Origin of the sequence: Stenotrophomonas sp. G106K1, from assembly GCF_037969685.1 — a bacterium.
Lineage (GTDB): Bacteria > Pseudomonadota > Gammaproteobacteria > Xanthomonadales > Xanthomonadaceae > Stenotrophomonas > Stenotrophomonas lactitubi.
The window spans coordinates 1-113,540 of sequence record NZ_JBBPFR010000009.1 but is presented as its reverse complement, the minus strand read 5'-3'; the positions used below and the strand labels follow the sequence as shown (position 1 = coordinate 113,540).

Below are 113,540 nucleotides of genomic sequence, written 5' to 3'. Positions count from 1 at the left end.
CTTCGGCGGCCAGCTGGTCGCGGATGGCGTCGGAACGGGCGAAGTCGCGCGCCTGCTTGGCCGCCGCGCGTTCGTCGATCAAGCCCTGGATGCGCGCGTCGTCGTCGCTGTCGCCAGCGGCGTTGCCGAACCATTGCGCCGGATCGGCCTGCAGCAGGCCGAGAGCGAGGCCGGCACCGAGCAGTTCGCTCTTCAGGCGTGCGCGTTCGCCGGGATCGGTGGCGCGGCGCGCTTCGCCGGCGATACGGGCCACTTCGGCCAGTGCCTGCGGCGTATTGAGATCATCATCCAATGCCGCTTCGATGTCTGCCGGGATCGCTGCCGTGGCGGCCACATCGGCCAGCTCGCGCAGGGTGCCGTACAGGCGGTCGAGGGTGCGGCCGGACTGTTCGATCAGCGCGTCGGACCAGTCCAGCGGCTGCCGGTAGTGGGCCGACAGCAATGCCAGGCGCAGGGCCTCGGGGGCGTGTTTACGCACCAGGTCGTGGACGCGCTCGATGTTGCCGATCGACTTGCTCATCTTGGCGCCGCCGAAGTTGAGCATGCCGTTGTGCAGCCAGAAGCGTGCGAACACCTTGCCGCCGTGCGCGCACTCGCTCTGCGCGATCTCGTTTTCGTGGTGCGGGAACTGCAGGTCGACGCCACCGGCATGGATGTCGATGGTCTCGCCCAGGTGTGCGGCGGCCATCGCCGAGCATTCGATATGCCAGCCCGGACGGCCGCGGCCCCACGGCGATTCCCAGCCGGGCAGGTCGTCGCCGGACGGCTTCCACAGTACGAAGTCGCCGGGCGCGCGCTTGTAGGGAGCAACCTCGACACGGGCGCCGGCCAGCATTTCGTCCGGATCGCGGCGCGACAGCTTGCCGTAGCCCTCGAAACTGCCGACGGCGAACAGCACATGGCCCTCGGCGGCGTAGGCATGCCCGCTGCTGACCAGCTGCTCGATCATGGTGATGATCTGCGCCATGTGCGCGGTCACTTCCGGTTCGATGTCCGGCGGCACCACGCCCAGCGCGGCCATGTCTTCACGGTAGGCCGCGGCGAAACGGTCGGTGATGGTGCTGATCGGCACCCCCTGCTCGCGCGCGGCGGTGTTGATCTTGTCGTCCACGTCGGTGATGTTGCGGGCGTAGCGCAGGGCACCGAAGCGCCGCCGCAGCAGGTCGGCCAGCACCCCGAACACCACCGGCCCACGGGCGTTGCCGATGTGCACGTAGTTGTAGACCGTCGGGCCGCACACATACAGGGTCGGACAGGCCGGGTCGAGCGGGGTGAACGGTTCGAGCTGGCGAGTCAGGTTGTTGTGCAGGCGCAGGGTCATGGGTCTGTGACTGGGGGACAAGCCTGTGATTTTAGAACGTGTCGAGGCCCTTTGGGGGGACCATTGCCACCGGTGGACGTCACCGGCGGCCGGGGTGGGGTGGGCAGGAACGACGCGGACGGGTAATGTTCAGCCCCTTGCGGTCACCACTGCCTACACTATTGCCGTGTCCCTGCTCCCATCGCCAATGAAAACCACCGCGTTGCTGACCCTGGCCTGCCTGTCGGCGCTGCCCGCCGTGGTCCTGGCCCAGGAGGCCGAGCCCCGCAACCGGGTGGTGATCGTGGAGAACGTGAAGTTCGACTACGCCCAGGTGCTCAACGTGGAGCCGGTGTTCCAGACTCTGCGGGCGACCCGTACCGAGGAGCACTGCGAGCCGGTCTCGACCCGCACCCTGGCCCCGGTCAACGTCACCGGCGAGGAGCCGGTCGAGGACAAGGGCCGCATCGGCCGCCTGTGGGATTCGGTTCGCTCGATGTTCAAGCGCAGCGACGAGGAGGGGCTGGAAGAGCTTCCGGCGGAAGCCCCCGCCCCGGCGCCGGCCAATACCGGTCCGATGCTGACCCGGGATTGTCGTATCGTGCCTGTCGGGCGTGAGTTCCGCCGCCCCATCGCCTACGACGTGGACTATGTCTACAAGGGCACCAAGTACCGTTCACGGCTGCCGGAAGACCCGGGCAACCGGCTGAAGATCCGGGTTTCGATCACCCCGTGGGTAGGCCCCGAGCAGGCTGCTGCTGGCACCCCCTGATTCTGCGACGGCGGCCTCTTGCGCCGGCCCCGGCCGCATGTAAAGATTGCCGACCAATGAAGCTCACCGACTTCCAGCACGACAGCAGCGCCGCCCGCCAGGCCACTGGCATGACGTCGCGTGCCCGTCGACCGGAACCCCACATTCTCGCTGGGTAATCCGGAGCTTTCTGCTGTTCGTCCGAAAAAAACCCAGCCCGCCGGCTGGGTTTTTTCGTTTCCGCGTTCTGAAAGCTTCATCTGCAACCTTTTCGTATCACCTTGGTTCCCGGTTTTCCCTTCCACCTTCCACCGCGTCGGCCACCGGCGCCGCTCATGCAAGGAATGATGATGTCCCCCAAGCACTTCCTGAACACCCAGGACTGGAGCCGCAGCGAACTTGACGCGCTGCTGACCCAGGCTGCGCTGTTCAAGCGCAACAAGCTCGGCGACCAGCTCAAGGGCAAGTCGATCGCGCTGGTGTTCTTCAACCCCTCCATGCGCACCCGCACCAGTTTCGAGCTGGGCGCGTTCCAGCTCGGTGCCCACGCAGTGGTGCTGCAGCCGGGCAAGGATGCATGGCCGATCGAGTTCAACCTCGGCACGGTAATGGACGGCGATACCGAAGAGCACATCGCTGAAGTGGCCAAGGTACTCGGCCGTTACTGCGACATCATCGCCGTGCGGGCGTTCCCGAAGTTCGTCGACTGGGCCTACGACCGCCAGGACGTCGTGCTCGAGAGTTTCGCCAGGTACTCGCCGGTGCCGGTGATCAACATGGAGACCATCACCCATCCGTGCCAGGAACTGGCGCACGTGATGGCGCTGCAGGAACATTTCGGTACCCAGGACCTGCGCGGCAAGAAGTACGTGCTGACTTGGACCTACCACCCCAAGCCGCTGAACACCGCAGTGGCCAATTCGGCGCTGACCATCGCCACCCGCATGGGCATGGACGTGACGCTGCTGTGCCCGACTGCCGACTACATCCTCGACGAGCGCTACATGGGCTGGGCCGAGCAGAACGTGGCCGAGAGCGGCGGTTCGCTGAAGATCAGCCATGACATCGACAGCGCCTATGCCGGTGCCGACGTGGTCTACGCCAAGAGCTGGGGCGCGCTGCCGTTCTTCGGCAACTGGGAGCCGGAGAAGCCGATCCGCGACCAGTTCAAGCACTTCATCGTCGACGAGCGGAAGATGGCGCTGACCAACAACGGTGTGTTCAGCCACTGCCTGCCGCTGCGCCGCAACGTGAAGGCGACCGACGGCGTGATGGATTCGCCGCACTGCATCGCCATCAACGAGGCCGAGAATCGCCTGCATGTGCAGAAGGCGATCATGGCCGCTGTTGCCGGGCGCTGATTCTTTTCGATTCGAACACTCCCGCCGGGCACGGCCCGGCGCTACCAGGACATACCCCCATGAGCAACAAAGACGTCGTTCTCGCCTTCTCCGGCGGCCTTGATACCAGCTTCTGCGTGCCGTACCTGCAGGAGCGCGGCTACAACGTGCATACCGTGTTCGCCGATACCGGCGGCGTGGATGACGAAGAGCGCGATTTCATCGAGAAGCGTGCCGCCGAACTGGGTGTCACCAGCCACCAGACCGTCGATGGCGGTCCGGCCATCTGGTCCGGCTTCGTCAAGCCGTTCGTGTGGGCCGGCGAGGGCTACCAGGGCCAGTACCCGCTGCTGGTGTCGGACCGTTATCTGATCGTCGATGCCGCGCTCAAGCGCGCCGCCGAACTGGGCACCAACATCATCGCCCACGGCTGCACCGGCATGGGCAACGACCAGGTGCGTTTCGACCTGGCAGTGAAGGCCCTGGGTGACTACCAGATCATCGCGCCGATCCGCGAGATCCAGAAGGAACACACCCAGACCCGCGCCTACGAGCAGAAGTACCTGGAAGAGCGTGGCTTCGGCGTGCGCGCCAAGCAGCAGGCCTACACCATCAACGAGAACCTGCTGGGCCTGACCATGTCAGGCGGCGAGATCGATCGTTGGGAAGCGCCGGGCGAGGGCGCCCGTGGCTGGTGCGCACCGCGCAGCGAATGGCCGGAAGCACCGCTGACCGTCACCCTGAAGTTTGTAGAAGGCGAAGCCGTGGAGCTCAACGGCAAGGCCCTGCCGGGTGAGCAGATCCTGGCCCAGCTCAACAAGCTGTTCGCCCCCTACGGCGTCGGCCGTGGCGTGTACACCGGCGACACCGTGATCGGCCTGAAGGGCCGCATCGTGTTCGAGGCACCGGGCCTGGTCTCGCTGCTGGCCGCACACCGCGCGCTGGAAGATGCGGTGCTGACCAAGCAGCAGAACCGCTTCAAGCCGGACGTGGCGCGCAAGTGGGTGGAGCTGGTGTACGAAGGCTTCTACCACGACCCGCTGAAGACCGACATCGAAGCCTTCCTGAAGTCCTCGCAGGCCAAGGTCAACGGCGAAGTGGTGCTGGAAACTCGTGGCGGTCGCGTCGACGCCGTTGCGGTGAAGTCGCCGCACCTGCTCAACACCAAGGGCGCCACCTATGCGCAGTCGGCCGACTGGGGTGTGGAAGAAGCAGAAGGCTTCATCAAGCTGTTCGGCATGAGTTCGACGCTCTTTGCTCAAGTCAACCGTGGTTGACTTGAGCACGAGCCCGCGCATTTCACCTAATCCCCGCGCCGTTGGCGCGCCCCCTTGAACATCAAGGGGGCTCTCCTCCAGCCGGTACACGTTGTACTGAAGGATCTTTGATTCATGCTTGAACAGACGCTCGATCACCTGCAGGCGCTGGTGTCCTTCGACACCCGCAACCCGCCGCGTGCGATCACCACCGGTGGCATCTTCGACTACCTGCGCGACAACCTGCCCGGATTCAATGTCGAGGTGATCGACCATGGTGCCGGCGCGGTCAGCCTGTACGCCGTGCGCGGTACGCCGAAGTACCTGTTCAATGTGCATCTGGACACCGTGCCGGACTCGCCGCACTGGAGTGCCGACCCGCACGTGATGCGCCGCATGGACGACCGCGTGGTCGGCCTCGGTGTGTGTGACATCAAGGGTGCGGCTGCTGCGCTGGTGGCTGCAGCCAATGCCAGTAATGGCGACGCGGCGTTCCTGTTCTCCAGCGATGAAGAAGCCAACGATCCGCGCTGTATTGCTGCGTTCCTGGCCCGGGGCATCAAGTACGAAGCGGTGCTGGTGGCCGAACCGACCATGAGCGAAGCGGTGCTCGCGCATCGTGGCATCAGCTCGGTGCTGATGCAGTTCACCGGCCGTGCCGGCCATGCGTCGGGCAAGCAGGACGCAGCTGCCAGTGCGCTGCACCAGACGATGCGCTGGGGTAACCGCGCGCTGGACCACGTCGAATCGCTGGCTTCGGCACGCTTCGGTGGATTGACCGGCCTGCGCTTCAACATCGGGCGCGTGGATGGCGGCATCAAGGCCAACATGATCGCGCCGGCGGCGGAAGTGCGCTTTGGTTTCCGGCCGCTGCCGTCGATGGATATCGATGCGCTGCTGGCGACCTTTGCCGGCTTCGCCGAGCCGGAAGCGGCACTGTTCACCGAAACCTTCCGTGGCCCCAGCCTGCCGGCCGGTGACATCGCCGAAGCCGAGAACCGCCGCCTGCTGGCGCGCGACGTGGCCGACGCGTTGGATATTCCGATCGGCAACGCGGTGGACTTCTGGACAGAGGCGTCGCTGTTCTCGGCCGCTGGCTACACCACGATGGTGTTCGGCCCGGGCGACATCGCCCAGGCCCATACCGCCGACGAGTTCGTAACGCTGGAACAGCTGCAGCGCTACACCGACGCCGTACACCGGATCATCGCCGCCGGCGCCTGATCGACCCACAACGCCGCTGCGCTTCTGCGCGGCGGAACTGCAACGCGGCGACCGCCGCCTGTGACGAAACCGAAATGTCTCCTGCCCTCCAGCCCCACCGCCAGACCCGCCAGACCATCGTGCGCCTGCTCTCGAGCATGGCCAGCGCGAAGGAGATCAGCCAGTACCTCAAGCGCTTTTCGCAGCTGGACGCCAAGCGCTTCGCCGTGGTCAAGGTCGGCGGCGCAGTGCTGCGCGACGATCTCGACGCGCTGACCTCCTCGTTGTCGTTCCTGCAGGAAGTCGGCCTGACCCCGATCGTGCTGCACGGCGCCGGCCCACAGCTGGATGCGGAACTGTCGGCCGCCGGCATTGAAAAGCAGACGGTCAACGGCCTGCGGGTGACCTCGCCGGAAGCGCTGGCGATCGTGCGCCGGGTGTTCCAGCAATCCAACCTGCGCCTGGTCGAAGCCCTGCAGCAAAATGGCGCGCGCGCCACTTCCATCACCGGTGGCGTGTTCGAGGCGGAGTACCTGGGCGTGGATACCTACGGCCTGGTCGGCGAGGTGAAGAAGGTCAACCTGGCACCGATCGAAGCCAGCCTGCGCGCAGGCTCGATCCCGGTCATCACCAGCCTCGGTGAGACCGCCGGTGGGCAGATCCTCAACGTCAATGCCGACTTCGCCGCCAACGAACTGGTGCAGGAACTGCAGCCGTACAAGATCATCTTCCTGACCGGTACCGGCGGCCTGCTGGACGAAGAGGGCAGCGTGATCGATTCGATCAACCTGTCCACCGAGTACGACCACCTGATCGCACAGCCGTGGATCCACGGTGGCATGAAGGTGAAGATCGAACAGATCAAGTCCCTGCTGGACCGGCTGCCGCTGGAATCGTCGGTGTCGATCACCCGGCCCGCCGACCTGGCCAAGGAGCTGTTCACCCACAAGGGCTCGGGCACGCTGGTGCGCAAGGGCGAGAAGGTGCTGCGTGCAACCGCCTGGAGCGAGCTGGACCTGCCGCGCCTGAAGGGCCTGATCGAATCCAGTTTCGGCCGTACCCTGGTGCCGGACTATTTCGAGAAGACCACGCTGCTGCGCGCCTATGTCAGCGAGAACTACCGCACGGCGGTGATCCTCACCGATGAAGCCGAGGGCGTGTACCTGGACAAGTTCGCCGTGCTCGACGATGCGCAGGGTGAAGGCCTTGGCCGCGCCGTCTGGAACGTGATGCGGGAAGAAACTCCGCAGCTGTTCTGGCGCTCACGCAACGGCAACCCGATCAACCATTTCTACTACGCCGAATCCGAAGGCTGCTACAAGCAGGGCAATTGGAAGGTGTTCTGGTACGGTGCCGATGGCATCGACCGGATCAGGACCTATGTCGACCATTGCGCCGCGCGTGCACCGAGCCTGGAGGGCTGAGCGCGATGAACCACGCAGACTGGACCAAGGTACCCACGCTGACCGGCACGCATGCGCGGCTGGAACCACTGCAGATGAGCCATATCGATGGTCTGCGCGGTGCGTTGGGCGACGGCGCGCTGTCCCGGCTCTGGTACACCCAGGTGCCTGATGCGAAGACCATGACCAGCTATGTGCAGGCCGCGCTGCAGGTTCAGGCCGAGGGCAAGGTGCTGCCGTTCGTGGTGTTCGATGCCAACGACCAGATCGTCGGCACCACCCGTTATTACGACCTGCAGGCAGACGTGCCGCGGCTCAGCATCGGCTACACCTGGTATGGCGAGTCGGTGCAGCGCACCGGGGTCAACACCGAAACCAAGCTGATGCTGCTCAGCCATGCCTTCGAGCGGCTGGAATGCCTGAGCGTGGTGTTTGAAACCAGCTGGTTCAACTTCACCTCGCGCACCGCGATCGCACGCCTGGGTGCCAAGCAGGATGGCGTGCTGCGCAATCACCGTCGCCATCCCGACGGCACGCCGCGCGATACCGTCATCTTTTCCATCATCGACGCGGAATGGCAGGGTGTGAAACGCCACCTGCAGCACCGCCTCGACTCGCACGCATGAGTACGCACGCATGAGCACTTCCTCCTCGTTCACCGTCGGCATCGTCGGCGCCCGCGGCCATACCGGCGCCGAGCTGATCCGGCTGGTGGCCGCGCATCCGAACCTGCAACTGGGCTTCGTTTCCTCGCGCGAACTGGCCGGGCAGCGCGTGTCCGACCACTACCCGCAGTGGCAGGGTGAACTGCAGTTCGAAAATCTCGACGCCGATGCCGTGGCCGCCAAGGGCGTGGATGCGGTGATCCTGGCGTTGCCCAACGGCCTGGCTGCTCCGTTCGTGGCGGCGCTGGAAACGGCGAAACCGGACACGGTGATCGTCGACCTGTCGGCCGACTACCGTTTCGACAACAGCTGGTACTACGGCCTGCCCGAGCTTACCCGCGATCGTTACAACGGCCAGAAGCACATCAGCAACCCTGGCTGCTACGCCACTGCGATGCAGCTGGCGATCCATCCGCTGCGGGAACTGCTGGCGGGCCCGCCGCAGTGTTTCGGCGTGTCCGGCTACTCCGGTGCCGGCACCTCGCCGTCGGACAAGAACAACGTCGAGCTGCTGGCTGACAACCTGATGCCGTACGCGCTGACCAACCACGTGCACGAGCGCGAGGTGTCCGTGCAGCTCGGCGTGGCCGTCGAATTCATGCCGCATGTCGCGCCGCATTTCCGTGGCATCACCCTCACCGCCAACCTCTGGTTGAACCGTGTGCAGACCCGCGAGCAGATCGTCGAGCGCTTCCAGCAGGCCTATGCCGGTGAAGCACTCATCGAGGTCGTGGACGAGGCGCCGTGGGTGAGCCGCATCGCTGGCCGCCATGGCGCCCAGGTTGGCGGCTTCACGCTGGCCCCGGGCGGCAAGCGGGTGGTGGTGGTGGCGACCCTGGACAACCTGCTCAAGGGCGCGGCCACCCAGGCCATGCAGAACCTCAATCTCGCGCTGGGCATCGACGAACTGACGTCGATCCCGCACTGAAACCCCGTACAGGAGCCCCCATGGCAGACCTTCTTTGGCAGAAGCCAGGCGTCGCTGTCGATGCCCAGATCCAGACCTTCCTCGCCGGCGACGACGTGATCCTCGATCGCGAGTTCTTCCTGCATGACATCGCCGCCAGCGCCGCGCACGCGCAGGGCCTGCAGCACATCGGCATCCTCAACGCCGACGAACTGGCAGGGTTGCTGCGCGAGCTGGAGGTGCTGGCGCAGGACTTCCGCGAAGGTCGCTTCGTGCTGGATACGCAGTATGAAGATGGCCATTCGGCCATCGAGGCACGGTTGACCGAGCGCCTTGGTGATGCCGGCCGCAAGATCCACACCGGCCGCAGCCGCAACGACCAGATCCTGGTCGCCACCCGGTTGTGGTTGAAGGAGAAGCTGCAGCGCGTAGCGCAGGTCAGCGCCGAAGTGGCAAAGGTCGCCCTTGACCGTGCGCAGGCCGAACAGCACCTGCCGATTCCCGGTTACACCCACATCCAGCGTGCGGTGGTGTCCTCGGCCGGCATGTGGTGGGCCGGTTGGGCCGAGGCCTTCATCGACAATGCTGTGCGTGCCCGCGATACCCATGCGCTGGTCGATGCCAACCCGCTCGGCACCGCTGCTGGCTACGGTGTGAACCTGCCGCTGGACCGCGAACACACCACCACTGCGCTCGGCTTTGCGCGCATGCAGATCTCGCCGATCTACGCGCAGCTGTCGCGTGGCAAGTTCGAATTGGCTGCACTGGAAGCGCTGGGGGGCGCGACCCTGGACCTGCGCCGCATCGCCTGGGACCTCTCGCTGTTCACCAGCGCCGAATTCGGTTTCGTCGCGCTGCCGGCGCAGTACACCACCGGCAGTTCGATCATGCCCAACAAGCGCAATCCGGACGTGATCGAGCTGATGCGGGCGACCCATGCCAGCGTCGCCGCCGCACGTACCGAGATCGAGCAGCTGCTGTCGCTGCCATCGGGCTACCACCGCGATCTGCAGTCGTCCAAGGGCGCGATCTTCCACGGCTTCGGGCGTGGCCTGGCCGCGCTGGAGCTGCTGCCGGCGCTGCTGGCCAACCTGGAATGGCGCGATGACAAGCTGCGTGCAGCGATCGATTCGGGCATGTACGCCACCGACGTAGCGGTGGAAGCCGCGGTCGCGGGCGTGCCGTTCCGCCAGGCCTACAAGGCCGCTGCTGCCGGCGCCGACAGCGCAGGGCAGGGGCGTACGCCGGAAGGCAGCCTGGCTGCGCGTGTATCGCCGGGTTCGGCGTCGGACCTGCGCCTGGATGAACTGAACGCGCGCTGGCAGGCGCTGTCCTGATGGCCGGCACCGTTTACCTGGTGCTGGCGATGCGCCAGCCCGGCTTCACCGACGCCGTGGTGCAACCGCACCGCGATTTTCTTGATGCGCTGCAGGCCGAGGGCAAGCTGCAGCTGACCGGCGGCTTTGCCGATGGCAGTGGCGGCGCCTATGTGCTGTGCAACGTCGACAGCCTTGCGCAGGCGCAGGCGATCGTCGCCACCGATCCGCTGGTGACGATGCAGGCATCGGCGCTGAGCGTCCATGAATGGAATACCCGCTGAGGCGCCCCCGATGACTGTGCATGCCGCCAACGTTGCATCGCCGTTCCCCGAACAAGCGCTGCCGTCGTGGCGGCGTGCCGTGCTGAAGGTCGGTAGCAGCCTGCTCGCGGCCGATGGCGGTGGCCTGTCACCGCGTCACGCGCTGGGTCTGGCCCAGTTCGTCTCGGCCAATGTGCTGGCTGGGCGCGAAGTGGTCATCGTCTCCTCCGGCGCGGTGGCTGCCGGCCGCGCGATCCTGCCCAGGGCCGATGAACCCGGTGCGGCGATGGCTGCGCGACAGGCGTTGGCGGCACTTGGCCAGGCGCAGCTGATCGGTCTGTGGCAGCGCTTCTTCGAGCGCCCGGTGGCGCAGGTGCTGCTGACCCATGACGATCTGCGCAACCGCCGTCGCTACCTCAATGCGCGGGCCACCCTCAACGAGCTGTTGCGGCTGGGTGCGCTGCCGGTGGTCAACGAGAACGACACCGTGTCGGTGGACGAGCTCAAGCTTGGTGACAACGACAACCTGGCTGCGACCGTGGCGGCGCTGGTCGATGCCGATGCACTGTTCATCGCCACCGACATCGATGGCCTCTATAGTGCCGACCCGCGCACGCATGCCGATGCACGGCCGCTGCACGACGTGCCCGAGTTGAATCATGCCGTGCTGGCGATGGCCGGTGGTGCTGGTTCAGTCGCCGGTACCGGCGGCATGCGCACCAAGCTGGAGGCCGCGGCCAAGGCCGGCCGTGTTGGCATCGAAACCTACCTGTTCAACGGCCGCAGCGGCGAGGTGGTGCGCGCGCTGGCACAGGATCGCCTGTTCGGCACCCGCATCCACGCGGCGCGCAGCCGCGAGGCCGCCCGCAAGCACTGGCTGCGACACGCACCGCTGGCCGAAGGCGCGATCCTGATCGACGCCGGTGCAGCGCAGGCGATGCGCGAGAAGGGTGCATCGCTGTTGCCTGGTGGCATCACCGGTGCCGATGGCGCGTTCCGGCGTGGTGACATGGTGCAGGTGTGCTGGAACACCGAAGCTGGCCGGGTCTGCGTGGCCCGTGGTGTCAGCCAGTACGCCGCCGATGACGTGCGCCGCATTGCCGGCCGCCACACCCGCGATATCCAGACCGTACTCGGCTACAACTACGGCGGTACCGTCGTCCATCGCGACGATCTGGTACTGCCATGAACCCATTGCAGGATATCCCGATGAGTGAGATCGAATCGCAGGCCCGCGCCTGCCGTGACGCAGCCCAGGTGGTCGCCGGCCTCGACAGCGATGCGCGCAGGGCGCTGCTGCTGGCGATGGCGCAGGCGCTGGAGGTCAATGCAGGGCAGATTCTTGCGGGCAATGCACGCGACCTGGCCGCCGCCCGCGACAAGGGCGTGGGCAGCGCGATGCTCGACCGCCTGGCGCTGGACCCGGCGCGGCTGCTGGCAATGGCCGATGCGGTGCGTGAGGTGGCGGGCCTGCCGGACCCGGTCGGGCAGGTGACCCGCGACGACGTGCGGCCGAACGGCATCCGCGTACAGAAGGTACGCGTGCCGCTGGGGGTGATCGCGATGATCTACGAAGCACGCCCGAACGTGACCGCCGAAGCCGCCGCACTGTGCCTGAAAGCGGGCAACGGCGTGATTCTGCGTGGAGGCTCGGAGGCGATCCATTCCAACACCGCCATCGCCCAGGCGTTGGCCGCAGCATTGAAGGCCAACGGCGTGCCCCCTGCTGCGGTGACGGTGCTGACCGACCTGCGCCGCGAAGCCATGCTGGAACTGCTGCAGCTGCATGAACTGATCGACCTGGCGATCCCGCGCGGTGGTGAGGGCCTGATCCGTTTCGTTGCAGAACACGCGCGGGTGCCGGTGATCAAGCACTACAAGGGTGTCTGCCACCTGTTCGTGGATGCCAGTGCCGATCCTGCCAAAGCGCTCGATCTGCTGGTGGATGGCAAGTGCAGTCGCCCGTCCGCGTGCAATTCACTGGAAACCCTGCTGGTACACCAGGACATTGCCGCAGACTTCCTGCCGCGCGCTGCGCAGGCGCTGGCCGAACGTGGTGTGCAGCTGCGTGCCGACGCGCGCGCGCAGCCGTTGCTGCCGGGAAGCACTGCTGCCAGCGAGGACGACTATGCCGCCGAGTTCCTTGATCTGGTACTGGCGGTCCGCGTGGTCGATGATCTTGACGCAGCGATCGCGCACATCCGTACCTACACCTCCGACCACACTGAAGTGATCGCGACCGAAGACGCGGCCAGTGCCGAACGTTTCGTCAACGCGTTGCGCTCGGCGGTGGTGATGGTCAACGCGTCTTCGCGCTTTTCCGATGGCGGCCAGCTCGGCCTCGGCAGCGAGATCGGCATCTCCACCACGCGCCTGCACGCCTACGGCCCGATGGGACTGGAAGCGCTCACGGTCGAACGTTTCGTGGTACGCGGCGAAGGCCAGGTCAGAAGGTAGGTTCACGGCCGGGCGCAGCCCGGCCGAACCCTCCTACCGCAACAGCTGTGCAGTCATGCCCAGCGGCCGCGCATGCTTATCCATGTGCAGGGTGATGGCCTTGGCATTGAACATCTGTTCGGCGAGCTGATCACTGGCGCCAAGCGAATGGGCGATCTCCGAACGGCTGGCGTCCACCCGCGGGTGGCGACGCTCCTTGCCGGCGAAGCGGTAGCGGTTGTACTCGGCCCAGGCGATCAGCAGCAGCGCACAGCCGGCCAGGATCACCGGCAGGGCGACGATCACGAACGGGTCCAGATGCTGCTTGCGCTCGTACAGCTGCAGCCACGCCAGCTGTCCACCCAGCAGCCAGGACACCAGAGTGACCAAGGGCGCCCACAGATAGAAGTAGAACCCCCAGAACGCCAGGGTCACAAACCCCCAGGCGGTGCGTTGCAGGCGGGGTTGCTTGCGCGGTTTCTGGATCAGGCGCGAGTCGAAGCGGTTGGACGGCTTGGCCGACGCCGTCTGGCGGTGTGCGTTCATCGGATACCCCTGTCTGGGCTGACCCAGGTGGCACGCTTGCCACGCCGCTTCAGCAGCGTTTTCGGCAATGCCACCAGCGTGGTGAACAGGCTGATCAACCAGTACGCCATCGGGTACCAGATGACCCAGAAATAGTTGCGGCCGATATGCGTTTCGTAACGCCTGTCGATGATCAGGCTGCTGGCGAACTGCAGCAGGCAGACCAACGCCAGGATCACCCCATGCCATTGCGGCAGCAACGTGTCGATGTACAGCTGCGGCGGCAGTGGGATGAACTTGCCCAGCGCCCACAGCACGATGATGGCGAGCATCGTGTAGGCCCACAGCACACTGAGGATGTATTCCAGCAGCACCCCCCACATGCGCCGTTTGCGCCAGCTGAAAAGCGATGAGCCATGGCGTCGCAGTACTTCCACGCCGCCCTGCGCCCAGCGCAGGCGTTGCCGCCACAGCCCCTTCAGGGTTTCCGGCATCAGGATGAAGCACAGCGCGTTGGGTTCGTAGCGGATGTCCCAATGATCCAGCTGCAGCCGCCAGCTGATGTCGATGTCCTCGGTGACCATGTCATCGGCCCAGTAGCCGATGCGGTGCAGCGCGGTGCGGCGGAACGCGGCGATGACTCCGGATACGGTGAAGATGCGGCCGTAGACGCGCTGGGCGCGCTTGATCATGCCGATGATCGAGGAGAACTCGGCCACCTGCAGACGGCCGAGCAGGGTGGAGCGGTTGCGGATGCGCGGGTTGCCGGTAACCGCACCCACGCGCGGGCCGCTGGTCAGGTGCCAGACCATCCAGTGCATCGCAAACTCTTCCAGCATGGCATCGCCATCGATGCACACCAGGTACTCCGATCTCGCGGCCAGCGCGCCCATGCGCAGCGCGTTGGCCTTGCCCAGGTTGCGGTCCAGGTGGACCACGCGCAGACGCGGATGAAGCGCTGCAAGCGCGTCCAGGCGTGCGCCGGTATCGTCGGTGCTGCCATCGTTGATGGCGATCACTTCGAAATCCGGGTAGCGCTGGGCCAGCGCTGCGCCGAGCGTGTCGTCCAGGTTCGCTGATTCGTTGTGGCACGGAATCAACAGGCTGGCGAACGGATACTCCGCCATCGGTGGCGGATCGTTGCGCGGACGCGACTTCCGCTCACGACGGAAGAAGTAGTACAGGCCACCTGACATCCAGAAGAACGCCATCACCATGGGGTAGAAGAAGGCGAACTGGAACATGGCGTTGAGCCACGGATTCATGTCCACGTCACTTCTCCGGATACGGGAAGTTGCGCGCGGACATTGCCGCGCGTGCATCCTGGGTCGACGGCTTGTCGGCGATGAAATCGTCCGGGTACCACGCGAAATGGCGCACGCCCTGCGCCTGCAGGCGACGGATCTGCGCGCGCAGCTGTTCGCCGCTGATCGGCGTCTGCGTGCGCCAGTCCACGGTCTGCAGCTCGAACATCGTGTGCTTCAGGTCCGGGTCGTGCTCGCGCACTGCCACCACCAGGCGGTCCATCCAGCGCTGGGGACGGCGGCTGCCTTCCATCCACGGCATCGCCATCAGCGCGGTGCGGTCGTAGGCCTGGTTGAACAGGTCCAGGCGCTGGGCGAACCACGCCGCGCTTTGCGGTTCCAGCACCGGCTGCGCGTACAGGTTGCGCACGGTGCCCAACTTGGGGCGCCAGCGTTGTGCGCTGTCGCGCAGTTCCAGGGTGAAATCGATCAACGCCTGGGTGCGGCCACCGTCGCTGCCTTCCTGTGGCAGCTGCGCCAGCTCGGTATCGCGTACGTAGCCGTCATCGTGGAACAACAGGCCTTCGAAGTACGAATTGATCGCCAGGTCTTCGTAGATGTCCTTGATGATCTGCCGTGCCTGCGGTTTGGTGAAATCCAGGCGGTACATGCCATCGCGTTCCGGACTCTGGATGCCCAGCGCCGCACGCTGTGCAGCGTCGGGCAGTTCATAGCCCAGCACCGGCAGCCATGCGTAGACCTTCACCCCGGCACGGGTTTTCAGCTGCCAGGCGACACGGTTGAACAGGTCCGCGCGCATTGGCAGGTGCCGGTTCGGGAAGTACAGGGCATCGGCGGTGTTGTTGCCGTCCGGGTCGGCGAAGGCCTGCAGGTAGACATGCGTCGGGCCGATCCGCTTCACGCGCTCGATCAGTGCATCCAGGTTGCGCGCCTGCTGTGCAGGGTCGCTGTCGTAGACCGAGTCCATATCGATCTGCAGTGCACGGGTACCGTCCAGGTTGACGTTGCGACGCAGCTCGAAGGCCAGCGAGGTGACGTTTGGATTGCTGGTCACCAGCAGGCGTGCCAGGCCGTGCAGGTCGGCAGTCACCGGCGTGCTGCGTCCTTCCAGGTCGAAGGACACCGGCATGCCCAGCTGCTCGGCGATGTCGTTGCTCAACTGGTTGTAGGCGGCATACGGCCAGACGATCGCTTTCGGGCGTACCCCCAGTTCCTTTTCGATGCGCTGCACGCTGCGGCCGAGATCGTCGCGCAGGCGCTTTTCGTACTCCTGCGCGCTTTCATAGCGCTGCGCCTTGGGGTCGTAGATGCGGGTGATCACCGCCGGGGTCTGGTTGCCCTGCGGGTTGGACTGCACGCCGTGGTGCAGGTTGTCGGTGTGGCTGGCCAGTTCGATCAGGCCGCTGGCCTGCATCTCGCGCAGCTGGTCCCAGGTCAGGAAATCGTCATGGCCGAACGGACGGTAGCCGTAGTCGATGGTACGGCCCGGTGCCATGTCCACGTAGTCGGTGATCACCGCCACCAGCGCCGGATAGTTGTACGCACGCAGCAGCGGATAGACACGGCTGTACACGCTGCGCAGGCCGTCGTCGAAGGTCAGCAGCACCGGCCGCGGCGGCAGCTTTGCTTCTCCACGCGAGGCCTTGATCAGCTGCGACAGCGACACCGGGTGATAGCCATGGGCGGACAGCCAGTCCAGGTGTGCGGCGAAGTTCTGCGTGCTGACCGCGTAGGCGTCGGCATCGGATTTCTCCAGCACATCATCGCGCACGTCGTGATAGCTGAGGACCAGCAGGCCGTTGTCGGCCGCGTCCAGTTCCGCGGCCGAGCGGGCGCGCTGGGCTGCGGCGGGCAGGGCGAGGAACAGCAGCGCCAGCAGCAGTACGGTCGTCAGGTTGCGAAGCATCCGTTCCATCTCATTCTCCCCAGCGCAGCGTGGCATCGAAGCCGATATGTCGTTCACGTTGGCCGTCGTAGACCGGCCGCGACCAACTCACGCCGTACTCGAGGATCCGCCCCTGATCGAACTGCCATTCGTGGCGATAGGCCACGGTCGGAATGATCGAACTGCCAAATCCTTCCTGCCAGTAGTTGCCAACGGACACCGTCAGGCGATGGCGGAAGTGGCGCTCGTAATGGCGCCACAACTGCTGGTCGATGCGCAGGCCCACTTCCACCGAGCGATCCCGCGAGGGGTTGAAGTACGGCGCATCGTGGCGGCTGCCACGGCTGGTGTAGACACTGCCCAGGCCATCGATCAACAGGCGGGGGCGGGTCAACAGCCGTTGTTCGATCGCACTGTTCAGCGTGTCGCGGCGGTTGCCATCGTCGTAACGGAACTGGCTGCCACCGATGCTCCAGTGCGTGCGTTCGTTGCGCGTGTAATCCACGGCAACGGCGACGCTGTCGGCGGTGATGCCGGCCACGCGTGCCTGCATCGAGGCTTCCGGATCATTGCGGGCGGCCGTTACGCCAGCATGCCAGCGGTCGTTGAACTGCCAGCCGACGCTGCCACGCAGACCGGTGTCACCGATGCTGTCGTTGGGGCGCAGCACCGCCGCCTCGGCATCGACGCGGTCGAAGCGGTAGCGCACGCCGGCACCGATCCACAGCGGATCGATATCCTGGTCCTGGAAGGTGACCGAACGGCGGTCGGCGAAGGCGAACAGGCGCCAGCGGTCGTTGAGAACCGGCGAGGCGACTTCCATGCCGTAGTGCAGGTCGTCATTGCCCAGCGGCGAGCTGCCGCCGCCGCCGGAACTGCGGCCGCCCTCTACCTTGGCCAACAGCTGCCAGCCGCGATGGGCGCGCCAGTCGCGTTCCATGCGCTGCACAGACGGCTGACTTGGATAGCGGGCAAGAAGATCGTCATGCAACGGTCGCGCCAGGTCGTCGCGTTGCAGCTGCACGTAGGATTCGTACATGCCCAGCCGCGGCGCGATGTCACGCGGGTCGAGGGTGTAGGCCATCTGGTGACGTTCCAGTGCGCGCCGTGGCCAGCCGCGCATCTGGTAGACGCTGCCCAGCGAGGTCTGCAGGCTGCCATTGCCCGGGCCGACGTCGACCAGCGCTTCCAGCTCGCGCTGGGCCGTGGGCAGATCGCCGCTATAGGCCCGCACCATCGCCAGGTTCAGGTCGGCTTCGTAGCGCGCCCAGTTCTGGAAGGGTGTCTTGCCACCGCCCCAGCGCCATGCCGGTTCATCCTTCTGCCACGCCTGCAGGTAGCTCACCGCCTTCTCCGCCTGCTCGGTTTCCAGGTAGGCATAGGCCAGCTCCGAGCGAGACTCGAAGCGTGAGGGATCGTTCTTTGCGGCGGCCTCCAGCAAGGGAATGGCCTCGTCCGGGTTCTGGGTGGCCATCAGCGAGTCGCCGACTGCTGGCAGCACGTAATCGGGCAGGGCATGGCCCTCGCGCTGCAGCGCCCTTGCCTCGTCGCGCACCTTCGCGTGGCGGGCCAGGCGGTTGAGCAGGATCAGCCGGTCCATGCGGATACGCAGCGGCGCCTGCGCCTGCGTTGTGCCATCGCGCTCGACGTACTGCTCCATTTCCGCAAGCGAAGCCTCGGCCTCGTCCAGCCGGGTGTCTTCGCTTTCGCCGTAGGCCAGGCTCCAGTTGACCAGCTTGGCTACATAGTTGGCCTCCAGCCGCGCTTTCTGGTCCTGGTCGAACAGGTTCGGCCGGGCCTGGTAAAGCCGCCAGGCGCGATGGGCATTGCCGATGTCGCCCAGGGTCAATACCTGCAGCTTATACAGCAGGTCGTCGTTGGGCTCGCGCAGCTGCGCCCGCTCGATCGCCGCCAGGGCATCGACCCAGCGAGCCTGGTCACGGTAGTGGCCGATTTCGGCGAGCCGGTCGGCGCGCGTGATCGCGGCGGGCGGCGAGGCCGCGTGGGCCCAGCACGCCAGGGTGGCGCAGGCCAGGCCGACGCACAGCGCCAGCGGACGGTGAACAACCATGAGACCCCCTAAGCATCCATTGCTGAACGATGTACTCAAAAATGTGACGCACATCACATGCCAACTGTAGCTGACGCTTTGCCGATGCAGGCAGTTGCGGCCCGTACCAGAGTGACGGAAAGTCCGTGAAGGATCGGCCAACCCTTCTGCAACCCATTGTTGAGAGGGGTATTTTTGATTGTTCCGGCGCCAAGGGGGCGGCAGCGCGGCATGTCCCCGGGCTGTCCGGCCCCCCAAGCCGCGCCCGGTTCTGGACGCGAACCGGGTCAGCTTTGGACACGCTACGTCACCCGCTGCGGTGGCGGTGTGTAGATGGCGGCAGTGTGGGGTGTGGGGTGGTCGGCTGCGCGGCGAGGGGCGTCAGGCAGCCTGGTCGATCACCACAGGTCTTCCAGCTTGCGCGGCTTGCAGGCCACCCACGAGGCGCACAGCATCAGCACCGCGCAGCCGAACAGGAAGGCGAAGGGCAGGGTCCAGCCCTCGCTGACGGTGTGCAGCCAGCCGACCAGGAATGGGCCCAGGCAGCTGAAGCTGTAGCCCACGCCCTGCATGAAGCCGGACAAGGCCGCCGATCCCGTCGGGGTGCGCGTGCGCAGATTGATCAGGGTCAGCGCCAGCGGGAACGTGGACGGCCCGACGCCCAGCAGGCAGGCCCACAGCAACGGCGCCTTCATCGGCGCGAACAGCAGGCCGGCGAAGGCGATGACGAAGGCCGAAAAGCCGATCAGCACCAGCGGGAACGGATTCTGCAGGCGCACGGCCAGCGACGGGATCACCAGCGATGGCAGCAGGCCCAGTGCCGAAAACACCGCCACCATCACCCCACCGAAGGCGGGCGTGGCACCGGCTTCGACCACGATGCGCGGCAGCCAGGTGAACATCGAATAGGTCATCAGCGAAGTCATGCCGAACATCAGCGTCATGCTCCAGCCCAACGACGTGCGCCAGACCTTGCCGTGCGGCTGCACGGTGGGGTCGCTGCTGTCCCGCAGCGGTTTCGGTGCATGGCGCGCCAGCAACAGCCATGGCAGGGTCGCCGCCAACGCCAGCAGCGCCCACATGCCCAGCGACACCCGCCAGCCTGCGGCGTTGGCCACCGGCACCGCCAGCAGCGCCGGCATCATCGTGCCCAGCTGCAGCACGCTGATGTACAGCGTGCTCATGGTGCCGACCTTGTTGGCGAAGTAGCGCTTCACCAGCGGCGGCACCACCACGTTGCCGATGCCCATGCCGGCCAGTGCGATCACCGAGCCCAGAAGCAGGGTGCCGACGTTGCCGGCGCTGGAGCGCAGCAGCAGGCCGGTGGCGGCCATCAGCATGGCCAGCAGGGTGGTGCGCTCAAGGCCCAGGCGTCGTGCCAGCGCCGGGGTGGCGACGCCGAACAGCGCGAACGAGGCGGTCGGCAGCATGCCCAGCACGCCGGTCATGGTGGTGCCGAAGCTGAACTGCTGGCCCAGCACGTCCAGCAGCGGGGTGATCGAGGTGACGGCAGTACGCAGGTTGACCGCGGCCAGCAGGATTGCGGCGAACGCCAGCAGGCGGCCGTGCAGCAACGATGGCGAAGAGGAGGTGGGGGGCATCATGCGGTGTTCCTTGCAGGTGGCGCACGCCGCGCAGGTGGCGTGCAGCGCCCGCACCGGACGGGGCCGGTGTGGCAGGTGGGGGAGTGGCGGCCATTGTACGTGGCCGGCTGCGTCAGGTCCTCGACCCCGGTCCGGGGTGGCACGTTGCTGACGACGACGTAGCCGGGTGTGCCGGATTGCAGGCACAAAAAAACCCGGAGGACACTGATGTCTTCCAGGCTTCTTGGTGACCACCGAAGTGGTCGGGGAGACAGGATTCGAACCTGCGACCTCTACGTCCCGAACGTAGCGCTCTACCAGACTGAGCTACACCCCGAAGGGAGCCGCCTATTCTAGCCATTTCCCCCGATGGCGGCAAGGGGGAAGACCGTTCTGCTTCGCTGCCGTGACAGCGACTCCTGCGGGAACAAAAAAGCCTGGAAGACTTCACCAGGCTTCAATGCGACCACCGAAGTGGTCGGGGAGACAGGATTCGAACCTGCGACCTCTACGTCCCGAACGTAGCGCTCTACCAGACTGAGCTACACCCCGAAGGAGCCGCCAAGAATACGGTGTGAAGGCCGTATCGGCAACTCTTTTTTACAGTTTCAACGCACTTCCTTGTCGGCGCGCGCGCTTTCGCGTGCTTCGAACCACATCCCGTTGAGGATGGCCACGACCGAAGCCAGGCCAGCGCCGAGAATCCAAGCGAAATACCACATGGTCAATCTCCTGTGTGCGAGGGGTGTGCCGACCTTGGGCCGGCACACGGGCAATCAGTACGCGTTCGGGTTGTCGCCCATTTCTTCAGTCGTCGTCTTGCCCTTCAGCACGCGGTACACCCAGGTGGTGTAGGCCAGCACGATGGGCAGGAAGATGGCCGTGGCCAGCAGCATGATCCACAGCGTGAGGTGGCTGGACGAGCTGTCCCAGACGGTCAGGCTGGAAGTGGGCTGGCTGGAGGACGGCAGCAGGAACGGGAAGATCGCAAAGCCGACGGTGAGGATGATGCCGGCAATGGACGCGCCCGAGGCAATGAAGGCCAGGCCGCCACGACGCGCACGCAGCAGCACCGCACTGGCAAGTGCACCCAGCAGGCCCAGCACCGGGAACACCAGCGTTGCCGGCATGCTGCTGTAGTTGCGCAGCCAGCCACCGGCGGCGGTGCCCAGTTCGGCGGTCTTCAACAGCGGATTGGTCGGTCCGTCGGTCACTACCTGCGAGGTGATCTGGTAGCCCGGCAGGCCGAAGGCCACCCAGGTGCCGGCAGCGGCGAACAACACGAAGCTGATGATGGCGGCGATGCTGCCGTAGCGCGCTGCACGTTCGGCCACCGGGCCGTCGGTCTTGAGCACCAGCATGGCCGCACCGTGCGACACCAGCATGGCCACGCTGATCAGGCCGGCGATGAGTGCGAACGGCGTGAGCAGGCCGAAGAACGAACCGGTATAGGTCACGCGCAGCGTGTCGTCGAAGTGGAACGGCACACCCAGCAGCACGTTGCCCACCGCGACGCCGGCAATCAGGCCCGGCAGCAGGCCACCGACGAACAGCACGCGGTCCCAGTTGTCGCGCCAGCGCTTGGACGGCAGCTTGCTGCGGTACTTGAAGCCGACCGGGCGCAGGATCAGCCCGAACAGCATCGCAAACACCGCCAGGTAGAAGCCGGAGAAGCTGACCGCATACAGCGGCGGCCAGGCGGCGAAGATCGCGCCGCCACCCAGCACCAACCAGACCTGGTTGCCTTCCCAGACCGGGCCGACGGTGTTGATCACCAGCCGGCGTTCTTCATCGGTCTTGGCCACGAACGGCAGCAGGGTACCGACACCAAGGTCGAAACCATCCATGACGGCCCAGCCGACCAGCAGGATGCCGAGCAGCAGCCACCAGATCACGCGGAGCGTGGTGTAATCAAGTGCAATGAATTCCATCTGGATTCTCCTGCCTCAGGCCTGGCCGGGGGCAACGGCATTGGGGGAAACAGGGCGGATGTCGGCCTGCAGCGTCGGCAGGATGTCATCGGGACCCTTGCGGACCGCCTTCAGCATCAGCTTGATTTCGATGATCAGCAGCACCGTGTACAGGCTGGTGAACACCGCCAGCGTGGTCAGGATTTCATGCAGTGCCAGGCCCGATGCTGCATAGAAGGTGGGCAGCACGCCGTCCACAGCCCACGGCTGGCGACCGTACTCGGCCACGAACCAACCGCATTCGATCGCGATCCACGGCGCCGGCAGGCTCCACACGGCCAGCTTCAGGAACCAGCGCTTGTCCTGGAAGTTGTTGCGGCACGAGTAGTAGAAGGCCAACGCGAAGAAGGCGATCAGATAGAAGCCCAGCCCGGCCATGATGCGGAAGGTCCAGAACAGCGGCGCCACGCGCGGCACGGTATCCATCGCGGCCTTGGAGATTTCCTCCGGCGTCGCATTGAGGATGTCGTCGCGGTAACGCTTCAGCAGCAGGCCATGGCCGAGATCCTGCCAATGGCGGTCGAACATTTCCCGTGCTTCGAGGTCGTTCTTGTCCTTCTTCACCCGTTCCAGTGCGCCGTAGGCGATCTGGCCACCACGGATGCGGTGTTCCGCACGCTCCACCAGCTCCAGGATGCCCGGAATCGGCTGGTCCAGCGAACGGGTGGCGATCAGGCCCATCAGGTACGGGATCTTGATCGCATAATCGTTGGTGTGGGTGTCCTGGTTGGGAATGCCGAAGGCGGTGAAGTCGGCGGGCGCACGCTCGGTCTCCCACATCGCTTCGATCGCGGCCAGCTTCATCTTCTGGTGTTCGCTGGCGGCATAGCCGCTCTCGTCACCCAGCACGACCACCGACAGCGAGGACAGCAGGCCGAAGGCCGCGGCAACCGCGAACGAACGGCGGGCCATGTCCCTGTGCTTGTTGCGCAGCAGGTACAGGGCGCTGATCGACATCACGAAGATCGCACCGGTTACGTAGCCGGCACTGACGGTGTGCACGAACTTGGCCTGCGCCACCGGGTTCAGCAGCACTGCGGCGAAGTCGACCACTTCCATGCGCATGGTTTCCGGGTTGAACACCGCACCGGTCGGGTTCTGCATCCAGCCGTTGGCGATCAGGATCCACACCGCCGACAGGTTGGTGCCCAGCGCCATCAGCCAGGTCACGGTGAGGTGCTTGACCGGGCTCAGGCGCTTCCAGCCGAAGAAGAACAGGCCGATGAAGGTGGCTTCCAGGAAGAACGCCATCAGGCCTTCGATGGCCAGCGGCGCACCGAAGATGTCGCCCACGTAATGGCTGTAGTACGACCAGTTCATGCCGAACTGGAATTCCATCACCAGGCCGGTGGCCACGCCGATGGCGAAGTTGATGCCGAACAGGGCGCCCCAGAACAGGGTCATCTGTCGCCAGACCTGCTTGCGGGTCATCACGTACACACTTTCCATGATGGCCACCATGAAGGACAGGCCAAGCGTGAGCGGTACGAATAGGAAGTGGTACATCGCGGTCAGAGCGAATTGCAGCCGCGACAGTTCTACGACTGTCTGATCAATCATGGCCTGGCTACCTCGTTGGATAGTGCCGTTGCAGGTGGCGGGAAGGGTGGTCTACGGGGTGAATGATGTGACCGACTACTTCAAACAGCCTTGATCCAGATCAATGTATGAACAGGTATTCAGGAGGATCGTATGCCAACCCGATGAAGACTGCGACCGCCGGCCGCAGGGGAAGGCTGTTGCCTGCGCCTACAATGCCGTCCATCCCCCTGCTGCCTGTGAAGAGCCTTGAGCGCTGCCGAACCGACCGCTGACGCCCCTGATCGGGATGACGAATCGACCCGCTTGCGGCGTGTCCGCACCGCGTGGCTGGCCGATCTGGCCCGCGCCGCGAAGGGGCGGCAGCGGCTGGCGTCGCTGTGCACCAGCGTGTCCGGCGCGCTGTTGATCGGCCAGGCCGCCGCCATCGCCTGGCTGGTGCAGCAGGTGCTGGTCGAGCGCACGCCGCTGGCCCAGGGCCTGCCGGTGCTGGCCGCGCTGACGGTGATCCTGGTGGTGCGGACCCTGCTGGGCAGTGTCACCCAGGCGGCGGCCGGTGACGTTGCCGATGCCGCACGCCTGTCCCTGCGCGAGCGTGTCTTCGCGCGCCTGCTCGGGCATGGCCCGTTGTGGCTGCGGCAGCGCCGCACCGGCGAGCTCGGTGAGCTGATGCTGCATCACGGCGATGCCATCGAGAACTACTACAGCGGTTTCCTGCCGGTCCGCACCGAAGTGGTGGTGGTGCCCTTGTTGATCCTGGCTGCTGTGGCCTGGGTCGATTGGGTCGTCGCACTGATCCTGCTGTTCACTGCGCCGCTGGTGCCGTTTTTCATGATGCTGGTGGGCTGGGGCGCGGAAGCGGCCGGACGCGCGCAGCTGGGCGAACTGGCGCGGATGAGCGGGCACTTCGCCGATCGCATCAAGGGCCTGGGTCTGCTGCGCCTGTATGGCCGCGGGGACGCCGAGCTGGCCGGCATCGAGGCTGCGGCCGAGGGCGTACGCGTGCGCACCATGAAGGTGCTGCGCATCGCCTTCCTGTCGTCCACCGTGCTGGAGTTCTTTGCCTCGGTCAGCGTGGCGATGGTGGCGTTGTATCTGGGCCTGAGCTATCTGGGCCTGATGTCGCTGCATGCGACCGTGCCGACGCTGGGGGCAGGCTTGTTCTGCCTGCTGCTGGCACCGGAGTTCTACGCACCGCTGCGGCGCCTGGCCGCGCACTATCATGACCGCGCCAATGCACTGGCCGCTGCCGCCGAGGTGGAGCGCCTGCTGCAGGTGCTGCCGGAAGACGAGGCTACGATTGCAGAGGACAGCGTGCTGCTGGCACCGGAGCCGGCCGAGGCCGCGTTGCCGCCGCTGCAGGCGCACGGTTTGGCGCTGCGCCCGTTGGGTGCCACGCACGACGTGCTGCAGAATCTGGACCTGCTGCTGGAACCGGGGCAGCGCCTGGCCCTGGTCGGTCCCAGTGGCAGCGGCAAGAGCACGCTGCTGGAAGCGCTGGCCGGGTGGCTACCGCCGCGTGCGGGCCGGGTGCAGCTGCGGCCGGGATTGCAGGTGGCCTATGCCAGCCAGCGCCCGTATCTGTTCCACGGCACCATTGCCGAGAACCTGCGCCTGGCCGATCCCGGTGCCAGTGACGCGCGCCTGCGCGCCGTTGCCGAAGCCGCACAGGTGCTGCAGTTCGCGCAGCGCCTGCCGCAGGGGCTGGATACGCTGATCGGCGAGCGTGGCTTCGGCCTGTCCGGTGGCGAAGCACGTCGCATCGGCCTGGCGCGTCTGCTGCTGCGCGATCCGCAGGTGCTGCTGCTGGATGAGCCTACGGCCTTCCTCGACGCTGAAACCGAAGCGGCGCTGCTGCGCAGCCTGGCTGCGTATGCGCGCGGACGCAGCGTGGTGGTGGCTACCCACAGCCCGGCGGTGATCGCCTGGGCCGACCGCTGCCTGCTGCTGCCCGAAGGGCGTCTGGTCGAACCGGCGCAGGCGGTACGCGCATGAGCCGGTCTTCCGATTCGCTGCGCACGGTGTTCCTGCACCATAGCCCGCGGCTGCTGCTGGCGGTGCTGCTGCTGTGGACCACGATGCTGGCGGGCACCGCGCTGCTGGGCCTGTCTGGCGGCTTCCTCACCGCTGCAGCGCTGGCTGGTGCAGCCGGCCTTGGCCAGGGCTTCAATTTCTTCACTCCGTCGGCCGGCATCCGCGGGCTGACCATGGCGCGCATCGCATCGCGCTATTTCGAAAAACTGGTGGGGCATGACGCCACCCTGCGCATCGCCCGCGACCTGCGCGTGTGGTTCTTCCGCCGCGCGCTGCCGCTGGCGCCGGCACGGCTGGGTGCGACCCGCACCGGCGATCTGCTGGCGCGGCTGCTGGGCGACATCGGCGAGATTGATGGCCTGCTGGTGCGTGCCATCGGCCCGTTGCTGGCGCTGGCTGCGTTGACGCTGGTGGGCGTGGGCTCGGCGGCGTTGATCCTGCCATCGGCGGCGCTGCTGCTGGCGGTACTGGGGCTGCTGATCGGTGTTGGCGTGCCGTGGCTGGGCGTGAGGGGACATGACAGCGAAGAGGCCGACCGCGCTGCCCATCGTGCGGCGTTGCGCACGGCGGCATTCGAAGGGCTGGAAGGGGCGGCCGATCTGGCCGCGCTGCATGCCGGCAACACCTGGCAGTTGAAGGTGCGGGTGGCGGCCAAACAGGTGGCCTCACGTGATCGTCGTCGACGCCTGCGGCTGATTGCTGCATCAACGCTGCATGGCGTGCTGGCCGGGCTCGGCCTGGTGGCGATGCTGGCGCTGGCGCTGCACGCGGCCGAACAACAACGGATCGCGCCGGAAATGGCCGCCGGGCTGGTGTTCCTGACCGTGGCGATGATCGAACTGTGGGCGGGCATGGGCTTGGCCTGGCAGTCGCTGCAATCGGGCCGCATCGCGGCCACACGTCTGCAGGCCATCGTCGAGCAACCGCCTTCGGTGCAGGAGCCTGCATCGCCGCAGCCACTGGCGCCGGCCGCGACCGTGCACTGGGACGACGTCCACTTCCAGTGGCCGGGCGCCGCACGGCCGGTCCTGTGTGGCCTGCAGCTGACGCTGGCGCCGGGCGAGCGCATCGCCATCCGTGGCGACAGCGGCAGCGGCAAGACCACGTTGTCGAGCCTGCTGCTGCGTCTGTGGGATCCGCAGCAGGGACGGCTGACCTACGGTGGCCAGGACCTGCGCGATGTCGCCCAGGCCGACTGGCACCAGCACCTGGCATGGCTGCCGCAGAACGCACCGGTATTTGCCGGCAGCGTGGCCGAGAACCTGCGACTGGGCGATCCCGAGGCCAGCGACGAAACGTTGTGGTCGGTGCTGCAACGGGTACGGCTGGGCGAATGGGCCGAGCGCAACGGCGGCCTGCAGGCCTGGGTGGGCGAGAACGGCGCAACGATGTCGGCCGGCCAGGCGCGGCGCCTGGCGCTGGCCCGCGCGCTGCTGCGCAATGCGCCGATCCTGCTGGTGGATGAACCCACCGAAGGCCTGGACGTGGATACCGCGCGCGCACTGCTGCAGGACCTGCCAGCCCTGCTGGAAGGACGCAGCCTGTTGATGATCACCCACGATGACCTGCCGGCAGGTGTGGTGGATGTGCAGTACCGGTTGCGCGATGGGGTATTGGTCCGCGAACCGCTTCGGTAGAGCCCGACCCTGGTCGGCATATCCACCCGTGGCGTGCATCTACAGGGCAGTTACTGCGAAAACTCGCGCAGCATCACCGCGATCGAGGCCACGTTGGCCAGCACGCACAGCCAGAACACCCACTGGAACTGCATCTTGCGATGTTTGTGGCGGAACACCGCCTGGCCGAGCAGGGCACCAGGCCAGCCTCCAGCAAATGCCAGCAGCTGCAGCGTACGTTCCGGCGTCCGCTGCTGATTGCGCTGCGCTGCGCGCTTGTCGTATCCATACAAGCCGAACGACACCGCGCTGGCCAGCGCGCACCACGCGCCCAACCACAGTGGAAACACGCCGCTTGCGGTCAAGCCGATCAACGCACCGAACGCGGCCAGCGCCAGATTGCGCCGCCACATCATTACAGTTCGTCGAGAAAGCCGCGCACGGCCGGGCCGAAACGTTCGAAGTCGACCAGGAACGCATCATGGCCCTGCGGTGATTCAAGGCCGATGAAGCGCGCATCCGCGCCGCCAGCGCGCAGGCCATCGGCCACCTGTTGCTGCTGCTGTACAGGGAACAGGATGTCGGTGTTCGCGCCAATTGCCAGCGCCTTGTCGACGCGGATGCCGGCCAGTCCGGCCAGCACATCGCCATCGCCATATTCGGCCAGGTCGAACCAGTCCATCGAGCGGCTCAGGTACAGATAGCAGTTCGGATCGAAGAAGCGCACGAACCGGCGTGCATGTCCTTCCAGATAGCTTTCGACCTGAAATTCCAGACCGAACGGATCATCGTCGGCCTGGTCTGAATCCAGCCGCACGCGACCGAAGCGGCCATCCCATTCCAGCGCCGAGCGGTAGGTGATGACGCCCAGCTTGCGTGCCATGCGCATGCCCGATTCCGGGTATGCCTCATTGTCGTAGTGACCACCGTTCCAGCGCGGATCCAACCGGATGGCTTCGCGCTGCAGCGAACGGATGGCGATCGAGAAAGGCAGGGCCTGTGCGCTGCCGGAAATGTTGATATGGCTGCGGGCGATGCCCGGATGCAGCAGCAACACTGCCAGCGCCGTCATCCCGCCCATTGAATTGCCGATCACGCAGGCGAGCTGTTCGATGCCCAATGCGCGCACCACGTCGATTGCCGCGCGTGCGCCGTCTTCGATCGACAGTTCCGGGAAATCCAGGCGATACAGTTCGCCGCTGGCTGGATTGATCGATGCAGGGCCGGTGGAGCCTTTGCAGCTGCCCAGCGAGTTCACGCAGACCACGAACCAGCGGTCTGTATCGATCGGCTTGCCGGGGCCGATCATGGCCTCCCACCAGCCCGGTGCAGGATTGGCTTCGTTGGCCGCCGCATGTGCGTCGGGCGACAGGCCGGTGACGATCAGGATCGCGTTGCCGGCGTCTGCGTCCAGCGCACCCCAGGTCTCGTAGGCCACGCGCGCACCGTGCAGGGCGCCGCCGCGTTTGCACGGAAAGGGGGAGGGCAGGGCATGGAAGCGGGTGCCGGGCGGAATGAATTCGGTCATGTGGGCATTCTAGCGGGGCGGCATGTGCAGCTGGCGACACGCTGGTTTCCATCGGCTGCGATTGGGCAGGCCGGCGGTCGCATCCACGCATGGCGTGGATCTACTGTAGAGCCACGCCCACGCTCGGCTGCGCACCTCAGGGGAACTGCAGCTCGACCACGCCGTCATGCGGCAGGCTGACCTTGACCGGCGCGGTCTGCAGGTCGTCTTCGCTGCGGTTGGCGCTGCCGCTGCGCGAAATACGCGCCAGTACTTCCACTTCGCGATGCGCCGACAGCGGTGCGGTCGGCATCGGGCTGTCGCCGTCGCCGAGGCCGACCGTTGCGGGGAAGCCGGCGAGGGGCAGCTTGCGTGCAGCCACCGGCATCGGCGGGCCGCCCACCACGCGTGCCAGCACGAACACCTGGGAGCTGGCTGGCCAATCACTCGCTTTCAACGATGCGGGCAGGTGCACCCGCACCTGCAGCAGCGCCGGTGCAGCTGCCGGTGCGTCCGACGGCTGGCCGGCCGCGTCACGGGCGATGGCGATCTGCGCCTGCAGCGCCTGCGCCGCGCCCGGCTCCAGGCGAGGCAGCAGCGTGCTCCAGAGATCGGCGGCCTCGGCGTTGCGGCCACGCTGGCGCAGCGCGATGCCAAGCAGCCAGCTCGCGCGTTCGGCATCGGGCGACAGGGTACGTGCACGCTGCAGCCATGCCAGCGCGGTGTCATCGAACTGCTTGCCCGGATCGGCCTGCGCGCGTGCCTGCGCGGCCTCGACCAGCACGCCCGGTTCGTCCGGTGCCAGTGCTGCGGCGCGGTTGAAGGCATCGGCCGCAGCGGCGGCATTGCCGAGCTCGGCCTGCGAACGGCCCAGCAGCGCCCAGCCATCGGCGCGTTGCGGATCACGCTGCAACGCTTGCTGCAGTGCTTCTACGCCGTCACGCAGGGTGGCGACCGACGGCGCGGGCTGCACCTGTGCGGCGCGGGGATTGCCAACCAGCAGGTACAGGCAGGCACCGGCCACGCCCAGTGCCACCACCCCCAGCACGAAGCTGCGACGGCCTTGCTGGCGCAGCGGCCACAGCACCACGGCCGCCAACAGCGCAGCGGCCACTGCAGCAAGCATCGGCAACCAGTGCGTCACCAGTCTTCTCCCTCGGTTGGGTTCACCACAGCGGACGCATCCATCTGCCGGCTGCGACGACGGACGATGCCCATCACCACCAGCGCGCCGCCACCCAGTACCAGCAGCGGACCACCCCACAACAGCCAGGTACCGGGTTGCAGCGGCGGTTGATAGAGCACGAATTCGCCGTAGCGGGCGACCAGGAACTGCTTTATCGCCGCATCGTCGAGGCCCTGCTGCATCAGCTGCAGCACTTCACGGCGCAGGTCCTGGGCGATCTGCGCATTGGAATCGGCCAGTGACTGGTTCTGGCACTGCACGCAGCGCAGCTGCGCAGCCAGGTCGTGGAAGCGCGCTTCCTCGGCCGTATCGCGGAACACCAGCGGCCGCGCATCATGCACCGGTTGTTGGGCGAGGCCGGCGTTCGGCAGCGCCAGGGTCATCGCCAGCAGCGGGGGCAGCAGCCAGCGCATGTGCTTACGGCGAGGCGTGCAGGGTGTTGCCGGCATCGCCTTGGGCCTTTTCAAGCTTTTCCAGCGCCGGAATCAATTTCTCGTCGACCACCTGTTGGGTCATCGCACCGCTGTACTTCCAGCGCACGATGCCACTGCCGTCGATCAGGAAAGTCTCCGGTGCTGCGGTCACGCCCCAGTCGATGGCGGTGCGGCCTTCGATGTCGCTCAGCACGACCATGAACGGGTTGCCCAGCTGTTCCAGCCAGTGCAGCGCGTCGGTTGGTTCATCCTTCCAGTTGTAGCCGATCACGCGTACGCGCTTGCTCTCGGCGAAGCGGGTCAGCACCGGATGTTCTTCACGGCAGGCCGCGCACCAGCTGCCCCAGACGTTGAGCAGGTAGGGCGCGCCACGCAGCTCTTCGCTGCGCACGATCATCTGCGGGTCATGCAGCACCGGCAGCGCGAACGCCGGCGCCGGCTTGTCGATAAGTGCCGAAGGCAGCACATCGCGCTGCGGATCGCCCGATTTCATCACCCCGTAGATCATCAGGCCAAGCAGGCCGAAGAAGAACAGGACGCCAATCACGATGGCTACCGGCGGCAGCGGGCGGGAAGGGCGTGGGGCGGGTGACTCGGACATGGGGAACTCCTACGGACGACGAAAGCGGCGATCGGCGGCGGCGATGAATCCGCCCAGGGCCATCAACAGCGCGCCCAGCCAGATCCAGCGCACGAAGGGCTTGATGTGCACCCGCACCGCCCACGCATTGTTGCCCAGCGGCTCGCCCAATGCCACGTAGACATCACCGCTGAGGCGTGCATCGATGCCAGCTTCGGTCATCACCTGGCCGCCGCTGGCGTACTGGCGCTTCTCCGGATGCAGCAGTGCCAGTTCGCGACCATCGCGCAGCACCCGCAGATGGCCGCGATCAGCGATGAAATTGGGGCCTTCGCGGTGGTCCACACCCTCGAAGCGCACTTCGTGGCCGGCAACCACCACCTGCTGGCCGGGTGACAGCGCGACTTCGCGCTGCACGTTCAACGCTTCCACCAGCAGCGCGCCGGCCAGGAACACCGCGACACCGGCGTGGGCGACGATCATGCCAAGCATCTCGGCGGTGAAACGGCCATTGCCACGCAGGCGCTGCCAGACGAAACGGGCGGTGCCCAGACCGACCCAGGCTGCTGCCGCGACGCCGATGCCTGCCTTCCAGCCATTCTGCGGCGCCTGCCACCAGGCCCAGGCGCCGAGCAGCACGGCCAGGCCCGCCCATGGCAGCAGCAATGCCAGTGCACGCGAGGGTTGGTCGCGCTGCCATTTCACCAGCGGACCGAATGGCAACAGCATCACCATCGGTGCCATCAACAGCAGGAACAGGCTGCCGAAGTACGGCGGACCCACCGAGATCTTGCCCAGCGACAGCGCATCGGCCAGCAGCGGGTAGAGCGTGCCGAGCAGGACCATCGCGCAGGCGCTGGCCAGCAGCAGATTGTTGGCCAGCAGCAGGGTTTCGCGCGAGGTCGCGGTGAAGCCACGGCGCGGATCGCCGGCATCCACGGCCAGCCGCGGCGCACGCAGCGCATACAGCAGCAGGCTGCCACCCACCAGCACCGACAGGAAGATCAGGATGAACAGCCCACGCGAGGGATCGGCGGCGAACGAATGCACGCTGGTCAGCACGCCGGAGCGGACCAGGAAGGTGCCCAGCAGCGACAGCGCGAACGCCGCGATGGCCAGCAGCAGCGTCCAGCTGCCGAAGGTGCCGCGCTTTTCGGTCACTGCCTGCGAATGGATCAGCGCCGCGCCGACCAGCCACGGCATGAAGCTGGCGTTCTCGACCGGATCCCAGAACCACCAGCCGCCCCAGCCCAGTTCGTAGTACGCCCACCAGCTGCCCAGTGCGATGCCCAGCGTCAGGAAGCCCCAGGCGATGTTGGTCCAGGGCCGCGTCCAGCGTTGCCAGCGTGCGTCGACGCGGCCTTCCAGCAGCGCCGCCACGGCGAAGGCGAACGGCACTGCGAAGCCGACGTAGCCCAGGTACAGCATCGGCGGATGGATGATCAGCCCTGGATCCTGCAGCAGCGGATTGAGGTCACGGCCTTCCAGTGGCACCGGGTTCAAGCGCAGGAACGGATTGGAGGTGAAGATCAGGAAGGCGAGGAAGCCGACACTGACCACGCCCATCACCGCCAGCACGCGCGCCTGTACCGGTGCCGGCAGATGGCACGAGAACAGCGCCACCGCGCCGGTCCACAGCGCCAGCACCAGCGCCCACATCAGCAGCGAGCCTTCGTGCGCACCCCACACCGCCGAATAGCGGTAGATCAGCGGCAGCAGTGAATTGGAGTTCTCGGCCACGTAGCGCACCGAGAAGTCCTGCTGCACGAAGGCTGCCGTCAGTACGGCGAAGGCGCCGGCCAGCAGCACCAGCTGGGCAAATGCAGCCGGGCGGGCAACCGACATCCATGCGTCGTTGTCGCGCTGCGCACCAACCAGCGGCAGCACTGCCTGCAGCAGCGAGGCCAGCAAAGCGCAGAGCAGGAGGATCTGACCGAATTCGGGAAGCACTCAGCGCACCTCGGGCGCCGTGACCGGCACATCATGCTTGCGATGGGCCTGGCCCATCTTGTCGGCCACTTCCTTGGGCACGTACTTCTCATCGTGCTTGGCCAGTACTTCGTCGGCGACGAACGTGCCATCCTGCAGGCGACCACTTGCGACCACGGCAGTGCCTTCGGCGAACATGTCCGGCAGGATCCGCGAGGTGGACACCGGCAACTGCGCATCGCCGTCGGTGACCTTGAAGTGCGCTTCCAACGAGCCGAGCGGGCGGTTGAAGGATCCCTTCACCACCATGCCGCCGAGGCGGAACCGGGTCTGTGCATCGACATCGCCGCGCAGTACTTCCGAGGGCGTGTACAGGTAGGCGATGTTGCGTTCCAGCGCCATCGCCACCAGCGCGGTGGCAAGCCCGGAGGCGAGCAGGGCCAGCAGCACCCAGGCCAGACGGCGGCGCTGTACCGGCGTCATCGCTCCAGCTCCGCCGACAGCGCAGGCGCGGCGACCTGCTGTGCGGCCTGACGGGCCTGCTGCCGCTGCTGGCGCGACTGCGCCTGGCGCCGTGCCGCGCGCAGGCGCAGCCACGACCCAAGGGCATCGGCGCCGAGCACCAGCACGAACACGGCGTAGGCGCCGATCACGAAGGGCAGGTGAGTCATGGCCGCGATTCCTCCACCTCGGTTGCACGGGCATCCACGCGGTCGCCAACCCAGGCCTTGCCGGCCTCGCGGTACAGGTTGTCGGCACGCGCCTTGGCCAGCAGCGAACCACAGAACCAGAGTTTGGTGGCGATCACCATCCACCACAGCGGAGCAATCAGCTCGGTACTGATGGCCGATTCACCGAACACGCTGATCGACTGGCGCTGGTGCAGGCCGCCCCACCAGTCCACCGAGTAACGGATCACCGGCAACAGGCTGACGCCGACGATGGCCAGCAGGCCGGCGGCACGCGCGGCACTGCGGCGGTCTTCGATGGCGTGGTACAGGCCGATCACGCCCAGGTACAGGAACAACAGCACCAGCTCGCTGGTCATGCGCGGGTCCCAGTCCCACCACGTGCCCCAGGTGCCTTTGCCCCAGATGCTGCCGGTCACCAGGGTGATCAGGGTGAAACCGGCGCCCATCGGCGCACAGGCCATGGCCAGGATCTCGCAGATCTTGATCCGCCAGATCAGCGCGATGGCGGCGTACACCGCCATCAGCGCGAACACGAACAGGCTCATCCAGGCGCTGGGCACGTGGATGTAGAGGATGCGGAAGCTGTCCAGCTGGCGGGCTTCCGGCGGCACCACCAGCAGCGCCTGCCACATGCCGACCAGCAGCACCGGTACCGCGGCGATGTAGAACAGTCGCGACCAGCGGGCAGCGAAACGATCGAACGTGGGAGGCGAGCCGAGTTGATGGAACCAGCGGACAATCGGATTCATGCGTGGCGGCTATCCAGCAGGGGTGGATTGGCTCTCAGCTCGGTCAACTCAGAGAAATACGGATCGCAGCAGCCGTTGCCAGCGGTGCCAGCACCAGGGCGATCACCAGTCCCGCGCCCAGCATCAGCAGCGCACCGACCGGATCCTGTCCGCGGCTGGCTGCCGCCAGGCTGCCGGCACCGAAGACAAGCACCGGTACGTACAACGGCAACGACAGCAACGCCACGAGAATACCAGAGCGCCGGATGCCCACGGTCAGTGCAGCGACCACGCCACCGATCAGGCTCAACAACGGTGTTCCCAACAGCAACGATGCCAGCAACATCGGCAGCTGGTCATGCGGCAGATGCAGCATTTCCGCCAGCAGCGGGCTCAGCAGGATCAGCGGCAGGGCTGTGGTCGCCCAATGCAGCAGCACCCGTACCAGCACCAGCCACGCCAGTGGTACCGGCGCCAGCAGCCATTGTTCGAGCGAACCGTCTTCGGCGTCGGAGCGGAACAGCGAATCCAGCGCCAGCTGCCCGGCCAGCAGCACCGCCAGCCACAGCACCGCACCAGCGGTGGCAGCCAGCGGCTGCGGGTCCCGGCCCTGGGCGAGGGCGAACAGCACCACCACCAGCAGGGCGAACAGCAGCGGCTGCAGCGCATCGCCGCGACGGCGCCAGAGCAGGCGCAGGTCGCGCGCCACCAGGGCGCGGGCGGTCTGCCACAGGCCCGGTTCAGTGCCCGGCGCGATCATGCGGCACCGCCGAGATCGAGCTGGCGGGTGCGTACCGGCGGGGCGGCATAGGCGCCATGGGTGGTGACCAGGGCGGCGCCGCCGCTGCGCAGGTGTGCGGAAATCATCCGGTTGACCAGGTTGATGCCTTCCAGGTCGAGGTTGGCATAGGGTTCGTCGAGCAGCCACAGCGGCGCCGGCGACAGCCAGATGCGGGCCAGTGCCAGGCGCCGCTTCTGTCCGGCCGACAGGTGCCGCACCAGGGTGTCCTCGTAGCCGGCCAGGCCGACGATGGCCAGCGCATTGCCCGGCATCTGCCGTGCGCGGCGACCGTGCAGGCCGCACAGGAAATGCAGGTTCTCCAGTGTGTCCAGATCCGGCTTCAGCGCCGGCAGGTGGCTGAGGTAGGCGACATAGCGCGCACGCTCGGCGTTGCTGGCCGGCTTGCCGTCGATCAGCACCTGGCCCGCGCCCGGGCGCGCCAGGCCCGACAGCACGCGCAGCAGGGTGGTCTTGCCGGCACCGTTGCCGCCCTGCACCAGCAGCGCCTCGCCTGCATCCACGTGGAAGTCCAGCGGGCCGAACACCGGCTCGTCATTGCGGGAGAAGCTCAGGCCGCTGGCGGCCAGCAATGCAGGGGTGTTCAAGGCGCAGGGGTCTTCATGCGGGAGTGCGGCGGCAATTGTAGCGGTGAAACCGCACCGGGTAGTGCCGGCCGCTGGCCGGCAGCTCTGCAAGGGACCGATGTAGCCGGTCGAGGTTGCCGGCCAGCGGCCGGCACTACCGCAGCACGGATTGCGTAAACTCAGGGGTCTGTCTCCCCATGCCCCAGGCCGATGCAACCGAACACCAAGCTGCCCAAGGTCGGTACCACGATCTTCACCGTGATGTCCCAGCTCGCCGCCGAACATGGCGCGGTCAACCTCGGCCAGGGCTTCCCGGATTTCTCTGCGCCGCAGCGCCTGATCGACGAAACCAGCAAGGCGATGGCCGCCGGCCTGAACCAGTACCCGCCGATGACCGGCGTGGCACCGCTGCGCCAGGCCATCGCGCAGAAGTCGCTGGACCTGTACGGCGCGCAGATCGATCCGGACACCGAGATCACCGTCACCAGCGGCGCCACCGAGGCGATCTTCAACGCCATCCACGCCGTGGTGCGTGCCGGTGAGGAAGTGATCGTGCTCGATCCGGCCTACGACTGCTACGAACCGGCGATCGAACTGGCCGGTGCCACTGCAGTGCATGTGCCGCTCGACCCGCAGACCTTCGCCGTCGACTGGGACCGCGTGCGTGCGGCGATCACCCCGCGCACCCGCCTGTTGATGGTCAACACCCCGCACAACCCGTCCGGCGCAATGCTCGACGAAGCGGACATGCAGGCGCTGGCCGATGTGCTGCGCGGTACGCAGATCTACCTGATCTCCGATGAGGTGTACGAGCACATCATCTACGACGGCCGTCGTCATGAATCGGCACTGCGCTACCCGGAGCTGCGCGAGCGCACCTTCGTCATCTCCAGCTTCGGCAAGACCTATCACTGCACCGGCTGGAAGATCGGCTACGCGGTGGCGCCGCCGGCGATGACCGCCGAATTCCGCAAGGTGCACCAGTACAACACCTTCACCAGCTTCGGCCCGGCGCAGTACGGCTTTGCTGCGATGATCCGCGACGAACCGCAGCATCACCTGGAACTGGGCGCGTTCTATGAAGCCAAGCGCGACCGCTTCCGCGAGCAGCTGGCTGGCACACGCCTGAAGGCGCTGCCGGTGCCGGGCGGCTACTTCCAGCTGGTCGACTATTCGGCCATCAGCGACCTGCCGGACCACGAGTTCGTGAAGTGGCTGACCATCGAGAAGGGCGTCACCGCCATTCCGCTGTCGCCGTTCTACGAAACCGCGCCGGTCGGCCAGCGCCTGGTGCGCCTGTGCTTCGCCAAGAACGAGGCCACCCTGGACGCGGCGATCGAACGCCTGCGCCTGCTATGAGCGGAGAAGACAGCATGCAGGACCTGCGCATTTCCCTCGTCCAGGGCGACACCCGCTGGCACGACCCGGCGGGCAACCGTGAGTATTACGGTGCGCTGCTGGCGCCGCTGGCCGGGACCACCGATCTGGTGATCCTGCCGGAAACCTTCACCAGTGGCTTTTCCAACGAGGCCATCGCACAGGCCGAAGGCATGGACGGCGCGACCGTGGCGTGGGTGCGCGAACAGGCCACGGCCTTGAATGCGGCGGTGATCGGCAGCGTGCAGCTGCGCGATGGCGAGGGCGTCTACAACCGCCTGCTGTTCGCCACCCCTGACGGTGGCCTGCAGTACTACGACAAGCGCCATCTGTTCCGTTACGGCGGCGAGCACGAGCGCTATGCCGCCGGCCGCGACCGCCTGTGCGTGGAATGGAAGGGCTGGCGGATCAATCCGCAGGTCTGCTACGACCTGCGTTTCCCGGTGTTCTGCCGCAACCGCTACAACGTCGAGCGTGTTGAACAGCTGGACTTCGACCTGCAGATCTTCGTCGCCAACTGGCCGTCGGCGCGCGCCTATGCGTGGAAGACCCTGTTGCGCGCGCGGGCGATCGAGAACCTGTGCTTCGTCGCCGCGGTCAACCGCGTAGGCGTGGACGGCAACCAGCTGCACTACGCCGGCGACAGCGCGGTCATCGACTTCCTCGGCCAGCCACAGGTGGAGATCCGCGAGCGGCAGCAGGTGGTGACCACCACCATCTCCGCCGAAGCACTGAACTCGCATCGTGCACGCTTCCCGGCCATGCTCGATGCCGATGCCTTCCATCTGGATGTACAGGCCTGATACGGCGGCTGAACGCCTGCCGCCTCACCGCGCGCGCCTGCATCCAACGTGCACGCGCGCGCTGCTAGATTCGCCCACATTCCGACCGATGTGGACGTGTTGCCGATGAATACCAAGCCGTTTGCCCTGCTGCTGGCGCTGGCCGCAGCCTCCCTGGCCCCGACCGCGCAGGCCGGTGGCAATCTCGATTGCCAACTGCGCTACAACCTGTCCGGCTGGTCGCTGATCTACAAGACCGCCTCGGGCAACGGCACCATCCACTGCACCAATGGCGCCAGCATGCCGGTGCGGATCCAGCTGAAGGGCGGCGGCCTGACCGTCGGCAAGTCGAAGATCACCGATGGCCGTGGCAGCTTCACCGGCGCCAGCAGCGTCGGCGAGCTGCTCGGCACCTACGCCTCGGTCGGCGCGCATGCCGGTGCAGTGAAATCCAGCAACGCGCAGGTGATGACCAAGGGCGATATCTCGCTGGCCCTGTCCGGCACCGGCAAGGGCTGGGACCTGGGTGTGGACGGCGCCGCGTTCACCATTAGCCGGCGTTGACTTAAAAAAGGGGACGGAGGAGATCCGTCCCCTTTTTGCATCAGACGCCGTCGGTATTGGTGCGCACGATCAGCTTCCAGCGGATGTCGCCCTGGTGGGGCGAGTGCTGGTGATGGGATTGGGGCGGGAACGGGTCGTTCTTGTTGCACGTCACTTCACGCTTGCAGCCCTTGCGGCGATAGATGCCCGAGACCTGAACCTTCTCGGCCGGGCCGTAGGTGTCAGTCCATACCTGTGTGGCCTTCTCTGCCTGCAGGTGCGCTGCTTCGGTGTACCACGCCATTGTCATTCCCTCATGTTGTTGATGAGGCTTCACGATAGTGATCCGCCGCGCCGCTCGCGTCGACCTGTGGCACGAATTGCACGTTTTCAAACAATTCCCAAGCGCGCTCCACTACGCAGAAACCCCGGCCGTGGCCGGGGTTTTCCGTGTGTCGCACCGTCAAGGACGGCTTACTGCTGGGCCAGCAACCAGGCCAGGGTGCCGCGGTGCGGCTTGGGCAGGGTGGCTACAGCGTTGAACATCGTGCGCGAGGCCCAGCAGACGTCAGCCGGTGCGGCGGTTTCCATGTGCGGCATGATGGCCATGGCGCGGGATCGCACCGCATCGCTGGGCAGGCTGGCCATGAAGGCTTCCGAAGCTGCCTGGATCTGCGCTTCGCTGATCTTGCTCGGCGGGCGTTGTTCCAGCTCGGCGATGCCGGCCTGGTAGCTCATCTCGAACCAGGCGTCGATATCTGCAGGCGGGAGTTTTTCAAGCTGGGCGAAGAACAATGTGCTCAGCTGAGCCACTTCGGCAGCGGTGGTCGCACGGGAAATCCGCGCGCAGTCCTCCACCGGCATGGCGTGCAGGACGCTTGCCATGACCTTGGCGCGTTGCTCCAGGCGCTGCGGTGGCAATCGCGTAATGCCGTCGAGGGTCAGCTGAGCGCCGACCTGTAGTGCTTTATCCTTGCTGCCGGCCTGCTTGATGCGCTCCGTATAGCGCGGATCCACGATCAGCCGGCGCACCATCCGGTCCGTGGGGGCGTACAGCGGGGAAGATTTCGGCCACGGGTTCTGTGTGGCGGCCAGTTCCTGCTTAAGGCGGTTGGCGGCGCGTTCGCAGCCACCCGCCACCAGCATCAGGGCCAGCAGGGCGCCCATGCGGGCGCCCAGAGACAACATCCGTGTCATCGATCGTTCCATCCTGGTCTGGTTGGGTTGGATCAGCCGCCGCGCGGGCCGCTGCGACGCGGGCCACCCGGGCCACGGTTGCCGCCGGGGCCACCCGGGCCGCGGTTGCCACCCGGGCCGCCGGGACCACGGTTGCCACCGGGGCCACCCGGACCGCGGTTGCCGCCCGGACCACCGGGGCCACGGTTACCGCCCGGACGTGCATTCGCATTGCCGCCCGGACGACCGTTGCCGGCCGGACGAGAGGTGCCGTACGGACTGAAGCCCGGATTGGCGTGGTCGGACGGGAAGCTCGGGGCATTGCCCGGATGGCCGTACGGGTGCTTGTTGCCCTGGCCCTGCGAGCGGTTGCCCGCACCGGCCGGGCGACCCTGGCCGCCGGCGCCACCACGTCCTTCGCCACCGTAGCCACCGCGACCTTCACTGCCGTAGCCGCCACGACCCTGGCCGCCGCCGGCGCCCGGACCCTTCGGCTTGCCGTACGGACGGCCCTGGCCGCCTGCACCTGCCCCCGGACCTCGCGCGCCGGGGCCACGTGCGCCCGGACCGGCATTGCGGTGGCCGCTCGGGCCGGTGCTGACGCCATCAGGCACGTACCAGGTACGGAATGCGGCCGGGTTGCCTTCCGGCAGCGCGCGGTCGTTCTTCGGCGCGCGCTGCTTGAACGGGCGCTGCGACTGCTTGGCTGCGGCTTCACCGCTGACCGTCAGGCCGCCCTTGAAACCGCCGCCACCCTTGCCGCCGCGACCGCGGCCGCGGTCTTCGCGGACGTTGTCGAAGCGACGCAGTTCGCGACCTTCATCAGCGGTGCTGTGCCCGTTGACGTAGGCGTTGCCGCGGCCACCTTCGCGCACGCGCACGGTGGTCTTGGCGGCACGACGCTGGCCAATCACCGGCTGCAGTGTCAGGGCCGACGGCGCGCCTTCTTCCAGCTTCAGTTCGGCGCGCAGTGCTTCGACCTGGCTGCCCGGCAGTTCGACGGACTGGCCGCGGGCCAGTTCGCGCGGCAGGCTGACCTTGCCGTAGCGGGTGCGCTTGAGGCGGCTGACCTGGCAGCCCTGCGATTCCCACAGGCGGCGCACTTCGCGGTTGCGGCCTTCCTTCACCACCACGCGGAACCAGTCGTGCGAATCGGTGCCGCCGATGCGTTCGATCTCATCGAACTTGGCCGGGCCATCTTCCAGCGCGACACCACGGGTGAGGCGTTCGACGACGGCATCGGGCACCTTGTCTTCGCCTTCCGGGGCACGCACGCGCACCACGTACTCGCGCTCGACTTCGAACGAGGGGTGCATCATGGCGTTGGCCAGCTCACCGTCGGTGGTCGCCAGCAGCAGGCCGGTGGTGTTGATGTCCAGGCGGCCGACGGCGATCCAGCGGGCGCCCTTCAGCGCCGGCAGGGATTCAAACACGGTCGGGCGACCTTCGGGGTCTTCGCGGGTGGTCACTTCGCCTTCCGGCTTGTTGTAGACCAGCACGCGCGAGGGCTCGGCCAGCGCGGTGGCGACGAAGCCGCGACCGTCGAGCTCGATCTTGTCGCCGCTCTTGACCGACATGCCGGTCTGCGCGACTTCACCGTTGACCTTGACCAGGCCTTCGGCGATGCGCTGTTCCAGCGCACGACGCGAGCCGAGGCCGGCCTGGGCCAGGACCTTGTGCAGGCGTTCTTCCAGCTTGAACTGTTCGGACGTGGCTTCGCGCTTGAGCGAAAGCTTGTTCAACGAGGGCTTGCGGGGGGTGTCACTCATCAGTTTTGCTCCGGCCGACGGTTTCGAGGTCGGCCTCTGGTTCGGAATCGGCTTGGTCAACAGCCACGGTCGTCTTCGCGACGGCGTTGTCTTCGCGTTCGTTCACTGTCACCGCGCGCTCGCCCGGCGCGGAATCGGGGTGCCCATCATCGGAGGGCGAAGGTGCTTGCTCATCGTCGGCCGCCGCAGGGAATGCGTCGGCAGAATCGGGGGTGTCGCCAGCGGTGACGCTGGTGTCGTCATTTGCAGCGGCGTCCGGGTCGGCGCTCACGTCCGGGCCGTCGGCACTGGCGGCGGGCGGTGCGTCGCGATCCAGCGCCAGCTGGGGTTCCAGGTCGCCCAGGTCCTTCAGCTCGGAAAGGGGCGGCAGTTCGTCCAGGCGTTTCAGCCCGAAGTAGTCCAGGAAGCCCTTGGTGGTGCCGAACAGGGCGGGCTTGCCGGGTACGTCGCGGTGGCCGACCACGCGGATCCACTCGCGCTCTTCCAGCGCCTGGATGATGTTACTGCTGACCGCCACGCCGCGCACCTGCTCGATCTCGCCACGGGTGATCGGTTGCCGGTAGGCGATCAGCGCCAGCGTTTCCAGGGTGGCGCGGGTATAGCGGGTCTTGCGTTCGGTCCACAGCCGGCTGATCCAGCCATGCACTTCGGCGGTCACCTGGTAGCGGAAGCCGGAAGCCACCTCCACCAGTTCCACGCCACGGTCCTGGCAGCTCTCGCGCAGCCGTTCCAGCGCACGTTCGATGCTGCCCGGCGGTGCCGGCTCATCTTCCGGGAACAGGTCCTTCAGCTGGGCCAGGGTAAGCGGCTGGCTGGAGGCCAGCAGCGCACCTTCGACAATGCGGTTGATCAGCGTTTGATCCATCGGCAGTCAGCGCTCACTCGTTTTCATTGGCGGCGTCGTTGTCGTCGAATTCGCTGCTGAACTGCAGCGGGGCATTGGTGTTGCCGGCGGCCAGGGACTTCACATAGATCGGCGCCAGCGGTTCTTCCTGCACGAGGTCCAGCAGCTGTTCCTTGGCCAGTTCCAGCACGGCCAGGAACGTGACCAGCACGCCCAGCTTGCCTTCTTCGGCCGTGAACAGGTTTTCAAAACGATAGAACCTGCCGTCTTCAAGCCGTCCCAGCACTTCACCCATGCGCTGCCGGACACTCAGCGCCTCGCGCTTGATCGCGTGGCCGGTGAACAGCTCGGCGCGCTTGAGCACGTCGTGCAGCGCCATCAGCATTTCCTTCAGGTCCACCGGCGGCGGCAGCTTCACTGCGGCGCGCTCGGGCATGAAGGCATGCGCCACACTGGTGTCACGGTCCTGCCGGGGCAGGGCGTCGATGTCCTCGGCAGCCTGCTTGAAGCGTTCGTACTCCTGCAGCCGTCGCACCAGCTCCGCACGCGGATCGGCTTCCTCGCCCTCCACGCTGGGGGGGCGGGGCAGCAGCATGCGCGACTTCACTTCCGCCAGGATCGCCGCCATCACCAGGTACTCGGCGGCAAGCTCGAAGCGCAGCTCGCGCATCACGGTGATGTATTCCACGTACTGCCGGGTGATCTCGGCCACGGGGATGTCCAGCACGTCCAGGTTCTGCCGGCGGATCAGGTACAGCAGCAGGTCCAGCGGTCCTTCAAAGGCGTCCAGGATGACTTCCAGCGCATCCGGCGGGATGTACAGGTCCTGCGGAATCTGCAGGACCGGTTGCCCATGCACCACGGCCAGCGGCATTTCCTGCTGCTGGGGGGCGGGCGGCCGGGTTGGCGTGTTCGCGTCGAGCGCGAGTTCGGAAGTCATCTAATGGAGATCAGGATTGCAACGGACCAGTCGCGGCAGCTGGCACACCGGGCAACTGCCACGGACCGCCAGGACACCAGGCACGCCTGTCTCGGCGCGGTTCCACACATCAAACAACAGGACGCTCCGCAGGACACGGCAGCGACAGGACTACGGGAGGTCGTCTACGGGGCCCGGTCGAGTGGACCGGTTCGAAGCAGCGGGTCGGTCGTCGGGGGCTGCGTTGGCCGCAAAAACCGACGGGCTGCTGCATCCAGCCACGTGCAATGATTGCTAGGGTAAGCCTTTGCCGCGCCGGTGTCCAGCCGAGGCCGGGCAGGCGGTGGGATTGGCTAGAATCGGCCCACCAGCAACGCAAGCGAGGAAATGCCGGTGTGGTATGTGATTGAAGGATATGACGGCCAGGATGTACTGGCCCAGCGGCTGCAGGCGCGGCCGGAGCACCTGGCGCGGTTGACCGCATTGCGCGATGAAGGCCGCCTGCTTCTGGCCGGGCCGTGTCCGGCGATCGATAGCGAAGACCCTGGCCCGGCAGGGTTCAGTGGCTCGGTGGTGATTGCCAACTTCGACTCGCTGCCGCAGGCCCAGGCCTGGGCCGATGCCGACCCCTACGTCGCCGCAGGCGTCTACGTGCGGGTGCAGGTGCGTCCGTTCCGCAAGGTGCTGCCGTGAACGCGAAACGGATCGAGCAGATTCGTGATGCGCTGCAGCAAGCGCTGGCCCCCAGCGTGCTTGAGATCGAAGACGACAGCCATCGCCATGCAGGCCACGCCGGAGCGCGCGATGGTCGCGGTCATTTCAACGTGCATGTGGTCAGCGAGCGCTTCGCGGGGATGGCACCGCTGGCCCGTCATCGCGCCGTCTACGCGGCCCTGGGCACCTTGATGGAAACCGACATCCACGCGTTGTCCATCCGCGCACGCACCCCGTCAGAGCAGGGCTGAAACCCTGTCCCGAGCTGTCCTGGCAGGTCCATCGAGGGGCCTGCCAGGGACAGATTTCTGTGTCCGTTTAGGGACATTCGCCTAACGGACTGTTTACAAGCGCAGATGGAAACGCTTACATTCCGCGCCATTGCTGGTAGATCCAAGCCGTGGAGGGCGGCTTCGTGAACAAAGCAGCCATAACAATCAAAGACGTCGCCCGTGAAGCCAAGGTCTCTGTGGCCACCGTTTCGCGCGCGCTCAACGGGCATGAAAATGTCGCCGAACCGGTCCGCCAGCTTGTGCTGGAGGTGGCCGCACGGCTGCGTTACACCCCGCACGCCGCCGCCCGCAGCCTGAGCAGCCGCCGCACCAATACGGTGGGCGTGGTGCTTCCAGACCTGTACGGCGAATTCTTCTCCGAGCTGATGCGTGGCATCGACAACGTCGCCCGCAGCCGGCGCCAGCACTTGCTGGTGTCGAGCTATCACGGCGACCAGGAGCAGCAGGGCGCAGCCCTGCGTGCCATGCGCGGCCGGGTCGATGGTCTGCTGGTGCTCTCGCCCTATGCCGAGAGCCCGGGGTTCCTGACCGACAACCTGCCGCAGGCATTGCCGACGGTACTCATCAACACCTACCTGCCTGGGCAGGACCATCCGGTGTTGAGCATCGATGACCATGCCGGCGCGATGGCGATGACCCGCCACCTGCTCGACGCCGGCCATCGGCGCATTGCATTCATTTCTGGCCCGGACCTCAACTTCGACGCGCGCGAGCGCCTGCGCGGCTTCCGTGATGCGCTGGCGGCTTTTGGCGGTGGCGCGGAGGGGATCGAGTTGCCCGGTGATTTCGACGAAGCTTCCGGCCATCGCGCCGGTCAGGAGTTGCTGGCAGCCGGCACGCTGCCCGATGCCGTATTCGCCGCCAACGACATGATGGCCCTGGGCTGCCTGTATGCCTTCGCGCAGGCAGGTGTCCATGTGCCGTCCGATGTCGCCCTGGCCGGTTTCGATGACATTCCGCTTGCGCGTTTCGTCCACCCGTCGCTGACCACCATGCAGGTCAGCATCGCCGAACTGGGCGATCGGGCGATGTCGCGCTTGCTGCAGTTGATGGACGGCACCTCCACGGATGGGACAGGGGACAAGCAGACCCTGGTCCCGCGCCTGATTGTTCGCGATTCCACCACTCCGCCATCGGGCCATTGAAGCCAGAGGCGTTCCTTCTTTTTTGATTGATCGCAGGTGCCGCGCAAGCGGTCACCGCCACCCGGAGATTGAGTTGATGATGCATTCCACGATCCGCACGCCGGCGCGCCGGCTGCTGAGCACCGCCCTGGTCAGCTGCCTGATGCTGGCCGCCGCCCCGAACGTCATGGCGCAGTCGGCCAACGCCAGCCTGCGCGGCCAGGTCTCCGGCGCTCAGGCCGGTGCCGAAGTCACCGCTACCAATGTCGCCACCGGTACCGTGCGTCGCGGCACCGTGCGCGCCGACGGCAGCTATTCGCTGATGGGCCTGGACCCGGGCACCTATGACGTGGTGGCCAATGGCCAGACGCAGAAGGTGACCGTCACCGTCGCCTCGACCTCGACGCTCAACTTCGCTGGCGCCGCCGCCGGTGGCACCGGTACGACCGCCGCCACCAACCTGGACACCGTCAACGTCGTCGCGCCGACCCTGCTGCAGGAAGTGCGCACCTCCGAAGTGGGCAAGACCGTCAGCCTGCAGCAGATCCAGACCACCCCGCAGGTGTCGCGCAACTTCCTGGAGTTCGCCGACGCGGTGCCGGGCCTGATCTTCACCCGTGATGCCAAGGGCAACACCTCGCTGCGCGGCGGCGCCACCAATGCCGACGGTACCAACGTCTACATCGACGGCGTGGGCCAGAAGAGCTACGTCAAGGGCGGCGGCGTGGCCGGCCAGTCCGGCAGCGCCGGCAACCCGTTCCCGCAGTTGGCCATCGGCGAATACAAGGTCATCAGCGGCAACTACAAGGCCGAGTACGGCCAGGTGTCGAGCGCCGCAGTGACCGCTGCCACCAAGTCCGGTACCAATGAATTCAAGGGTGAGGCGTTCTACCGCTACACCGATGAGGACATGCGCGCCAAGACCCCGGCCGAGCGCCAGGGCGGCAAGGACAAGATGGTCTCGGCCGAGAAGGAATACGGCTTCGCGCTGGGTGGCCCGATCATCCAGGACAAGGCGCACTTCTTCGTTACCTATGAAGCCAAGCGCTTCGACCTGCCGGTCACCATCGCGCCGGACGGCGCGGTCACCGGTGCTGCCGGCCTGCTGCCGCCGGCAGGCGCCGCCGGCCTGGGCCCGGCCAGCCAGCCGTTCCAGCAGGATCTGATCTTCGGCAAGATCGACTTCGAGCCGACCGACAACGATCGCATCGAACTGACCTTCCAGGACCGCGATGAAACCCAGTCGCAGTTCAGTGGCCAGACCTCGCCGGAAGCCGGCCGTGAAGTAGTCAACACCGACCGTCGTTACGCCCTGCGCTGGAACCACAGCGGCGAGCGTTACTACAACGAAATGATGGTCACCCACGAAGATTCGTTCAACAACCCGACCCCGCTGACCCTGGCCAACGGCATCACCTACACCGCACCGGACGGCACCGAAGACCGCACCGTGGTGAAGATCGGTGGCGCCTCGGCACTGGATTCGCAGGTGAAGGGCCAGAAGGGCTGGTCGATCGAAGACAACCTGACCCTGGATGGCATCCAGTGGGCCGGCGACCACACCATCAAGATGGGCGTGAAGTACAAGGCGATCGACCTGTACGCCTCCGATGCGGCGCAGATCAACCCGACCTTCACCTACAGCCTGGGCGATCCGGACTTCCCCGATTCCATTCCGTACAAGGCGCAGTTCGTCAAGCCGGTGACCGGCGTGTCGGGCGTGTCCGGCGAAGTGCGTTCGAAGTCCAAGCAGTACGGCGTGTTCATCCAGGACGACTGGCAGGTCAACGACCACCTGCAGCTGAACATCGGCCTGCGCTGGGACTACGAAAAGACCCCGTCCTACCTGGACTTCGTCACCCCGCAGGCCGTGGTCGACGCGATCTATTCGCAGGATCCGCGCGGCCCCGCCGGCCAGACCTACGCCGATTCGCTGGCGCTGGGCGGTCTGGACATCAGCGACTACATCAGCAACGGCCACAACCGCAAGGCGTTCAAGGATGCCTGGCAGCCGCGCCTGGGCTTCTCGTATGACATCAACGCCGACGAGCAGCACGTGATCCACGGTGGTGCCGGCCGTTCCTACGACCGTGACCTGTTCGACAACCTGCAGCTGGAAACCACCAAGCTGGCACTGCCGCAGCCGACGATCTACTTCCGCAACCCGGCCACCGGCACCTGCATCAACGGCCAGGCCGCCTGCTATGACTGGAACCCGAACCTGCTCAACGGCATCGGCAACCTGCAGGCACTGGTCGGTGCAACCAGCAATGCGGGCCTGGAAGTCGATCTGCTCAACAACAAGCTGAAGGCTCCGTACTCGGATCAGTTCAGCCTGGGCATGAGCAACCAGATCGGTGACTGGCTGACCGACGCCACCATTGCCCGTACCCTGAGCTACGACGGCTTCGCCTTCACCCTGGGCAACCGTTACCCGACCGGCCAGTTCTTCGATGATCCGCGCCTGTGCGGAGGCACCGAGCCGGGCCTGAGCCAGGCCTGGAGCTGCAACGTGCCGGGCTTCGGCAGCCTGATCATCGGCCAGCAGGGCATCAAGACCCGTGCGACCCAGATCCTGCTGTCGGCGCAGAAGCCGTTCACCAAGGAAAGCGGCTGGGGCACCTCGATCGCCTATACCTGGACGACCGCGCGCCACAACCGCGATATCAATGAGAAGTACGCCTTCGACCGCGGCCTGATCGAGGATTACCCGACCATCCGTTCCAACGGCGCGCCGCGCCACCGCCTGGTGGTCACCGGTTCGTACGCGGGCTTCTGGGGCATCACCTTCGGTGGCAAGATCACCCTGGCCACCCCGACCGCCGTCAATGACTGGTACCCGGTGCCGCAGGCCAGTGGCTACAACCTGCCGACTCCGCAGGCGGCTGTGCCCAACGCCAATGGCAAGTTCCTGCTGGGCGGCAAGATCTTCGGCTACCGTTCGGTCGACCTGCAGGCGACCAAGACGTTCAAGCTGGCGGGCGATACCGAGCTGTACGCGCGTATCGACATCATCAACGTGTTCAACTTCGACAACTTCTCCACCTACAACTACGTCAAGAGCAACGGCAAGCTGCAGGCCAGCTACAACGAGACCGGCGACATCATCGGTACGCCGCGTCAGGTCAAGGCCGAAGTGGGCTTCCGCTTCTGATTGCAGGAAGTTGATGCAGTACGGAGCCATCGGTTCGCCGAAGGCTCCGGTTTCAACGGCAATGGCCGGCCTTCGGGTCGGTCCATTGCCCATGTCATTGCCGGGCAGGGGGCAATGGCGTGGGCAATGACCGCGGTGTCATCAACCACGTTTTCGTGGTTTTTTAAGACCGCACTTTGTAAACGATTTCAGGTCATTGGACGTTATGCTCTTTCATCGATCAGCCCACCGGAGGAACCGCGCCATGCAGGCACGCCACCTGATGACCGCCGCTGCGATGACCCTGGCCATCGCCGCCTGCAAACCGGCCCAGCAGGAGCCTGCCAAGCCGCGCCCGCCGGTGATCCTGATCGAGGCCGACGCACCGCCGCGGCCGATGAAGCCGGAGCTGCCGCCGCTGTTTGATGACATCGAGCGCCGCACCTTCCAGTTCTTCTGGGATACCACCAACGAGATCAACGGCCTGACCCCGGACCGCTATCCGTCGCGGCCGTTCGCCAGCATCGCCTCGGTCGGCTTCGCCCTGACCGCCTATCCGATCGGCATCGAGAACGGCTGGATCAGTCGCAACCAGGCGATCGACCGCACCCTGACTACCCTGAAGTTCTTCCGCGATGTGCCGATGGGCCCGCAGCGTACCGGCAAGGCCGGCTACAAGGGCTTCTACTACCACTTCCTGGACATGCAGGAAGGTCGCCGCTACGACAGCTGGGTGGAACTGTCCTCGGTGGATACCGCGCTGCTGATGATGGGCGTGCTGTTCGCGCAGTCGTACTACGACGGCGACGATCCGCGCGAGAAGGAAATCCGGCAGATTGCCGACACCCTGTACAAGCAGGTCGACTGGCCGTGGCTGCAGCAGCGTGCGCCGCTGATCTCGATGGGCTGGTTCCCCGAGAACGGCTTCATCGACCATGACTGGATGGGCTACAACGAGGCGATGATGGTCTACATCCTCGCCCTGGGCTCGCCCAGCCATCCGGTCAGCCCGGATGCGTGGACGGTGTGGACGCGCACCTACGACAACGACTGGGGCGTCTACCAGGGCCAGGAATACCTGTCCTTCGGCCCGCTGTTCGGCCACCAGTACAGCCATGTCTGGATCGACTTCCGCGATATCCAGGATGCGTACATGCGCGAGCGTGGCAGCACCTACTTCCTCAACAGCCGTTCGGCGGCGCTGGCCCAGCGTGAGTACGCCATCGCCAATCCGATGAACTGGAAGGAATATAGCGAGAACGTGTGGGGCCTGACCGCCAGTGATGGTCCGCAGAACACCACCCAGGAATACCGCGGCGAGCAGCGCCAGTTCCGCCATTACTCTTCGCGCGGCGCAGGCCTGCGCGAAAATTTCGATGACGGCACGATCGCGCCAACCGCGGCGATCTCCTCGGTCGTGTTCGCGCCCGAGGAAGTGATTCCGGCCACGCTGGAGATGCACAAGCGCTACGGCGACTACATCTACTCCAGCTATGGCTTCCTGGATTCGTTCAATCCCAGTTTCAACTACGACATCCCGATCAAGACCGGGCGCGTGGTGCCCGATCGCGGCTGGGTCGCCAGCGACTACATCGCCATCGACCAGGGCCCGATCCTGACCATGATCGCCAACTACCGCAACGACTTCGTCTGGGATGTGATGAAGAAGAACCCGTACATCCGCAAGGGCCTGGAACGGGCGGGCTTCAGTGGTGGCTGGCTGGCACCGGAAGGTTCCTTCCAGCCGCTGGAGCTGCAGAAGGATGAGAAGGCCGCGGCGGCACGTGCGGTCGGTATCGCCGAATCACGTGCGGCCGCCGCGCAGGAACAGAAAAACAATGCCAACCGCAACACCGGCCAGGGGAAGTAACAAGGTGCACGACTGGAAACACCGCCTGCGACGCTGGGCATTGCCTGCACTGGCCGCGCTGGCCATCGCCGGCTGTGCCCGCCAGGAGCAGGGCACCACCACCGTGCGCTTCTGGGCGATGGGCCGCGAGGCCGAAGTGGTCAGCGAGCTGATCCACGAATTCGAAGCGGAGAACCCCGGCATCAAGGTCGATGTGCAGAACATCCCGTGGACGGCCGCGCACGAAAAGCTGCTGACCGCGTTCGCTGCCGATGGCCTGCCCGACGTATGCCAGCTCGGCAACACCTGGGTGCCCGAATTCGCCGAACTCAATGCGCTGACGCCGCTGCAGCCGTTCGTGCAGCGCTCGACCGTGGTCGATCCGAAGGATTATTTCCAGGGCATCTGGGATACCAACGTGATCCACGACGAGCTGGTCGGCGTGCCGTGGTACGTCGATACCCGCCTGATCTACTACCGCAAGGACCTGTTGGCCAAGGCCGGCTTCGACCACCCGCCGCGCACCTGGGCGGAATGGAACGAGCAGATGGCTGCGATCAAGCGCATGCAGGGCCCGAACCGCTATGCGGTGCTGATGCCGATCAACGAGTTCGAGCAGCAGCTGTCGCTGGCCCTGCAGCAGCCCGATCCGCTGCTGCGCGACGATGACACCCGTGGCAATTTCTCCAGCCCCGGCTTCCGTCGCACGCTCGGTTTCTACGCCAACATGTTCGAGCAGGGCTGGGCGCCGAAGATGTCCGAGACGCAGATCTCCAACGTCTGGGATGAATTCTTCCGCGGCTTCAACGTGTTCTACATCTCCGGCCCCTGGAACATCCGCGAGTTCAAGAAGCTGCAGCCGAAGGAACTGGAAGGGCAGTGGGGCACGGCCGCGCTGCCGGGTCCGGAGGGGCCGGGCGCGGGCATCGCCGGGGGCACCAGCCTGGTGATCTTCCGCAAGTCGCAGCAAAAGGAAGCGTCCTGGAAGTTGATCGAGTTCCTGTCGCGGCCGGCAATCCAGGCGCGCTTCCACGCGATCATCGGCGACCTGCCGCCGCGGCGCAGCACGTGGAACGCGCCGTCGCTGGCCAACGATCCGCTTGCCGCCGCCTTCCGCGACCAGCTGGAGCGGGTCAAGCCGACCCCGAAGGTGCTCGAATGGGAGCGCATCGTGCAGGAAATGCGCATCGTCACCGAACAGGTGGTGCGTGGCGGCCTGCCGCAGGACAAGGCCGTGGCCGAACTGGACCAGCGCGTGGACAAGGTGCTGGCCAAGCGTCGCTGGATGCATGAACAACAACGCCTGCAGCGCAGCGCACCCCCCTCGGGTTCGACCAGTGCAGTCGCGGCCGGGAGCCCGCAATGAAACGTTCTTCCCTTGCCGGCTGGATCTTCGCCGGCCCCTCGCTGATCGTGCTTGGTGTGTTCTTCGGCCTGCCGGTGGCTTCGGCGCTGGCGCTGAGCGTGACCGACTTCGACCTGTATGCGCTGGCCGACAGCAGCAACCTGCGCTTCGTGGGTCTTGGCAACTACATCGACCTGCTGCAGACCCCGATGTTCTGGAAGTCGCTGTGGAACACCACCTATTTCGTGGTGATCGGTGTGCCGTTGTCGATCGGTGTATCGCTGGGCGCGGCGATGCTGCTCAATGCCCCGGCCGCGCGCTTCAAGGCGCTGTTCCGCACCGCGCTGTTCGCCCCGGTGGTGACCACGCTGGTGGCGGTGGCGGTGATCTGGCGCTACCTGTTCCACACCAGCTATGGCCTGGTGAACTACGGCCTGGGCCATCTTGGCATCAGCCCGATCGACTGGCTGGGCGATCCCAACTGGGCGATGCCGACCATCATGCTGTTCGCGGTGTGGAAGAACTTCGGCTACAACATGGTGATCTTCCTGGCCGGCCTGCAGGCGATCCCGCATGACCTGTACGAGGCCGCGCGCATCGACGGCGCCTCGCGCTGGAAGCAGTTCCTGCACATCACCCTGCCGATGCTCGGCCCGGTGCTGCTGGTGGTCGGGGTGATCACCGTATCCGGTTACTTCCAGCTGTTCGCCGAACCCTATGTGATGACCCGCGGCGACCCACTGCAGAGCACCGTCAGCGTGCTGTATTTCATGTTCGAGGAAGGCTTCAAGTGGTGGAACCTGGGACGCGCCTCGGCTGTGGCGTTCCTGCTGTTCCTGATCATCCTGGCGGTGACCACCGTGATGCTGCGCTTTGGCCGCAAGAGGCAGTTGGTATGAGTCGTGAAATCGGCCAGTCACGCTGGCACCCGTGGATGATCAACGGCGCGCTGCTGGTGCTGGCCCTGGTCAGCCTGGCACCGTTGCTGTGGATGCTCTCGGTCTCGTTCATGCCGCAGGGTGAGGCCACCCACTTCCCGCCGCCGCTGCTGCCGTCCAGCATCACCACGCACAATTACACCGAGCTGTTCGCGCGCACCGGCATGGGCGGCAACTTCGCCAACAGCCTGCTGGTGTCGCTGGCGATCACCCTCGGTTCGCTGCTGCTCAACACGATGGCCGGCTACGCTTTCGCCAAGCTGCAGTTCGCCGGCCGTGAGCGCCTGTTCCAGGTGCTGATGGCGGCGCTGGTGATCCCGGCACAGGTGGCGATGCTGCCGCTGTTCCTGTTGATGAAGCAGCTGGGCCTGGTCAACAGTTTCGGCGGCGTGATCGTGCCGGCGCTGGCCAGCGTGTTCGGCATCTTCCTGGTGCGCCAGTACGCCCGCTCGATTCCCGATGAGCTGCTGGAAGCGGCGCGCATCGACGGGGCAGGGGAGCTGCGGATCTTCTTCCAGATCGTGCTGCCGATGCTGAAGCCGGTGCTGGTGACGCTGGCGATCTTCACCTTCATGGGCGCCTGGAACGATTTCATGTGGCCGCTGATCGTGTTGACCGACCAGGAGCACTACACTTTGCCGGTGGCGCTGGCCACCCTCTCGCGCGAACACATCATGGACGTGGAAATGATGATGGCTGGCGCAGTGGTCACCGTGGTTCCGGTGCTGGCGCTGTTCCTGGTGCTGCAGCGGTACTACATCCAAGGACTGTTGCTGGGGAGTGTGAAGGGATGATGCGTGCGATCGCCGTTGGACTGGGCCTGTTGTGGTCTTCCCTGGCGATCGCCGCACCACCGGCGCTCCCCGCGCCGAAGGTGCTGGATGATTTCGACGACATCAGCGCCTGGAAGCTGGTGTTGTCCGACCAGGTCAGCGGCTCGCTGCGGCCGGTCAGTGGTGCCGGCGGTGGCCGCGCGCTGTGCCTGGACTACGACTTCCACGAGGTCTCCGGTTACGTCGGCATCCGTCGCCCGCTGAACATCGAGTACCCGGCCAACTACCGCTTCGGCTTCCAGCTGCGCGGTGATTCGCCGGCCAATGACCTGCAGTTCAAGCTGATCGACGCCAGCGGCGACAACGTGTGGTGGGTCAATCGCCCCGGTTATGCCTTCCCCAAGGCGTGGACGCCGGTGGAGTACCGCCGCCGGCAGATCGACAAGGCCTGGGGGCCATCGCCAGAGAAGGACATGGCGCGCAGTGCGTCGATGGAATTCACGATTTACAGCAAGGTCGGCGGCCGCGGTACCGTGTGCTTCGACAAGCTGACCCTGCAGGGCCTGCCCGCGCAGGATGATTCGGCGCTGCGGCCCTCGGTGATCGCCGATACCGCAACCGCGCTGCAGGACCGGATGATCGACGGCAAGTCCGACACCTTCTGGATCAGTGGCGGGGTCAAGCAGCAGACCATCGGCCTGGACCTGCACAAGAGCCGCGAGATCGGCGGTGCGGTGATCGACTGGCTGCCCGGCCTGGAAGCGAACCGCTACACCGTACGTACCTCCGAGGATGGCCGTGACTGGCGTACCGTGCGCGAAGTGACCGCCGGTGCCGGAGGCCGCGACTGGCTGGCACTGCCCGACACCGATGCGCGGTACGTCCGTTTCGACCTGCAGGGCGGGCCGAACTGGCGCTACGGCATTCGCGACATCACCCTGAAGCCGCTGGCGTTCGCTGCCACTCCCAATGCCTTCCTGTCCTCGGTGGCGGCCGACCTGCCGCGTGGCGCGTTGCCGCGTGCTTATGTCGGCGAGCAGCCGTACTGGACCCTGCTTGGCCTGGACGGTGGCCAGGAACAGGCGCTGATCAGTGAGGACGGCGCGCTGGAGCCGGCCAAGGGCAGCTTCAGCATCGAGCCGTTCATCCGCCTCGACGGCAAGCTGCTGGATTGGGCCGACGTTGCCATCACCCAGTCGCTGCAGGATCGCTACCTGCCGATCGCCACGGTCGACTGGGTGCACGAGAAGGCCGGCCTGTCGGTGACCAGCTTCGTGCAGGGCACGCCCGAACGCGCCCAGCTGATCGGGCGCTACCGCTTGAGCAACCCGGACAAGGTCGCGCACGAATACACCCTGGCACTGGCGATCCGCCCGTGGCAGGTCAATCCGCCCACCCAGTTCCTCAACACGGTGGGCGGCTTCAGCCGCATCGACAGCCTGGACGTGGGCGAACAGCTGGTGCGCATCAATGGCGAACCGCGGATGTATCCCCTGCAGGTGCCGGATGCGCGCTTTGCCAGCAGCTTCGACGGCAAGCTGGATGCGATGCACCTGGCCAGCGGCAAGCTGCCCGGCACCACCGCCGTGAAGGATCCGACCGGCATGGCGTCCGGCGCGCTGCTGTACACGATCAAGCTCGAACCCGGGCAGAGCCGCGAGGTGGCGATCGTGCTGCCACAGACCGGCAGCTGGGCCCCGCAGGCACTGGACGTAGCCAAGGCGCAGCAGCAGGTCGCGGCAATGTGGCGCGACAAGCTGGGCGTGGTGACCCTGCAGGTGCCGGCTGCCGGCCAACCGCTGGTGGAAACCCTGCGCACGGCGGTGGCACACATGCTGATCTCACGGGTCGGCCCGCGTCTGCAGCCAGGTACGCGCTCATACGCGCGCAGCTGGATCCGAGATGGCGCGATGATCTCCGAAGGCCTGCTGCGGATGGGCCGCAGCGATGCGGTGCGCGACTACGTGACCTGGTATGCGCCCTATCAGTTTGAAAACGGCAAGGTGCCGTGCTGCGTCGATGCGCGTGGCAGCGATCCGGTGCCGGAGAACGACAGCCACGGTGAGCTGATCTACAACATCGCCGAATACGGCCGTTACACTGGTGACACTGCCTTCCTGGAGCAGATGTGGCCGCACGTGCTGGGCGCCTACAGCTACATGGAACAACTGCGCGGCAGCGAGCGCACCGAGGAGAACCGTGCGCGCAATCCTGCCTTCTACGGGATGATGCCGGCCTCGATCAGCCACGAGGGTTATTCGGCCAAGCCGATGCATTCGTACTGGGACAACTTCTGGGCGCTGCGGGGTTACAAGGACGCCGCGCAGCTGGCGGCGCAGCTGGGCAAGGTCGAGGCGATGCAGATCAGCGAATCGCGCGATCAGTTCCGTGACGACCTGCAGGCCTCGCTGCTGGCGGCCATGCAGCAGCATCGCATCGACTACCTGCCGGGTTCGGCCGAGCTGGGTGACTTCGACGCGACCTCCACCACGATCGCGTTGGCACCAGGCGGCGAGCAGGGGCGGTTGCCGCAGGAGGCGCTGGACGCAACCTTCCAGCGCTACTGGAACGAATTCGTCGCGCGCCGCGATGGCAAGCGCGAATGGAAGGATTACACGCCGTACGAATGGCGCAACGTCGCCGCGTTCGTGCGCCTGGGCTGGCGCGATCGCGCCTGGCAGGCCACCGAGTTCTTCTTCAAGGATCGCGCGCCGCAGGCCTGGAACCAGTGGGCCGAGGTGGTCTCGCGTACGCCGCGCAAGCCGTTCTTCGTGGGTGACCTGCCGCATGCATGGGTGGCATCGGACTTCGTCCGCTCGGCGCTGGACATGTTCGCCTACAACCGCGATGCGGACGAGGCGCTGGTGCTTGCTGCGGGTATCCCGGTGTCCTGGCTGCAGGGCGAGGGCATCGCCGTGCAGGGCCTGCGCACGCCGCAGGGGCAGCTCAACTATCGCCTGCAGCGCAGTGACAAGCAGCTGGTGCTGGAGGTGCAGCCCGGCCTGGTGCCACCTGCCGGCGGCGTGGTGCTGCCATGGCCGTATGCAGGCGAACCCGGCCAGGCGACGGTCAATGGCGAGACGGTGGAATGGATCAACAACGAGCTGCATGTGCACCAGTTGCCGGCACGGGTCGAGATCGACGTGCCCAGTGCAGTGCGCCGCGCCGAACGCAAAGGGCAGTAACCATGCGTCAACCGATCGGGATCGGCCGCAGTCTCTGCGTGCTGGGGCTGGCGATCGTGCTGGCCCTGCCGGGGCTGGCCTCAGCCGCTGCGCCGGTCGCCGCGGCGAACGCGGCGGCCGTCAGCGAGCCCGGCATGAGCATGGTGACGTTCAACCTGCACCATGACCGCGAGGACTGGCCCAGCCGCCGTCGCACGATCGTGGCTGAGCTAAAGCGCCTGCAGCCCGATGCCATCGCGCTGCAGGAAGTGATCCAGAAGCGCAACGTGCGAAACCAGGCGCAGTGGTTGGCCAGCCAGCTCGGCTACCGCTACGTATTCGTGTCCACCGATCCGGTGGGAGCGCCCAAGCGGTATGGCAATGCGCTGTTGACCCGGCGCCCGATCCTGGCCCGTGGCGAGCACCTGCTGCTGCCGCTGGACGACTACCGCACCGTGGCCCATCTGCGCATCGACGTGGACGGCAAGCCGGTCAATGTCTATGCCACCCATCTCAACGAGCGCAGTGACGACACCGGCCAGCGCATCCGCCGCAGCCAGGTCGAAGATCTGCTGCGTTTCATTGACGGCAGCGCTGCGGGTGCGCCGGTGGTGATTGCCGGCGACTTCAATGCACTGGTCGATGCCGGCGATCTGAGCGAGCTGCGCAGCCACTACGGCGACAGCTACGGCAGCGTGCACGTCAACACCGACCTGGCCGGTGTCAGTACGCTCAACCGACACTACTACCAGGCACCGTCGCGCATCGACCACATCTTCTTCCAGCAGGACGAGATGGTCGCGCGCGAAGCGAAGATCCTGTTCGACCAGCCGGATGACGGCGGTCGTTGGGCGTCGGATCACTACGGGGTGTGGACCCGGCTGCAGTTCGCGCCGGCAAACTGACGCACGCCGCGGTAGAGGCCAACCTTGGTTGGCACAGGCGCTGCCGCGTGCATCAAACCTACGGCGCCAACCAAGGTTGGCTTCTACCAGAGCGTGCCCTCTTGATAGCAGGGGACGGTGGGCGCCAGACGCACAAAAAACGGCGGGGATCATCGATCCCCGCCGTTTCGTTGTTGCCGATCAACAATCGATCAGGCGGCAGGCGGCGTGCGCTTGCCGGCGTCCTCGTCTTCTTCCGAAGCCTGCGCGTCGGCGGCCTGTGCGGCAGCGTCGGCATGGCCATCGGCGATCGGGTCGACCGCCGCCGGAACGACCGGATCGGCGACCGGTGCAGCGGTTTCCACCGGTGCGGCTTCGACAGCCACCGGGGTTGCCGGCTGCTCGACGACCGGGGCGACTTCAACCTCGGCCTTTGGTTCGACCACCGGAGCAGCTTCCACCACCGGCGCAACGTCAGCCACCACCGGCTTCGGCTCGGCTACCGGTGCGGCTTCGACTACCGCGGTCGGTTCAGCGACCGGGGCTGCTTCGACCACGGTAGCGGTCTCGACCACCGGCGGCTTCGCCTCGATCACCGGAGCCGCTTCAGGTGCGGGCTGCACGGGCGTCGCCGCGTCGATGGCATCCAGCATGCTGGTCTGCACCGGCGATGGGGTCGGTTCGACCTTGGCGACGGCTTCCACCGGAGCCGGGGTCTGCACCGTGGCTGCCACCGGAGCGGCTGCTTCGACCACGGCGCTGCTGACGGCAGCGACCGGAGCAACTGCGGCGGCTACCGCAACCGGTGCACGTGCCGGCTTGCCGGCATCAGCGGCGGCCGGCTCGACTTCGTCATCGAAATCGAATTCCGGCTGCGAACGCGACGGCTGCACGGCGGCAACCGGGGCGTTCACCGAAGCCTGGGCGCTGTGCTCGACGGAATCGTTGTCGTCGCCCTCGGCATCATCGCCATCGTCCAGGTCATCGCCCAGCACGTCGCCGCCTGCGGCGTTCTCGGCGCCACCGCGACGACGACGACGACCACCGCGACGGCCGCGACGACGGCGGGTTGCGCCTTCGCCGGTCTGATCGCCCGCTGCATCAGTCGTTGCGTCTTCGACAGCCCCGGTCGCAACCACGACCTCGGCATCGGTCGACGCGACGGTATCCACGGCCGCGACAGTGCCGACCACGTTTTCAGTGGCAACAGCGGGTGCCAGTGCCTTCTCTTCCTGCGCTGCAACCGTGGTCACAACTGCAGTCGTGGCAGCCACGGCTGCAGCTGCGGTCACCACATCAGCCGGGGCTTCGGCAGCGGCACGCTGCGGCTTCTCGGCCGGCTTGTCAGCGTCCTGCGGACGCGGCTGCTTCGGCTGCTTCAGCTTCGGCTGCTGCTGGCCCTGGCCCTGTTCGTTGCGCGGCTTGTTCTGCTGCTGCGGCTGGGCATCCTTCTGCTTGCCCTGCTGCTGCGGCTGCTGTTGGCCATTGCCATTGCCATTGGCCGGGTTGCCGCCGTTGCCGCCCTGGCGGCCATCCTTGCGCTGCTCACCGCGGTCCTTGCGGTTGCCGCCGTCCTTCTGCAGCTGCGCATTGCCATTGCCGCCGTTGCCACGGCTGTCATCGCGACGGTCCTTGCGGTCCTTGTTGCGATCCTTGTTGCGGTCACGACGGCCGCCATCCTGCTGCGGCTGGCGCGCGGCCGGAGCCGGGGCCGGTGCAGGAGCGGGCTCGCCGCCAAAGATGCGCTTCAGCCAGCCGACGACGCCACCGCTGGCGGCGGCAGCCGGAGCCACTGCGGCCACCGGTGCCGGGGCCGGGGCGGCGACCGGTTCCACTTCCTCGCGCACCGGGGCGGGCGAGTTGTGCTTGACCTGGGTCACCATCGGCGGCGGGATGTTCAGCTGGCCCTTGGTCAGCGCATGTACCGGCAGCTTGCGTGGGGTACCGCGCTGGTAGCTTGGCTTGCCGCTTTCCTCGCCCAGTTCGTTGTCGCGCAGACGGGTGACGGTGTAATGCGGGGTGTGCAGCTGCTCGTCGGCAACGATCACGATCGGCGCCTCGTGGCGCTTCTCGATTTCGCCCAGCGCGCCTCGCTTCTCGTTCAGCAGGTAATTGGCGATCTCCACCGGGGCCTGTACCAGCACCTGCCCGGTGTTCTCCTTCATCGCATGCTCTTCAGCGACGCGGATGATCGACAGCGACAGCGACTCGACGCTGCGCATGCGGCCATGGCCGTCGCAACGCGGGCAGACGATCTGGCTGGACTCGCCCAGGCTCGGGCGCAGGCGCTGGCGGCTCATTTCCAGCAGGCCGAAGCGCGAGATGCGGCCGACCTGCACGCGTGCACGGTCGTACTTCAGCGCGTTCGCCAGGCGGTTCTCGACCTCGCGCTGGTGCTTGTTGGAGGCCATGTCGATGAAGTCGATCACCACCAGGCCGCCGAGATCGCGCAGGCGCAGCTGGCGGGCCACTTCCTCGGCCGCTTCCAGGTTGGTCTGGAACGCGGTGTCCTCGATGTCGCTGCCCTTGGTGGCGCGCGAGGAGTTGACGTCGACGGCCGTCAGCGCTTCGGTCTGGTCGACCACGATCGAGCCACCCGACGGCAGGCGCACGTTGCGCTCGTAGGCGCCTTCGATCTGCGATTCGATCTGGAAGCGGTTGAACAGCGGGATGTCGTCCTTGTAATGCTTGAGCTTGCGCAGGGTCTGCGGCATCACCTGCTGCATGAACTCCTTGGCGTGCTCGTACATCTCCTCGGTGTCCACCAGGATCTCGCCGATGTCGGCGCGCAGGTAGTCACGCAGGGCGCGCACGATCAGGCGCGATTCCTGGTAGATCAGGAACGGGGCCGGCTTGCTCAGTGCGGCTTCGGCGATGGCGCGCCATACGTTCAGCAGGTAATCCAGATCCCACTGCAGCTCTTCCGCATCGCGGCCGACGCCGGCGGTACGGATGATGACGCCCATTTCGTCGGGGATGTTCAGCTTGTCCAGGGCGTCCTTCAGGGCGGCCCGGTCTTCACCCTCGATGCGACGGGAAACACCGCCGGCGCTGGGCGAATTCGGCATCAGCACCATGTAGCGGCCGGCCAGGGAGATGAACGTGGTCAGGGCAGCGCCCTTGTTGCCACGTTCTTCCTTGTCCACCTGGACGACGATTTCCTGGCCTTCCCTCAGCAGCTCGCGGATGCCGGCCTTGTTGTGGTCGACACCGGCCTGGAAGTAATCGCGGGAGATTTCCTTCAGCGGCAGGAAGCCGTGGCGGCCGCCACCGTATTCAACGAAGGCCGCTTCCAGCGAGGGCTCGATGCGGAAGATCCGGCCCTTGTAGATGTTGGACTTCTTCTGTTCCTTGGACGGCTGCTCGATGTCGATGTCATACAACGACTGGCCATCCACGATGGCAACACGCAGCTCTTCAGCCTGCGTGGCGTTGATCAGCATTCGCTTCATTGTTGCGTTCCTCGCAAGCGGCTACCGCGCGGAACGCCATGGAGTTTCGCCTCTGGACACGGCTCGCCGCCCATTCGCGCAAGCGCGGGGAGGGCGGCTTGGGTTTCCAGCGCTACGACACCACGGCAGGCCGCGGGAGCGCTTCAATTTTCTGGTTTTGGGTGTTGCAGGGCCGGAGGCAGCTGTCAGCCAGGCTGGAGCGCCGCACGGGACATGTTCAGCGCGACTGCGTGTCAGGCAATCGGCGATGGCCGGGAACGCCGGCGAGCCGCTAACATGGCCGCCCCGCGGGCGGTGGTCGCGCACTGTGCCGGATTCGTCGGAAGCGGGGCTTCTGGCCCTGAGTAACTTCCAACGAAATCAATCCCTTATCTCGCCCCCCGAGTGTAACAGAATAAACAGGCTGATGACTGCACAAGACCCCACCAAGCCGGCCGGCGACAAGCCTTCCGTGCGCATGATCACCGTTCCGGCCGACCGCGCCGGCCAGCGCCTGGACAATTTCCTGCTCGGCCAGCTCAAGGGTGCCCCGCGCAGCCTGGTCTACAAGCTGGTCCGCAGCGGCCAGGTGCGCGTCAATGGCGGCCGCGCCAAGGCCGAGCGCAAGCTGGAGGCCGGCGACGAAGTGCGGATACCGCCCGTTCGTCTCACTGAAGAAGGAGACAAGGCGGGTCCGCCCGAGGCATTCATGCGTCGGCTGGAGCAGGCCATCGTCTTCGAAGACGCCCGCCTGCTGGCGCTGAACAAGCCGACCGGCGTCGCCAGCCATGGCGGCAGCGGCATCAGCTTCGGCGCCATCGAGACCCTGCGTGCCCTGCGGCCCGGGCAGACCCTGGAGCTGGTCCACCGGCTGGACCGTGACACCTCGGGCCTGTTGATCGTGGCCAAGAAGCGTTCGGCGCTGAGCGAGCTGCAGGCGCTGCTGCGTGAAGACCACGGCTCCGGCATCCGCAAGCGCTACCTGACCCTGCTTGCCGGGCGCATGCCGGACGGTGTGATGACGGTCGATGCGCCGTTGCACGTAGGCCTGCGCCAGGGCGGCGAGCGCCATGTGCAGGTCAATGCGATCGGCAAGGAATCCATCAGCCATTTCCGGGTGCTGGAGCGCAAGGGTGGCCATTCCTACTGCGAGGTACGCATCGAAACCGGCCGCACTCACCAGATCCGCGTGCATGCCCAGCATCTGGGGCATCCGGTGGCCGGAGACGACAAATACGGCGATCCTGCAGTCAACAAGCGGCTTCGTGAGCAGATCGGGCTGAAGCGCCTGTTCCTGCATGCTGCGTCGCTGGAGTTCGCGCTGGACGACGGCAAGAGCCCATATGTGCTGAACGCGCCGCTGGCGGATGAGCTGGTCGAGGCGCTGGACAGGCTGAAGTAGCCCCTGCGGGGGCTGACTGGCCAACCGGCGGAGCCCCCTCGCGGCTGGCGTCCAAAGCGGGATTCCGGTTTTGGTCGGTCCGGATGGGTTTACGGCGTCCCCCGCAAACCCACCTCGCCCGGCCCAGCCGCAGAATCTCGCTCCGTCAGCCGCGAGGGGGCTCAGCCCGTTGGCCGGACACCCTTCACCACTTGAACAGCACCAGGCTGATCGCCAGCGTGCCCATGCCCGCCACCAGGCCGTACACCGTCTCGTGCCCCTTGGCGTAGCGCTTGGCCGCCGGCAGCAGCTCGTCCAGCGCCAGGAACACCATTACCCCCGCGATCAGGCCGAACACCCAGCCGAATGTGGCGTGGGACAGGGAGCCGGACAGCAGTACATAGCCGATCGCTGCGCCGACCGGTTCGGCCAGGCCGGACAGCAGGCTGGCGGCGAACGCGTAGAACTTGTTCTGCGTGGCGAAGTACACCGGCACTGCAATGGCGATGCCCTCGGGAATGTTGTGGATGGCGATGGCGAAGGCCAGTGGCATGCCCACCGACGGGCTCTCCAGCGTCGCGAAGAAGGTGGCCAGCCCCTCCGGGAAGTTGTGCGCGGTGATCGCCACCGAGGTCAGCAGGGCGACCCGTTTCAGGTATTCGCGGCTGTTCTCGCGGAAGGCCGGGTCCTGCTTGTCCAGGCTGTCATGCGGGTTGGGAATGAAGTGGTCGATCAACACGATCACCACTACACCCAGCAGGAAGGCGAGGGTGCCGTAGGTGAAACCGGTGCGCTCACCATAGGCCAGCGCGAACGAGGCGATGGATTTGTTGAGGATCTCCGACAGCGAGACGTACACCATCGCGCCGCCGGCAAAGGCCAGGCCGAAGGCCAGCAGGCGCGGGTTCGGGCGCCGCGAGAACAGCACCAGCAGGCTGCCGATGGCGGTGGCCAGGCCCGCAGCGAGGGTGACCGCCAGGGCGATCCAGATGTTTTCGGGGGGGATCTGCAGCATGTTCCGACGCGTTCCTTGTCATCAAGCAATCGCCCCGGCACGGGCCGGGGCGGCAAAGGCGAGGCGGGCGTCGGCTGGCCTCGTCAGCGGCAGGCGATCAACCGCCGCGGCGCAGGTTCTCTTCGATGGCGAAGCACTGGTCCGGCTTCGGCTGCGGCGGGTTGAAGCTGACCGGCACCTGGATCGTGGCCGGCACGGCCTCGCCATTGCGGGTGGCGGCCTTGAACTGCCAGCCCTGCACGGCGGTCTTGGCCAGATCGTCCAGCTGCGGGTTGCCCGCGCCGGTCAGCAGGGTGACCTCGCTGGGCTTGCCGTCGGTGCCGATCACCACTTTGAAGGTGCTGGTGCCGCCCACGCCGGTACAGGCCAGTTCCAGCGGGTATTGCGGTGGCGGGGTCTTTACGGCAGCCACTTCGGTGGGGGCCGCGGCCGGGGCTGCCGGCGGCTCGGAGGTGCCGCAGCCGGCCAGGGTGGTCGCGGCAAGCAGGGACAGGCTCAGCAATCGCACGTTCATTTCAGTTGCTCCGTCAGGGCCGAAGTCTTCGCTGCGCAGATGAAGTCGTTCTCGCTCAGGCCGCCCACGTCGTGGGTGGAGTAGCGGACGACGGCACGGTCGTAATGGACGCCGAGGTCCGGGTGATGGTCCTCGCCGTGGGCGATCCAGGCCAGCGCGTTCACGAAGGCCATGGTGGCGTAGTAATCCTTGAAGCGGAACGTGCGCACCAGCGCCAGGCCGGCCTCGGCCAGCTCCCAGCCGGGAACCTGCGGCAACAGTTCGGCCAGGCGGGCCTCGCCCAGCTTGTGGTCGCTGCCTTTGCGCGGCACGCAATGGGCCTGCGCCAGCGGAATCAGGTCGGCCATGGGTTCCTCCACCTCGTGTTGACTGAACAATGCGCCGGCCGGTGTATAAAACGAATGAGCGGCTGACGCTTACTTGGCTAGAATAGCCTGATGATCCAGATCTCCGACACTGCCCAGACCCATTTCCGCAAGCTGATCGAACGCGAGGGCGTGCCCGGCATGGGCGTGCGCTTGAGTGCGGTCGAACCCGGAACCCCGCGTGCCGACGCCCGGCTGGAGTTCGCCGAGCCGACCGACCTGCTCGGCGACGAGTGGGCGGTGGACTGTGATGGCTTCACGCTCTATGTCGACGCCACCAGCGTTGGCTGGCTCGACGGCGCGGAGATCGATATCGTGCCCGGTACGGCCGGCACCCAGCAGCTGACGATCAAAGCGCCGCGGATCAAGGGCGAAGCGCCCGGCGATGCCGCCTCGCTGGTCGAACGTGTGCATTGGGTGGTGGAAAACGAAGTCAATCCGCAACTCGCCTCGCATGGCGGCAAGGTGGCTGTGCAGGAAGTCTCGGCCGACGGCGTGGTGCTGCTGCGCTTCGGCGGTGGCTGCCAGGGTTGCGGCATGGCCGACGTCACCCTCAAGCAGGGCATCGAGAAGACCCTGATGGGCCGTGTGCCCGGAGTGACCGCCGTGCGTGACGCCACCGATCACGACAGCGGCCACGCCCCGTATATTCCGCGCGGCAACGCCGCCTGATCGCCAACGCGTGCCTCTGCCCAGAGCCGAGCAACTCATCGACCTGCTGCTGGCGCGCCAGCAGCGACTGCCCATCCTCGAGAAGAACACCGGCCTGCCGTACGGCTGGGCGATCTGGCTGCGGACGCTGACGCCGCTGCCACGTCCGTTGCACGCGCGCGAAGTGATCGCAGTGCTGCTGCCGCGACCGCTGCCAGGCCCCCCGGGGCAATTGCCGGCGCTGGGACCATGGGCGTCCCTGCGCCGCCTGTTCTGGCAGGACTGGGATCCGGCGCCTCGCGACCAGCGCTGGATGCGCTGGACCTCGGCGCTGCTCAGCGCGCTGCTGCATCTGTTGTTCTTCCTGTTGCTGCTGTGGGTAGCGGTGATCCGCACGTCTTCGCCGGACGAGCAGGGCAGCGAGGGTGAGCGCGTGCAGATTGAATTCGTCGGCCGTGCTGCGCAGGAAGGCGGCGGCGACCAGGCCGGAGCCGAGGTGGCTGCAGCTGCAGCAGCCGGTGCCGTAGCCGCAGGCCAGGACGCGGGAGCTGCCACTGCGCCGCGCCCGCAGCCCGCTGCACCTGCGCCTTCATCCGCCGCCGTTGCCACGTCTCCGACCGCCAGCGTGCCGCCGCCGCCCGAGGTCGAGCCGGCACCGGTGGCCGCACCACCGCCCTCACCGGTGCAGGCCACCGAAGTGGCGCAGGCTACCAGCGATTTCGTGGTGCCGCCGATGGCGCCGCCGCGAACCGAAGTCAGCATCGTTCCGCGAGACACCGTCCCGACTGTGCGCGAGCGCAGCGTGCAGCCGGTGCAGGCTGCGCCGACACCAACGCCAGTGCGCACGCCCGAGGTGGCGGTGCAGGCGCCGCGCGTGCGCGATGTGGATGTACAGGTGCAGGAGCGTGAAATTGCCACGGTGGAAGCGCCGGTGGCCTCACAACCGATGCGCACCACCGACATCCAGGTGCGCGTGCCGCAGCGTGAGGTGCAGGTGCGCGAACGCGAAGTGCAGGCCATGACCGATCCGCAGGTGCGCATGGCCGCCGTGGCAGGGCGCGAGCCCACCGTGCGTGCGCCTGCCGGGCGCGAGGTGCAGGTGCGCGAACGGGAAGTTGCAGCCGCTCCGCTACCGGCAGCGTCGACCTCGGCCGGCAGTGCGCCGACGTCTACGCCAGCGCCCGCAGGCAGCGCGGCCCAGAACCGCGCCAGTGTGGCGCGTCCTGCGGCGACCAGCACCACCGCCGCGCAGGCGGGTGCACGCCCGGCGCCGACCCCGGGCAACTGGGCGACACCTGTACGCGGTGACGACTGGGGTGACTCCAGCCGCAATCGCGACGGCGCCGACCAAGGCGCCGCGCAAGCCAATGCGGGCAAGGCGGATGGTCTGTTCAATGCCGACGGCAGCGTGCGCGTGGCCAGCCAGGACGGAGCCGGCAAGGTCGAGCGTGGCGCACCTGGTGGAGCCAACGACGGCTGGAGCAAGGAACGCATCGCCGAGTCCGGCAAATGGCTGAAGCGACCGCCGTACGACTACACGCCCACCTCGTTCGATAAATACTGGGTGCCGCAGGAGTCGCTGCTTGCCGAATGGGTGCGCAAGGGCGTCAAGGCGATGGAGATTCCGTTGCCGGGCACCAGCACGAAGATTTCCTGCGTGATCTCGATCCTGCAGGCCGGTGGCGGCTGTGGCCTCACCGATCCGAACATGCAGGACCAGCCCGCCGTGGCGCGTCCGCCGCCGGATATCCCGTTCAAGAAAGAGCTGCAGGAAGATAACGGCAGCCGGTAGGGTGCCGCATCCACCCATGGCGTGGATCTACTGTGCATGCAGCTGCGCCGGGTAGATCCACGCCATGCGTGGATGATCCATGCGCTTACACGTGCATGCCGACCGAGGTCGGCCTCTAGCAGGTCACGCGCTCTGCGACAGGAACACCCAGAACGGGACGTCGCGACCCACCCAGTCACGGCTGACTTCATCAAGGATGTCCAGCAGAGTGTCGAAGTCCTTGCCTGTACCCGCGCGCAGGGCATCGACATCGGCCAGGAACAGCGCGTACCCGTTGGCCGGTAGCCATTGCAGGTCGCGCATGTTGTCGGCCAGTGCATCCCAGTTGCCACCGAAGCCGGCAGGGAAATCGAGCTGGGCGGCCAGCCGCGCCAGCAGGGTGCGCTTGTCGCTCACGCCATCCAGGTCGATCCGGATCACCTTCAGGTCGGCATCGCGCATCGCTGCCGACAGCGCGCTGATATCCGAGGTGTCGATCGCGTAGACGCCGGCATTGTTGATGTCATGCAGGCCGAGGCCGAAATCATCGTGGCTCATGGACGTTCTCCGGAGGCCGGAACGGTGAAGCTGCGGAACGATTCGTAGTGATCATCGGTGTAGTACCAGGCATCGGGCGGGTTGCCACCGGTGACGATGCGCCGCGCGCCGCGGTTGCCTGCGCCGGGCGTGTCAACGGTGTACTCGCGGTAGTAACCACGCGGACGCTGTGGCAGTTGTTGTTCGCGGTTGCCGAAGGTGCTGCCGTCCTGGCGATGCGGGAACGGGCCGCCGCGCTGGATCAGCGCGATGGTCTGGCGGGCTTCGGCCGGCAGGAAGGCGGGCAGTCCGCTGTCACTACCGTTGTTGCGCACCGCAGGTGCACTGGCGGCAGGGGTGCTCTGCAGGTCAGGCGCGAACTGCGGCGGCGGCGGCCGCTGCAGGAAATGATTGACGACCAGGCCGAGCAGCAGCAGGGCGATGGCGGTGATCAACAGCCGGGGGTTGCGCATGGGCAGGAGCGGGCGAGGGTGGTGCGCCCACTGTAGCGCCTGCGCGCTGCACCCTGCATGAGGGCGCGCGCTGCGTCACCGCTGCGTAACAATTGCCGGCATGCTCACCTGCAGGACGCAATTTCCTTTACATCCCCCTTGGTAATCTTGCGGTCTGTCCCCATCATTCACCGCGCACCGCCCGACGATGCCGTCGGGTGCCCTCGCTATCAGGAGATGCATCATGGCCTACACCCTGCCCAAGCTGCCCTACGCCTACGACGCGCTGGAACCGCATATCGATGCGGCGACGATGGAAATCCATCACACCAAGCATCACCAGACCTACATCAACAACGTCAACGCTGCGTTGGAAGGCACCGAGTACGCCGACCTGCCGGTCGAAGAACTGGTGAAGAAGCTGAAGTCGCTGCCGGAGAACCTGCAGGGCCCGGTGCGCAACAACGGTGGCGGCCACGCCAACCACTCGCTGTTCTGGACCGTGATGGCCCCGAACGCCGGTGGCAACCCGGTCGGTGATGTGGCCAAGGCGATCGACAAGGACCTGGGCGGTTTCGATAAGTTCAAGGATGCCTTCACCAAGGCCGCGCTGACCCGTTTCGGCAGTGGCTGGGCGTGGCTGAGCGTGACCCCGGACAAGAAGGTCGTGGTCGAAAGCAGCGGCAACCAGGACAGCCCGTTGATGGAAGGCAACACCCCCATCCTCGGTCTGGACGTGTGGGAACACGCGTACTACCTGAAGTATCAGAACCGCCGTCCGGAATACATCGGCGCGTTCTTCAACGTCATCGACTGGAACGAAGTCGAGCGTCGTTACCAGGAAGCGATCGCCTGATCGCAGCGCCTGCGTGAACGCAGAAAGGCCGGGGGAGACCCCGGCCTTTCTGTTTGCGCATCGGTAGTGCCGGCCGCTGGCCGGTAACCTCATGGTTCTCATTCGGTGGTGGCGGGCACGTCCTGCAGCCGCAGCGTCGCCATCACACCCAGACGCAGGCCGGGCAGGTCGCCATCGGCGGGCAGCAGGATCGCCTGTTGGCGGATGCCGCCGAAGTGCTTGACCTGGAACAGGACATCCAGCCCATGGCCACTTGCACCGCCGCCGCTGGCCGCCGGTGCGCCAGGATTGCGCCGGGCCGGCTGGAAGCCGGGTGTGCTGCGCACCAGCTCGACGGTGCTGGCGGAGAAATCCCCGGCGATCAGGCTCGGCATGCCCTCGGCCGTGGCCCCGATCCAGGTCATCAGGTCGCTGGTCTGATGTTGCCGGGCATTGGCCTCGTCGGGATCCGGGCGCAGGCGCGCGATATAGACGTTGACGTCGTTGTCGCCCAGGCGCAGGCGCATCATGCCGGCGGCACTGAAGGTGCCCGGCGGATGCAGCAGGGTGACCCCGTCCTCGCTGACCGGCAGCCGGCTGAGCATTGCGTTGCCATGCCGGACCGGCTGGCTGGGTGGGTCGGCCGTGACGAAATCGCAGCTGTAGCGCAACCGGCTGGCCAACCAGCAGGCCGGGTTGCGCCCTTGCTGCTGCAGTACCTGCTGCACAGAAATCACATCCGGCTGCAGATCGGTCAGCAACTGCAGCACCTGTTCGCGGCGCTGCTTCCACTGGCCTTCGTCACGGCTGGGCAGTTCCAGCGCGGCAACGGTCAATTGCCGCACCTCTGTGGCAAGGCCTGTGGCCGGCGGTGCCTGTGGCCGGGCCAGCGCAGGCACGGCCAGCATGAGGGCCAGGCAACTGGGCAGGATGCGGGCAAAGGGCAGGGGACGCATAACGATAAGTTTACGCTTTTGCCGTGCAGGTTCCGTGACTTCCGGCAGGGCCGTACATGCCTGCCATGCTTTGGCGCGGCTGTCATGCAGCCCTGCAGCGTGCTTCGCACGCACAGGTTCCGGTACTCTTGCGCCTTTCGTTTTGCAGGAATGCCTTACAGGATGAGCCACGACGCAGTCGCCCCCATCGCCGGCCAGGGAAAGATGCCGCGCCAGATCCCGTACATCATCGGCAATGAGGCCTGCGAGCGGTTCAGTTTCTACGGGATGCGCAACATCCTGGTGCAGTTCCTGATCACCTCGCTGCTGCTGCAGGAAATCACTGCGGAAGGCCGTGCCGGTGAAGCCAAGGACATCATGCACAGCTTCATGATCGGCGTGTATTTCTTCCCGCTGCTCGGTGGCTGGCTGGCCGACAAGTTCTTCGGCAAGTACCACACCATCCTGTGGTTCAGCCTGGTCTACTGCATGGGCCACCTGTGCCTTGCGTTGTTCGAGGGCAGCCGTGAGGGCTTCTTCCTCGGCCTGGGCCTGATCGCGCTGGGTGCCGGTGGCATCAAGCCGCTGGTGGCCTCGTTCATGGGCGACCAGTTCGACCAGAGCAACAAGCACCTGGCCAAGATCGTCTTCGACGCCTTCTACTGGATCATCAACTTCGGCTCGTTGTTCGCCTCGCTGCTGATCCCGCTGGTGCTGAAGAACTGGGGCCCGCAGTGGGCCTTTGGCATTCCGGGCATCCTGATGTTCATCGCCACCTTCGTGTTCTGGCTGGGCCGCAAGCGCTATGTGCTGGTGCCGCTGCCGCCGAAGGATCCGCATTCGTTCGCCAATGTGGTGCGTACCGCGCTGACCGCGCGCGTCGCCGGCCAGGGTCGTCCGGGCCTGGCCATGGCCGTGGTCGGGCTGGTACTGGCCGTGGCCTCGTTCGGCCTGGTCGGCTCGCTCGGCATCGTGATCTGCCTGTGCCTGGCGCTGGTCTCGATCCTGGCGGGCGTCGGTGGTGGCACCTGGTTGCAGCTGGACCGCGCGCGCGGCCAGCATCCGGCCGAAGCCGTGGAAGGCGTGCGCTCGGTGCTGCGCGTGCTGGTGATCTTCGCGCTGACCACGCCGTTCTTCTCGCTGTTCGACCAGAAGGCCTCGACCTGGGTGCTGCAGGGCCAGCAGATGCAGATGCCGAGCTGGTTCACCGCCTCGCAGATGCAGGCGCTGAATCCGCTGCTGGTGATGATCCTGATTCCGTTCAACAACCTGGTGCTGTACCCGGCTCTGCGTCGTTTCGGCTTCGAGCCGACCGCGCTGCGCCGCATGACCGCCGGCATCGCCTTCAGCGGCCTGGCCTGGATCGTGGTCGGTGGCATCCAGGTGGTGATGGACGGTGGCAACGCGATGTCGATCTTCTGGCAGATGCTGCCGTACGCGCTGCTGACCTTCGGTGAAGTGCTGGTCTCGGCCACCGGCCTGGAGTTCGCCTACAGCCAGGCACCGCAGGCGATGAAGGGCGTGGTGATGAGCTTCTGGAACCTGACCACCACCATCGGCAACCTGTGGGTGCTGTTGTCCAATGCCGCCGTGCGCAATGACACGGTCACCCACAAGATCGCCAGTACCGGCTTGAGCGAGGCGGCATTCCTGATGTTCTTCTTCGCCGGTTTTGCTTTCGTCGCGGCGTTGGCCTTCGGTTGGTATGCGAAACGCTATCGTATGGTCGACAACTACCGCACCGCCTGAGCCTGACATGACCCCCGTCAATCTGCTGTTGATCGCCATCACCGCCATCCTGTCGTGGATGGCGTTCAACAACCGCAAGCTGGCCGACCGCCTGATCCTGTGGCCGCCGGCGGTGGATCGCCACCGCCAGTACGACCGCCTGATCACCTATGGCTTCATCCACGCCGACTGGTCGCACCTGATCTTCAACATGATCACCCTGTTCTTCTTCGGGGGATTCATCGAGAGCGTGATGGTGCAGCTGACCGGCAGCTACCTGGTCTATCCGGCGTTCTACGTCGGTGCGCTGCTGGTCTCGATCCTGCCCAGCTACCTGAAGAACCAGAAGAACCCGAACTACCTCAGCCTCGGTGCGTCCGGGGCGGTGTCGGCGGTGCTGTTCGCCTTCATCCTGATCAAGCCGTGGTCGATCATCCTGGTGTTCTTCATCCCGGCGCCGGCGATCGTCTATGCCGCGTTCTACGTCGGCTACAGCATCTGGATGGACAAGCGCGGTGGCGATCGCATCAACCACAGCGCGCACCTGGCCGGTGCGGCGTTCGGCGTGATCTTCATGCTGGCCATGCAGCCGAGCATCTTCAGTCACTTCCTGCGCGAGCTGTCCAACCCGACCTTCCGCCTCGGCGGCGGTTGAGGGGGGCCGGGGTCGGATCCACGGGATCCGACCCCCCGGGGCTGCGGCCCCGTTCCGGGTCAGGCCCGGGTCTGCTGACCGTAGGTATCGAGCAGGCGGGAGAACACTTCCTCGCCGATGCTCTGGAACGCCTGGTCTTCAGTCTGCCCCTCCACGGCCAGTTGCAGCAGGCCCTCCAGCAGGGCGTGATCGGTATCGGAATGGGAATCGCTGGGGTGCATCGCGGGCCTCCACGGCAGATCGCTTGGTCGACTGTCGCAAGGGGCATGCCAGCTTGGCGCACCCCTGCAGAGGGGTTAGCGGCCGGCCGGGCTGCAGCTTGAGGGCAACAACTGACGTTGCAGGCACAGACTTGCCCCTGTTCAGGCTTCACGCGATCATGGCGCCCGCCTGCGCACCATCCACGCAGTCGCCGCAGGAGACAGTCCCATGGCTTCGGTCACGCCCCCCGGTCTGGCTTACGAGGTCGAACACGATCAGGTCAACCACCGGTTCACCGCCCGCGTGCGCGGACAGGTGGCACTGCTGGAGTACCAGATCAAGCGCAGGCGGATGGTCATCACCCATACCGAAGTGCCCGAGCCGATCGCCGGCCGCGGCATTGCCGGTGAGCTGACCCGGGTCGCACTGCGTTTCGCCCGTGAACAGAAGTACAAGGTGGTGCCGGCATGTGCCTATGCCGAGGCCTTCCTGCAGCGGCACGAGGAGTACCACGATCTGCTTGTGGGCTGAATCCAGCGGGCCACCCTTCAGCCAGGGCGGGCGATGATGTATGAACATGAACAGGGGATCCCGATGAAGATTGGAAACAACCGGCCACTGCACGCCAGCGTGCTGGCCGGCGCTATTGGCGTGCTGTTGCTGGCCGGTTGCCAGCGCGAGAACGAGGCGGCTCCGGCCACCGATGCCGCACCTGCGGCCGAAGCCATCGGCACCGCCGAGGCACCTGCAGCGGAAGCGCCGTTGGATCTGCGCGATGTGATCGAGAACAACGAACGTGAAGTGGTCGGCATCAGCTACCCGCCGGGCATCGATCGTTATCCGGGCCTGGCGCGTGCGCTGCAGGCCTATGCCACCTCCGCCCGCGGCGATCTGCAGCAGGCGCTGGACGGGCTGGGCAACGACAAGCCGACCATGCCCTATGAGCTGTCGCTGAGCTTTGAGAAGCTGCTGGAGACGCCGCAGCTGGTGGTGGTCAGTGCCGACGGCAGCCGCTACACCGGCGGCGCCCATGGCGAACCGCTGGTTGCTCGTTTCGTGTGGCTGCCGGCACAGCAGCAGATGCTGAGCGCCGACAAGCTGGTGGCCGATGCCAAGGGCTGGAAAGCGATCAGCGATTTCGTCGCCGACCAGCTGCGTGAGCGTGTGGCCACCCGCCTCAGCGGCGAGGACATGGACCCGTCGCAGCTGCAGGAATCGCTGCGCAATGCCTCGCGGATGATCGCCGACGGCACCGGTCCGCAGGCCGATAATTTCAGCCAGTTCCAGCCGCTGACCGACGACAAGGGGCAGATCACCGCGCTGCGCTTCGTGTTCCCGCCCTACCAAGTGGGTCCATACTCGGACGGCACCCAGACCGCTGATGTGCCGGCCTCGGTGTTGTTGCCACACGTGGCCAAGGACTACGTGGAGCTGTTCGCGCGCGGTTAGCCGCAGACGAGGAGGTGACGTGGATACAGGGTTGCAGGAGCGGGTTGCCGGCCTGCTTCGCGAGGCCGGGGTCCAGATCGATGGAACCCGGCCGCAGGATATCCAGGTGCATGACCCGCGCTTCTTCGCGCGGGTCATCGCGCACGGCTCACTCGGCCTGGGCGAGAGCTACATGGACGGTTGGTGGGATGCCAACGTCCTCGACGAGTTCCTGTACCACCTGATGCAGGCGCACCTGGACGAACGGGTGCACGGTTGGCGCGAGGTGGCCGACGCCTTGAAGGCGCGCCTGTTCAACCTGCAGTCCGGGGCGGGCAGCTACGAAGTCGGCCGCCGCCACTATGACCTTGGCAATGACCTGTACCAGGCGATGCTCGGCCAGCGCCTGGTATACAGCTGTGGTTACTGGCGCAATGCCGACGATCTGGATAGCGCGCAGGAAGCCAAGCTGGATCTGGTGTGCCGCAAGCTGGGGCTGCGTCCCGGGCAACGCGTGCTGGACATCGGCTGCGGTTGGGGCGAGGCGCTGAAGTTCGCCGCCGAACGATACGGTGTCAGTGGCGTGGGCATCACCATCTCGCAGGAGCAGGCCGACTTCGCCCGCGAGCTGTGCGCTGGCCTGCCGATCGAGATCCGGTTGCAGGACTATCGCGAACTTGACGAACCTTTCGATGCGATCTTCTCGATCGGCATGTTCGAACACGTGGGGGACAAGAACTACCGCAGCTTTTTCGACGTGGCCCGGCGCTGCCTTTCGCCGCGGGGACTGCTGATGTTGCATACCATCGGCAGCAACATTTCGCGCCACCGCACCGATCCGTGGATCGCCCGCTACATCTTCCCCAATTCGATGCTGCCATCGGCGGTGCAGATCAGCCGGGCGTTCGAAGGGCGCTTCGTGCTGGAGGACTGGCACAACTTCGGTACCGACTACGACCTGACGCTGCAGGCCTGGCGGCGCAACGTGGAAGCGGCATGGCCGCGGCTGGACGCGCGTTATGACGAGCATTTCCGGCGCATGTGGCGCTTCTATCTGGCCGGATCGATGGCCAGCTTCCGCTGCCGGCATGCGCAGCTGTGGCAGCTGGTGTTGTCGCCGGAGGGGGTTCCCGGCGGCTACGTGGCCCCACGCTGACGCCTCCATGGTTTCCCGATCTCAACCACCCATGCATGACTTGGACCCTTGCGCAGCGGTGCGTGCCCTTCGCAGTGCGCGCGTCGAGGTTGATGCCGCGTTTGCCGGAACGCGTGACGCGGCCACTGCGCTGGCTGCAGCGGCAGCTACCCTGGAGGCGGCGATAGCAGCTCACGGGGAGCATCCGCAGCTGTTGACGGGACTGGGCACGGTCGCCTGTGACAGCGGCGAACATGGGCGGGCAAGGGCGCTGCTGGAGCAGGCGCTGGCACTGGGCAGCCAGGACCGGCATACCGTCTTCAACCTGGGCGTGGCGCTGTTCAACACCGGGTGCAGCGCGCAGGCGAAAGCGGCGTTCACCAGGGCAGGCAGGATGACCGCGTCGCCGGAAACGTGGGAAGCGTGGTTCGACCCACTGGCGCATTGAGCGGCGGGAGCGGACAGGGGAGGGACCTGGCCCAGAAAAAACCGCCCGGTCTCCCGGGCGGTTTTCGTTTCACGCTATGCGGTGTCGGCGATCAGTTGCCGGTGCCGGTCAGGCCACGCTTTTCCAGCAGCGGTTCGATCTGCGGCTCGTGGCCGGCGAAATCGCGGAACAGCTGCATCGCATCCACGCTGCCACCCTTGGACAGCAGGGTCGCGCGGAAGTGGTCGCCGTTCTTGCGGGTCAGGCCGCCGTTGTCGCGGAACCACTTCTGGGTGTTGGCGTCGAGCACTTCCGACCAGATGTAGGCGTAGTAGCCGGCCGAGTAGCCGCCCATGATGTGGCTGAAATAAGGGGTCTTGTAGCGCGGCGGAACCGGCGCGTAGTAGATGCCGTCCTTCTCCAGCGCGGCGCGCTCGAAGGCCATCACGTCCTTGGCGGCCGGTACCTGGTCCGGGCCGATCTGGTGCCAGCGCTGGTCGAGCATGGCGGCGCCCAGGTATTCGGTGGTGGCAAAGCCCTGGTTGAACTTGGCTGCGGCCAGCACCTTGTCCAGCAGTGCCTGCGGCATCGCCGAACCGTTCTGGTAGTGCTTGGCGTAGTTCTTCAGGATGGCCGGGTTGTCGGCCCACATCTCGTTGACCTGCGAGGGGAACTCGACGAAGTCGCGCGGCACCGCGGTGCCCGAGAAGTACGGGTACTTCACGTTCGAGAACATGCCGTGCAGGGCGTGGCCGAATTCGTGGAAGGTGGTGCTCACTTCATCCCAGGTCAGCAGGGTCGGCTGCCCGGCCGGCGGCTTGGGAATGTTCAGGTGGTTGGCCACCACCGGCTTGAAACCGGTCAGCTTGGACTGCGAGACGTACGAGTTCATCCACGCACCGCCGCGCTTGGAGGCGCGTGCGTACGGGTCGAAGATGAAGATCGCCAGCTGGCTGCCGTCGGCATCGAACACGTCATAGACGGTGACGTCATCGTGGTAGACCGGCAGGTCGGTGCGCTGCTTGAAGGTCAGGCCGAATTCCTGGTTGGCGGCGAAGAACACGCCGTTCTCCAGCACATTCTTCATCTCGAAGTACGGCTTGAGCTGCGATTCGTCGAAGTTGTACTTGGCCTGGCGCACCTTCTCGCTGTAGAAGGCCCAGTCCCACGGCTCCAGCTTGAAGGTCGGCTTGCCGGCGGCCTTCTGTTCCTGGTCGATCATTGCCTGCAGGTCGGCGGCTTCGCGCTTGGCATTGGCCACCGCGGCCGGGGCCAGCTTGCCCAGCATCGCATTGACCGCTTCGGGGGTCTTGGCGGTCTGGTTGGTCAGGTTGTAGGCGGCGAAGTTGGCAAAGCCCATCAGCTTGGCCTTGTCGGCGCGCAGCTGCATGATGCGCGCGACCAGCGCGGTGTTGTCGAACTCACCGCCGCGGCTGCCGCGGGTGGTGGACGCTTCGTAGATCTTCTGGCGCAGGGCGCGGTTGGCCAGGTTGGTCAGCGGCGGCTGGCCGGTGGTGTTGAGCAGGGTGATCACGTACTTGCCGTCCAGGCCACGGGCCTTGGCGGCTTCGGCAGCGGCCGCAATCTGTTCCTTGGACAGGCCGTCCAGTTCCTTGACGTCGTTGACGGTGATCGCCGAAGCATTTACTTCCGACTGCACGTTCTGGCTGAACTTGGTGCCCAGGTTGGCCAGCTCGGCGTTCATTTCCTTCAGCTTGGTCTTGTCGGCCTCGGACAGCTTGGCGCCGGCGCGCACGTAGTTGTCGTAGTACTTCTCGACCAGGCGCACGCCTTCAGCGTCCAGGCCCAGGGTGCTGCGGCTGTCATACAGCGCCTGGATGCGTGCGAACAGCTTGCCGTTCAGCGCGATCGCATCGCTGTGCGCGGCGAACTTGGCCGAATAGTCGGCCTGCAGCTTCTTGCGGGTATCGTTGGTATCGGCACCGACCAGGCTGAAGAACACGGTGGTCGCGCGATCCAGGGTGTCACCGCTCTTTTCCAGGGCGATGATGGTGTTGTCGAAGGTCGGCTTGGCCTTGGTGTTGGCGATCGCTTCCACTTCCTTCAGCTGCTGCGCCATGCCGGCGTCGAAGGCCGGGGCGAAGTCGCTGTCCTTGATCTTGTCGAACTGCGGGAAATGCAGCGGCAACGGGCTGTCGGCGAAGAACGGATTGGCCTGCTGGGCATTGGCGGCGGCCGGGGCGGCGGCGCTGGCCGAATAGGCGGGCAGGGCAAGGCCGAGGGTCATGGCCACGGCAAGGGCAAGGCGGGTGGTCAAGGTCGATACTCCGGTAAGGCAAACGAGGGCCCGAGGGTAACCCGGCCCGGCGCGCCCGCACTTGTGTCAAAAGGCATGTTGGCAACGCCGCCGCGCAGTAGCGCCACCCCATGGGTGGCTGCCCGGGTACCATGGAGAACACCGCCGCCCAGGCCCGTTGCCATGACCACCGCCTACGATTTCAGCTTCCGCGACCTCGACGGCCAGCCGCAGCCTCTGGCGCAGTACCAGGGCCGTCCGCTGCTGCTGGTCAACGTGGCCAGCCGCTGTGGTTTCACCCCGCAGTACACCGGGCTGGAACAGCTGTGGCAGGACTACCGTGATCGCGGCCTGGTGGTGATCGGCTTTCCCTGCAACCAGTTCGGTGCGCAGGAGCCGGGCGATGCCGCGCAGATCCGCCAGTTCTGTTCGATCGATTACCCGGTCAGCTTCCCGTTGTCGCAGAAGATCGAGGTCAACGGCGAGGGGGCCGACCCGCTGTGGGCGTGGCTGTCGCACGAAAAGCGCGGACTGCTGGGCATCGCCCGTATCAAGTGGAACTTCAGCAAGTTCCTGGTCGATCGCGAAGGGCAGGTGGTGGATCGCTATGCGCCGACCACCAAGCCGGAGCAGCTGCGCGGCGGCATCGAAGCGCTGCTGTAGCCGCTCTCTGTAGAGCCGAGCCCACGCTCGGCTTGCGCGCGCAGCGTGCGTGCCTGCCATGGTCGGCCGGCAGAGCAGCCGAGCGTGGGCTCGGCTCTACAACAGCCCGGCTTATTTCTCGACGAACGCGCGCTCGAATACGTAGTGGCCGGGCGTACCGATGCGCGGCGAGGTCTGGAAGCCGCGGCTGTCCAGCACGGTGCGCAGGTCTGCCAGCATCTGCGGGCTGCCGCAGATCATCGCGCGGTCGCTTTCCGGGCTCAGCTCGGGCAGGCCGAGGGTGCGCTGCATCTCGCCGCTTTCCATCAGCGAGGTCAGGCGGCCCTGGTTCGGGAACGCCTCGCGAGTCACCGCCGGGTAGTACAGCAGCTTGTCACCGACCATTTCGCCCAGGAACTCATGCTCGCGCAGTTCCTTCTCGAAATAATCGCGATAGGCCAGATCCTTTTCGTAGCGCACACCGTGGCACAGGATCACCTTGTCGAAGCGCTCGTAGGTTTCCGGGTCCTTGATCACCGACAGCCACGGCGCCAGGCCGGTGCCCGTGCCCAGCAGATACAGGTGCTTGCCCGGGTGCAGGTCGCTGATCAGCAGGGTGCCGGTGGGCTTCTTGCCGACCAGTACCTTGTCGCCCGGCTTGATGTGCTGCAGGCGCGAGGTCAGCGGGCCGTCCTGCACCTTGATGCTGAAGAACTCCAGCTGTTCTTCCCAGTTCGCGCTGGCGATGGAGTACGCGCGCAGCAGCGGCCGCGCGTCGGTCTCCAGCCCGATCATCACGAACTGGCCGTTCTCGAAGCGGAAACCGCTGTCACGGGTAAGGGTGAAGCTGAAGTAGGCGTCGGTCCAGTGGCGGACCTCAAGCACCGTTTCGGCGCCGAAAGCGGAGGACATGGGCGTATCTATCGGAAGTCGTCGGGACAATTCTATCTCAAATGAGACGGGTTCTCATTAGGCGAAACGAGAGGCGTTCTCAGCGGTAACCTGCCGCCTGCAGTTCGAACAGTTCGGCATAGCGGCCGCCCTGTGCCATCAGCTCCTGGTGGGTGCCGCTGGCCTCGATCCGGCCATCGGCCAGTACCAGGATGCGGTCGGCCATGCGCACGGAGGAGAAACGGTGGGAAATCAGCACTGCGGTGCGATTATCCGCCAACTCCCTGAACCGCTGGAACACTTCGAACTCGGCGCGGGCATCCAGCGCCGCGGTCGGCTCATCCAGGATCATCACCTGTGCATCGCGCATCCACGCGCGGGCGATCGCGATTTTCTGCCACTGGCCACCGGACAGGTCCACGCCCTGCTTGAAGCGCCGGCCGATCTGCTGGTCGTAGCCGCCGGGCAGGGCTGCGATCACTTCCTCGGCCATGCCGCGGCGGGCGGCATCGGTGATCCGCGCGCGGTCGTCCATCGCTTCCACCTGGCCGACGCCGATGTTCTCGCCGGCACTGAGGTTGTAGCGCACGAAGTCCTGGAAGATCACGCCGAGGTTGGCGCGCAGGTCGTCCAGGTCGTAGTCGCGCAGGTCGCGGCCATCCAGCAGGATACGGCCTTCGTCCGGTTCGTACAGGCGTGCCAGCAGCTTGACCAGGGTGGTCTTGCCCGCACCGTTCTCACCGACCAGTGCCAGCACTTCGCCCGCGTGCAGCTGGAAATCGAGGTGGCGCACGGCCCACTGCTCGGCATCTGGATAGCGGAAGCCCACGTCCTCGAACACGAAGCCTTCTCGGATCGGCTGCGGCACGCGCACCGCGTCCTTGCGCGAGTGGATTTCCGGTTCGATCTGGAAGAACGAATACAGGTCGTCCAGATACAGCGCCTGGCTGGCCACCTGCGAGAACCCGATCAGCAGGCCTTCCAGCAACTGGCGCAGGCGCAGGAAGCTGCCGGCGAGGAAGGTCAGATCACCGATCGAAAAATCGCCGCGCACCGTGCGCCAGGCGATATAGGCATACGCGGTGTAGTAGCCCAGCGTGCCCAGCGCGGCCAGCAGCGTGCCCCAGAACGCACGCCGCCGGGCGAGTGCGCGGTTGGCCAGGAACAGTGCCGCCGACAAGTTGCGGTAGCGCTCGACCAGGAACCGGTGCAGGTTGAAGATCTTTACTTCCTTGGCCGTTTCCACACTGGCGCCGAGCTGGCGCAGGTAGTCCAGCTGACGGCGTTCCGGTGTCCACAGGAAGTTGAGGCTGTACCCGGCTGCATTGAAGTGCGATTCGCCGATGAAGGCCGGCACCAGCGCCAGCGCCAGCAGCAGGATCAGCCACGGCGCATACACCAGCAGACCGACGGCCAGGCTGGCCACTGTGATCGCATCCTGCACCTGGCCGAACAGCTGGCTCATCAGGTTCATCCGCCCCATGGTCTGGCGCCGTGCACGGTCCAGTTTGTCCTGCAGGTCCGGGTCCTCGAAGTCCTCCAGGTCGAGGGTGGCGGCGTGTTCCATCAGGCGCACGCTGGTGACGTTGGCGAACAGTTCCGACAGCAGGGCGTCGGCGTAGCTGACCAGGCGGCCGAGCAGGTCCGAGGCGATGGCCAGGCCCAGTTCCAGCGCCAACAGGCCGAGCAGTGGATTGAGCAGCCCACTGGAAAGGGCCTCACCCAGCGACGGGAAGCCGGCATCGTGCTGGCTGAGGTGCAGCGCGGTATCGATGATCAGCTTGCCGACGTACAGCATCGCCACCGGCAGCAGCGCACGGATCAGGCGCAGGCCAAGGCTGGCGATGGTCAGGGTGCGGCTGGTCTGCCACACCTGGCGCAGGAACGGCGGCAGGTTGCGCATCGCCTTGAAGCGTTGACGCAGGCTGGGTTTCTTGGCGCCGGCAGCGCCGGCAATGGGGGAAGCAGGCATGCCGCCATTGTGCGCGCCTGATACGTGCAGGTGGGGTCAGGGCAGCCGTGTGGCAGCGCGGGGTCGGATCCCTTTGCGCGGCAAAGGGCTCTGACCGACCTCCATCCACGCATGGCGTGGATCTACCGTGTCGACCAAGGTCGACACCTACCGAACAGCCGCAGGAAGCCAGCTTCTGCTGTTGCTGTTGCTGTTGAGGTTGCCGGCCAACGGCCGGCACTACAGCGGGTGCCGGGCAGCAGCCCGGCCGGCAACCTCCTTACGGCAGCGGCGGCAGCAGTCCCGCACCCAACCGGTTCCAGGCATTGATCACCGCGATCCCCATGCTCAGGTCGCTGATGCCCTTCTCATCGAAGTGCGGCGCCAGCGCATCGAACGCCGACTGCGACGGCGCACCGTCGGTCAACCGGGTCAGCGCTTCGGCCCAGCCCAGCGCCGCGCGTTCGCGGTCGTCGAAGAAGCGGCTCTCGTGCCAGGCCGGCAGCGTATCCAGCTTGCGTGGCTCGATGCCGCCCTTGCGCAGCGTGGTGGCATGCATGTCCATGCAGTAGCCGCAGCCGTTGAGCTGCGAGACGCGCAGGAACACCAGTTCCATCAGGGTCGGATCGATCGAACTGTCATGCACCGCCTTGCTGGTGGCCAGCAGACCCTTGAAGGCATCAGCGGCCAGGCGGGTGTAGGGAACGCGGGGAGAGGCATGGTTGGACATCTTCAGCTCCACGACGGCCACGATGGCCGCCTTTCGTTACGAGGACGCAGCAGTGTCGGCGCGCGTGACAACCGCAGGCAGTTTTTCCGGATTGAGCACGCTGTAGAGATTGGCGATGCGGCCATCGACCACCTCGATGGTGGTGATCGAGTGCAGGTGGTCGCCTTCGAAACGCAGGATCGCCGGTTCGCCATTGACGTAGCCGAGCTGTGCCGGATGCGCCGCGCCGCGACGGGCGATGGCCCAGTACAGGCGGCCGATACGCTCGGCACCCAGCAGTGGCCGCACCGCTGCGGTGACCACCCCACCACCATCGGAAACCAGCAGCGCATTGGCATGCAGCAGCGCTTGGATGGCCTCGCTGTCGCCACTCTGGGAGGCGTCCATGAAACGCGCCAGCAGCTGCCGGTGCTGGCTGGAATCGGCATTGAAGCGCGGCCGCCCAGACTGCAGGCGCTGCCGGGCCCGATGCACCAGCTGGCGGCAATTGGCCTCGCTGTGGCCGATCAGGTCGGCAATTTCGCGGTAGTCGTGGTCGAAGGCTTCCTTCAGCAGGAACGCGGCGCGCTCCTCCGGGCCGAGCTGCTCGAGCAGGGTCAGGAAGGCCACCGAGACATCATCGGCCAGCGCGTGCAGCTGGGCCGGGCCGGGCGCCGGATCAGGTTCGAGGGTGATCGCCAGCGGTTCGGCCAGCCACGGGCCCACGTAGTGCGCGCGCTCACGCTTGGCCGCGCGCAGCCGGTCCAGGCCCAGGCGGGTGGTGGTGGTGACCAGCCAGGCCTCCGGGTCGACGATGGCCGCGGTATCGGTGCCTGACCAGCGCAGCCAGGCGTCCTGGACCACGTCTTCGGCGTCCGTGCGGCTGCCCAGCAGGCGGTAGGCCAGCGCCATCAGGCGCGGGCGGTGGGTATGGAAGGCGGTTTCGGCGTTCATGTGGGCAAGGACGCCGGGGCAGGCGTGGGCGTGACAGAGGGCAGGGCTCAGATCTTGCCGGCCGGCGGTCGGCACTGCCACCCCGCGGTCGAGGGAGGGGGTAAAATGGGCGGATTACCCCCGCCAGCCTTCAGCAAGCGAGCAATCCGTGACATCGATCAAGCAGGAAGACCTCATCCAGTCCGTCGCCGACGCGCTGCAGTACATCTCGTACTACCACCCGGTCGACTACATCAAGAACCTCGCCGCCGCCTACGAGCGCGAGGAGTCGCCGGCAGCGAAGGAGGCGATCGCGCAGATCCTGATCAACTCGCGGATGTGCGCCGAAGGCCACCGGCCGATCTGTCAGGACACCGGCATCGTCACCGTGTTCCTGGAAATCGGCATGGACGTGCGCTGGGATGACGCCACCATGGGTGTGGAGGACATGGCCAACGAGGGCATCCGTCGCGCCTACCTGTACCCGGACAACAAGCTGCGCGCCTCGGTGCTGGCCGATCCGGCCGGCAAGCGCATCAACACCAGGGACAACACCCCGGGCGTGGTCAACGTCAAGGTGGTGCCGGGCAACACCGTGGAAGTGATCGTCGCTGCCAAGGGCGGTGGTTCGGAAGCCAAGACCAAGTTCGCCATGCTCAACCCGTCCGACTCGATCGTCGACTGGGTGCTGAAGACCGTGCCGACCATGGGCGCCGGCTGGTGCCCGCCGGGCATGCTCGGCATCGGCATCGGTGGCACCGCCGAGAAGGCGATGCTGCTGGCCAAGGAAGCGCTGATGGAGCCGATCGACATCACCGAGCTGCAGGCCCGTGGTGCGTCCAACCGCATCGAGGAGCTGCGCCTGGAGCTGTACGAGAAGGTCAACGCATTGGGCATCGGCGCGCAGGGCCTGGGTGGCCTGACCACTGTGTTGGACATCAAGATCAACGACTACCCGACCCACGCAGCCAACCTGCCGGTGGCAATGATCCCGAACTGCGCCGCCACCCGCCACGCGCACTTCACCCTGGACGGCAGCGGCCCGGTGATGCTGGACCCGCCGTCGCTGGAAGACTGGCCGAAGCTGACCTACGACGCGTCCAAGGGCACCCGCGTGGACCTGGACACGATCACGCCGGAAGACGTGGCCAGCTGGAAGCCGGGCCAGACCCTGCTGCTCAACGGCAAGCTGCTGACCGGCCGCGACGCCGCGCACAAGCGCATGGTCGACATGCTCAACAAGGGCGAGGAACTGCCGGTCGATCTCAAGGGGCGCTTCATCTACTACGTCGGCCCCGTCGATCCGGTGCGCGACGAAGTGGTGGGCCCGGCCGGTCCGACCACCGCCACCCGCATGGACAAGTTCACCGAACAGGTGCTTGGCGAAACCGGCCTGCTGGGCATGGTCGGCAAGGCCGAGCGCGGCCCGGCCGCGATCGAAGCGATCAAGAAGCACAAGTCGGCCTACCTGATGGCCGTCGGTGGTTCGGCCTACCTGGTGTCCAAGGCGATCAAGGCGGCCAAGGTCGTCGGCTTCGCCGACCTGGGCATGGAAGCGATCTACGAGTTCACCGTGGAAGACATGCCGGTGACCGTGGCCGTCGATTCCACCGGTGAGTCGGTGCACAAGACCGGCCCGCGCGAATGGCAGGCCCGCATCGGCAAGATTCCTGTCGTGGTGGAGTGATCGGCGCGGCCTCGTCCACGCCTGTCCGATTGCAGAACGGCGCCTTGGTGGCGCCGTTCTTCGTTTAACGCTTGCACTCGCGCTGCTTTGCTAGGGTGTCTGCGGTGTCAGCGAAAGAACACCGTCCATGCGCCAATAATAAGATGCGCTGTGAATTGCGGCGGATCGGTGAGCGAAACCCCTTCTTCCGGCAGTCTTCCGGTCTATTGAACAAGGAGTGTCCTGTGAACCTCTTGCGCAGTCTTCCGTTTGTCACTCTGCTGGTTCTTGCCGGATGCAGTACATCGTCTTCGTCGTATGACGGTGGGGGGGGCTTCAGCGCCGGTGCCCAGTGCCAGATGCAATGCCAGGCCAGCTACCGCAGCTGCATGGCAGAGGACCAGGGCATTGGCAGCCGCCAGTCAAGCTGCGAGCAGCAGGTGGCGCCGACGCCGGACAAGCGCTGCAAGGACATCGAGCATCCGGAACTTCGCCGTTCCTGCGAATTGAAGGCGCACGACTGCACGTTGCGGGCGCCGATGATGGGCTGCGGTGAGCGTCGTGATACCTGCATGAGCAGCTGCGGCTGACCACGCCGGCGGCAGCGCGCATAATCATCCGTTCCCCGCACAGGACCGGTCATATGCGCACCACCTTGTATGGTTCCACCAGCACCGCCTCGCTGGTGGTGCACTGGCTGCTGATCGAGCTGGGCATCGAGCACGAACTGGTGCTGCTCGATTTCGACACGCGCGAGCACAAATCAGCTGACTATCTGGCGCTCAATCCGGCAGGCAGAGTGCCGACCCTGCTGATCGACGGCCAGGTGCTGACCGAGGCGGCCGCGATTGCGCTGTATCTGGCAGATCGTCATCCGCAGGCAGGGCTGTTGCCTGCCGTCGGCACGCCCGCACGCGGCGAGGCCTATCGCTGGATGTTCTGGTGCGCCAACACCGTGCAGCCGGCGTACCGCGCCTGGTTCTACGCGCACGAAGCGGCGGGTGGCGAGTGCATGGAGGCCGTGCGTGCGATGGCGCGGCAGCAACTGGAAGCGGCGTGGCAGCACGTTGCCACGTGGCTGCAGGACGGCGGCCCCTACCTGCTCGGCGATGCGCCGAGCGTGGTCGATTTCATGCTGGTGATGTTGATGCGCTGGTCACGCAACATGCCCACGCCCAGCGACCACTGGCCGGTGTTGAAGGCGTATGCGGACCGCCTGAAGGCGCGCCCGGCGTTCGCTGAGGTCTATCGCCGCGAAGGCATCACCGACTGGCGGTAAATCGTTCTGTAGAGCCGAGCCATGCTCGGCTGCATTGACGGGTAGCACGCGGACCGCAGCCGAGCATGGCTCGGCTCTACCAGCGCGGGGCGGGTTACAGGATCTCCAGCACCGTTTCCGGGGGCCTGCACAGGCGGGTGCCCTTGGCGCTGCGTACCACCGGGCGGTTGATCAGCCGTGGGTGGGTGGCCATCGCAGCCAGCAGTGCGTCGTCGTCGGTTCCGTGCAGGCCAAGTGCGGCGAACTCGGGTTCCTTGCTGCGCACCAGTTCGGTTGCTGTCAGGCCGGATTCGGCCAGCACCTGGTGCAGCGTGGCCACGTCGGGCGGGCTGCCCAGATACTCGATCACCACCGGTTCGATACCCGCGTCGCGGATCAGCTTGAGCGCCCCGCGCGAGTTGCTGCACGCGGGGTTGTGCCAGATCGTCACCTCCATCAGAACCATTCCAGCAGGGACACGCCCACGCCGACATAGGTTGCCTTGTGGTTGTAGTCGATCAGGCTTTCGCCATAACCGTCGAAGATCTGCACATGGCCGCGCAGCAGGTTGCTGATCGGGAAGCCGTAGTCCAGCTGCAGGGCGCCGTGCGAGCGGTCACCGGTGCGCAGCGAATGACGCGCCATCAACGAGACCTCGTGGCCCTTGTGGTTCCAGGTCAGGGTCGCGTCGCCGCGGCCCATGTAGTCTTCGATGTCCGGATTGTTGTCGTCGCTGCGGGTCTCGGGAATGCGGTACCAAGGGCGCAGCACCAGTGCCCAGTTCTCGCGATCCAGGCCGACATTGAGCATCACCCGGTTCCAGCTCCGCGACAGCGGATCGGCACGGCCGTTGGACTGGTGGTTGAGGCTGATGCCGGTCATCCGCCCGCGCCAGCCACCGATCGAATAGCCGTTGCGGAACACCATCATCACTTCCGGCTCGTAGTTGGTCTCGCGGAACGGGCGCGAGTCCTCGCCGTTGTAGGCCTGCCAGCGCGAACTCTGGGTGTAGCCGGCCCATATGTCGCCGTTGTCGCCGAACAGGTTCTCGGCGATCTTGGTCTTGAAGCTGATCTGGAATTTCAGCTCGGCGCTGTCCAGCACCTGCGGGGTGGTCACGCTGTTGGCCGGGTTCGGCGAGTGCGGCATGGTGTTGCGGTCGCTGGTCCAGAAGGCCGGCAGCAGGTACACGGGCTTGTAGGCACGCAGCTGGAACGGCCCCAGCTTGGAGTCTTCGGCCAGTTCCCAGCGGCTGTCCAGCAGCGAACCACGGCCGGCGTTGGCAAGTGCACTGTCCGGCGCTTCGGAACGGAACAGATCGCTGACACGTTCGCGCAGTTTTTCCTCGCCCTGGCTTACCCGCGTGGTGTTGCGCTGCTCGCGACGCGCCTGTGCGGCGGCTTCGGCGGCCGCATCAGCTTCGGCGGTAGCCTGCGGCGTGCGCCCGAACTGGCGGTCGTAGCAGGCCAGGCGTGCGGCATCGGTGGTGATGGCCGCGCAGGCGGCCGGCGAAGCCTCGGCACTGGGCGCGAATTCCTGGGCGGCCAGTGGCGCGCTGGCCAGGGCCAACGCCAGCGGTGCAAGGCGGGGAAACAGCGGAGAGAGGGTCATTGCAGCAGGCCCTTCGGAATGAATGCGGAAAGAGGGACAGTGTGGCGGCTGCATCCGGTAACGGCCAGCCCCACGGGTTTATGCCCGGCGTATGCGTGCGCGCTGCGTGAAGGCTGCCTGCTTCACAGGAACCAGGCGAAGGCGAACAGGCCCAGCATTGCGATCACCAGCGCCAGCTTCAGCGCCAGGCCAAGCAGGATGCCGAGCCACGTGGCCAGCCCGACCTTGGTCGAGCGGCCGAGCTCGCGGGTATGCCAGTACTCGCCCAGCAGCGCGCCGAGCAGGGGCCCGGCGAACAATCCGATCGGCATGAAGAACAGGCCGACGATGCTGCCGATGAACGTGCCCCAGAGTGCCTTGCGGCTGGCGCCCACGCGCTTGGCGCCAACCACGGTCGCCAGCACGTCGACCAACAGCGACAGCGCAGTCAGTACGCCGAGGATCAGCAGGGTCGGCCAGCCGACATGGACGAAGCCGTCCGCCCACGCAGCCAGCACCAGTCCGACGAAGACCAGCGGGATGCCCGGCAGGGCCGGCAGGACGATGCCTGCGATGCCGATCAGGACAAAAATGACCGCTAGCAGATACAAGATGAATGAGAGGTCCATGCTGTCCAGTATGGTTGTCGTTTTGGGGTTGACAGTGAAAGGTTTTTACCAGTTGCTTTTTCGTTTTGGTCGGGTTAAGTTGCAGTCGCTGAGCTTGGCAAGGTCACCGTGGATCGTGGCCTGATGAAGCAAGATCGTTCCGATCCGCTGCATCGATGCACCTCGCTTCCCCCTTGCTTGTCAGCCGCCCAACAGGCGTATCCAACAACAAGTAGAGAGAGTCAAAGGGAGTTAGTGAGATGGCTGATCGCGAGAACGGTACCGTGAAGTGGTTCAATGATGCCAAGGGCTTCGGCTTCATCAGCCGGCAGAATGGCGAGGACGTGTTCGTGCACTTCCGCGCCATCGAGACCCAGGGCTTCAAGAGCCTCAAGGAAGGCCAGGCTGTGAGCTTTGAAGTCGTGCAGGGCCAGAAGGGCCTGCAGGCTGACAAGGTCCAGCCGGCGTAATTCCTGCCGCTTGCCGGCATGAAAAAGGCCCGCGCAAGCGGGCCTTTTTTGTTGCTCCGGTTCTGATCGGCCGGGGCCCGCTGCGTTTCAGCGCAGGATGACCTTGCCGTTGACCACGCGGACATAGGTGTTTTCGCGGATGCCGCCGAGGTCGCGCTGGTTGACCACGATGGTGCGGCCGTCATCCATGCGCACGCTGATGTCGTAGGTATCGCTGGTGACGTTCTTCTGGATCTGGTTGCCCGCCAGTGCGCCACCCACGGCGCCGGCGGCGGCGGCGATGTTCTTGTTGCCACGGCTGCCGCCGGTGTGGTCGGAGATCTCATGGCCGGCAACCGCGCCGACGATGCCGCCGAGGATCGCGCCGGTGGCGGAAGGCGCGGTACGGCCAGACTGCACGGCATTGATGCGGGTGACGATGCCGCAGTCGGCGCAGCGGCCCTGGTTGTAACCGGCGTTGTTGCCGTAGCCGCCGTTGTTGTAGCCGCTGTTGTTGTAACCACCACCGCCATAGCCCGGCGAGGTGGCACAGCCGGCCAGGGCGAGGGTTGCGATGACACTGGCGGCGATGAGCTGGATCTTCATGGGGCGTCTCCTGGCCGTGAAGGCGGGTGCGTTGGGTGGTACTGCGTCATGCAGCAGGGTGAGCGAATCCTCCTCTTTCCAACGTGAACAAGGCGCCAACCACATCGACCTTCTCCCTCTCGAAGATGAATCAGCGGAAATCCTGGTGACAGGCCCGGCAGTCGTCCTGCAGTGCCTGCAGCTGCTGCGCCAACGCGGTGCAGTCGGTGGGAGGGCTGGCCAATGCCGCATTGAGATCGGCCCGGTACTGGCTGGCGTGCTGCTGGAACTGCCGGCTGTCCTTCAACCCGGGGAAGGCCAGGTCCAGGTCGTTGGACAGCAGGCGCAGCACCTGCAGGCGCGGGACGCTGTCGGCCAGGCTGCAGCGGTTCTGCTGCTGCGCCTGCTGCAGCAGATCCGCCTGTCGCTGCATCACCTGCATCAGGCTGTTCGGGAACGGGTCGCGGCGTGCCTGCAGGGCGCGGCCGACCATCACCGTGGCAATCAGGCCGATCAGCAGGCCCGCGCCGAGTACGAACAGATAGCGGTAGGCGGTGGACGGGCGGCGGGGTGGGCTGGCACTCATGGCGGGCGCTCCGGGCGTGCAACGGTGGGTTCGGTGTCGGCGTGCAGTAGTGAGGGGATCTGCACGCTAAAATAGCCCGATGAACGAACAGGTCAAACAACGCTTCGCCGGCATCGAACGGCTCTATGGCGTCGGCGCGCTTGAGCGCCTGCTGGGCAGCCGTGTCGCCGTGGTTGGCATGGGCGGTGTCGGCTCGTGGGTGGTGGAGGCGCTGGCGCGCTCGGCGGTCGGTCATCTGGCCCTGATCGATGCCGATGACATCTGCGTATCCAACACCAACCGCCAGCTACCGGCGATGGAAGGCAACTACGGGCGCAACAAGGCCGAGGCCATGGCCGAGCGCTGCCTGGCGATCAATCCGCAGATCGAGGTCGACGCCGTGCAGGCATTCCTGACCCCGGGCAACATGGCCGAACTGCTGGATCGCGGGTTCGACCTGGTGATCGATGCCTGCGACAGCTTCCGGGTGAAGGTGGAAACCATCGCCTGGTGCCGCCGCCGCAAGCTGCCGTTGCTGACCGTCGGCGCGGCCGGCGGCCGTACCGATCCGACGTTGGTGCGCATCCGCGATGTCTCGCGCACCGAGCATGACGCGATGCTGGCGCTGATCCGCAAGAAGCTGCGCAGCGAATTCAACTTCCCGAAGAATGCCAAGCGCTATTTCGGCGTGCCGGCGGTGTATTCGCTGGAGAACGTGAAGTATCCGCAGGCCGACGGCAGCGTCTGTGGCCTGCGGCCGAACCTGGGTGCGGATGCGGCCCTGAAGCTGGATTGCGGCGCCGGCTTGGGCGCAGCCACGCACATCACCGGCGCGTTCGCATTTGCCGCGGTGGGCAAGGCGCTGGAAATGCTGCTGGAGCCGAAGAAGGTGAAAGCCAAAGCGGTTGAGGCAGAGGCCGGGGTGTGATCGGGTAGTGCCGGCCGCTGGCCGGCACTACCGTTACGGTGCGGGCAGGCTGAACAGCCGCCGCGCGTTGTCCGTGGTGGCCCGCGCCACGTCTTCAATGTCCATTCCGCGCAGCGCGGCGATGTGGCGGGCGATGACCGCCAGCCGCGCCGGCTCGTTGCGCTGGCCACGGATACCTGCGTCGGGCTGGTCCGGCGCATCGGTCTCAAGCAGCAACTGCTGCAGTGGCATCTCGCGGACAAGCCGTTGCAGGCGCTGCGCGCGCTCGTAGGTCAGTGGTCCGCCCAGGCCGAGCAGGAATCCCAGTTTGTGCAGTTGCGCGGCCTGTTCCGGGCTGCCGGAAAAGCTGTGCACCACCCCGCGCAGGCCACCGATGCGGCGGATCGCGGCGATCACCGCATCCACTGCACGGCGGGCATGCACGATCACCGGCAGATCGAACTCGCGCGCCAGCTTCAGCTGGCCGAGGAAAAAGTCCTGCTGGGCCTCGGCATCCAGGCCCTCGACGAAGAAATCCAGTCCGCATTCGCCGATCGCACAGGGTCGCTCCTGCTCGATCCACGCACGCAGCTGCGGCAGGTGTTCAGGCCGGTGCTGGTCCAGGAACATCGGGTGCAGGCCATAGGCGGGGTAGAGCCCCGTCGCCTGCTGGCAGACCTCGCGCAGCTTCGGCCAGCTGGCCGCAGTGACGGCTGGAACCACCTGCCACTGCACGCCGGCAGCGCGTGCGCGGTCGATGACCGCCTCGCGGTCGCCGTCGAATTCGCTGGCATCCAGATGGCAGTGGCTGTCGGCCAGCAGGTTCAACGCTGCTCCAGCGGCGGTGGCGTGGTCGCACTGCGGCTCTTCCAGTTGGCCAGCAGCAGCGTGCCCAGGCCCAGCATCAGTTCGTCGATGAACGGAATCGGGTCGGGGATGAACAGGGTCAGCGCGAACAGGCCCGCGGTCAGCTTGAACAGGGTGGGGTAGCGCAGCCTGCGCGCCCATTGCAGGACCGGCAGCAGCATCGGGTTGGCCATGACGGGGTCCTCCTGGGGGAATGTGCAAACGCTACCACGGGCCCAGCATTTCCCGATGCTGAATGGGTTACGACGGTGAGCAGGGAATGTGGAGATTCCGTTCAGGCGCCGCATGCTGCAATCTGGCCTGAGAACGTTGCGGACGGTCCGCAAGGAGCAGGTCATGAAAAGCACAACTACAACTGTCCTGGTCGCAGCGGGCGCGCTGCTGGTCGGTGGTATCGCAACCGCCGCCTTCATGAAGAGTGGCGACAAGTCGCCTGAGCAGCTCAGCGCCGGAAACCCGAGTGAATCGCGCCTGGTCGATGGCAATGCCACCGACGATGGCGCGCGTGGCGACGCAGTGGACGTCACTGCGCCGCGTGGCCTGGAATACGCCGATGTGCTGAAGGTCGATCCGATCACCGAGAAGCAGAAGGCCTATGCCACCGTGATCGGCACCGATCCGGTTCGCGAGACGTCCACTACCCAGACCCCGCATGAGGTCTGCCAGGACGTGGTGGTGCAGGAGCGCCTGCCCGAGCGTGATGGCAACGTCGGTGGCACCGTGGTCGGTGCCGTGGTCGGTGGCCTGCTGGGCAACCAGGTCGGCGGCGGCAATGGCAAGAAGGCTGCAACTGCCGCCGGTGCCGTGGCCGGTGGCTTCATCGGCAACCAGGTCGACAAGCGCCACGTGGGTGGCCGGGTGGTCAACCGCACCGAGCGCCAGTGCCACACCGAAACGGCGACCTCCGAGTCGAGCCGTGTCACCGGCTACAACGTCACCTACCGCAATGAAGACGGCACCACCGGCACCATGCGCATGGGCAGCAAGCCGGGCAACCGCATCGCCATGGGCACCAGCGATGTGGTCAAGGGCTACAACGTGACCTATCGCTACGACGGCATTGAGAAGACCGTGCGCATGGACAACAAGCCGGCCAGCGATCGCCTGCCTGTGGTGGATGGGCAGCTGGTCACCCAGACCGCCGCCGCTGCGGATTCGACGGCCAACCGCCAGTAATCTCCAACTACTACGACGCAGCATCGAACAGGCCGGCCTCTGCTGGCCTGTTTTTTTTATGGGTGGGGTTCATCCACGCGTTGCGTGGCTCTACCATGACGCCATGAGCATCTTCGACCTGCGCATCGAAACCGAACGCCTGATCCTGCGCCCACCGCAGCGGCAGGACTACGCACCCTATCTGGCGTTCTGTGCCGATGAAGAGGTGATGCGCAAGCTGGGTGGCGTGCTGGCACCCTCGGTGGCATGGCGCGGCTTCTGCAGCCTGGCCGGCGCATGGCAGCTGTTCGGCTTCTCGATGTTCAGCGTGATTGAGAAATCGAGCGGTGAATGGATCGGTCGCATGGGGCCGTGGCAGCCGCAGGACTGGCCCGGTACCGAGGTCGGCTGGAGCATCCGCCGTGCCAGCTGGGGCAAGGGCTACGCACCGGAGGCGGCGATCGCCGCCATCGATTGGGCGTTCGATACGCTGGGTTGGAACGAGGTCATCCACACCATCGCCGAAGACAACGAGAACTCGAAAGCGGTTGCGCGCAAGCTCGGCAGTACGCTGCTGCGCATGGGGCAGTTGCCACCGCCCTATGAAGGCAAGCCGCTGGAAATCTGGGGGCAATCGCGCGGGCAATGGCAACAGCGCCGTTCGCCGTTGTAGAGCCGAGCTCATGCTCGGCTGCTGCTCGCCAAATGCAGCCGAGCATGGGCTCGGCATCTACAGGATGCATCGCCCGCCATGCTGCACCCGCGCTTGGCAATCGCCGGGCTGCTTGCCAGACTGCGGGCAGCCGGCTGCAGGCCGGGACCTCACTGGAGCAGGCAATGGTGGAAGAGCGCATTCCGTTGACGGTGCATGGCATGTCGGTCTCGGGCAACTGCCACAAGGTGCGCCTGCTGCTGGAACAGCTGGGCAGCCGCTACCGCTGGGTGGAGGTGGACAGTGCCCACGGCCAGACCCATACCGCGGAATTTCTCGCCCTCAACCCCAATGCCAAGGTGCCGTTGATCGTGCGCGACGACGGCCGCGTGCTGACCGAATCCAACGCGATCCTTTTCTGGCTGGCCGAAGGTACGCCGTATCTTCCCGCCGACGGTTGGCAGCGCGCGCAGGCATTGAGCTGGATGTTCTTCGAGCAGTACACGCATGAGCCCTGCGTGGCGGTGGCACGCTTCATCCGCGGTTGGACACCGGCCGACTCGCCACGCCGTGCTGAACTGCCGCGCCTGCAGGCGCGCGCTGCCAGCGCGCTGGCGGTGATGGAGCAGCATCTGCGGCAGGCGCAGTGGTTCACCGGCGATGACTACGGTATCGCCGATATCGCCCTGTTCGCCTATTCCGATGTCGCCGCCGACGGTGGCATCGCGCTGGATGCATTCCCGCAGGTGCGGGCCTGGTTGCAGCGGGTGCGCGCGCAGCCTCGCTTCGTGGCCATGCCTGCGGTGACCGCCGAGGTGCGCGCGCGGTTCAACGCACCGGATTGATTCCCCTGCAGCGTCGGGCGTGCTCGACCGGTGGACAGGGTCGCGCAGGCTTGGCGCCACGGTTCGCAACAACGGCACGGAGGGCGTTCGATGTTCGCTGTGGTTCCAGATCCCATTCCCGCACGCATGCGCGGTCTCAACCGCGCCGAAGTCTGTGACGTCAATTTCCTCGAGGCCGTACGCGCCTGGCGCGGCATGCCGCGACCGCGTCCGGCGCCGGATGCGCCGATTTTGCCGGGCAGCACCCTGACGGCCGCCGCCTTCGGCGAACTGTTCGAATCGCAGCTGCTCAGTCGCCAGCTGGATCTGATGGCGCGCGTGCTGCGCGTGCAGAACAAGGTCTTCTACACCATCGGCTCGTCCGGTCATGAAGGCAACGCACTGCTTGCGCGCGCCTGCCGGCACACCGATCCCGCATTCCTGCACTATCGTTCCGGTGCGTTCATGGCCGAACGTGCCCGGCTGGTGCCAGGCATGGATCCGGTGCGCGACGCCGCGCTGTCCTTCGCCGCCAGTGCCGACGACCCAGCCAGTGGCGGCCGTCACAAAGTGTGGGGCAGCAAGCCGCTGTGGGTGCTGCCGCAGACCTCGACCATCGCATCGCACCTGCCCAAGGCGCTCGGTACCGCGCTGGCGATCGAAAGTGGCAGGCGCCTGAGCCAGCCGCTGCCGATTCCGGCCGACAGCATCGTGATGTGCTCCTTCGGCGATGCCTCGGCCAACCATGCCACCGCGCAGACCGCGTTCAATACCGCGATGTGGTCGGCCTACCAGAAGCTGCCGGTGCCGATCCTGTTCGTGTGCGAGGACAACGGCCTCGGCATTTCGGTGAAGACGCCTGAGGGATGGATCGCCGAGCGCTTCAGCCGGCAACCGGGCCTGGATTATTTCTTCGCCGATGGCCTGGACTTGGCCGCCGGGCACGCGCAGGTGCAGGCGGCGGTCGAACATTGCCGGCGCATGCGTCGGCCCACTTTCCTGCACCTGCGAACCACGCGCTTGATGGGCCACGCCGGCACCGACTTCGAGGTGGAATGGCGTGCGTTGGCGGAAGTGTGCGCAGCCGAGGCGCAGGACCCGCTGCTGCGCTCGGCGCAGATCGCACTGGAATCGGGCTGGATGGATGCGGCAGGCGTGGAGGCCGCCTATGAAATCCTGCGCGCGCGCTGCATGGCCGCCGCCATCGATGCCGATACGCGTCCCAAGCTGCAGACACTGCAGGAAGTGATCACCCCGTTGGCCCCCCATACGCCGGCAGCGGTGCGGGCCGAGGCCGAGCGCGTGGCCCCCGTCGAGGCCCGGCAGGCGCTGTACGGCGGCGCTGACGCGCTGCCCGAACGGCAACCGCCGCGGCACCTGGCGATCCAGATCAACCACGGCCTGCAGGAACTGCTGGGCAAGTATCCGCAGGCGCTGCTGTTTGGTGAGGACGTCGCGCAGAAGGGCGGCGTCTACACGGTGACGCGCGACCTGCTGCGCCGCTTCGGCCCGCGCCGGGTATTCAACACGCTGCTGGACGAGACCATGATCCTGGGCATGGCCCAAGGTCTGGCCAACATGGGCATGCTGCCGATTCCGGAAATCCAGTACCTGGCCTACCTGCACAACGCCATCGACCAGTTGCGCGGTGAGGCCTGCTCGCTGCAGTTCTTCTCCAATGACCAGTTCCGCAATCCGATGCTGGTTCGCGTGGCCGGGCTGGGCTACCAGAAGGGGTTCGGTGGCCATTTCCACAACGACAATTCGATCACGGCGCTGCGTGACATTCCGGGGCTGGTGGTGGGCTGCCCGTCGCGTGGCGATGATGCGGTGATGATGCTGCGTACATTGGCTGCATTGGCCCGCGTGGATGGCCGGGTAGCGGTGTTCCTGGAACCGATCGCCCTGTACATGACCAAGGATCTGCACGCGGCCGGCGACGGCCAGTGGTTGTTCGACTACCCCGCACCCGGGCAGGCGTTGGTGCTGGGCGAGGGCAGGGTGTACGCGCCGGATGCCAGCGATCTGGTGGTCTTCACCTACGGCAACGGTGTGCCGATGGCGCTGCGCGCAGCGACTGCAATCGAGCAGCAGCTGGGCTGGCAGGTGCGGGTGGTCGACCTGCGTTGGCTGGTGCCGTTGAATGCTGCCTTCATCGGCGCCCAGGCCGCCACCGCGCAACGGGTGCTGGTGCTGGACGAGGGGCGGCAGAGCGGGGGCGTCGGCGAGGGTGTGATCACCGCGTTGGTCGAGGCCGGCCACGGCCACCTGCCGGTGCGCCGGGTCTGCGGTGCCGACACCTACACGCCGCTGGCGGGGGCAGCAATGTTCGGGCTTCCAAGCGACAATGCGGTGATTGGCGCCGCCCTCGACCTGGCGCAGGAGCCCTGATGCATGTGTGGATTGGCGGGTATGTTGTTGCCGGCGGCACTGACGCCGGCCGAGGTCCTGCAGGCGCAGGCGCTGGCCATGGGCCAGGCGCTGCACCATCGCGGGCCGGATGACGGCGGTACCTGGGTCGATGCCGCCGCCGGCATCGCCCTGGCCCACCGGCGCCTGAGCATCCTCGATCTTTCACCGCTGGGCCACCAGCCGATGGCCTCGGCCGACGGTCGCTATGTGATGGCCTACAACGGCGAGGTCTACAACTTCGCCGCCCTGCGCGCGGAACTGGAGCCGCTGGGCCATGCGTTCCGTGGCCATTCCGATACCGAGGTGCTGCTGGCCGCGATCCTGCAGTGGGGCGTCGAGGACACCCTGCAGCGCGCCAACGGCATGTTTGCCATCGCCCTGTGGGACCGCCAGGAACAGTGCCTGTGGCTGGCCCGCGACCGGGTCGGCAAGAAGCCGCTGTACTACGGCTGGGCCGGTGATGCGCTGGTGTTTGGTTCCGAGCTGAAGGCGCTGTGGCAGCATCCGGATTTCGACAACGATATCGACCGCGATGCGCTGACCCTGCTGCTGCGGCTGGACTACATCCCCGCGCCGCACAGCATCCACCAGCGCTGCTACAAGCTGATGCCCGGCCGCGTGCTGCGGCTGGATGCGGCGGCGGTGGCGGCAGGGGCCAGCGCACATCGCCCAGAGCAGGCACAGCGTCCGTACTGGGACGCACGCGCGCGCATGCAGGCTGCACTGGCCGCACCGTTCCAGGGCCGCATCGAGGAGGCCGAGGAGCAGCTGGATGGCCTGCTGCGCGATGCGGTGGCGCTGCGCATGGTGGCCGATGTGCCGGTGGGCGTGTTCCTGTCCGGCGGCACCGATTCGTCGCTGGTGGCGGCGCTGATGCAGGCGCAGAGCGGGCAGCCGGTGCACAGCTTCAGCATCGGCTTCAGCGGTTCCCACCACGACGAGGCACCGTTGGCCAGGGAACTGGCTACCCACCTTGGCTGCGATCACACCGAACTGTATGTCAGTGGCGCCGATGCGCTGGCGGTGGTGCCGCAGCTGCCGGCGATGTTCGATGAACCCTTTGCCGATGCCTCGCAGGTGCCGACCGCGCTGGTCGCCCGCCTCGCCCGGCAGGGCGTGACCGTCGCCTTGTCCGGTGACGGTGGCGATGAACTGTTTTTCGGCTACACCCGCTATGTACGCGCGCTGCGCAACTGGCAGATGCTGGGACGGGTGCCCGCGCCGCTGCGGCGCTGGATGGGCGCGCGTGCGCACCAGCAGGGTGAAGCATCGCGCACTGGTGGGCTGGCCGCGTTGCTGGCCGAAACCGGCGCGCGCGGCATCGGCGATGTGTATCGCAACCGCATTTCGCGCTGGCGCGATCCGGCGGCGGCGGTGATCGGTGCGAGCGAGGCGGGCAGCTTCTACGATCTGGCCGATCCGCTGCATGGTGCCGGTACGCCGGCCGACGCGATGATGCTGGCCGACTTCGTCAGCTATCTGCCCGATGACCTGCTGTGCAAGGTCGACCGCACCTCGATGGCGGTCAGCCTGGAGGCGCGCGCGCCCTTGCTGGACTGGCGCGTGGCCGAGTTTGCGTGGTCGCTGCCGCTGGGCTTCAAGCGCAGCGAATCGACCAGCAAGGTGCTGCTCAAGCGCGTGCTGGGGCGGTACGTGCCGCAGTCGATGGTGCACCGGCCCAAGCGTGGATTCGGCGCGCCGGTCAGTGATTGGCTGAAGGGCGATCTGAAGCCCTGGGCGGACGAGCTGCTGCAGCCGGCGCGGCTGGAACGTGAAGGGGTGTTGTCGGCCGCGGCTGTGCAGCCGCTGTGGCAGCAGTTCCTGGGCGGCCAGCGCAAGTGGCACACGCACCTGTGGAACGTGCTGATGTTCCAGGCCTGGCAGGACCATTGGCGGCAGGTGCGCGCAGGCGTACAGCGCGGCTGATCTTCACCGGTGGGGAAGGGCGCGGCCGCTAGGCTGGCTCTTCCGCACCGTGAGGAGTATGTCCTGATGTCCGTCCCCACCATTGCCGTTTTCGTCGGCAGCCTGCGCAAGGACTCGTGCAACCGCAAGCTGGCCCACGCGCTGGAGAAGCTGGCCGGCGACAAGGCGCGCTTCCAGTATGTGCAGATCGGCGACCTGCCGCTGTACGACCAGGATTTCGACGCCAGCTATCCGGCGCAGGGCACGCGCCTGAAAGACCAGGTGCGTGCCGCCGACGCCGTGCTGTTCGTTACTCCTGAGTACAACCGTTCCGTGCCGGGCGTGCTGAAGAATGCGATCGACATCGGCTCGCGCCCTTACGGCGACAGCGCCTTCGCCGGCAAGCCAGCGGCGGTGATCGGCGCCTCCATCGGCCAGATCGGCACGGCGGTGGCCCAGCAGCACCTGCGCAACAGCCTGGCCTTCCTGGACATGCACGTGCTTGGCCAGCCCGAGGCGTTCATCCACTTCAAGGATGGCCTGATCGATGCCGACGGCACGATCCACAATGAAGGCACGCAGACGTTCCTGAAGGGCTACGTGGACCGGTTCCTGGCCCTGATCGCGGTACATGCCAAGGGCGATTGACGCCAGCGGCCGCGGTCGCCATCTGCGATAATGCTCCGCTGCGGGCGTCGCAACGACGCCCGTCGCAGGCAATGCGACGCCCCCGCGCCAGTCTGGACAGGCTCAGGCGGATATCCCCCGTTCTTCCACGGCTTATCCACAGATTTGTCCATGGCCGCCGGGGTCGGTGCATGCCTACACTGGTCTGGCCCCTTTTGCAGGAAACACCGCAGCATGTCCGCCCGTTCCGGCTTCCGTTCCAACCGCAGAGAGCGCGGCGATGGCTTCGATCGCGATCGCGATGAATCGCGTATCGACCAGTTGCGCGTGCCGCCGCACTCGGTGGAGGCCGAACAGGCGGTGCTGGGCGGCCTGATGCTGGCACCGGAGGCCTACGACCGGGTCAACGATCAGTTGACCGAGGGTGACTTCTACCGCCGCGACCACCAGATGATCTACCGGGCGATCCGCGAGTTGTCCGAGCGCGAGCGTCCGTTCGATGCGGTGACCCTGGGCGAATGGTTCGAATCGCAGGGCAAGATGGAGCTGGTGGGCGATGGCGCCTATCTGATCGAACTGGCCAGCACCACGCCGTCGGCGGCCAACATCGTGGCCTATGCCGAGATCGTGCGCGACAAGGCGGTGCTGCGGCAGTTGATCCAGGTCGGCACCGATATCGTCAACGATGGTTTCCAGCCCGAGGGCCGCGACAGCAGCGAGCTGCTGTCTGCTGCGGAAAAGAGCGTGTTCGCCATTGCCGAACAGGGCGCGCGCGGCCGTACCGACTTCGTGGCCATGCCCGGCGCGTTGAAGGACGCGTTCGAAGAGCTGCGCAACCGCTTCGAGAATGGCGGCAACATCACCGGCCTGCCGACCGGCTACACCGATTTCGATGCGATGACCGCCGGCCTGCAGCCGACCGACCTGATCATCCTTGCCGCACGTCCTGCGATGGGCAAGACCACCTTCGCCCTGAACATCGCCGAGTACGCGGCGATCAAGTCGAAGAAGGGCGTGGCGGTGTTCTCGATGGAAATGTCCGCATCGCAGCTGGCGATGCGCCTGATCTCCTCCAATGGCCGCATCAACGCGCAGCGCCTGCGTACCGGCCAGCTGGAGGACGAGGACTGGAGCCGGGTGACCGGTGCGATCAAGATGCTGAAGGAAACCAAGATCTTCATCGACGATACGCCGGGCGTGTCGCCGGAGATCCTGCGTTCCAAGTGCCGCCGCCTCAAGCGCGAGCACGACCTGGGCCTGATCGTGATCGACTACCTGCAGCTGATGAGCGTGCCGGGCAACAGCGAAAACCGCGCGACCGAAATCTCCGAAATCTCGCGTTCGCTGAAGGGCCTGGCCAAGGAACTGCACGTGCCGGTCATCGCGCTGTCCCAGCTCAACCGCTCGCTGGAAACGCGTACCGACAAGCGCCCGGTGATGGCCGATCTTCGCGAATCGGGCGCAATCGAGCAGGATGCGGACATGATCGTCTTCATCTACCGCGACGATTACTACAACAAGGAAAATTCGCCGGACAAGGGCCTGGCCGAGATCATCATCGGCAAGCACCGTGGTGGCCCTACCGGCTCGTGCAAGCTGAAGTTCTTCGGCGAGTACACCCGTTTCGACAACCTGGCCCACGATTCGGTCGGTTCGTTCGAGTAACCGATGATTCCGGCGTGCCCTGTAGAGCCAAGCCCACGCTCGGCTCTCTTCGTTCGGGCGCGCGACCTCATGTTCTCCGTCCGGATCGGCAAAAATCCGTACGTGGCGTGTAAATGACATGTAACGCAACGCTTCTACGATTCCGCCGCTGCTGCTCTTTTGACGCCGCCCTTCGGCGTCCAGCGCGCCCAAGGAATCCCCATGTCTTGCCATGCTCCGCTTCGCCGCAATCTGCTGGCCCTGCTGGTCTGTGCCTCACTGCCTTCGCTGGCCGCCGCTGAAACCGCTCCTGCCGTCGACGCACAGTCGGCCACTACCCTGGATTCGGTCTCGGTGATCGGCCGGGGCGAGGCACGCCAGGTCCAGCGCGTGACGGCCGAGGACATGAAGGTGCTGCCACCCGGCGCCAACCCGCTGAAGCTCCTGGCCAGCAAGCCGGGCGTGCATTTCGAATCGGCCGATGCCACCGGTGCCTACGAGTGGTCCACCAGCATCAGCCTGCGCGGCTTCAACCAGAACCGCCTGGGCTACACGCTCGATGGCATCCCGCTGGGCAACATGAGCTATGGCAACAGCAACGGCCTGCATATCAGCCGCGCGGTGATCAGCGAGAACCTGGGCGGTGCCGAGGTCTCCACCGGCATCGGCGCGCTGGGTACGCCGTCGACCAGCAACCTGGGCGGCGTGTTCCAGTTCTATTCGATCGATCCCTCCACCGAATACGGTGTCGTGCTGGCGCAGAGCCTGGGCAGTGACAGCGCACGCCGCAGCTATGCCCGCCTGGAAACCGGCGAACACCAGGGCTTCGCCGCCTACCTGTCCGGTGCGTACTCGGAGAGCGACAAGTGGAAGGGCAAGGGCTCGCACGAACTCAAGCAGTTCAACGGCAAGGCGACCTACAACTTCGGCGTCGACAGCCGCATCACCGCGCTGTTCAACGCCTCGCGCCGGGTTGAAGCCGATTACCAGGATCTGTCGCTGGAGATGATCGATCGCCTGGGCTGGAACTGGGACAACTATGCGCCGGACTGGAACCGTGCCCTGGCCGCTGCGCGTGGCCAGTACAGCGGCGGCGTCAACAGCCCGTGGGATGCGTACTACTCGGGCCATGGGCTGCGCAACGATGATGTCTCCAGCATCGCCGGTGACTTCGGCCTCAACGAGACGATGCGCCTGAAGGTCAACGTCTACAACCACAGCAACCGCGGCCAGGGCCACTGGTTCAGCCCGTCCAATCCGTCCAACCCGGGCACCAGCCGCGAGATTCCGATCTCGATCCGAACCACCGAATATGCGATCGACCGCACCGGCGTGACCTCGGCGTTCACCTGGAACGTGGGTGGCCATGAGCTGGAAGCGGGCCTCTGGTACGAAGACAACGGCCACAGCGTGCAGCGCAACTTCTACTACATCGATGGGCCGATCACCGACGACTTCTTCCTGCGCAACCCGGACCAGCGCGTGTGGCACCAGCGCTACACCACCATCACCCGCCAGTTCTACGTGCAGGACCGCTTCCGCCTGTTCGATGACCGCCTGACCATCGACGTCGGCGCCAAGTCGCCCAACACCCGCACCAGCGTGCGCACGCCGCTGGGCAGCTATGCCAGCAACAGCAGCCTGACCGCGAAGAAGGGGCTGCTGCCGCAGGCCGGCTTCAACTTCAAGCTGGACGAGCGCAACGAAATCTTCGGTTCCTATGCGAAGAACATCGCGGCCTATGCGCTGGGCGTGGGCAGTCCGTTCAATGTTCCGCAGGTGGCGTTCGATGCCAGCGCCAAGGACCTGAAGCCGGAACAATCGCGCACCATCGAACTGGGCTGGCGCGGCTACGGCCGGGGGTATGAAGCCTCGGTCGCGGTGTACGACGTCAAGTTCGACAACCGCCTGCTGGCCATTGCCCAGTGCGTGGGCATCCTCGGTTGCCCTGCGCTGTATTCCAACGTCGGTTCGGTCACCAGCCGCGGTGCCGAGGCAACCCTGCAGCTGAAGCCGATGCGCGACCTGAGCTGGTCCAATGCGCTGTCGTGGAATGACAGCAGCTACGACAACGACTACGTCAACAACGGTGTGGTGCCGACCCGCGGCAAGAAGACGGTCGACACGCCGGAATGGATGTTCGCCAGTACCCTGGCGTGGACGCCGGGCCCGTGGGACCTGCGCCTGGCCGCCAACCACGTCGGCAAGCGCTACGTGACCTACACCAATGATGTCTCCGTGCCGAGCTACTGGCTGATCAATGCGTCGGTGGCCTATGACATGGGCAAGCTCGGCCCGGCGCAGAACCTGACCCTGGCGCTGAACCTGACCAACCTGGCCGACAAGCAGTATCTGGCGACCATCAACACCAACGGTACCTACGCCGCTGATCCGACCCGCAGCCTGGCGACCATGCAGGTCGGTGCGCCGCGGCAGGTGATGGCCACTGCGACCGTGCGCTTCTGATGAAGCACATCGCCGATCCGGAAACCCGCCGTCGTCTGCTGCGCCTGGCCTGGCAGGGGACCGGAGCGGCGATCGCACTGGCGGCCATGCCCGGCGTCGCCGCCACCGGTCCGCGGCCGCGACTGGGGCGCGATCCGTTCACCCTCGGCATCGCCGCAGGTGATCCGGATCCGCAGGGCGCGGTGCTGTGGACGCGTCTTGCACCGGATCCCCTCAACGGCGGTGGCATGCCGTCGCGCGCGATCCCGGTGCGTTGGTTCGTTGCCGAAGATCCGTCGATGCGCCGGCTGGTGCAGCGTGGCGTGGCGGCGGCCGTGCCGGAGCTGGCCCATTCGGTGCACGTGGAAGTGACCGGCCTGCGTCCAGGGCGCGATTACTACTATCGATTCGCCTGCGACGGCGGCGAGGAGAGTGCGGTCGGGCATTTCCGCACCGCGCCGCTGCCGGATGCGCAGCTGCAGCAGCTGCGGCTGGCGCTGTGCACCTGCCAGGCCTGGAACAGCGGCTACTACCCGGTACTGGCGGATATCGCCCGCAGCGATGTCGATCTGGTGCTGCATGCCGGTGACTACCTGTACGAATACAGCCCGTTGCAGAACGCACGTGGCAGCACGCTGGATGCACAGCGCTTCAGCGGTGAAACCCTCAGCCTGGAGCGTTATCGCGACCAGTACGCGCTGTACAAGCTCGACCCGGACCTGCAGGCCGCGCACGCCGCGCATGCCTTCGCGGTGATCTGGGACGACCACGAAGTGCAGAACGACTATTCCGGCATCCATCCGGAAAAGAGCGACGTGCCGACCGAGGACTTCATCGTCCGTCGTGCCGCGGCGTACCGCGCGTTCTACGAACACCTGCCGATGCGCAGCACGCCGGCCGGCAACGGTGGCCTGCGCGTGCACCGCCGCCTGCGCTACGGCGACCTGGCCCAGCTGACGTTGCTGGACTGCCGTCAGTTCCGTCCGGCCAATCCCTGTGGCGTCGGCGAATCGGCGCGCTGCGAGGCGGCGCTGGACCCGCGCATGAGCATGCTCGGGGTGGGGCAGGAGGACTGGTTCGCGCAGTCGATGGCGGCTGCGGCGGGAACGCGCTGGAACGTGGTGGTGCAGCAGCTGTTGATGGCGCAGCTGCGGTTGGAGCAGGGCACGCCGCGCGAACGTTTCTGGAACGACGCCTGGGATGGCTACCCGGCCGCCCGCAAGCGCCTGCTGCAGGCGATGCAGGCCGGTGGGCAGGGCAACGCTATCGTACTGGGCGGTGACTGGCACTCCACGTTCGTCAATGACCTGAAGCTGGATTTCGATGCCGCAGACGCGCCGGTGATCGCCACCGAGTTCATCGCCCCGGCGATCAGCAGCGGTGGCGATGACACGCCGTATGGCCCGTACTACGGCCCGTCGATCCCGCAGAATCCGCACATCCGTTATTTCGATGGCGACCGGCGTGGCTGGTGGAAGCTGCAGTTGAACCGGCAGACCGTGGACGCGGAACTGCGGTTCGCCGACAGCGTGCTGCGGCGCGATGCCGATGTTCGCACTGCCGCGCGATTCCAGGTGAGCCACGGTCGTCCCGGCGCAGTGCCGGTGTAGTGGCCGGTGCCGACCTCCTCGGTGGGTGCGGACCTTGGTCCGCACACTCATGCAACCCGCCGGGCATGGCCCGGCGCTACCGGGCAGAGGCAGGGCGCAGATCGACCGGTTTCATCGCCCCCAGCCGGGTTTCGTCGCAAACCGTTTGCCCGGGCCGGGGCAGGGCGCCAAGGTGACGACAGGCGGCGGGGTGCCGCCGAGGGAGCCTGTGATGAAGACCTTGTTCGCGCTCGGTGTGTGGTGCTTGCTGTTCGTGCTGTGCTGGCCGTTGGCGATCCTGGCGCTGGTGGCCTGGCCGTTCGTGTGGCTGCTGAGCCTGCCGTTCCGCTTGGTCGGTATCACGTTCTCGGCGCTGTTCGCCTTCCTGCGTGCGCTGTTCATGCTGCCGGCACGGTTGCTGGGTGGTGGCCGCGCGGTGGCGGCATGAGGCCGCTGGTCATCGCGACGCTGGCGCTGCTGATGGCGGCGCCGGCCTGGGCCAAGCAACCGCCGTCGGCCTACCTTGAGCGTCAGCACCCTGCCGGCAGGACGGAAGCCAAGGCGACCGACAAGGACGCCGGCAAGGAAAGCTGCCGGGTGGTGAAGGAATGGAAGATGGGTGAGGTGATCGCCCAGCACCGGATCTGTGACGATCCGCCGAAGCCGAGCACTGCGGACCGGGAACCTGCACCGCCGCAGCGTTGATGCGCGACCCGCGATGGGTACAGGCAGTCCCGGCACGCGACAGGACCCGGACGACGCACGACTCAGCCCGAGGGCGGTCGGCCGATGGCCAACGACCGGACCAGCTCTTCGCCGGTAGCGGCGATTTCGAAATCCACGCCGTCGAAGGTGACGGAATTGCCGTTTGCCAGCGCGTATCTCGGCAGGCCTTCGGTCAGGCGTGTGCCGGGAAGAATCGTCGCGTCGAACTGCGGCCAGAACTTGAACACCAACACCCTGCGGCCATCTTCGCCGCGGGTCTCGATTCGTTCGTTTTCCATGGAGATCTCCACTGTCTGAGCAGCCCCACGAGCAGGTGCGGGAGCACCACCTGTCGCGCATCCATGGCTTGGCGATGCAACGCGACCTCAGGGGTGAGCCTACCGCACTGGAGGTCGACGCCCGTGTGAGGGCGGGGGACGCTCGCCTGCCGCGCGCCGAGTGCCAAGAGTCTCCCACCCTTGTTCTGCAGTCATCGTGCAACAAAAAACCCCGCCGAGGCGGGGTTTTCAGTATCCGGAGGGTGCCGGCCAGTGGCCGGCACTACCAGATGGCTCAGTTCGCCTTGTGGATCGCGCGCTTGCTCACGGCCATTGCCGCGTCGTGCACCACTTCCGACAGCGACGGGTGGGCGTGGCAGATGCGCGCCAGGTCGTCGGCCGAACCACTGAACTCCATGGTCAGCACGCCTTCGTGCACCAGCTCGGACACGTTGGCGCCGACCAGGTGCATGCCCAGGATGCGATCGGTTTCGGCGTGGGCCAGAACCTTCACGAAGCCTGCCGGCTCGATCATCGCCACGGCACGGCCGTTGGCGGCGAACGGGAAGCTGCCGGCCTTGTACGGAATGCCCTCGGCCTTCAGCTGCTGCTCGGTCTTGCCGACCCAGGCCAGCTCCGGCTCGGTGTAGATGACCCACGGAATGGTGTCGAAGTTGACGTGGCCCGGCAGGCCGGCGATCAGTTCGGCAACCGCGATGCCTTCCTCGAAGCCCTTGTGTGCCAGCATCGGGCCGCGCACGCAGTCACCGACCGCCCAGACGCCGTTGACGCCGGTGTGGCAGTGCGCGTCGACTTCGATCTGGCCACGCTCGTTGATCTTGACGCCGGTACCCTCGGCCAGCAGGCCCTTGGTGGCGGCGCGACGGCCGACGGCCACCAGCAGCTTGTCCACCACCAGCGACTTCTCGCCTTCGGCGTCGGTGTAGGTCAGGGCGACTTCCTTCTTCTTGCCCTTGCCGGTCACTTCGGCCTTGGAGACCTTGGCACCCAGGCGGATGTCCAGGCCCTGCTTCTTGAATTCCTTGGCGGCGGTCTTGGCCACTTCGGTATCAGCCGCCGCCAGGAAGTCCGGCAGCGCTTCCAGGATGGTCACTTCCGAACCCAGGCGCTTCCACACGCTGCCCAGCTCCAGGCCGATCACACCGGCGCCGATCACGGCCAGGCGCGCCGGCACTTCGGTGAAGTCCAGGCCGCCGACGTTGTCGACGATGGTCTCGCCGTCGAACTTGGCGAACGGCAGTTCGATCGAATCCGAACCGGCGGCGATGATGACGTTGGTGCCCTTCAGCTCGACGACCGAACCGTCATGCTGGGTGACCTTGACCACGTTGCCCGGCTGCAGTTCGCCGAAGCCGTAATAGGCGGCGACCTTGTTGGCCTTGAACAGCATGGCGATGCCGCCGGTGAACTGCTTGACGATCTTGTCCTTGCGGCCAACCATCGCCTCGACGTCCATCTTGGCATCCTTGAAGCTGATGCCGTGGTCGCCAAAGATGTGGCCCATGTTCCAGAACTGGCGCGAGGAATCCAGCAGCGCCTTGGACGGGATGCAGCCCACGCGCAGGCAGGTGCCACCCAGGGCCGGCTTGCCGTCCTTGCCCAGCGCTGCGTCGATGCAGGCGGTCTTCAGGCCAAGCTGTGCCGCGCGGATGGCAGCGTGGTAACCGGCCGGGCCGGCACCGATGACGACGACGTCGAATTGTTCAGCCATTGAAATAGTCCTTGTTGCATTACCAGAACCCCTCCGCGCAGGCGCGGAGGGGCGGGAGGTCTCTTACAGGCCGAACAGCATGCGGCCCGGGTTTTCCAGCTGGTTCTTGATGTCCACCAGGAACTGCACCGAGTCCTTGCCGTCGATGATGCGGTGATCGTAGGACAGCGCCAGGTACATCATCGGCGCGATCACGACCTGGCCGTTCTGGGCGATCGGGCGCTCCTTGATGGCATGCATGCCGAGGATGGCGCTCTGCGGCGGGTTGATGATCGGGGTCGACAGCAGCGAACCGAAGGTGCCGCCGTTGGTCACGGTGAAGGTGCCGCCCTGCAGTTCTTCCAGGCTCAGCTTGCCGTCACGGGCCTTCTTGGCGTAGTCGGCGATGGTCTTTTCGATGTCGGCGAACGACATGCGCTCGACGTTGCGCAGCACCGGCGTGACCAGGCCCTTCTCGGTCGACACGGCGATCGAGATGTCCGAGTAGCCGTGGTAGATGATGTCGTCGCCGTCGATCGAGGCATTGACCAGCGGGAAGCGCTGCAGTGCGTTGGCGGCGGCCTTCACGAAGAAGCTCATGAAGCCGAGCTTGATGCCGTGTGCCTTGACGAACTCGTCCTGCAGTTCCTTGCGCGCCGCCGAGACCTTGGACAGGTCGACTTCGTTGAAGGTGGTCAGCATGGCGGTGGAGTTCTTCGACTCCATCAGGCGCTCGGCGATGCGCTTGCGGATGCGGGTCATCGGCACGCGTTCTTCCGGACGTGCGCCACCGGCCTTGCCGGCGCCGCCGTTGCGGGCGAAGTTGACGATGTCTTCCTTGGTGACGGCGCCACGACGGCCGGTGCCATCGACGTCGGCCGGATTCACGCCTTCGGTGATGGCGCTGAAACGGGCACCCGGCGGCAGTGCGTCGGCAGCCGACTTGGCAGCCGGGGCCGGAGCAGCGGCAGCGGCGGGAGCAGCGACGGCCGGAGCGGCCTCGGCCTTCTTCTCTTCGGCAGCCGGAGCCGGTGCAGCCGCCACGGCGCCTTCTTCGATGATCGCCACGACCTGGCTGGAAGTGACGGTGTCGCCTTCCTTGAACTTGATTTCCTTGATCACGCCATCGACCGGCGACGGCACTTCCAGGACGACCTTGTCGGTTTCCAGGTCAAGCAGGTTTTCGTCGCGCTTGACGGCGTCGCCCACCTTCTTGTGCCAGGTGGCGATGGTGCCGTCGGCGACGGATTCGGGCAGTACCGGGGCTTTGACTTCGGTGGCCATGCGGGAGCTTCCTGGTTTGTCTTCTAAATAGGGGGAGAGTTATTCAGCGAACGAGTCGTTGAACGGGTTGACCAGTGCATCGGCGACCAGCTGCTGCTGTTCGCGGACGTGGTCAGCCATGTGACCGGCAGCCGGCGAAGCCGAACGTGCGCGACCGGCGTAGTGCAGGCTCTGGCCGTCGGCCAGGCAGAACTGCAGGTGGTGGCGGATCTGGTACCACGCCCCCTGGTTCTGCGGTTCTTCCTGCGTCCACACCACGTCGGTGGCCTTGCCGTACTTCTTCAGTTCGGCAGCCAGCAGCGCACGCGGGAACGGATACAGCTGCTCCACGCGGATGATCGCCACGTCGTCCTGGCCACGCTTGGTCTGGTCTTCCAGCAGGTCGTAGTAGACCTTGCCCGAGCACAGCACCACGCGCTTGACCTTCTTGGCATCTGCATTGGCATCGCCGATCAGGTGCTGGAACTCACCATTGGCCAGCTCGTCCAGGGTCGACACGGCCAGCTTGTGGCGCAGCAGCGACTTGGGCGACATCACCACCAGCGGCTTGCGGGTGGTCAGGTGCTGCTGGCGACGCAGCATGTGGAAGGCCTGCGCCGGGGTCGACGGCACCACCACCAGCATGTTCTCCAGCGCGCACAGCTGCAGGAAGCGCTCCAGGCGTGCCGAGCTGTGTTCCGGGCCCTGGCCTTCATAGCCATGCGGCAGCAGCAGGGTCAGGCCGGAAATGCGGCCCCACTTTGCTTCGCCGGCAGCGATGAACTGGTCGATCACCACCTGGGCGCCGTTGGCGAAGTCGCCGAACTGGCCTTCCCAGATGCACAGGGTGTTCGGATCGGTGGTCGAGAAACCGTACTCGTAGGCCATCACCGCTTCTTCGCTGAGCAGCGAATCGATGACCGTGGCCTTCTCCGGCGAATCCACCAGCTGCCGCAGCGGCAGGTAGTAGTTGTCGGTCTTCTGGTCGTGCAGGATCGCGTGGCGGTGGGTGAACGTTCCGCGGCCGACGTCCTGGCCGACCAGGCGCAGCGCACTGCCTTCATCCAGCAGGGTGGCGTAGGCCAGGTTCTCGGCAAAGCCCCAGTCGCCCGGGATTTCGCCGGCAGCCATCTTGCGGCGGTCGTCGTACACCTTGGACACGCGCGAGTGCAGCTGAACTTCTTCGGGCACGGTATTGATCAGCTTGGCCAGCGCGACCAGCTTGTCCTTGTCGACCTTGGTCGACACCGGATCGGACAGCTTGCCTTCCAGCAGCTTCGGCCAGTCGACGAACAGCGGGCTGGTCGGCGGCGTCTTCTCGACCTTGGCCAGTTCGGTGGTCACTTCACCGGCATCAAGCTTCTCACGGTACGCATCGACCATCGCCTTGCCGGCGCCGGCGGCGATCACGCCTGCCTTTTCCAGCTGCTCGGCGTACATCTCGCGGGTGGTGGCGTGCTTGCGGATCACCTGGTACATCAGTGGCTGGGTGATCGCCGGCTCGTCGGCCTCGTTGTGGCCCCAACGGCGGTAGCACATCAGGTCGATGACCACGTCCTTGGCGAACTTCTGGCGGAATTCGAACGCCAGCTGCGCGGCGAACACCACCGCTTCGGGATCATCGCCGTTCACGTGCAGCACCGGGGCGGCGATCATCTTCGCCACGTCGGTGGCATAGCGCGTGGAGCGCGTATCCTGCGGATTGGAGGTGGTGAAGCCGACCTGGTTGTTGACCACGATGTGCACGGTGCCGCCAACGGCGAAACCACGGGCCTGCGACATCTGGAACAGCTCCATGACCACGCCCTGGCCGGAGAAAGCCGCGTCGCCGTGGATCAGGATCGGCATCACCTGCTTGCGTGCGGTGTCCTTGCGGCGTTCCTGGCGCGAACGCACCGAGCCGGCAACCACCGGGTCGGCGATTTCCAGGTGCGACGGGTTGAACGCCAGGGCCAGGTGGACCGGGCCACCCTCGGTGGCCACGTCGGCGGAGAAGCCCATGTGGTACTTCACATCGCCGGCCGAGGCGTGCTCGTCGTGCTCGAACTTGCCTTCGAATTCGTCGAACAGCTTGCGCGGGTTCTTGCCGAGGGTGTTGACCAGCACGTTCAGGCGGCCGCGGTGGGCCATGCCGATCACCACGTCCTTGACGCCATCCTTGCCGGCGCTGCGGATGATGGTGTCCATCATCGGGATCAGCGAGTCGCCGCCTTCCAGCGAGAAGCGCTTCTGGCCGACGTACTTGGTGTGCAGGTAGCGCTCGAGGCCTTCGGCGGCGGTCAGGCGCTCCAGCGTGCGGCGCTGGGTGTCAGCGTCCAGCTGGTAGTTGCCACCGGCCAGTTCCAGCTTCTTGTAGATCCACTGGCGCTGCTCGACCTCGGAGATGTGCATGAACTCCGCACCGATCGAACCGGTGTAGGTCGCCTTCAGTCGCGCCAGCAGGTCACGCAGCTTCATGCGCGGCTGACCGCCCACGCCGCCGGTGCTGAACTCGCTGTTGAGGTCAGCATCGGACAGGTTGTGGAAGGGCAGGCCGAGGTCCGGAGTGTTGACCGGAGCGGCCAGGCCCAGCGGGTCCAGGCGGGCGTCCAGATGACCACGCGAACGGTAGGCGGTGATCAGGCGACCGACATTGCGCTCGCGCTCATCGCCTGCACCGGTACCGGTGCCTGCTTTCAGCGCATCCTTGGCCGCGTCCGCGATGTGGGAAATGACGGCCGAGTGCGGAATGTCGCCTGCTTCGCGGCCCTTGAAGCCGTCGAAGTAGGTTTTCCATTTGGGATCGACACTATCCGGGGAGACCAGGTACTGCTCGTACAGGTCCTCGACATAGGAGGCGTTGCCGCCGGCGAGTTGCGAAGATTGCGCAAACTGCTTCAGTTGATTGTCCACGATGGAGGGTGCTGATTCGCTTTGTGGGGTATGGCTTCAGAAGGACCCGGCACGAAGATGAATAGCCATGCACGGGCGCGTTCAAACGGCCAAATTGTACCCCCATCCGGACACGAAGGGGCGGCGGCGAGGGCATCGGGCGTCCCCCGGTGTCGGTCCCAGACAGGTTGAGCGCACCGGTCGCGGTCAGATGCCGAGCGCGCGCAATTCGCTGCATTCGCGCGAACGGTCCCAGACACGCTGCAATTGCTGCTCGAACGGCTGCGAACGTGCCGGTAGCGCGATTGCGGATTCGCCGTCGAGGCGATGGCCGATGAGACGAAAGTAGAAGTCGCCTGCATCGTTGAGCAGGCAGGCCGAGGCCAGGGCACGGTCGATCGGATCGGCCACCTCGCGGAACTGGATCACACTGGGAAGGCGCTGGAACAGCGCCAGCAGCGGCGCACCGGCGCTGGCGATGGCGGCGGCGTCATGCACGATCACCCGCAGCTGCTTGTCGTGACGGGCGGTGACGAAGCGGCGCAGGGCTGCCTGTACCGGTGGCGCGTCCAGCAGGCCGGGGTCCAGCTGACGGCTGTGCAGCCACAACCGACGGCGGGCACGGTGGATGATCGCCGTGGTGATCGCCACCGCTTCGGCGCGGCTGTCGATGGCCGATGTGGTCTGCAGCCGGCGCCGCATCTGCTGGTGACCGATGCCGGCTTCTGCGAATTCCGGGCCTTCCGGGAGGAAGCCCTGGCGGGCGTAGAAGTCGCGGGCCGGCAGCTGCGCATGCAGGTGCAGCTCGGCCAGGCCGAGCTGGCGCCCGGCCTGTACCAGCGCCTCCAGCAGGGCCTCGCCGACGCCGCGGCCGCGATACGCAGCCAGTACCGCCATTCGGCCGATGCGACCGTCCGGCGCCAGCCGCCCGGTGCCGACCGGTTGCCCGTCGGCATCCAGTGCCAGCACGTGGGCGCAGACCGGATCCAGGGCATCGCGCTCGAGTACGGCGTCGATGCCCTGTTCCTGCACGAACACCCGTTGGCGCACGTCGTGGATGGCGACGTGGGCCTCGGCATGGCGTACCTGCTGGACCCGCAGTGGACTCATGGTTCAGCCGCGGCTGGGCTCGCTGTCTTCTTCGTCGTGGTCGTCGAAGTTGACGATCACTTCAATGCCGTCGTCGTGCACGGTCACCAGATGGACGTCATCGGACATGGCGTCAGCGTCGATGACCTCGACCTGCTCACGACCCTCGATCACCTCACCCAGCACCACCTCCTCCTCGTCGGCATACACCTCGTTCGGATCGATCAGCTGGAACACGCCGCCGACCAGCAGTTGCTGGAGTACTGCGCGGCCCTTGTCGGACAGGCCGCGGTAGGCGGCGGCATCGAGCTGCTCGGCACCTGCCAGGCGTTGTGCGTCCTTGACCGGCAGGGCGAAATCCTGGCCACTGACATACAGGCTGGCGCCACGCTTGGCCTTGCGCCAGGCCAGGCGCGCCCAAGGGTGACGCTGCAGCAGCAGGCCCGACTGCAGGGCCTCGAGCACTTCTTCCTGTGGCGGCGCAGCCTGGTGGGCCATCACCTCGCCGGCGGCGCGGTAGGTGGTGATGAAGCGGCCGAACCAGTCACCCAGCTTGTCCGGGTCGTTCATGCGGATGGCGTTGAGCGCGGTGATCACCCGTGCCATCGCCACGGTGTCGATTTCGTTCGGATCGGCCGGTGCCTTCAGATCGGCATCCTGGTAGCGGATGTTTTCGTCGGCGTCGGCGATCAACGTGTCCAGATAGTCACTGATCAGCTCGGCCGAAGACGGTGCGCGCATGCCGAACGAGAACGTCAGGCACGGGTCTTCAGCGACGCCGTGATGCGGCACGTTCGGCGGCAGGTACAGCATGTCGCCCGGTGCCAGTACCCAGTCGTGGGTCGGCTTGAACACTTCCAGCAGCTTCAGCTCCACGTCGGGGCGGAAGCCCAGCGGCGGGCGCTTGCCCTTGATCGATTCGCTGGCATCGATCTGCCAGCGGCGGTGGCCGTGGGCCTGCAGCAGGAACACGTCGTACTGGTCGACATGGGCGCCGACCGAGCCACCGGTAGCGGCGAAGCTGATCATCACATCATCCATGCGCCAGCGTGGCAGGAAGCTGAAGTGTTCGATCAGGGCGCGCACGTCCTTGTCCCACTTGTCCACGTCCTGCACCAGCAGGGTCCAGTCGTGATCGGGCAGGGCCGGGAAGAGGTCTTCCTGGAACGGGCCACTACGGACGCGCCAGCTGTCCTGGGCCTTGTCGTGCTCGATCAGGCGGGCGAGTACGCCCTCTTCGCAGGCCAGGCCCGCCAGGTCTTCCGGCTGTACCGGGGTCTGGAAGTCGGGAAAGGCGTTGCGGATCAGCAGCGGGCGTTTCTGCCAGAAGTCGCGCAGGAACAAGGCCGGGGACATGCCCAGCGGCTGGCCACGACGGGCGTGGACTTCGATCAGGGGGGAGGTGGACTTGCGGGCGGCCATGGGGGAGTTCCTTGCAGCGGAAAGCGGGAGGGGCGGCGTGGCGGGCCGCCAAGGCCTCCATTGTCCGACGTTCGTTGGGATTGCGCACGTGCGGTGGTTTGTCGCGGGCTTCCGGCCAACGGCTGAGCCCCTCGTGGCGGGGTGGTTCACAATCAAAAGCCGTGCTTGGCCGGGCGGGTGGGCCATGCAGGGGACGCTGCAAGTACGTCCCTGTAAGCTCGATGGCGCCAACCAAGGCGCCAACCCCCCAGCAA

General features: G+C 66.1%; 104 protein-coding genes and 2 tRNA genes (1 of these 106 running past the window's edge). 53 read left to right on the top strand and 53 right to left on the bottom strand.

Translation table 11 applies throughout. From position 1 onward, the window contains the following. On the bottom strand, positions 1-1,321 hold the 5' portion of the coding sequence (cysS, locus tag WKB25_RS10600) for a cysteine--tRNA ligase (protein ID WP_340570480.1). It extends 56 nt beyond the left edge of the window; 1,321 of the gene's 1,377 nt are visible here — the first part of the coding sequence; its start codon is at positions 1,319-1,321; the stop codon falls past the left edge of the window. Positions 1,322-1,508: 187 nt separating this feature from the next. Between cysS and WKB25_RS10595 the strand changes: the two genes are divergently transcribed. From WKB25_RS10595 to WKB25_RS10545, 11 genes are all read left to right on the top strand, one after another. Next, positions 1,509-2,072: a hypothetical protein gene (locus tag WKB25_RS10595; RefSeq protein ID WP_340570478.1), complete on the top strand. Its 564-nt coding sequence runs from the start codon at positions 1,509-1,511 to the stop codon at positions 2,070-2,072. A 329-nt stretch (positions 2,073-2,401) separates the two neighbouring features. Then, complete coding sequence (locus WKB25_RS10590) at positions 2,402-3,412, top strand: N-acetylornithine carbamoyltransferase (RefSeq protein ID WP_340570477.1); 1,011 nt, start codon at positions 2,402-2,404, stop codon at positions 3,410-3,412. Between the two features lie 59 nt (positions 3,413-3,471). Then, positions 3,472-4,668 (top strand): argininosuccinate synthase, encoded by a 1,197-nt coding sequence (locus tag WKB25_RS10585; RefSeq protein WP_340570475.1) that lies wholly within the window; start codon positions 3,472-3,474, stop codon positions 4,666-4,668. Between the two features lie 114 nt (positions 4,669-4,782). Beyond that, positions 4,783-5,871, top strand: a complete 1,089-nt coding sequence (locus WKB25_RS10580) for an acetylornithine deacetylase (RefSeq protein ID WP_340570473.1) — start codon at positions 4,783-4,785, stop codon at positions 5,869-5,871. A gap of 74 nt (positions 5,872-5,945) precedes the next feature. Next, positions 5,946-7,274: an acetylglutamate kinase gene (locus WKB25_RS10575; protein WP_340570471.1), complete on the top strand. Its 1,329-nt coding sequence runs from the start codon at positions 5,946-5,948 to the stop codon at positions 7,272-7,274. Between the two features lie 5 nt (positions 7,275-7,279). Continuing rightward, positions 7,280-7,879 carry a GNAT family protein gene (locus WKB25_RS10570; protein WP_340570470.1) on the top strand — a complete coding sequence of 200 codons (600 nt, stop codon included), beginning with the start codon at positions 7,280-7,282 and terminating at the stop codon, positions 7,877-7,879. A 10-nt stretch (positions 7,880-7,889) separates the two neighbouring features. Continuing rightward, positions 7,890-8,846, top strand: a complete 957-nt coding sequence (argC, locus tag WKB25_RS10565; protein ID WP_251475579.1) for an N-acetyl-gamma-glutamyl-phosphate reductase — start codon at positions 7,890-7,892, stop codon at positions 8,844-8,846. A gap of 20 nt (positions 8,847-8,866) precedes the next feature. Further along, entirely contained in the window at positions 8,867-10,162 is a 1,296-nt protein-coding gene (argH, locus tag WKB25_RS10560; protein WP_340570466.1) for an argininosuccinate lyase, read from the top strand. Further along, on the top strand, positions 10,162-10,425 hold the full coding sequence (locus tag WKB25_RS10555; protein WP_089236219.1) for a YciI family protein: 264 nt from the start codon (positions 10,162-10,164) through the stop codon (positions 10,423-10,425). The genes argH and WKB25_RS10555 overlap by 1 nt, the downstream gene beginning before the upstream one ends. Before the next feature lie 10 nt (positions 10,426-10,435). Continuing rightward, positions 10,436-11,593: a glutamate 5-kinase gene (proB, locus tag WKB25_RS10550; protein ID WP_340570464.1), complete on the top strand. Its 1,158-nt coding sequence runs from the start codon at positions 10,436-10,438 to the stop codon at positions 11,591-11,593. Continuing rightward, entirely contained in the window at positions 11,590-12,861 is a 1,272-nt protein-coding gene (locus WKB25_RS10545; protein ID WP_340570463.1) for a glutamate-5-semialdehyde dehydrogenase, read from the top strand. Before proB ends, WKB25_RS10545 begins: the two co-directional genes overlap by 4 nt. A gap of 33 nt (positions 12,862-12,894) precedes the next feature. Here WKB25_RS10545 and pgaD read toward each other — a convergent pair whose 3' ends face one another. The 10 genes from pgaD to WKB25_RS10495 form a co-directional block, all read right to left on the bottom strand. Continuing rightward, positions 12,895-13,386, bottom strand: coding sequence for a poly-beta-1,6-N-acetyl-D-glucosamine biosynthesis protein PgaD (pgaD, locus tag WKB25_RS10540; RefSeq protein ID WP_340570461.1), 492 nt, complete (start codon positions 13,384-13,386; stop codon positions 12,895-12,897). After that, positions 13,383-14,636 carry a poly-beta-1,6-N-acetyl-D-glucosamine synthase gene (gene pgaC / locus WKB25_RS10535; RefSeq protein WP_340570459.1) on the bottom strand — a complete coding sequence of 418 codons (1,254 nt, stop codon included), beginning with the start codon at positions 14,634-14,636 and terminating at the stop codon, positions 13,383-13,385. Before pgaC ends, pgaD begins: the two co-directional genes overlap by 4 nt. Before the next feature lies 1 nt (position 14,637). After that, positions 14,638-16,545, bottom strand: a complete 1,908-nt coding sequence (gene pgaB / locus WKB25_RS10530) for a poly-beta-1,6-N-acetyl-D-glucosamine N-deacetylase PgaB (protein ID WP_340570458.1) — start codon at positions 16,543-16,545, stop codon at positions 14,638-14,640. 1 nt (position 16,546) lies between these two features. Then, positions 16,547-18,586: a poly-beta-1,6 N-acetyl-D-glucosamine export porin PgaA gene (pgaA, locus tag WKB25_RS10525; protein ID WP_340570456.1), complete on the bottom strand. Its 2,040-nt coding sequence runs from the start codon at positions 18,584-18,586 to the stop codon at positions 16,547-16,549. 377 nt (positions 18,587-18,963) lie between these two features. Next, positions 18,964-20,169 carry an MFS transporter gene (locus tag WKB25_RS10520; RefSeq protein WP_340570454.1) on the bottom strand — a complete coding sequence of 402 codons (1,206 nt, stop codon included), beginning with the start codon at positions 20,167-20,169 and terminating at the stop codon, positions 18,964-18,966. A 239-nt stretch (positions 20,170-20,408) separates the two neighbouring features. Then, a tRNA-Pro gene (locus tag WKB25_RS10515) sits at positions 20,409-20,485 on the bottom strand. 138 nt (positions 20,486-20,623) lie between these two features. Continuing rightward, positions 20,624-20,700: transfer RNA gene (locus WKB25_RS10510), tRNA-Pro, on the bottom strand. Positions 20,701-20,756: 56 nt separating this feature from the next. Beyond that, the gene (gene cydX, locus WKB25_RS10505; protein WP_025876452.1) at positions 20,757-20,870 is read right to left on the bottom strand and encodes a cytochrome bd-I oxidase subunit CydX; all 114 of its coding nucleotides are present in this window, start codon (positions 20,868-20,870) and stop codon (positions 20,757-20,759) included. A 54-nt stretch (positions 20,871-20,924) separates the two neighbouring features. Continuing rightward, positions 20,925-22,079 carry a cytochrome d ubiquinol oxidase subunit II gene (gene cydB / locus WKB25_RS10500; RefSeq protein WP_340570451.1) on the bottom strand — a complete coding sequence of 385 codons (1,155 nt, stop codon included), beginning with the start codon at positions 22,077-22,079 and terminating at the stop codon, positions 20,925-20,927. 15 nt (positions 22,080-22,094) lie between these two features. Next, positions 22,095-23,678: a cytochrome ubiquinol oxidase subunit I gene (locus WKB25_RS10495; RefSeq protein WP_340570450.1), complete on the bottom strand. Its 1,584-nt coding sequence runs from the start codon at positions 23,676-23,678 to the stop codon at positions 22,095-22,097. Positions 23,679-23,906: 228 nt separating this feature from the next. On the opposite strand from WKB25_RS10495, the gene cydD reads away from it, so the two are divergent. Then, positions 23,907-25,652, top strand: coding sequence for a thiol reductant ABC exporter subunit CydD (gene cydD, locus WKB25_RS10490; protein WP_340570448.1), 1,746 nt, complete (start codon positions 23,907-23,909; stop codon positions 25,650-25,652). Further along, on the top strand, positions 25,649-27,328 hold the full coding sequence (gene cydC / locus WKB25_RS10485; RefSeq protein ID WP_340570447.1) for a thiol reductant ABC exporter subunit CydC: 1,680 nt from the start codon (positions 25,649-25,651) through the stop codon (positions 27,326-27,328). The genes cydD and cydC overlap by 4 nt, the downstream gene beginning before the upstream one ends. A gap of 50 nt (positions 27,329-27,378) precedes the next feature. On the opposite strand, the gene WKB25_RS10480 is transcribed toward cydC, so the two are convergent. The 11 genes from WKB25_RS10480 to ccmA form a co-directional block, all read right to left on the bottom strand. Further along, entirely contained in the window at positions 27,379-27,723 is a 345-nt protein-coding gene (locus tag WKB25_RS10480) for a DUF1294 domain-containing protein (protein ID WP_340570446.1), read from the bottom strand. Then, complete coding sequence (locus tag WKB25_RS10475; RefSeq protein ID WP_340570445.1) at positions 27,723-28,835, bottom strand: homoserine O-acetyltransferase; 1,113 nt, start codon at positions 28,833-28,835, stop codon at positions 27,723-27,725. The genes WKB25_RS10480 and WKB25_RS10475 overlap by 1 nt, the downstream gene beginning before the upstream one ends. A 136-nt stretch (positions 28,836-28,971) precedes the next feature. Beyond that, the gene (locus WKB25_RS10470; RefSeq protein WP_340570525.1) at positions 28,972-29,961 is read right to left on the bottom strand and encodes a cytochrome C biogenesis protein; all 990 of its coding nucleotides are present in this window, start codon (positions 29,959-29,961) and stop codon (positions 28,972-28,974) included. Further along, on the bottom strand, positions 29,955-30,413 hold the full coding sequence (locus tag WKB25_RS10465; RefSeq protein ID WP_340570444.1) for a cytochrome c-type biogenesis protein: 459 nt from the start codon (positions 30,411-30,413) through the stop codon (positions 29,955-29,957). The genes WKB25_RS10470 and WKB25_RS10465 overlap by 7 nt, the downstream gene beginning before the upstream one ends. A gap of 4 nt (positions 30,414-30,417) precedes the next feature. Further along, on the bottom strand, positions 30,418-31,035 hold the full coding sequence (locus WKB25_RS10460) for a DsbE family thiol:disulfide interchange protein (protein ID WP_340570443.1): 618 nt from the start codon (positions 31,033-31,035) through the stop codon (positions 30,418-30,420). A gap of 9 nt (positions 31,036-31,044) precedes the next feature. After that, complete coding sequence (locus tag WKB25_RS10455) at positions 31,045-32,964, bottom strand: heme lyase CcmF/NrfE family subunit (protein ID WP_340570441.1); 1,920 nt, start codon at positions 32,962-32,964, stop codon at positions 31,045-31,047. Next, a complete protein-coding gene (ccmE, locus tag WKB25_RS10450; RefSeq protein ID WP_340570439.1) occupies positions 32,965-33,426 on the bottom strand; it encodes a cytochrome c maturation protein CcmE in 462 nt (153 codons plus the stop codon). After that, on the bottom strand, positions 33,423-33,614 hold the full coding sequence (gene ccmD / locus WKB25_RS10445; protein ID WP_100553022.1) for a heme exporter protein CcmD: 192 nt from the start codon (positions 33,612-33,614) through the stop codon (positions 33,423-33,425). Before ccmD ends, ccmE begins: the two co-directional genes overlap by 4 nt. Further along, a complete protein-coding gene (gene ccmC, locus WKB25_RS10440; protein WP_340570437.1) occupies positions 33,611-34,384 on the bottom strand; it encodes a heme ABC transporter permease CcmC in 774 nt (257 codons plus the stop codon). The genes ccmD and ccmC overlap by 4 nt, the downstream gene beginning before the upstream one ends. Before the next feature lie 43 nt (positions 34,385-34,427). Then, positions 34,428-35,123: a heme exporter protein CcmB gene (gene ccmB / locus WKB25_RS10435; RefSeq protein WP_100553021.1), complete on the bottom strand. Its 696-nt coding sequence runs from the start codon at positions 35,121-35,123 to the stop codon at positions 34,428-34,430. Continuing rightward, the gene (gene ccmA / locus WKB25_RS10430) at positions 35,120-35,749 is read right to left on the bottom strand and encodes a heme ABC exporter ATP-binding protein CcmA (RefSeq protein ID WP_191077876.1); all 630 of its coding nucleotides are present in this window, start codon (positions 35,747-35,749) and stop codon (positions 35,120-35,122) included. Before ccmA ends, ccmB begins: the two co-directional genes overlap by 4 nt. A gap of 189 nt (positions 35,750-35,938) precedes the next feature. On the opposite strand from ccmA, the gene WKB25_RS10425 reads away from it, so the two are divergent. From WKB25_RS10425 to WKB25_RS10415, 3 genes are all read left to right on the top strand, one after another. Continuing rightward, on the top strand, positions 35,939-37,087 hold the full coding sequence (locus WKB25_RS10425) for a pyridoxal phosphate-dependent aminotransferase (RefSeq protein WP_265952928.1): 1,149 nt from the start codon (positions 35,939-35,941) through the stop codon (positions 37,085-37,087). 14 nt (positions 37,088-37,101) lie between these two features. Then, positions 37,102-37,908: an amidohydrolase gene (locus WKB25_RS10420; RefSeq protein WP_340570433.1), complete on the top strand. Its 807-nt coding sequence runs from the start codon at positions 37,102-37,104 to the stop codon at positions 37,906-37,908. Positions 37,909-38,013: 105 nt separating this feature from the next. After that, entirely contained in the window at positions 38,014-38,451 is a 438-nt protein-coding gene (locus tag WKB25_RS10415; protein WP_089236197.1) for a hypothetical protein, read from the top strand. 40 nt (positions 38,452-38,491) lie between these two features. Here WKB25_RS10415 and WKB25_RS10410 read toward each other — a convergent pair whose 3' ends face one another. The 5 genes from WKB25_RS10410 to WKB25_RS10390 form a co-directional block, all read right to left on the bottom strand. Further along, positions 38,492-38,734, bottom strand: coding sequence for a protein L (locus WKB25_RS10410; RefSeq protein WP_340570430.1), 243 nt, complete (start codon positions 38,732-38,734; stop codon positions 38,492-38,494). 170 nt (positions 38,735-38,904) lie between these two features. Further along, positions 38,905-39,627, bottom strand: coding sequence for a hypothetical protein (locus WKB25_RS10405; protein ID WP_340570429.1), 723 nt, complete (start codon positions 39,625-39,627; stop codon positions 38,905-38,907). Positions 39,628-39,659: 32 nt separating this feature from the next. Further along, positions 39,660-41,375: a pseudouridine synthase gene (locus WKB25_RS10400; protein WP_340570426.1), complete on the bottom strand. Its 1,716-nt coding sequence runs from the start codon at positions 41,373-41,375 to the stop codon at positions 39,660-39,662. Next, a complete protein-coding gene (gene scpB / locus WKB25_RS10395) occupies positions 41,368-42,240 on the bottom strand; it encodes an SMC-Scp complex subunit ScpB (protein ID WP_340570424.1) in 873 nt (290 codons plus the stop codon). The genes WKB25_RS10400 and scpB overlap by 8 nt, the downstream gene beginning before the upstream one ends. 13 nt (positions 42,241-42,253) lie before the next feature. Beyond that, positions 42,254-43,159: a ScpA family protein gene (locus WKB25_RS10390; RefSeq protein WP_089236191.1), complete on the bottom strand. Its 906-nt coding sequence runs from the start codon at positions 43,157-43,159 to the stop codon at positions 42,254-42,256. Between the two features lie 372 nt (positions 43,160-43,531). On the opposite strand from WKB25_RS10390, the gene WKB25_RS10385 reads away from it, so the two are divergent. From WKB25_RS10385 to WKB25_RS10340, 10 genes are all read left to right on the top strand, one after another. Beyond that, positions 43,532-43,831 carry a YciI family protein gene (locus WKB25_RS10385; RefSeq protein WP_340570423.1) on the top strand — a complete coding sequence of 100 codons (300 nt, stop codon included), beginning with the start codon at positions 43,532-43,534 and terminating at the stop codon, positions 43,829-43,831. After that, positions 43,828-44,103, top strand: coding sequence for a BolA family protein (locus tag WKB25_RS10380; RefSeq protein WP_340570421.1), 276 nt, complete (start codon positions 43,828-43,830; stop codon positions 44,101-44,103). Before WKB25_RS10385 ends, WKB25_RS10380 begins: the two co-directional genes overlap by 4 nt. A gap of 164 nt (positions 44,104-44,267) precedes the next feature. Next, complete coding sequence (locus WKB25_RS10375; RefSeq protein ID WP_089238008.1) at positions 44,268-45,290, top strand: LacI family DNA-binding transcriptional regulator; 1,023 nt, start codon at positions 44,268-44,270, stop codon at positions 45,288-45,290. A 76-nt stretch (positions 45,291-45,366) separates the two neighbouring features. After that, positions 45,367-48,423 (top strand): TonB-dependent receptor, encoded by a 3,057-nt coding sequence (locus WKB25_RS10370; protein ID WP_340570419.1) that lies wholly within the window; start codon positions 45,367-45,369, stop codon positions 48,421-48,423. A gap of 244 nt (positions 48,424-48,667) precedes the next feature. Then, a complete protein-coding gene (locus WKB25_RS10365; protein WP_340570418.1) occupies positions 48,668-50,272 on the top strand; it encodes a glucoamylase family protein in 1,605 nt (534 codons plus the stop codon). 4 nt (positions 50,273-50,276) lie between these two features. After that, positions 50,277-51,617, top strand: coding sequence for a sugar ABC transporter substrate-binding protein (locus WKB25_RS10360; RefSeq protein WP_340570524.1), 1,341 nt, complete (start codon positions 50,277-50,279; stop codon positions 51,615-51,617). Next, entirely contained in the window at positions 51,614-52,495 is an 882-nt protein-coding gene (locus tag WKB25_RS10355; protein ID WP_089236186.1) for a sugar ABC transporter permease, read from the top strand. The genes WKB25_RS10360 and WKB25_RS10355 overlap by 4 nt, the downstream gene beginning before the upstream one ends. Further along, positions 52,492-53,328, top strand: coding sequence for a carbohydrate ABC transporter permease (locus WKB25_RS10350; protein WP_025876515.1), 837 nt, complete (start codon positions 52,492-52,494; stop codon positions 53,326-53,328). Before WKB25_RS10355 ends, WKB25_RS10350 begins: the two co-directional genes overlap by 4 nt. Further along, positions 53,325-56,492, top strand: coding sequence for a discoidin domain-containing protein (locus WKB25_RS10345; RefSeq protein WP_340570415.1), 3,168 nt, complete (start codon positions 53,325-53,327; stop codon positions 56,490-56,492). Before WKB25_RS10350 ends, WKB25_RS10345 begins: the two co-directional genes overlap by 4 nt. 2 nt (positions 56,493-56,494) lie before the next feature. Then, entirely contained in the window at positions 56,495-57,376 is an 882-nt protein-coding gene (locus tag WKB25_RS10340; protein WP_340570413.1) for an endonuclease/exonuclease/phosphatase family protein, read from the top strand. A gap of 191 nt (positions 57,377-57,567) precedes the next feature. Here WKB25_RS10340 and WKB25_RS10335 read toward each other — a convergent pair whose 3' ends face one another. Next, entirely contained in the window at positions 57,568-60,807 is a 3,240-nt protein-coding gene (locus tag WKB25_RS10335; RefSeq protein ID WP_340570410.1) for an Rne/Rng family ribonuclease, read from the bottom strand. 406 nt (positions 60,808-61,213) lie between these two features. Between WKB25_RS10335 and WKB25_RS10330 the strand changes: the two genes are divergently transcribed. After that, positions 61,214-62,188, top strand: a complete 975-nt coding sequence (locus WKB25_RS10330) for an RluA family pseudouridine synthase (protein WP_340570407.1) — start codon at positions 61,214-61,216, stop codon at positions 62,186-62,188. A 184-nt stretch (positions 62,189-62,372) separates the two neighbouring features. On the opposite strand, the gene zupT is transcribed toward WKB25_RS10330, so the two are convergent. The 3 genes from zupT to WKB25_RS10315 form a co-directional block, all read right to left on the bottom strand. Further along, the gene (zupT, locus tag WKB25_RS10325) at positions 62,373-63,182 is read right to left on the bottom strand and encodes a zinc transporter ZupT (RefSeq protein ID WP_025876721.1); all 810 of its coding nucleotides are present in this window, start codon (positions 63,180-63,182) and stop codon (positions 62,373-62,375) included. A 97-nt stretch (positions 63,183-63,279) separates the two neighbouring features. Then, a complete protein-coding gene (locus WKB25_RS10320; protein WP_340570405.1) occupies positions 63,280-63,696 on the bottom strand; it encodes an energy transducer TonB in 417 nt (138 codons plus the stop codon). Next, positions 63,693-64,043: a 4a-hydroxytetrahydrobiopterin dehydratase gene (locus WKB25_RS10315; protein WP_340570404.1), complete on the bottom strand. Its 351-nt coding sequence runs from the start codon at positions 64,041-64,043 to the stop codon at positions 63,693-63,695. Before WKB25_RS10315 ends, WKB25_RS10320 begins: the two co-directional genes overlap by 4 nt. A gap of 90 nt (positions 64,044-64,133) precedes the next feature. Here WKB25_RS10315 and WKB25_RS10310 point away from each other — a divergent pair, with 90 nt between their 5' ends. After that, complete coding sequence (locus WKB25_RS10310) at positions 64,134-64,733, top strand: NfuA family Fe-S biogenesis protein (RefSeq protein ID WP_165377620.1); 600 nt, start codon at positions 64,134-64,136, stop codon at positions 64,731-64,733. 10 nt (positions 64,734-64,743) lie between these two features. Next, positions 64,744-66,504 (top strand): hypothetical protein, encoded by a 1,761-nt coding sequence (locus WKB25_RS10305; RefSeq protein WP_340570400.1) that lies wholly within the window; start codon positions 64,744-64,746, stop codon positions 66,502-66,504. A 123-nt stretch (positions 66,505-66,627) separates the two neighbouring features. Here the strand turns inward: WKB25_RS10305 and WKB25_RS10300 are convergent, their stop codons facing one another. Together WKB25_RS10300 and WKB25_RS10295 are read right to left on the bottom strand one after the other, a co-directional pair. Further along, complete coding sequence (locus tag WKB25_RS10300) at positions 66,628-67,041, bottom strand: barstar family protein (RefSeq protein WP_340570398.1); 414 nt, start codon at positions 67,039-67,041, stop codon at positions 66,628-66,630. Next, a complete protein-coding gene (locus tag WKB25_RS10295; protein ID WP_340570396.1) occupies positions 67,038-67,493 on the bottom strand; it encodes a ribonuclease domain-containing protein in 456 nt (151 codons plus the stop codon). The genes WKB25_RS10300 and WKB25_RS10295 overlap by 4 nt, the downstream gene beginning before the upstream one ends. 223 nt (positions 67,494-67,716) lie before the next feature. Here WKB25_RS10295 and WKB25_RS10290 point away from each other — a divergent pair, with 223 nt between their 5' ends. Beyond that, complete coding sequence (locus WKB25_RS10290) at positions 67,717-68,328, top strand: superoxide dismutase (protein ID WP_089236174.1); 612 nt, start codon at positions 67,717-67,719, stop codon at positions 68,326-68,328. A gap of 98 nt (positions 68,329-68,426) precedes the next feature. On the opposite strand, the gene WKB25_RS10285 is transcribed toward WKB25_RS10290, so the two are convergent. Further along, positions 68,427-69,263 carry an endonuclease/exonuclease/phosphatase family protein gene (locus WKB25_RS10285; protein ID WP_100460526.1) on the bottom strand — a complete coding sequence of 279 codons (837 nt, stop codon included), beginning with the start codon at positions 69,261-69,263 and terminating at the stop codon, positions 68,427-68,429. Between the two features lie 162 nt (positions 69,264-69,425). On the opposite strand from WKB25_RS10285, the gene WKB25_RS10280 reads away from it, so the two are divergent. Both WKB25_RS10280 and WKB25_RS10275 read left to right on the top strand, forming a co-directional pair. Beyond that, positions 69,426-70,991 carry an oligopeptide:H+ symporter gene (locus WKB25_RS10280; protein ID WP_340570392.1) on the top strand — a complete coding sequence of 522 codons (1,566 nt, stop codon included), beginning with the start codon at positions 69,426-69,428 and terminating at the stop codon, positions 70,989-70,991. 7 nt (positions 70,992-70,998) lie between these two features. Next, positions 70,999-71,625: a rhomboid family intramembrane serine protease gene (locus WKB25_RS10275; protein WP_025876742.1), complete on the top strand. Its 627-nt coding sequence runs from the start codon at positions 70,999-71,001 to the stop codon at positions 71,623-71,625. A 59-nt stretch (positions 71,626-71,684) separates the two neighbouring features. On the opposite strand, the gene WKB25_RS10270 is transcribed toward WKB25_RS10275, so the two are convergent. Continuing rightward, a complete protein-coding gene (locus WKB25_RS10270) occupies positions 71,685-71,846 on the bottom strand; it encodes a hypothetical protein (protein WP_340570390.1) in 162 nt (53 codons plus the stop codon). A gap of 208 nt (positions 71,847-72,054) precedes the next feature. Between WKB25_RS10270 and WKB25_RS10265 the strand changes: the two genes are divergently transcribed. The 4 genes from WKB25_RS10265 to WKB25_RS10250 are packed head-to-tail and all read left to right on the top strand — an operon-like array spanning position 72,055 to position 74,837. Further along, the gene (locus WKB25_RS10265; protein WP_025876743.1) at positions 72,055-72,357 is read left to right on the top strand and encodes a GNAT family N-acetyltransferase; all 303 of its coding nucleotides are present in this window, start codon (positions 72,055-72,057) and stop codon (positions 72,355-72,357) included. A gap of 36 nt (positions 72,358-72,393) precedes the next feature. Beyond that, positions 72,394-73,275, top strand: coding sequence for a DUF3298 domain-containing protein (locus WKB25_RS10260; protein ID WP_340570387.1), 882 nt, complete (start codon positions 72,394-72,396; stop codon positions 73,273-73,275). Between the two features lie 19 nt (positions 73,276-73,294). After that, positions 73,295-74,410 carry a cyclopropane fatty acyl phospholipid synthase gene (gene cfa / locus WKB25_RS10255; protein WP_340570385.1) on the top strand — a complete coding sequence of 372 codons (1,116 nt, stop codon included), beginning with the start codon at positions 73,295-73,297 and terminating at the stop codon, positions 74,408-74,410. 58 nt (positions 74,411-74,468) lie between these two features. Then, positions 74,469-74,837, top strand: coding sequence for a UDP-N-acetylglucosamine-peptide N-acetylglucosaminyltransferase (locus tag WKB25_RS10250; RefSeq protein WP_340570383.1), 369 nt, complete (start codon positions 74,469-74,471; stop codon positions 74,835-74,837). A 91-nt stretch (positions 74,838-74,928) separates the two neighbouring features. Here the strand turns inward: WKB25_RS10250 and WKB25_RS10245 are convergent, their stop codons facing one another. Continuing rightward, a complete protein-coding gene (locus tag WKB25_RS10245; protein ID WP_340570382.1) occupies positions 74,929-77,094 on the bottom strand; it encodes a M3 family metallopeptidase in 2,166 nt (721 codons plus the stop codon). Between the two features lie 162 nt (positions 77,095-77,256). Between WKB25_RS10245 and WKB25_RS10240 the strand changes: the two genes are divergently transcribed. Beyond that, the gene (locus WKB25_RS10240) at positions 77,257-77,736 is read left to right on the top strand and encodes a glutathione peroxidase (RefSeq protein WP_340570380.1); all 480 of its coding nucleotides are present in this window, start codon (positions 77,257-77,259) and stop codon (positions 77,734-77,736) included. 111 nt (positions 77,737-77,847) lie between these two features. Here the strand turns inward: WKB25_RS10240 and WKB25_RS10235 are convergent, their stop codons facing one another. From WKB25_RS10235 to WKB25_RS10220, 4 genes are all read right to left on the bottom strand, one after another. Further along, complete coding sequence (locus WKB25_RS10235; RefSeq protein WP_340570379.1) at positions 77,848-78,627, bottom strand: ferredoxin--NADP reductase; 780 nt, start codon at positions 78,625-78,627, stop codon at positions 77,848-77,850. Between the two features lie 79 nt (positions 78,628-78,706). Beyond that, positions 78,707-80,578, bottom strand: coding sequence for an ABC transporter ATP-binding protein (locus WKB25_RS10230; protein WP_340570377.1), 1,872 nt, complete (start codon positions 80,576-80,578; stop codon positions 78,707-78,709). Between the two features lie 259 nt (positions 80,579-80,837). Continuing rightward, positions 80,838-81,287 carry a carboxymuconolactone decarboxylase family protein gene (locus WKB25_RS10225; protein WP_340570376.1) on the bottom strand — a complete coding sequence of 150 codons (450 nt, stop codon included), beginning with the start codon at positions 81,285-81,287 and terminating at the stop codon, positions 80,838-80,840. 36 nt (positions 81,288-81,323) lie between these two features. Beyond that, complete coding sequence (locus tag WKB25_RS10220; RefSeq protein ID WP_340570375.1) at positions 81,324-82,220, bottom strand: RNA polymerase sigma-70 factor; 897 nt, start codon at positions 82,218-82,220, stop codon at positions 81,324-81,326. Between the two features lie 148 nt (positions 82,221-82,368). Between WKB25_RS10220 and WKB25_RS10215 the strand changes: the two genes are divergently transcribed. The 3 genes from WKB25_RS10215 to WKB25_RS10205 all read left to right on the top strand — a co-directional run bounded on the left by WKB25_RS10215 (position 82,369) and on the right by WKB25_RS10205 (position 85,144). Continuing rightward, positions 82,369-83,886 (top strand): fumarate hydratase, encoded by a 1,518-nt coding sequence (locus WKB25_RS10215; RefSeq protein ID WP_340570373.1) that lies wholly within the window; start codon positions 82,369-82,371, stop codon positions 83,884-83,886. 224 nt (positions 83,887-84,110) lie between these two features. After that, the gene (locus WKB25_RS10210) at positions 84,111-84,455 is read left to right on the top strand and encodes a hypothetical protein (RefSeq protein WP_340570371.1); all 345 of its coding nucleotides are present in this window, start codon (positions 84,111-84,113) and stop codon (positions 84,453-84,455) included. 53 nt (positions 84,456-84,508) lie between these two features. Next, positions 84,509-85,144 (top strand): glutathione S-transferase family protein, encoded by a 636-nt coding sequence (locus tag WKB25_RS10205; RefSeq protein WP_340570369.1) that lies wholly within the window; start codon positions 84,509-84,511, stop codon positions 85,142-85,144. Positions 85,145-85,238: 94 nt separating this feature from the next. On the opposite strand, the gene arsC is transcribed toward WKB25_RS10205, so the two are convergent. The 3 genes from arsC to WKB25_RS10190 all read right to left on the bottom strand — a co-directional run bounded on the left by arsC (position 85,239) and on the right by WKB25_RS10190 (position 87,342). Next, complete coding sequence (arsC, locus tag WKB25_RS10200) at positions 85,239-85,580, bottom strand: arsenate reductase (glutaredoxin) (protein ID WP_340570368.1); 342 nt, start codon at positions 85,578-85,580, stop codon at positions 85,239-85,241. Beyond that, positions 85,580-86,734, bottom strand: coding sequence for a phospholipase A (locus WKB25_RS10195; protein ID WP_340570366.1), 1,155 nt, complete (start codon positions 86,732-86,734; stop codon positions 85,580-85,582). The genes arsC and WKB25_RS10195 overlap by 1 nt, the downstream gene beginning before the upstream one ends. Positions 86,735-86,856: 122 nt before the next feature. Then, the gene (locus WKB25_RS10190; protein ID WP_099821145.1) at positions 86,857-87,342 is read right to left on the bottom strand and encodes a DUF456 domain-containing protein; all 486 of its coding nucleotides are present in this window, start codon (positions 87,340-87,342) and stop codon (positions 86,857-86,859) included. A gap of 239 nt (positions 87,343-87,581) precedes the next feature. On the opposite strand from WKB25_RS10190, the gene WKB25_RS10185 reads away from it, so the two are divergent. Continuing rightward, positions 87,582-87,791: a cold-shock protein gene (locus tag WKB25_RS10185; protein WP_025876765.1), complete on the top strand. Its 210-nt coding sequence runs from the start codon at positions 87,582-87,584 to the stop codon at positions 87,789-87,791. Positions 87,792-87,878: 87 nt separating this feature from the next. On the opposite strand, the gene WKB25_RS10180 is transcribed toward WKB25_RS10185, so the two are convergent. Then, a complete protein-coding gene (locus tag WKB25_RS10180; protein ID WP_340570363.1) occupies positions 87,879-88,376 on the bottom strand; it encodes a glycine zipper 2TM domain-containing protein in 498 nt (165 codons plus the stop codon). 130 nt (positions 88,377-88,506) lie between these two features. Next, positions 88,507-88,941: a cytochrome c gene (locus WKB25_RS10175; RefSeq protein WP_340570360.1), complete on the bottom strand. Its 435-nt coding sequence runs from the start codon at positions 88,939-88,941 to the stop codon at positions 88,507-88,509. A gap of 79 nt (positions 88,942-89,020) precedes the next feature. Between WKB25_RS10175 and WKB25_RS10170 the strand changes: the two genes are divergently transcribed. After that, positions 89,021-89,848: a tRNA threonylcarbamoyladenosine dehydratase gene (locus WKB25_RS10170; RefSeq protein ID WP_340570358.1), complete on the top strand. Its 828-nt coding sequence runs from the start codon at positions 89,021-89,023 to the stop codon at positions 89,846-89,848. A 33-nt stretch (positions 89,849-89,881) separates the two neighbouring features. Here the strand turns inward: WKB25_RS10170 and WKB25_RS10165 are convergent, their stop codons facing one another. Both WKB25_RS10165 and WKB25_RS10160 read right to left on the bottom strand, forming a co-directional pair. Then, entirely contained in the window at positions 89,882-90,655 is a 774-nt protein-coding gene (locus tag WKB25_RS10165; protein ID WP_340570357.1) for a TatD family hydrolase, read from the bottom strand. Continuing rightward, positions 90,652-90,867 carry a DUF6116 family protein gene (locus WKB25_RS10160; protein WP_180166435.1) on the bottom strand — a complete coding sequence of 72 codons (216 nt, stop codon included), beginning with the start codon at positions 90,865-90,867 and terminating at the stop codon, positions 90,652-90,654. Before WKB25_RS10160 ends, WKB25_RS10165 begins: the two co-directional genes overlap by 4 nt. 163 nt (positions 90,868-91,030) lie before the next feature. Between WKB25_RS10160 and WKB25_RS10155 the strand changes: the two genes are divergently transcribed. From WKB25_RS10155 to WKB25_RS10105, 11 genes are all read left to right on the top strand, one after another. Further along, positions 91,031-91,870, top strand: coding sequence for a glycine zipper 2TM domain-containing protein (locus WKB25_RS10155; protein WP_340570355.1), 840 nt, complete (start codon positions 91,031-91,033; stop codon positions 91,868-91,870). A 103-nt stretch (positions 91,871-91,973) separates the two neighbouring features. Beyond that, positions 91,974-92,522: a GNAT family N-acetyltransferase gene (locus WKB25_RS10150; protein WP_340570353.1), complete on the top strand. Its 549-nt coding sequence runs from the start codon at positions 91,974-91,976 to the stop codon at positions 92,520-92,522. A gap of 164 nt (positions 92,523-92,686) precedes the next feature. Further along, positions 92,687-93,346: a glutathione S-transferase family protein gene (locus WKB25_RS10145; RefSeq protein WP_340570352.1), complete on the top strand. Its 660-nt coding sequence runs from the start codon at positions 92,687-92,689 to the stop codon at positions 93,344-93,346. A 90-nt stretch (positions 93,347-93,436) separates the two neighbouring features. Further along, positions 93,437-95,716 carry a thiamine pyrophosphate-dependent enzyme gene (locus tag WKB25_RS10140; protein WP_340570350.1) on the top strand — a complete coding sequence of 760 codons (2,280 nt, stop codon included), beginning with the start codon at positions 93,437-93,439 and terminating at the stop codon, positions 95,714-95,716. 3 nt (positions 95,717-95,719) lie between these two features. Continuing rightward, on the top strand, positions 95,720-97,663 hold the full coding sequence (asnB, locus tag WKB25_RS10135; protein WP_340570349.1) for an asparagine synthase (glutamine-hydrolyzing): 1,944 nt from the start codon (positions 95,720-95,722) through the stop codon (positions 97,661-97,663). 66 nt (positions 97,664-97,729) lie between these two features. Continuing rightward, the gene (locus WKB25_RS10130; protein ID WP_340570347.1) at positions 97,730-98,290 is read left to right on the top strand and encodes an NAD(P)H-dependent oxidoreductase; all 561 of its coding nucleotides are present in this window, start codon (positions 97,730-97,732) and stop codon (positions 98,288-98,290) included. A gap of 213 nt (positions 98,291-98,503) precedes the next feature. Beyond that, the gene (locus WKB25_RS10125; RefSeq protein WP_025876786.1) at positions 98,504-99,934 is read left to right on the top strand and encodes a replicative DNA helicase; all 1,431 of its coding nucleotides are present in this window, start codon (positions 98,504-98,506) and stop codon (positions 99,932-99,934) included. Between the two features lie 201 nt (positions 99,935-100,135). Next, a complete protein-coding gene (locus tag WKB25_RS10120) occupies positions 100,136-102,379 on the top strand; it encodes a TonB-dependent receptor (RefSeq protein WP_340570346.1) in 2,244 nt (747 codons plus the stop codon). Beyond that, entirely contained in the window at positions 102,379-103,968 is a 1,590-nt protein-coding gene (locus WKB25_RS10115; protein ID WP_340570345.1) for an alkaline phosphatase D family protein, read from the top strand. The genes WKB25_RS10120 and WKB25_RS10115 overlap by 1 nt, the downstream gene beginning before the upstream one ends. 211 nt (positions 103,969-104,179) lie before the next feature. Then, on the top strand, positions 104,180-104,395 hold the full coding sequence (locus WKB25_RS10110) for a hypothetical protein (protein ID WP_340570344.1): 216 nt from the start codon (positions 104,180-104,182) through the stop codon (positions 104,393-104,395). Next, on the top strand, positions 104,392-104,652 hold the full coding sequence (locus tag WKB25_RS10105; RefSeq protein ID WP_340570342.1) for a hypothetical protein: 261 nt from the start codon (positions 104,392-104,394) through the stop codon (positions 104,650-104,652). The genes WKB25_RS10110 and WKB25_RS10105 overlap by 4 nt, the downstream gene beginning before the upstream one ends. Positions 104,653-104,714: 62 nt before the next feature. Here WKB25_RS10105 and WKB25_RS10100 read toward each other — a convergent pair whose 3' ends face one another. The 6 genes from WKB25_RS10100 to WKB25_RS10075 all read right to left on the bottom strand — a co-directional run bounded on the left by WKB25_RS10100 (position 104,715) and on the right by WKB25_RS10075 (position 113,286). Then, positions 104,715-104,951, bottom strand: a complete 237-nt coding sequence (locus tag WKB25_RS10100) for a hypothetical protein (protein ID WP_340570339.1) — start codon at positions 104,949-104,951, stop codon at positions 104,715-104,717. A gap of 274 nt (positions 104,952-105,225) precedes the next feature. After that, positions 105,226-106,662 carry a dihydrolipoyl dehydrogenase gene (gene lpdA / locus WKB25_RS10095; RefSeq protein WP_032951934.1) on the bottom strand — a complete coding sequence of 479 codons (1,437 nt, stop codon included), beginning with the start codon at positions 106,660-106,662 and terminating at the stop codon, positions 105,226-105,228. A 63-nt stretch (positions 106,663-106,725) separates the two neighbouring features. Beyond that, the gene (gene sucB / locus WKB25_RS10090; protein ID WP_340570335.1) at positions 106,726-107,925 is read right to left on the bottom strand and encodes a dihydrolipoyllysine-residue succinyltransferase; all 1,200 of its coding nucleotides are present in this window, start codon (positions 107,923-107,925) and stop codon (positions 106,726-106,728) included. A gap of 39 nt (positions 107,926-107,964) precedes the next feature. Further along, the gene (locus WKB25_RS10085; RefSeq protein ID WP_340570332.1) at positions 107,965-110,796 is read right to left on the bottom strand and encodes a 2-oxoglutarate dehydrogenase E1 component; all 2,832 of its coding nucleotides are present in this window, start codon (positions 110,794-110,796) and stop codon (positions 107,965-107,967) included. A 186-nt stretch (positions 110,797-110,982) separates the two neighbouring features. Then, complete coding sequence (locus tag WKB25_RS10080) at positions 110,983-111,885, bottom strand: GNAT family N-acetyltransferase (RefSeq protein WP_340570330.1); 903 nt, start codon at positions 111,883-111,885, stop codon at positions 110,983-110,985. Positions 111,886-111,888: 3 nt separating this feature from the next. Beyond that, positions 111,889-113,286, bottom strand: coding sequence for a cupin domain-containing protein (locus WKB25_RS10075; protein ID WP_340570328.1), 1,398 nt, complete (start codon positions 113,284-113,286; stop codon positions 111,889-111,891). Positions 113,287-113,540: the final 254 nt, after the last annotated feature.

Bases quoted from the DNA above. Each gene is read 5' to 3' on its own strand.
- WKB25_RS10590 (WP_340570477.1), top strand. From the start codon at position 2,402: ATGTCCCCCAAGCACTTCCTGAACACCCAGGACTGGAGCCGCAGCGAA.
- WKB25_RS10180 (WP_340570363.1), bottom strand. From the start codon at position 88,376: ATGAAGATCCAGCTCATCGCCGCCAGTGTCATCGCAACCCTCGCCCTG.
- WKB25_RS10285 (WP_100460526.1), bottom strand. From the start codon at position 69,263: ATGCGTCCCCTGCCCTTTGCCCGCATCCTGCCCAGTTGCCTGGCCCTC.
- WKB25_RS10460 (WP_340570443.1), bottom strand. From the start codon at position 31,035: ATGTCCGAGTCACCCGCCCCACGCCCTTCCCGCCCGCTGCCGCCGGTA.
- WKB25_RS10115 (WP_340570345.1), top strand. From the start codon at position 102,379: ATGAAGCACATCGCCGATCCGGAAACCCGCCGTCGTCTGCTGCGCCTG.
- WKB25_RS10125 (WP_025876786.1), top strand. From the start codon at position 98,504: ATGTCCGCCCGTTCCGGCTTCCGTTCCAACCGCAGAGAGCGCGGCGAT.
- asnB (WP_340570349.1), top strand. From the start codon at position 95,720: ATGTGTGGATTGGCGGGTATGTTGTTGCCGGCGGCACTGACGCCGGCC.
- WKB25_RS10480 (WP_340570446.1), bottom strand. From the start codon at position 27,723: ATGATGTGGCGGCGCAATCTGGCGCTGGCCGCGTTCGGTGCGTTGATC.
- WKB25_RS10240 (WP_340570380.1), top strand. From the start codon at position 77,257: ATGACCACCGCCTACGATTTCAGCTTCCGCGACCTCGACGGCCAGCCG.
- WKB25_RS10410 (WP_340570430.1), bottom strand. From the start codon at position 38,734: ATGGCGTGGTACACCGAAGCAGCGCACCTGCAGGCAGAGAAGGCCACA.
- zupT (WP_025876721.1), bottom strand. From the start codon at position 63,182: ATGCTGCAGATCCCCCCCGAAAACATCTGGATCGCCCTGGCGGTCACC.
- argH (WP_340570466.1), top strand. From the start codon at position 8,867: ATGGCAGACCTTCTTTGGCAGAAGCCAGGCGTCGCTGTCGATGCCCAG.
- WKB25_RS10390 (WP_089236191.1), bottom strand. From the start codon at position 43,159: ATGACTTCCGAACTCGCGCTCGACGCGAACACGCCAACCCGGCCGCCC.
- WKB25_RS10315 (WP_340570404.1), bottom strand. From the start codon at position 64,043: ATGGCCGACCTGATTCCGCTGGCGCAGGCCCATTGCGTGCCGCGCAAA.
- cydB (WP_340570451.1), bottom strand. From the start codon at position 22,079: ATGGAATTCATTGCACTTGATTACACCACGCTCCGCGTGATCTGGTGG.
- scpB (WP_340570424.1), bottom strand. From the start codon at position 42,240: ATGGATCAAACGCTGATCAACCGCATTGTCGAAGGTGCGCTGCTGGCC.
- WKB25_RS10280 (WP_340570392.1), top strand. From the start codon at position 69,426: ATGAGCCACGACGCAGTCGCCCCCATCGCCGGCCAGGGAAAGATGCCG.
- WKB25_RS10260 (WP_340570387.1), top strand. From the start codon at position 72,394: ATGTATGAACATGAACAGGGGATCCCGATGAAGATTGGAAACAACCGG.
- ccmC (WP_340570437.1), bottom strand. From the start codon at position 34,384: ATGAATCCGATTGTCCGCTGGTTCCATCAACTCGGCTCGCCTCCCACG.
- WKB25_RS10205 (WP_340570369.1), top strand. From the start codon at position 84,509: ATGCGCACCACCTTGTATGGTTCCACCAGCACCGCCTCGCTGGTGGTG.
- WKB25_RS10570 (WP_340570470.1), top strand. From the start codon at position 7,280: ATGAACCACGCAGACTGGACCAAGGTACCCACGCTGACCGGCACGCAT.
- WKB25_RS10345 (WP_340570415.1), top strand. From the start codon at position 53,325: ATGATGCGTGCGATCGCCGTTGGACTGGGCCTGTTGTGGTCTTCCCTG.
- WKB25_RS10415 (WP_089236197.1), top strand. From the start codon at position 38,014: ATGAATACCAAGCCGTTTGCCCTGCTGCTGGCGCTGGCCGCAGCCTCC.
- proB (WP_340570464.1), top strand. From the start codon at position 10,436: ATGACTGTGCATGCCGCCAACGTTGCATCGCCGTTCCCCGAACAAGCG.
- WKB25_RS10145 (WP_340570352.1), top strand. From the start codon at position 92,687: ATGGTGGAAGAGCGCATTCCGTTGACGGTGCATGGCATGTCGGTCTCG.
- WKB25_RS10080 (WP_340570330.1), bottom strand. From the start codon at position 111,885: ATGAGTCCACTGCGGGTCCAGCAGGTACGCCATGCCGAGGCCCACGTC.
- WKB25_RS10235 (WP_340570379.1), bottom strand. From the start codon at position 78,627: ATGTCCTCCGCTTTCGGCGCCGAAACGGTGCTTGAGGTCCGCCACTGG.
- WKB25_RS10340 (WP_340570413.1), top strand. From the start codon at position 56,495: ATGCGTCAACCGATCGGGATCGGCCGCAGTCTCTGCGTGCTGGGGCTG.
- WKB25_RS10300 (WP_340570398.1), bottom strand. From the start codon at position 67,041: ATGAGCCACGATGATTTCGGCCTCGGCCTGCATGACATCAACAATGCC.
- WKB25_RS10100 (WP_340570339.1), bottom strand. From the start codon at position 104,951: ATGGAAAACGAACGAATCGAGACCCGCGGCGAAGATGGCCGCAGGGTG.
- WKB25_RS10230 (WP_340570377.1), bottom strand. From the start codon at position 80,578: ATGCCTGCTTCCCCCATTGCCGGCGCTGCCGGCGCCAAGAAACCCAGC.
- WKB25_RS10295 (WP_340570396.1), bottom strand. From the start codon at position 67,493: ATGCGCAACCCCCGGCTGTTGATCACCGCCATCGCCCTGCTGCTGCTC.
- WKB25_RS10275 (WP_025876742.1), top strand. From the start codon at position 70,999: ATGACCCCCGTCAATCTGCTGTTGATCGCCATCACCGCCATCCTGTCG.
- pgaB (WP_340570458.1), bottom strand. From the start codon at position 16,545: ATGGAACGGATGCTTCGCAACCTGACGACCGTACTGCTGCTGGCGCTG.
- WKB25_RS10580 (WP_340570473.1), top strand. From the start codon at position 4,783: ATGCTTGAACAGACGCTCGATCACCTGCAGGCGCTGGTGTCCTTCGAC.
- WKB25_RS10265 (WP_025876743.1), top strand. From the start codon at position 72,055: ATGGCTTCGGTCACGCCCCCCGGTCTGGCTTACGAGGTCGAACACGAT.
- WKB25_RS10495 (WP_340570450.1), bottom strand. From the start codon at position 23,678: ATGATTGATCAGACAGTCGTAGAACTGTCGCGGCTGCAATTCGCTCTG.
- WKB25_RS10320 (WP_340570405.1), bottom strand. From the start codon at position 63,696: ATGAACGTGCGATTGCTGAGCCTGTCCCTGCTTGCCGCGACCACCCTG.
- WKB25_RS10585 (WP_340570475.1), top strand. From the start codon at position 3,472: ATGAGCAACAAAGACGTCGTTCTCGCCTTCTCCGGCGGCCTTGATACC.
- WKB25_RS10220 (WP_340570375.1), bottom strand. From the start codon at position 82,220: ATGAACGCCGAAACCGCCTTCCATACCCACCGCCCGCGCCTGATGGCG.
- WKB25_RS10355 (WP_089236186.1), top strand. From the start codon at position 51,614: ATGAAACGTTCTTCCCTTGCCGGCTGGATCTTCGCCGGCCCCTCGCTG.
- argC (WP_251475579.1), top strand. From the start codon at position 7,890: ATGAGCACTTCCTCCTCGTTCACCGTCGGCATCGTCGGCGCCCGCGGC.
- WKB25_RS10555 (WP_089236219.1), top strand. From the start codon at position 10,162: ATGGCCGGCACCGTTTACCTGGTGCTGGCGATGCGCCAGCCCGGCTTC.
- WKB25_RS10575 (WP_340570471.1), top strand. From the start codon at position 5,946: ATGTCTCCTGCCCTCCAGCCCCACCGCCAGACCCGCCAGACCATCGTG.
- WKB25_RS10335 (WP_340570410.1), bottom strand. From the start codon at position 60,807: ATGAAGCGAATGCTGATCAACGCCACGCAGGCTGAAGAGCTGCGTGTT.
- WKB25_RS10545 (WP_340570463.1), top strand. From the start codon at position 11,590: ATGAACCCATTGCAGGATATCCCGATGAGTGAGATCGAATCGCAGGCC.
- arsC (WP_340570368.1), bottom strand. From the start codon at position 85,580: ATGGAGGTGACGATCTGGCACAACCCCGCGTGCAGCAACTCGCGCGGG.
- WKB25_RS10465 (WP_340570444.1), bottom strand. From the start codon at position 30,413: ATGCGCTGGCTGCTGCCCCCGCTGCTGGCGATGACCCTGGCGCTGCCG.
- pgaA (WP_340570456.1), bottom strand. From the start codon at position 18,586: ATGGTTGTTCACCGTCCGCTGGCGCTGTGCGTCGGCCTGGCCTGCGCC.
- WKB25_RS10225 (WP_340570376.1), bottom strand. From the start codon at position 81,287: ATGTCCAACCATGCCTCTCCCCGCGTTCCCTACACCCGCCTGGCCGCT.
- cydC (WP_340570447.1), top strand. From the start codon at position 25,649: ATGAGCCGGTCTTCCGATTCGCTGCGCACGGTGTTCCTGCACCATAGC.
- WKB25_RS10150 (WP_340570353.1), top strand. From the start codon at position 91,974: ATGAGCATCTTCGACCTGCGCATCGAAACCGAACGCCTGATCCTGCGC.
- WKB25_RS10105 (WP_340570342.1), top strand. From the start codon at position 104,392: ATGAGGCCGCTGGTCATCGCGACGCTGGCGCTGCTGATGGCGGCGCCG.
- WKB25_RS10160 (WP_180166435.1), bottom strand. From the start codon at position 90,867: ATGGCCAACCCGATGCTGCTGCCGGTCCTGCAATGGGCGCGCAGGCTG.
- WKB25_RS10475 (WP_340570445.1), bottom strand. From the start codon at position 28,835: ATGACCGAATTCATTCCGCCCGGCACCCGCTTCCATGCCCTGCCCTCC.
- WKB25_RS10195 (WP_340570366.1), bottom strand. From the start codon at position 86,734: ATGACCCTCTCTCCGCTGTTTCCCCGCCTTGCACCGCTGGCGTTGGCC.
- WKB25_RS10595 (WP_340570478.1), top strand. From the start codon at position 1,509: ATGAAAACCACCGCGTTGCTGACCCTGGCCTGCCTGTCGGCGCTGCCC.
- WKB25_RS10370 (WP_340570419.1), top strand. From the start codon at position 45,367: ATGATGCATTCCACGATCCGCACGCCGGCGCGCCGGCTGCTGAGCACC.
- ccmD (WP_100553022.1), bottom strand. From the start codon at position 33,614: ATGACTCACCTGCCCTTCGTGATCGGCGCCTACGCCGTGTTCGTGCTG.
- WKB25_RS10310 (WP_165377620.1), top strand. From the start codon at position 64,134: ATGATCCAGATCTCCGACACTGCCCAGACCCATTTCCGCAAGCTGATC.
- WKB25_RS10075 (WP_340570328.1), bottom strand. From the start codon at position 113,286: ATGGCCGCCCGCAAGTCCACCTCCCCCCTGATCGAAGTCCACGCCCGT.
- WKB25_RS10120 (WP_340570346.1), top strand. From the start codon at position 100,136: ATGTCTTGCCATGCTCCGCTTCGCCGCAATCTGCTGGCCCTGCTGGTC.
- ccmB (WP_100553021.1), bottom strand. From the start codon at position 35,123: ATGATCGCGCCGGGCACTGAACCGGGCCTGTGGCAGACCGCCCGCGCC.
- WKB25_RS10425 (WP_265952928.1), top strand. From the start codon at position 35,939: ATGCAACCGAACACCAAGCTGCCCAAGGTCGGTACCACGATCTTCACC.
- WKB25_RS10130 (WP_340570347.1), top strand. From the start codon at position 97,730: ATGTCCGTCCCCACCATTGCCGTTTTCGTCGGCAGCCTGCGCAAGGAC.
- WKB25_RS10520 (WP_340570454.1), bottom strand. From the start codon at position 20,169: ATGATGCCCCCCACCTCCTCTTCGCCATCGTTGCTGCACGGCCGCCTG.
- WKB25_RS10175 (WP_340570360.1), bottom strand. From the start codon at position 88,941: ATGAGTGCCAGCCCACCCCGCCGCCCGTCCACCGCCTACCGCTATCTG.
- WKB25_RS10405 (WP_340570429.1), bottom strand. From the start codon at position 39,627: ATGACACGGATGTTGTCTCTGGGCGCCCGCATGGGCGCCCTGCTGGCC.
- WKB25_RS10330 (WP_340570407.1), top strand. From the start codon at position 61,214: ATGACTGCACAAGACCCCACCAAGCCGGCCGGCGACAAGCCTTCCGTG.
- WKB25_RS10190 (WP_099821145.1), bottom strand. From the start codon at position 87,342: ATGGACCTCTCATTCATCTTGTATCTGCTAGCGGTCATTTTTGTCCTG.
- cydX (WP_025876452.1), bottom strand. From the start codon at position 20,870: ATGTGGTATTTCGCTTGGATTCTCGGCGCTGGCCTGGCTTCGGTCGTG.
- ccmE (WP_340570439.1), bottom strand. From the start codon at position 33,426: ATGACGCCGGTACAGCGCCGCCGTCTGGCCTGGGTGCTGCTGGCCCTG.
- sucB (WP_340570335.1), bottom strand. From the start codon at position 107,925: ATGGCCACCGAAGTCAAAGCCCCGGTACTGCCCGAATCCGTCGCCGAC.
- WKB25_RS10110 (WP_340570344.1), top strand. From the start codon at position 104,180: ATGAAGACCTTGTTCGCGCTCGGTGTGTGGTGCTTGCTGTTCGTGCTG.
- pgaD (WP_340570461.1), bottom strand. From the start codon at position 13,386: ATGAACGCACACCGCCAGACGGCGTCGGCCAAGCCGTCCAACCGCTTC.
- WKB25_RS10140 (WP_340570350.1), top strand. From the start codon at position 93,437: ATGTTCGCTGTGGTTCCAGATCCCATTCCCGCACGCATGCGCGGTCTC.
- WKB25_RS10420 (WP_340570433.1), top strand. From the start codon at position 37,102: ATGCAGGACCTGCGCATTTCCCTCGTCCAGGGCGACACCCGCTGGCAC.
- lpdA (WP_032951934.1), bottom strand. From the start codon at position 106,662: ATGGCTGAACAATTCGACGTCGTCGTCATCGGTGCCGGCCCGGCCGGT.
- WKB25_RS10170 (WP_340570358.1), top strand. From the start codon at position 89,021: ATGAACGAACAGGTCAAACAACGCTTCGCCGGCATCGAACGGCTCTAT.
- WKB25_RS10270 (WP_340570390.1), bottom strand. From the start codon at position 71,846: ATGCACCCCAGCGATTCCCATTCCGATACCGATCACGCCCTGCTGGAG.
- WKB25_RS10155 (WP_340570355.1), top strand. From the start codon at position 91,031: ATGAAAAGCACAACTACAACTGTCCTGGTCGCAGCGGGCGCGCTGCTG.
- WKB25_RS10400 (WP_340570426.1), bottom strand. From the start codon at position 41,375: ATGAGTGACACCCCCCGCAAGCCCTCGTTGAACAAGCTTTCGCTCAAG.
- WKB25_RS10185 (WP_025876765.1), top strand. From the start codon at position 87,582: ATGGCTGATCGCGAGAACGGTACCGTGAAGTGGTTCAATGATGCCAAG.
- WKB25_RS10365 (WP_340570418.1), top strand. From the start codon at position 48,668: ATGCAGGCACGCCACCTGATGACCGCCGCTGCGATGACCCTGGCCATC.
- WKB25_RS10290 (WP_089236174.1), top strand. From the start codon at position 67,717: ATGGCCTACACCCTGCCCAAGCTGCCCTACGCCTACGACGCGCTGGAA.
- WKB25_RS10350 (WP_025876515.1), top strand. From the start codon at position 52,492: ATGAGTCGTGAAATCGGCCAGTCACGCTGGCACCCGTGGATGATCAAC.